The organism is Curtobacterium sp. VKM Ac-2889, from assembly GCF_015350855.1.
GTDB classification, from domain to species: domain Bacteria; phylum Actinomycetota; class Actinomycetes; order Actinomycetales; family Microbacteriaceae; genus Curtobacterium; species Curtobacterium poinsettiae.
Genome location: NZ_JADKSC010000002.1, coordinates 97,552 through 212,894, shown reverse-complemented (window position 1 = coordinate 212,894; position 115,343 = coordinate 97,552). Strand labels below are relative to the sequence as shown.

Annotated in this window: 102 protein-coding genes, 1 tRNA gene and 2 pseudogenes (1 of these 105 running past the window's edge); 70 read left to right on the top strand and 35 right to left on the bottom strand. The window is 71.5% G+C overall.

The features are described 5' to 3' along the window. Positions 1–825 carry the 5' end (the start) of a M3 family metallopeptidase gene (locus tag ITJ50_RS06845; protein WP_194590186.1) on the bottom strand. It extends 1,200 nt beyond the left edge of the window, so the window shows 825 of its 2,025 coding nt (coding positions 1–825); its start codon is at positions 823–825; its stop codon lies off the left edge, out of view. Positions 826–925: 100 nt separating this feature from the next. After that, positions 926–1,507, bottom strand: coding sequence for a TetR/AcrR family transcriptional regulator (locus ITJ50_RS06840; protein ID WP_194590185.1), 582 nt, complete (start codon positions 1,505–1,507; stop codon positions 926–928). Positions 1,508–1,629: 122 nt separating this feature from the next. Here ITJ50_RS06840 and ITJ50_RS06835 point away from each other — a divergent pair, with 122 nt between their 5' ends. Beyond that, complete coding sequence (locus ITJ50_RS06835; RefSeq protein WP_056071380.1) at positions 1,630–2,469, top strand: alpha/beta fold hydrolase; 840 nt, start codon at positions 1,630–1,632, stop codon at positions 2,467–2,469. Between the two features lie 133 nt (positions 2,470–2,602). On the opposite strand, the gene ITJ50_RS06830 is transcribed toward ITJ50_RS06835, so the two are convergent. Continuing rightward, a complete protein-coding gene (locus tag ITJ50_RS06830) occupies positions 2,603–2,854 on the bottom strand; it encodes a hypothetical protein (RefSeq protein ID WP_194590184.1) in 252 nt (83 codons plus the stop codon). A gap of 65 nt (positions 2,855–2,919) precedes the next feature. Then, entirely contained in the window at positions 2,920–5,514 is a 2,595-nt protein-coding gene (gene valS, locus ITJ50_RS06825; protein ID WP_056071378.1) for a valine--tRNA ligase, read from the bottom strand. Between the two features lie 347 nt (positions 5,515–5,861). Between valS and proP the strand changes: the two genes are divergently transcribed. Further along, positions 5,862–7,367 carry a glycine betaine/L-proline transporter ProP gene (proP, locus tag ITJ50_RS06820; RefSeq protein WP_240048702.1) on the top strand — a complete coding sequence of 502 codons (1,506 nt, stop codon included), beginning with the start codon at positions 5,862–5,864 and terminating at the stop codon, positions 7,365–7,367. Positions 7,368–7,516: 149 nt separating this feature from the next. On the opposite strand, the gene ITJ50_RS06815 is transcribed toward proP, so the two are convergent. The 4 genes from ITJ50_RS06815 to ITJ50_RS06800 are packed head-to-tail and all read right to left on the bottom strand — an operon-like array spanning position 7,517 to position 12,778. Further along, positions 7,517–9,265, bottom strand: coding sequence for an ATP-binding cassette domain-containing protein (locus ITJ50_RS06815; protein ID WP_194590183.1), 1,749 nt, complete (start codon positions 9,263–9,265; stop codon positions 7,517–7,519). Then, positions 9,262–10,161, bottom strand: a complete 900-nt coding sequence (locus ITJ50_RS06810) for an ABC transporter permease (RefSeq protein WP_017885992.1) — start codon at positions 10,159–10,161, stop codon at positions 9,262–9,264. The genes ITJ50_RS06815 and ITJ50_RS06810 overlap by 4 nt, the downstream gene beginning before the upstream one ends. Further along, positions 10,158–11,153, bottom strand: a complete 996-nt coding sequence (locus ITJ50_RS06805) for an ABC transporter permease (protein ID WP_194590182.1) — start codon at positions 11,151–11,153, stop codon at positions 10,158–10,160. Before ITJ50_RS06805 ends, ITJ50_RS06810 begins: the two co-directional genes overlap by 4 nt. A 5-nt stretch (positions 11,154–11,158) precedes the next feature. After that, positions 11,159–12,778 carry an ABC transporter substrate-binding protein gene (locus ITJ50_RS06800; protein WP_056071368.1) on the bottom strand — a complete coding sequence of 540 codons (1,620 nt, stop codon included), beginning with the start codon at positions 12,776–12,778 and terminating at the stop codon, positions 11,159–11,161. Between the two features lie 32 nt (positions 12,779–12,810). On the opposite strand from ITJ50_RS06800, the gene ITJ50_RS06795 reads away from it, so the two are divergent. Continuing rightward, positions 12,811–13,410, top strand: a complete 600-nt coding sequence (locus tag ITJ50_RS06795; protein WP_194590181.1) for a TetR family transcriptional regulator — start codon at positions 12,811–12,813, stop codon at positions 13,408–13,410. Between the two features lie 375 nt (positions 13,411–13,785). Here the strand turns inward: ITJ50_RS06795 and ITJ50_RS06790 are convergent, their stop codons facing one another. Beyond that, the gene (locus ITJ50_RS06790; RefSeq protein ID WP_017885988.1) at positions 13,786–14,808 is read right to left on the bottom strand and encodes a cation diffusion facilitator family transporter; all 1,023 of its coding nucleotides are present in this window, start codon (positions 14,806–14,808) and stop codon (positions 13,786–13,788) included. Between the two features lie 244 nt (positions 14,809–15,052). On the opposite strand from ITJ50_RS06790, the gene ileS reads away from it, so the two are divergent. The 5 genes from ileS to ITJ50_RS06765 are packed head-to-tail and all read left to right on the top strand — an operon-like array spanning position 15,053 to position 21,591. Next, positions 15,053–18,310 carry an isoleucine--tRNA ligase gene (ileS, locus tag ITJ50_RS06785; protein ID WP_194590180.1) on the top strand — a complete coding sequence of 1,086 codons (3,258 nt, stop codon included), beginning with the start codon at positions 15,053–15,055 and terminating at the stop codon, positions 18,308–18,310. Beyond that, positions 18,307–19,860 (top strand): bifunctional folylpolyglutamate synthase/dihydrofolate synthase, encoded by a 1,554-nt coding sequence (locus tag ITJ50_RS06780; RefSeq protein WP_194590179.1) that lies wholly within the window; start codon positions 18,307–18,309, stop codon positions 19,858–19,860. Before ileS ends, ITJ50_RS06780 begins: the two co-directional genes overlap by 4 nt. Further along, on the top strand, positions 19,857–20,273 hold the full coding sequence (locus tag ITJ50_RS06775) for a DUF4233 domain-containing protein (RefSeq protein WP_017885985.1): 417 nt from the start codon (positions 19,857–19,859) through the stop codon (positions 20,271–20,273). The genes ITJ50_RS06780 and ITJ50_RS06775 overlap by 4 nt, the downstream gene beginning before the upstream one ends. Before the next feature lie 35 nt (positions 20,274–20,308). Next, positions 20,309–20,728, top strand: coding sequence for a nucleoside-diphosphate kinase (gene ndk, locus ITJ50_RS06770; RefSeq protein WP_017885984.1), 420 nt, complete (start codon positions 20,309–20,311; stop codon positions 20,726–20,728). Positions 20,729–20,742: 14 nt separating this feature from the next. Further along, positions 20,743–21,591 (top strand): DsbA family protein, encoded by an 849-nt coding sequence (locus tag ITJ50_RS06765; protein WP_017885983.1) that lies wholly within the window; start codon positions 20,743–20,745, stop codon positions 21,589–21,591. Between the two features lie 68 nt (positions 21,592–21,659). Here ITJ50_RS06765 and ITJ50_RS06760 read toward each other — a convergent pair whose 3' ends face one another. Beyond that, complete coding sequence (locus ITJ50_RS06760; RefSeq protein ID WP_042538493.1) at positions 21,660–22,523, bottom strand: DsbA family protein; 864 nt, start codon at positions 22,521–22,523, stop codon at positions 21,660–21,662. A 31-nt stretch (positions 22,524–22,554) separates the two neighbouring features. Further along, complete coding sequence (locus tag ITJ50_RS06755; RefSeq protein WP_042538492.1) at positions 22,555–23,157, bottom strand: vitamin K epoxide reductase family protein; 603 nt, start codon at positions 23,155–23,157, stop codon at positions 22,555–22,557. A 347-nt stretch (positions 23,158–23,504) separates the two neighbouring features. Here ITJ50_RS06755 and ITJ50_RS06750 point away from each other — a divergent pair, with 347 nt between their 5' ends. Together ITJ50_RS06750 and ITJ50_RS06745 are read left to right on the top strand one after the other, a co-directional pair. Next, positions 23,505–26,450 carry an Rne/Rng family ribonuclease gene (locus ITJ50_RS06750; protein WP_194590178.1) on the top strand — a complete coding sequence of 982 codons (2,946 nt, stop codon included), beginning with the start codon at positions 23,505–23,507 and terminating at the stop codon, positions 26,448–26,450. 1 nt (position 26,451) lies between these two features. Continuing rightward, the gene (locus ITJ50_RS06745; RefSeq protein WP_194590177.1) at positions 26,452–27,387 is read left to right on the top strand and encodes a hypothetical protein; all 936 of its coding nucleotides are present in this window, start codon (positions 26,452–26,454) and stop codon (positions 27,385–27,387) included. An 84-nt stretch (positions 27,388–27,471) separates the two neighbouring features. On the opposite strand, the gene ITJ50_RS06740 is transcribed toward ITJ50_RS06745, so the two are convergent. Further along, on the bottom strand, positions 27,472–27,744 hold the full coding sequence (locus tag ITJ50_RS06740) for a DUF4031 domain-containing protein (protein ID WP_017885978.1): 273 nt from the start codon (positions 27,742–27,744) through the stop codon (positions 27,472–27,474). A 179-nt stretch (positions 27,745–27,923) separates the two neighbouring features. On the opposite strand from ITJ50_RS06740, the gene rplU reads away from it, so the two are divergent. The 15 genes from rplU (at position 27,924) to ITJ50_RS06665 (ending at position 44,397) form a co-directional block, all read left to right on the top strand. Beyond that, entirely contained in the window at positions 27,924–28,232 is a 309-nt protein-coding gene (rplU, locus tag ITJ50_RS06735; protein ID WP_027464715.1) for a 50S ribosomal protein L21, read from the top strand. A gap of 12 nt (positions 28,233–28,244) precedes the next feature. Continuing rightward, positions 28,245–28,496 (top strand): 50S ribosomal protein L27, encoded by a 252-nt coding sequence (gene rpmA, locus ITJ50_RS06730; protein WP_017885976.1) that lies wholly within the window; start codon positions 28,245–28,247, stop codon positions 28,494–28,496. A gap of 104 nt (positions 28,497–28,600) precedes the next feature. Continuing rightward, the gene (obgE, locus tag ITJ50_RS06725) at positions 28,601–30,178 is read left to right on the top strand and encodes a GTPase ObgE (RefSeq protein ID WP_017885975.1); all 1,578 of its coding nucleotides are present in this window, start codon (positions 28,601–28,603) and stop codon (positions 30,176–30,178) included. A 7-nt stretch (positions 30,179–30,185) separates the two neighbouring features. Next, the gene (gene proB / locus ITJ50_RS06720) at positions 30,186–31,004 is read left to right on the top strand and encodes a glutamate 5-kinase (protein WP_056071350.1); all 819 of its coding nucleotides are present in this window, start codon (positions 30,186–30,188) and stop codon (positions 31,002–31,004) included. 603 nt (positions 31,005–31,607) lie between these two features. After that, positions 31,608–32,873: a glutamate-5-semialdehyde dehydrogenase gene (locus ITJ50_RS06715; RefSeq protein ID WP_042538483.1), complete on the top strand. Its 1,266-nt coding sequence runs from the start codon at positions 31,608–31,610 to the stop codon at positions 32,871–32,873. A 40-nt stretch (positions 32,874–32,913) separates the two neighbouring features. Next, the gene (locus tag ITJ50_RS06710) at positions 32,914–33,114 is read left to right on the top strand and encodes a hypothetical protein (RefSeq protein ID WP_017885971.1); all 201 of its coding nucleotides are present in this window, start codon (positions 32,914–32,916) and stop codon (positions 33,112–33,114) included. 11 nt (positions 33,115–33,125) lie between these two features. Beyond that, complete coding sequence (nadD, locus tag ITJ50_RS06705) at positions 33,126–33,725, top strand: nicotinate-nucleotide adenylyltransferase (RefSeq protein ID WP_082046874.1); 600 nt, start codon at positions 33,126–33,128, stop codon at positions 33,723–33,725. Then, a complete protein-coding gene (locus tag ITJ50_RS06700) occupies positions 33,722–35,224 on the top strand; it encodes a hypothetical protein (RefSeq protein WP_194590176.1) in 1,503 nt (500 codons plus the stop codon). The genes nadD and ITJ50_RS06700 overlap by 4 nt, the downstream gene beginning before the upstream one ends. A 132-nt stretch (positions 35,225–35,356) precedes the next feature. Next, complete coding sequence (rsfS, locus tag ITJ50_RS06695; protein WP_017885969.1) at positions 35,357–35,731, top strand: ribosome silencing factor; 375 nt, start codon at positions 35,357–35,359, stop codon at positions 35,729–35,731. A 108-nt stretch (positions 35,732–35,839) separates the two neighbouring features. Beyond that, positions 35,840–35,912, top strand: a tRNA-Ala gene (locus ITJ50_RS06690). Between the two features lie 82 nt (positions 35,913–35,994). Then, a complete protein-coding gene (locus ITJ50_RS06685; protein WP_071252312.1) occupies positions 35,995–36,918 on the top strand; it encodes an aldose 1-epimerase family protein in 924 nt (307 codons plus the stop codon). Further along, positions 36,897–38,414, top strand: a complete 1,518-nt coding sequence (locus ITJ50_RS06680) for an anthranilate synthase component I family protein (RefSeq protein WP_194590175.1) — start codon at positions 36,897–36,899, stop codon at positions 38,412–38,414. The genes ITJ50_RS06685 and ITJ50_RS06680 overlap by 22 nt, the downstream gene beginning before the upstream one ends. 73 nt (positions 38,415–38,487) lie before the next feature. Beyond that, the gene (locus ITJ50_RS06675; protein WP_228501128.1) at positions 38,488–39,324 is read left to right on the top strand and encodes a hypothetical protein; all 837 of its coding nucleotides are present in this window, start codon (positions 38,488–38,490) and stop codon (positions 39,322–39,324) included. Beyond that, complete coding sequence (locus ITJ50_RS06670) at positions 39,321–40,949, top strand: DNA polymerase Y family protein (RefSeq protein WP_082509671.1); 1,629 nt, start codon at positions 39,321–39,323, stop codon at positions 40,947–40,949. Before ITJ50_RS06675 ends, ITJ50_RS06670 begins: the two co-directional genes overlap by 4 nt. Positions 40,950–40,986: 37 nt before the next feature. Further along, on the top strand, positions 40,987–44,397 hold the full coding sequence (locus tag ITJ50_RS06665; protein WP_017885964.1) for an error-prone DNA polymerase: 3,411 nt from the start codon (positions 40,987–40,989) through the stop codon (positions 44,395–44,397). Positions 44,398–44,479: 82 nt separating this feature from the next. On the opposite strand, the gene ITJ50_RS06660 is transcribed toward ITJ50_RS06665, so the two are convergent. Beyond that, a complete protein-coding gene (locus ITJ50_RS06660; protein ID WP_017885963.1) occupies positions 44,480–45,991 on the bottom strand; it encodes a sensor histidine kinase in 1,512 nt (503 codons plus the stop codon). Further along, the gene (locus ITJ50_RS06655; protein ID WP_017885962.1) at positions 45,988–46,665 is read right to left on the bottom strand and encodes a response regulator transcription factor; all 678 of its coding nucleotides are present in this window, start codon (positions 46,663–46,665) and stop codon (positions 45,988–45,990) included. The genes ITJ50_RS06660 and ITJ50_RS06655 overlap by 4 nt, the downstream gene beginning before the upstream one ends. A gap of 170 nt (positions 46,666–46,835) precedes the next feature. Between ITJ50_RS06655 and ITJ50_RS06650 the strand changes: the two genes are divergently transcribed. Continuing rightward, positions 46,836–47,168 (top strand): hypothetical protein, encoded by a 333-nt coding sequence (locus tag ITJ50_RS06650; RefSeq protein WP_071252316.1) that lies wholly within the window; start codon positions 46,836–46,838, stop codon positions 47,166–47,168. A 67-nt stretch (positions 47,169–47,235) separates the two neighbouring features. Here ITJ50_RS06650 and ITJ50_RS06645 read toward each other — a convergent pair whose 3' ends face one another. Continuing rightward, positions 47,236–48,330: an FUSC family protein gene (locus ITJ50_RS06645; protein WP_082046881.1), complete on the bottom strand. Its 1,095-nt coding sequence runs from the start codon at positions 48,328–48,330 to the stop codon at positions 47,236–47,238. An 80-nt stretch (positions 48,331–48,410) separates the two neighbouring features. Between ITJ50_RS06645 and ITJ50_RS06640 the strand changes: the two genes are divergently transcribed. Both ITJ50_RS06640 and ITJ50_RS06635 read left to right on the top strand, forming a co-directional pair. Further along, entirely contained in the window at positions 48,411–49,655 is a 1,245-nt protein-coding gene (locus tag ITJ50_RS06640) for a phosphotransferase enzyme family protein (protein ID WP_017885959.1), read from the top strand. Between the two features lie 483 nt (positions 49,656–50,138). After that, entirely contained in the window at positions 50,139–52,265 is a 2,127-nt protein-coding gene (locus ITJ50_RS06635; protein WP_042538474.1) for a DEAD/DEAH box helicase, read from the top strand. Positions 52,266–52,366: 101 nt separating this feature from the next. On the opposite strand, the gene ITJ50_RS06630 is transcribed toward ITJ50_RS06635, so the two are convergent. Continuing rightward, on the bottom strand, positions 52,367–52,639 hold the full coding sequence (locus ITJ50_RS06630; RefSeq protein ID WP_027464730.1) for a mycoredoxin: 273 nt from the start codon (positions 52,637–52,639) through the stop codon (positions 52,367–52,369). A 58-nt stretch (positions 52,640–52,697) separates the two neighbouring features. Between ITJ50_RS06630 and ITJ50_RS06625 the strand changes: the two genes are divergently transcribed. Next, positions 52,698–54,227 (top strand): CYTH domain-containing protein, encoded by a 1,530-nt coding sequence (locus ITJ50_RS06625; RefSeq protein ID WP_017885956.1) that lies wholly within the window; start codon positions 52,698–52,700, stop codon positions 54,225–54,227. A 105-nt stretch (positions 54,228–54,332) separates the two neighbouring features. Here the strand turns inward: ITJ50_RS06625 and ITJ50_RS06620 are convergent, their stop codons facing one another. Then, a complete protein-coding gene (locus tag ITJ50_RS06620) occupies positions 54,333–56,504 on the bottom strand; it encodes a S9 family peptidase (protein WP_194590174.1) in 2,172 nt (723 codons plus the stop codon). A gap of 29 nt (positions 56,505–56,533) precedes the next feature. After that, entirely contained in the window at positions 56,534–57,733 is a 1,200-nt protein-coding gene (locus ITJ50_RS06615) for a Fic family protein (RefSeq protein WP_194590173.1), read from the bottom strand. Positions 57,734–57,826: 93 nt separating this feature from the next. Here ITJ50_RS06615 and ITJ50_RS06610 point away from each other — a divergent pair, with 93 nt between their 5' ends. After that, positions 57,827–59,026, top strand: a complete 1,200-nt coding sequence (locus tag ITJ50_RS06610; protein WP_017885953.1) for an amidohydrolase — start codon at positions 57,827–57,829, stop codon at positions 59,024–59,026. Between the two features lie 219 nt (positions 59,027–59,245). On the opposite strand, the gene ITJ50_RS06605 is transcribed toward ITJ50_RS06610, so the two are convergent. After that, complete coding sequence (locus ITJ50_RS06605) at positions 59,246–60,136, bottom strand: aminodeoxychorismate lyase (protein WP_071252333.1); 891 nt, start codon at positions 60,134–60,136, stop codon at positions 59,246–59,248. A gap of 19 nt (positions 60,137–60,155) precedes the next feature. Further along, complete coding sequence (locus ITJ50_RS06600) at positions 60,156–60,506, bottom strand: tryptophan synthase subunit alpha (protein WP_111038858.1); 351 nt, start codon at positions 60,504–60,506, stop codon at positions 60,156–60,158. Between the two features lie 64 nt (positions 60,507–60,570). Between ITJ50_RS06600 and ITJ50_RS06595 the strand changes: the two genes are divergently transcribed. Then, complete coding sequence (locus ITJ50_RS06595; RefSeq protein WP_194590172.1) at positions 60,571–61,095, top strand: 8-oxo-dGTP diphosphatase; 525 nt, start codon at positions 60,571–60,573, stop codon at positions 61,093–61,095. 17 nt (positions 61,096–61,112) lie between these two features. Here the strand turns inward: ITJ50_RS06595 and ITJ50_RS06590 are convergent, their stop codons facing one another. The 3 genes from ITJ50_RS06590 to ITJ50_RS06580 are packed head-to-tail and all read right to left on the bottom strand — an operon-like array spanning position 61,113 to position 64,640. Continuing rightward, positions 61,113–61,400, bottom strand: coding sequence for a hypothetical protein (locus tag ITJ50_RS06590; protein ID WP_140449229.1), 288 nt, complete (start codon positions 61,398–61,400; stop codon positions 61,113–61,115). 17 nt (positions 61,401–61,417) lie between these two features. Continuing rightward, positions 61,418–62,899: an ABC transporter permease gene (locus ITJ50_RS06585; RefSeq protein ID WP_140449230.1), complete on the bottom strand. Its 1,482-nt coding sequence runs from the start codon at positions 62,897–62,899 to the stop codon at positions 61,418–61,420. 52 nt (positions 62,900–62,951) lie between these two features. Continuing rightward, positions 62,952–64,640 carry a cation:proton antiporter gene (locus tag ITJ50_RS06580; protein ID WP_017885948.1) on the bottom strand — a complete coding sequence of 563 codons (1,689 nt, stop codon included), beginning with the start codon at positions 64,638–64,640 and terminating at the stop codon, positions 62,952–62,954. Positions 64,641–64,755: 115 nt separating this feature from the next. On the opposite strand from ITJ50_RS06580, the gene ITJ50_RS06575 reads away from it, so the two are divergent. From ITJ50_RS06575 to ITJ50_RS06565, 3 genes are all read left to right on the top strand, one after another. Continuing rightward, entirely contained in the window at positions 64,756–66,012 is a 1,257-nt protein-coding gene (locus ITJ50_RS06575; protein ID WP_040418878.1) for an inorganic phosphate transporter, read from the top strand. After that, complete coding sequence (locus tag ITJ50_RS06570) at positions 66,012–66,308, top strand: hypothetical protein (RefSeq protein ID WP_017885946.1); 297 nt, start codon at positions 66,012–66,014, stop codon at positions 66,306–66,308. The genes ITJ50_RS06575 and ITJ50_RS06570 overlap by 1 nt, the downstream gene beginning before the upstream one ends. A gap of 564 nt (positions 66,309–66,872) precedes the next feature. After that, the gene (locus tag ITJ50_RS06565; RefSeq protein ID WP_017885945.1) at positions 66,873–68,354 is read left to right on the top strand and encodes an aspartate ammonia-lyase; all 1,482 of its coding nucleotides are present in this window, start codon (positions 66,873–66,875) and stop codon (positions 68,352–68,354) included. Positions 68,355–68,394: 40 nt separating this feature from the next. Here the strand turns inward: ITJ50_RS06565 and ITJ50_RS06560 are convergent, their stop codons facing one another. Together ITJ50_RS06560 and ITJ50_RS06555 are read right to left on the bottom strand one after the other, a co-directional pair. After that, positions 68,395–69,486 (bottom strand): YihY/virulence factor BrkB family protein, encoded by a 1,092-nt coding sequence (locus tag ITJ50_RS06560; protein WP_071252344.1) that lies wholly within the window; start codon positions 69,484–69,486, stop codon positions 68,395–68,397. A gap of 180 nt (positions 69,487–69,666) precedes the next feature. Continuing rightward, positions 69,667–70,986, bottom strand: coding sequence for an MFS transporter (locus ITJ50_RS06555; RefSeq protein ID WP_194590171.1), 1,320 nt, complete (start codon positions 70,984–70,986; stop codon positions 69,667–69,669). Between the two features lie 69 nt (positions 70,987–71,055). Here ITJ50_RS06555 and ITJ50_RS06550 point away from each other — a divergent pair, with 69 nt between their 5' ends. The 3 genes from ITJ50_RS06550 (at position 71,056) to ITJ50_RS06540 (ending at position 74,630) form a co-directional block, all read left to right on the top strand. Continuing rightward, positions 71,056–71,427, top strand: coding sequence for an FKBP-type peptidyl-prolyl cis-trans isomerase (locus tag ITJ50_RS06550; protein WP_017885942.1), 372 nt, complete (start codon positions 71,056–71,058; stop codon positions 71,425–71,427). Beyond that, the gene (locus tag ITJ50_RS06545; RefSeq protein WP_071252346.1) at positions 71,427–72,263 is read left to right on the top strand and encodes an aldo/keto reductase; all 837 of its coding nucleotides are present in this window, start codon (positions 71,427–71,429) and stop codon (positions 72,261–72,263) included. Before ITJ50_RS06550 ends, ITJ50_RS06545 begins: the two co-directional genes overlap by 1 nt. A gap of 123 nt (positions 72,264–72,386) precedes the next feature. Next, complete coding sequence (locus tag ITJ50_RS06540) at positions 72,387–74,630, top strand: HelD family protein (RefSeq protein WP_017885940.1); 2,244 nt, start codon at positions 72,387–72,389, stop codon at positions 74,628–74,630. A 71-nt stretch (positions 74,631–74,701) separates the two neighbouring features. Here ITJ50_RS06540 and ITJ50_RS06535 read toward each other — a convergent pair whose 3' ends face one another. From ITJ50_RS06535 to ITJ50_RS06525, 3 genes and pseudogenes are all read right to left on the bottom strand, one after another. After that, a complete protein-coding gene (locus ITJ50_RS06535; RefSeq protein WP_017885939.1) occupies positions 74,702–74,971 on the bottom strand; it encodes a protealysin inhibitor emfourin in 270 nt (89 codons plus the stop codon). Positions 74,972–75,000: 29 nt separating this feature from the next. Then, a pseudogene (locus ITJ50_RS06530) lies at positions 75,001–76,051 on the bottom strand (M4 family metallopeptidase). A 61-nt stretch (positions 76,052–76,112) separates the two neighbouring features. Continuing rightward, on the bottom strand, positions 76,113–77,189 hold the full coding sequence (locus tag ITJ50_RS06525) for a glycoside hydrolase family 6 protein (protein ID WP_194590170.1): 1,077 nt from the start codon (positions 77,187–77,189) through the stop codon (positions 76,113–76,115). Positions 77,190–77,372: 183 nt separating this feature from the next. On the opposite strand from ITJ50_RS06525, the gene ITJ50_RS06520 reads away from it, so the two are divergent. From ITJ50_RS06520 to ITJ50_RS06510, 3 genes are all read left to right on the top strand, one after another. After that, a complete protein-coding gene (locus ITJ50_RS06520; RefSeq protein WP_017885936.1) occupies positions 77,373–77,822 on the top strand; it encodes a VanZ family protein in 450 nt (149 codons plus the stop codon). A 100-nt stretch (positions 77,823–77,922) separates the two neighbouring features. After that, the gene (rpsO, locus tag ITJ50_RS06515; protein ID WP_017885935.1) at positions 77,923–78,192 is read left to right on the top strand and encodes a 30S ribosomal protein S15; all 270 of its coding nucleotides are present in this window, start codon (positions 77,923–77,925) and stop codon (positions 78,190–78,192) included. Positions 78,193–78,514: 322 nt separating this feature from the next. Next, complete coding sequence (locus tag ITJ50_RS06510; protein WP_194590169.1) at positions 78,515–79,132, top strand: CE1759 family FMN reductase; 618 nt, start codon at positions 78,515–78,517, stop codon at positions 79,130–79,132. A gap of 197 nt (positions 79,133–79,329) precedes the next feature. Here the strand turns inward: ITJ50_RS06510 and ITJ50_RS06505 are convergent, their stop codons facing one another. Beyond that, positions 79,330–80,532, bottom strand: coding sequence for a hypothetical protein (locus tag ITJ50_RS06505; RefSeq protein ID WP_194590168.1), 1,203 nt, complete (start codon positions 80,530–80,532; stop codon positions 79,330–79,332). Positions 80,533–80,813: 281 nt separating this feature from the next. On the opposite strand from ITJ50_RS06505, the gene ITJ50_RS06500 reads away from it, so the two are divergent. Then, complete coding sequence (locus tag ITJ50_RS06500; protein WP_110864729.1) at positions 80,814–83,093, top strand: polyribonucleotide nucleotidyltransferase; 2,280 nt, start codon at positions 80,814–80,816, stop codon at positions 83,091–83,093. Positions 83,094–83,232: 139 nt separating this feature from the next. Here ITJ50_RS06500 and ITJ50_RS06495 read toward each other — a convergent pair whose 3' ends face one another. Beyond that, positions 83,233–83,760 (bottom strand): YbhB/YbcL family Raf kinase inhibitor-like protein, encoded by a 528-nt coding sequence (locus ITJ50_RS06495; RefSeq protein ID WP_194590167.1) that lies wholly within the window; start codon positions 83,758–83,760, stop codon positions 83,233–83,235. A gap of 280 nt (positions 83,761–84,040) precedes the next feature. After that, a complete protein-coding gene (locus ITJ50_RS06490) occupies positions 84,041–84,688 on the bottom strand; it encodes a TetR/AcrR family transcriptional regulator (protein WP_056071287.1) in 648 nt (215 codons plus the stop codon). A gap of 251 nt (positions 84,689–84,939) precedes the next feature. Here ITJ50_RS06490 and ITJ50_RS06485 point away from each other — a divergent pair, with 251 nt between their 5' ends. Continuing rightward, positions 84,940–86,274 carry a M16 family metallopeptidase gene (locus ITJ50_RS06485; RefSeq protein ID WP_040418871.1) on the top strand — a complete coding sequence of 445 codons (1,335 nt, stop codon included), beginning with the start codon at positions 84,940–84,942 and terminating at the stop codon, positions 86,272–86,274. Between the two features lie 8 nt (positions 86,275–86,282). Next, complete coding sequence (locus tag ITJ50_RS06480) at positions 86,283–86,885, top strand: histidine phosphatase family protein (RefSeq protein WP_017885928.1); 603 nt, start codon at positions 86,283–86,285, stop codon at positions 86,883–86,885. Positions 86,886–86,934: 49 nt separating this feature from the next. Here the strand turns inward: ITJ50_RS06480 and ITJ50_RS06475 are convergent, their stop codons facing one another. Then, positions 86,935–87,456, bottom strand: coding sequence for a GNAT family N-acetyltransferase (locus tag ITJ50_RS06475; protein WP_042538451.1), 522 nt, complete (start codon positions 87,454–87,456; stop codon positions 86,935–86,937). A 23-nt stretch (positions 87,457–87,479) separates the two neighbouring features. Between ITJ50_RS06475 and ITJ50_RS06470 the strand changes: the two genes are divergently transcribed. Together ITJ50_RS06470 and ITJ50_RS06465 are read left to right on the top strand one after the other, a co-directional pair. Next, positions 87,480–88,226, top strand: a complete 747-nt coding sequence (locus ITJ50_RS06470) for a 4-hydroxy-tetrahydrodipicolinate reductase (RefSeq protein WP_031259197.1) — start codon at positions 87,480–87,482, stop codon at positions 88,224–88,226. Between the two features lie 14 nt (positions 88,227–88,240). Further along, positions 88,241–88,705: a tetratricopeptide repeat protein gene (locus ITJ50_RS06465; RefSeq protein WP_017885925.1), complete on the top strand. Its 465-nt coding sequence runs from the start codon at positions 88,241–88,243 to the stop codon at positions 88,703–88,705. A 19-nt stretch (positions 88,706–88,724) separates the two neighbouring features. Here ITJ50_RS06465 and ITJ50_RS06460 read toward each other — a convergent pair whose 3' ends face one another. After that, a complete protein-coding gene (locus ITJ50_RS06460; protein WP_056071284.1) occupies positions 88,725–89,639 on the bottom strand; it encodes a TIGR01777 family oxidoreductase in 915 nt (304 codons plus the stop codon). A 38-nt stretch (positions 89,640–89,677) separates the two neighbouring features. On the opposite strand from ITJ50_RS06460, the gene ITJ50_RS06455 reads away from it, so the two are divergent. The 14 genes from ITJ50_RS06455 (at position 89,678) to dapF (ending at position 104,429) form a co-directional block, all read left to right on the top strand. Next, positions 89,678–90,508 (top strand): thymidylate synthase, encoded by an 831-nt coding sequence (locus ITJ50_RS06455; protein ID WP_042538447.1) that lies wholly within the window; start codon positions 89,678–89,680, stop codon positions 90,506–90,508. Further along, positions 90,508–91,008 carry a dihydrofolate reductase gene (locus ITJ50_RS06450; RefSeq protein ID WP_056071279.1) on the top strand — a complete coding sequence of 167 codons (501 nt, stop codon included), beginning with the start codon at positions 90,508–90,510 and terminating at the stop codon, positions 91,006–91,008. The genes ITJ50_RS06455 and ITJ50_RS06450 overlap by 1 nt, the downstream gene beginning before the upstream one ends. Positions 91,009–91,133: 125 nt before the next feature. Next, complete coding sequence (dapA, locus tag ITJ50_RS06445; protein ID WP_017885921.1) at positions 91,134–92,111, top strand: 4-hydroxy-tetrahydrodipicolinate synthase; 978 nt, start codon at positions 91,134–91,136, stop codon at positions 92,109–92,111. A gap of 49 nt (positions 92,112–92,160) precedes the next feature. Further along, the gene (locus ITJ50_RS06440) at positions 92,161–93,837 is read left to right on the top strand and encodes a ribonuclease J (protein ID WP_017885920.1); all 1,677 of its coding nucleotides are present in this window, start codon (positions 92,161–92,163) and stop codon (positions 93,835–93,837) included. A gap of 96 nt (positions 93,838–93,933) precedes the next feature. Beyond that, positions 93,934–96,849, top strand: a complete 2,916-nt coding sequence (locus ITJ50_RS06435; protein ID WP_194590166.1) for an FtsK/SpoIIIE family DNA translocase — start codon at positions 93,934–93,936, stop codon at positions 96,847–96,849. Between the two features lie 5 nt (positions 96,850–96,854). Then, positions 96,855–97,499 (top strand): CDP-diacylglycerol--glycerol-3-phosphate 3-phosphatidyltransferase, encoded by a 645-nt coding sequence (gene pgsA / locus ITJ50_RS06430; RefSeq protein WP_031259193.1) that lies wholly within the window; start codon positions 96,855–96,857, stop codon positions 97,497–97,499. After that, the gene (locus tag ITJ50_RS06425) at positions 97,496–98,023 is read left to right on the top strand and encodes a CinA family protein (protein ID WP_194590165.1); all 528 of its coding nucleotides are present in this window, start codon (positions 97,496–97,498) and stop codon (positions 98,021–98,023) included. The genes pgsA and ITJ50_RS06425 overlap by 4 nt, the downstream gene beginning before the upstream one ends. A gap of 154 nt (positions 98,024–98,177) precedes the next feature. After that, positions 98,178–98,486 (top strand): helix-turn-helix domain-containing protein, encoded by a 309-nt coding sequence (locus ITJ50_RS06420; RefSeq protein WP_027464765.1) that lies wholly within the window; start codon positions 98,178–98,180, stop codon positions 98,484–98,486. A gap of 86 nt (positions 98,487–98,572) precedes the next feature. Further along, positions 98,573–98,797, top strand: coding sequence for a DUF3046 domain-containing protein (locus ITJ50_RS06415; protein ID WP_017885915.1), 225 nt, complete (start codon positions 98,573–98,575; stop codon positions 98,795–98,797). A gap of 273 nt (positions 98,798–99,070) precedes the next feature. Then, a complete protein-coding gene (gene recA, locus ITJ50_RS06410; RefSeq protein ID WP_027464767.1) occupies positions 99,071–100,132 on the top strand; it encodes a recombinase RecA in 1,062 nt (353 codons plus the stop codon). Next, the gene (locus tag ITJ50_RS17780) at positions 100,129–101,043 is read left to right on the top strand and encodes a regulatory protein RecX (protein WP_052481723.1); all 915 of its coding nucleotides are present in this window, start codon (positions 100,129–100,131) and stop codon (positions 101,041–101,043) included. Before recA ends, ITJ50_RS17780 begins: the two co-directional genes overlap by 4 nt. 26 nt (positions 101,044–101,069) lie before the next feature. Continuing rightward, complete coding sequence (miaB, locus tag ITJ50_RS06400; RefSeq protein ID WP_194590164.1) at positions 101,070–102,566, top strand: tRNA (N6-isopentenyl adenosine(37)-C2)-methylthiotransferase MiaB; 1,497 nt, start codon at positions 101,070–101,072, stop codon at positions 102,564–102,566. Further along, complete coding sequence (gene miaA, locus ITJ50_RS06395; protein ID WP_236559562.1) at positions 102,553–103,542, top strand: tRNA (adenosine(37)-N6)-dimethylallyltransferase MiaA; 990 nt, start codon at positions 102,553–102,555, stop codon at positions 103,540–103,542. Before miaB ends, miaA begins: the two co-directional genes overlap by 14 nt. Continuing rightward, positions 103,539–104,429, top strand: a complete 891-nt coding sequence (gene dapF / locus ITJ50_RS06390; RefSeq protein WP_194590163.1) for a diaminopimelate epimerase — start codon at positions 103,539–103,541, stop codon at positions 104,427–104,429. Before miaA ends, dapF begins: the two co-directional genes overlap by 4 nt. A gap of 41 nt (positions 104,430–104,470) precedes the next feature. Here the strand turns inward: dapF and ITJ50_RS06385 are convergent, their stop codons facing one another. Next, complete coding sequence (locus tag ITJ50_RS06385) at positions 104,471–105,082, bottom strand: class I SAM-dependent methyltransferase (RefSeq protein ID WP_017885909.1); 612 nt, start codon at positions 105,080–105,082, stop codon at positions 104,471–104,473. 61 nt (positions 105,083–105,143) lie between these two features. Here ITJ50_RS06385 and hflX point away from each other — a divergent pair, with 61 nt between their 5' ends. Continuing rightward, positions 105,144–106,685 (top strand): GTPase HflX, encoded by a 1,542-nt coding sequence (gene hflX / locus ITJ50_RS06380; protein ID WP_056071260.1) that lies wholly within the window; start codon positions 105,144–105,146, stop codon positions 106,683–106,685. A 209-nt stretch (positions 106,686–106,894) separates the two neighbouring features. Here the strand turns inward: hflX and lexA are convergent, their stop codons facing one another. Continuing rightward, a complete protein-coding gene (gene lexA, locus ITJ50_RS06375; RefSeq protein WP_017885907.1) occupies positions 106,895–107,539 on the bottom strand; it encodes a transcriptional repressor LexA in 645 nt (214 codons plus the stop codon). A 236-nt stretch (positions 107,540–107,775) separates the two neighbouring features. On the opposite strand from lexA, the gene ITJ50_RS06370 reads away from it, so the two are divergent. From ITJ50_RS06370 to ITJ50_RS06325, 10 genes and pseudogenes are all read left to right on the top strand, one after another. Beyond that, positions 107,776–108,153, top strand: coding sequence for a LysM peptidoglycan-binding domain-containing protein (locus ITJ50_RS06370; RefSeq protein WP_017885906.1), 378 nt, complete (start codon positions 107,776–107,778; stop codon positions 108,151–108,153). A gap of 64 nt (positions 108,154–108,217) precedes the next feature. Then, positions 108,218–109,324 (top strand): histidinol-phosphate transaminase, encoded by a 1,107-nt coding sequence (locus ITJ50_RS06365; protein ID WP_194590162.1) that lies wholly within the window; start codon positions 108,218–108,220, stop codon positions 109,322–109,324. Continuing rightward, positions 109,321–109,923, top strand: a complete 603-nt coding sequence (gene hisB, locus ITJ50_RS06360) for an imidazoleglycerol-phosphate dehydratase HisB (RefSeq protein ID WP_027464776.1) — start codon at positions 109,321–109,323, stop codon at positions 109,921–109,923. Before ITJ50_RS06365 ends, hisB begins: the two co-directional genes overlap by 4 nt. Beyond that, the gene (hisH, locus tag ITJ50_RS06355) at positions 109,920–110,558 is read left to right on the top strand and encodes an imidazole glycerol phosphate synthase subunit HisH (protein WP_017885903.1); all 639 of its coding nucleotides are present in this window, start codon (positions 109,920–109,922) and stop codon (positions 110,556–110,558) included. The genes hisB and hisH overlap by 4 nt, the downstream gene beginning before the upstream one ends. Before the next feature lie 97 nt (positions 110,559–110,655). Further along, on the top strand, positions 110,656–111,402 hold the full coding sequence (gene priA, locus ITJ50_RS06350; RefSeq protein ID WP_042538431.1) for a bifunctional 1-(5-phosphoribosyl)-5-((5-phosphoribosylamino)methylideneamino)imidazole-4-carboxamide isomerase/phosphoribosylanthranilate isomerase PriA: 747 nt from the start codon (positions 110,656–110,658) through the stop codon (positions 111,400–111,402). Between the two features lie 4 nt (positions 111,403–111,406). Continuing rightward, positions 111,407–112,222, top strand: coding sequence for an SseB family protein (locus tag ITJ50_RS06345; protein WP_017885901.1), 816 nt, complete (start codon positions 111,407–111,409; stop codon positions 112,220–112,222). 59 nt (positions 112,223–112,281) lie between these two features. Then, a complete protein-coding gene (locus tag ITJ50_RS06340) occupies positions 112,282–113,157 on the top strand; it encodes a ParA family protein (RefSeq protein WP_017885900.1) in 876 nt (291 codons plus the stop codon). Further along, positions 113,141–113,944, top strand: a complete 804-nt coding sequence (locus ITJ50_RS06335) for a segregation and condensation protein A (RefSeq protein ID WP_017885899.1) — start codon at positions 113,141–113,143, stop codon at positions 113,942–113,944. Before ITJ50_RS06340 ends, ITJ50_RS06335 begins: the two co-directional genes overlap by 17 nt. Continuing rightward, entirely contained in the window at positions 113,934–114,602 is a 669-nt protein-coding gene (scpB, locus tag ITJ50_RS06330) for an SMC-Scp complex subunit ScpB (protein ID WP_017885898.1), read from the top strand. The genes ITJ50_RS06335 and scpB overlap by 11 nt, the downstream gene beginning before the upstream one ends. Continuing rightward, positions 114,589–115,343, top strand: a pseudogene (locus ITJ50_RS06325) (ATP-dependent helicase); the annotation flags it as partial. The gene scpB and the pseudogene ITJ50_RS06325, both read left to right, overlap by 14 nt.

Here is a 115,343-nt window from a genome sequence, read left to right as displayed (position 1 = left end):
GAACCCGAGCAGCTCGGCGCGTTCGGCACGGAGCCGGACGATCCGGAGCAGCACGTCGCGGTTGTCGTACTGGTTGCCCCGACGACCGCGGGCGAGTGAAGCCCGCATGATCCGCTCGCGCAGGGCACGGTTCGCCAGCGACGACAGCCACGGGTGTCCGGTGTAGAGCAGCAGCGTGATGAGCCAGCCGTCCAGGCCACGGTCGGCGGCGGCTCCGGCAGCGGCGGACTTCGCGCCGTCGTCGAGCCCCTCGAGCTCGTCCTCGCTCGTCACGTGCACGGCGGAGTCGTTGGTGTCCTCGAGCAGGTTCCGCTCGAAGGTCGTCGTGAGGGTCGAGAGTTCCTGGTTGATCGCGGTCAGACGCTCCTTGCCCGCGTCGTCGAGCCCGGCGCCCGCCAGGGTCATCTCGGCGTGGGTCCGCTCGACCAGGCGGAGCGCTTCGCCCTCCAGACCCGCGGCGGAAGCGCCGTCGAGCACCTCCTGCACCCGTGCGTACAGGCGTGCGTCGAGCGTGATCGCGTCGCGGTGGGCGGCGAGGAGCGGTGAGATCTCGGCCTCGAGGTCGTGCAGCTCCGGGGTCGAGTCGGCCGACGACAGCGTGAAGAACACGTGGCTGACGCGGGCCAGCAGCTGCCCGGACCGCTCGAGTGCGATCAGGGTGTTCTCGACCGTCGGGGCGTGGGGGTCGGTGGCGATGGCCTCGACCTCGGCGCGCTGCTCGGCCATGCCGGCTTCGAACGCCGGTCGGTAGTGCTCGAGTCGCACGTCGCCGAAGGGCGGCAGGGTGTAGGGGAGGGTGCTCGGGACGTCGAACGGGGTTGCCATGGCAACCACCCTACGGACGTCGCGCCGCGACGGGGCGGACGGGAGGCCCGTGGCGGGCTGGCCCCGTGCCTCCCGTCCGCCGTGTCGGTGCGGTCGCGTGTCAGCGCATCGCGGCGTCGATCAGGGTCACCGCGGCGCGGCGCGCGTGCGCGGCGGGCACCGTGGTGCCCGCGATGGCGGCGGTGGTCTGCGCGCCCTCGGCGAGCAGCGCGAGCTGGGCGGCGAGTTCCTCGGCGTGCTCGGGGTCGGCGACGACCTCGGCGGTGAGCTGCTGCACGAACCGCTGGAACGAGTCCTTGTGCTCACGCGCGATCTCGGCGACCGCGGGCGAGGTCGCGCCGAGTTCACCGAAGGCGTTGATGAACCCGCAGCCGCGGAAGGTGTCGTCGCCGAACCACGACTCCAGGAAGTCGTAGACCGCGAGCAGCTTGTCGCGCGGGCTGGCGGCGGCCTCGACCGCACCGTGCACGCCCTGCTCCCACATGTCGTGCCGACCGGCGAGCACCGCGGCGATGAGCTGCTCCTTGCCGGGGAACGCTGCGTAGAGCTTCTTCAGCGAGACGCCTGCGCCCGTGCGGATCTCGTCCATCCCCACCGACTGGATCCCGCGCGTGTAGAACAGCTCGTCCGCGACCTCGACGATGTGCGCTCGGACGCCCGGTTCGACGGTGCTGGCGACCATGTGTGTACCCCGTTCCCTGAGTGTTCACCGTTCTCGAGTTGCGGCGGGAACGGGCGTTCTCTACTGTAGTCCACATCGGCAGAGAACGATCGTTCTCTGCGAAGTTCAGGGAAGGAACGACCATGGGTGCCATCACCGTCGGAACCGAGAACAGCGTCGACATCGAGCTCCACTACGAGGACAAGGGCCAGGGGCAGCCGATCGTGCTGATCCACGGGTTCCCCCTCGACGGCAACTCGTGGGAGGGGCAGGTCCCGATGCTCCTCGAGGCCGGCTACCGCGTCATCACGTACGACCGCCGTGGCTTCGGCCGGTCCTCGCAGCCGTCCACCGGCTACGACTACGACACCTTCGCCGACGACCTGCACACCGTCCTCGAGACCCTCGACCTGCGCGACGTGATCCTGGTCGGCTTCTCGATGGGCACCGGCGAGATCGCCCGCTACATCGGCCGACACGGTGAGGACCGGATCGCCAAGGTCGCGTTCCTCGCCTCGCTCGAGCCGTTCCTCGCCATCACCGACGACAACCCCGACGGCGCCGGCCCGATGTCGTTCTTCGAGGGCATCGCCGCCGACGTGGCGAAGGACCGCTACGCGTACTTCACGAACTTCTACCAGGACTTCTTCAACCTGTCGGAGAACCTCGGCACCCGCATCTCCGAGGAGCAGGTGCGCAACGCCTGGAACGTCGCGGCCGGTTCCGGTTCGATCGCGTCCGCGGCAGCACCCCTGACCTGGCCGACCGACTTCCGCCAGGACATCCCGAAGGTCACCGTCCCCGCCCTGATCGTGCACGGCACGTCGGACAACATCCTGCCCATCGACGCCACCGGCCGACGCTTCACGAAGGCCCTGCCCGCTGCGGAGTACGTCGAGATCGAGGGCGCCCCGCACGGCCTGCTCACCACGCACACCGCCGAGGTGAACGAGGTCCTCGCCACCTGGCTCGCCGAGTCCTGATCCCTCGGCCATCACGCGGGCGCGCCCCGGTGGGGGCGCCCGCATCGTGAGCAGAAATGGTCGGGTCCCCGGTGGGGACCCGACCATTTCTGCTCACCAAGCGAACTGCGGCGCCGCGCAGCACGCGGCCGCGCTAGTCCTCTTCGCCCGCGTCGTCGGGGTTCGTGACCTGGGCGTGCCCGGCGTCGTCGAGGTGGATCGAGGTGCCGTCGTCGAGCTCGACGATCGGCTTGCCCTCCAGGAACGTCAGGGTCCACCCCCACGTCGCCGTGTCGACGGACTCCGCCGCCAGCTCGTCCTCGACGCCCCGCACGGCGACGGCCATCGCCTCGGGCAGTCGCGCAGGCGGCTCCCCACCCACGTTCCAGCGTGTGCCCAACTGCATCCGTGCCTCCTGTCCGGTGGTGGACGGGCCGGGTCGCCGAGGCGACCCGACCCGGATGACCGACGTTACGCCTGCTGCTCCGCGAGCTCGATCTCGGTGACTGCGAGCTCGTCGCCGTCGACGAACGACAGGTTCTCGATGCGGCCGACGGCCGCCAGGTCGACCGCCGCGCGCTCGATGAGCACCCGCGTCTCGGCCGGTGCCGCGACGACGGCACGCGTCACGGGCGTCTTCTGGGACGCCTTCGCCGCCGTCTTCGCACCGCGGATCCCGATGAGCGCCTGTCCGACGGCTGCGAGCAGCCCGGTGGGGGCCGCGTCGGTGGGCAGGTCGGCAGCGGTCGGCCAGGAGGCCCGGTGCACGCTGGTGTCGTGGGTCCAGGCCCACACCTCTTCCGTCGCGTACGGCAGGAACGGTGCCAGCAGTCGGAGCAGCACGTCGATCGCGCCGCGCAGCGCCAGCACCGCGCTCGCCTGCGTCTCGTGCGTCGCGTCGGACGCGGTGCCGTAGGCGCGCTCCTTCACGAGCTCGAGGTAGTCGTCGCAGAACGTCCAGAAGAAGCGCTCGGTGATCTCGAGGGCACGGGCGTGGTCGAACCCGTCGAACGCGGCGGTGGCCTGCTCGACGACCGCGCCGAGCTCGGCGAGCATGTCGACGTCGAGGGCCTCGGTGACGCTCGTGGCGCCCTCGGGCAGCGGGAAGCCGTAGACGAACTTCGCCGCGTTGAGCACCTTGATCGCCAGACGACGACCGACCTTGATCTGCTTCGGGTTCTGCGGGTCGAACGCCGCGTCGGTGCCGAGCTTGGACGAGGCCGCCCAGTAGCGGACCGCGTCGGCACCGTGCTGCTCGAGGATGGACAGCGGCGTGACGACGTTGCCCTTCGACTTCGACATCTTCTTGCGGTCGGGGTCGACGATGAAGCCGGAGATGCTGGCGTGCTTCCACGGCACCACGTCGGCCTCGAGCTGGCTGCGGAGCACGGTCGTGAAGAGCCACGTCCGGATGATGTCCTGCGCCTGCGGGCGGACGTCGTACGGGTACACCAGGTCGTAGAGCGCCGGGTCGGTCTCCCACTTGCCCGCGAGCTGCGGGGTCAGCGACGAGGTCGCCCAGGTGTCCATGACGTCGAGCTCGCCCTGGAACCCGCCGGCGACGCCGCGCTGGTCCTCGGTGAAGCCGGGGGCGGGCTCGGAGGCCGGATCGACGGGCAGCTGCGCCTCGGTCGGCACGATCGGCTGGTCGAACACCGGGTTGCCGTCGGCGTCGAGCGGGTACCAGACCGGCAGCGGCACGCCGAAGAAGCGCTGGCGCGAGATGAGCCAGTCACCGGACAGGCCGCCGACCCAGTTGTCGTAGCGGACGCGCATGAAGTCCGGGTGGAACGCGATCTCCTCGCCGCGCTGGCGGAGCGTGCTCTTCAGCTGCTCGTCGCGAGCACCGTTGACGATGTACCACTGGCGGGTCGACACGATCTCGAGGGGCTTGTCGCCCTTCTCGAAGAACTTCACCGGGTGCTGGATGGTCTTGACGTCACCGATCAGCTCGCCCGACTCGGTGAGCGCGTCGACGACGACCTTCTTGGCCGAGAACACGGTCTTGCCGGCCATCTCGGCGTAGAGCTCCTGGCCCTTCGCGGACTCGATCCATGCGGGCTCGTCGGAGCGCACGCGGCCGTCGAAGCCGATGATCGCGCGGTTCGGCAGCTGCAGCTCGCGCCACCACACGACGTCGGTGGTGTCACCGAAGGTGCAGACCATCGCGATGCCGGCGCCCTTGTCCTTCTGCGCCAGGTGGTGTGCGAGCACCGGGACCTCGACGTCGAACAGGGGGGAGCGCACCGTGGTGCCGAAGAGGTCCTGGAACCGCTCGTCGTCCGGGTGTGCCACCAGGGCGACGCAGGCCGGCAGGAGCTCCGGGCGGGTGGTCTGGATGACGACGTCGTCCCCACCGTCGGTGCGGTGGAAGGCGATGCCGTGGTACGCGCCGGGCATCTCCTTGTCCTCGAGCTCGGCCTGCGCGACCGCGGTGCGGAACGTGACGTCCCACAGGGTCGGGGCGTCGGCCTGGTAGGCCTCGCCGCGCTCGAGGTTGCGCAGGAAGGCGCGCTGGGCGCTCGCTCGTGAGGTGTCGTCGATGGTGCGGTACGACTGGGTCCAGTCGACCGACAGGCCGAGCGTGCGGAAGAGCTCCTCGAACTGCTGCTCGTCCTGCACGGTCAGGCGCTCGCACAGCTCGATGAAGTTGCGGCGCGACACGGGCAGCTGGTCGGCGGCCTTCGAGGACTTGCCGTCACCGCCCTCGAACGGCGGCGTGAAGTCGGGGTCGTACGGCAGGGTCGGGTCGCAGCGGACGCCGTAGTAGTTCTGCACGCGACGCTCGGTCGGCAGGCCGTTGTCGTCCCAGCCCATCGGGTAGAAGACGTGCTTGCCGCGCATCCGCTCGAACCGGGCCTTGAGGTCGGTGTGCGTGTACGAGAACACGTGCCCGATGTGCAGCGAACCGGAGGCGGTCGGCGGCGGGGTGTCGATCGACCAGACGGCGTCGCGGTGACCGGCGGCGTCGCGGTCGAAGCGGTACGTGCCGTCCTGCTCCCAGACGGGCCCCCAGACCTGCTCCAGTCCGTCGACGCTGGGCTTCTCGGGCATGGGTTTGGTCATGGTGCGCCTTCCGTCCGTGTGTGCGGCACCGAGTCCGTGATGAGGTGCCTGAGTGTTGCGCGCCTGACGCGCGGTGCCCCAATCGTAGCGGCCGCGCACGCGTCCTGAGCCGGGCCGCGGGGCGTCCGCGGCCCGCTGCCGACCGGGACTTACCACACCGACCTGTCGGACACGCCAAGAGCCTGCTAGTCTGTCGGAGTTTGTCCGGCGAACGCAGGGTTCGCAGGAGCTGCAACGTCGCCGTCCGCCGGACGCCCGAAGGAAGCACCGCACCCCGGAGGAACGACTTGGCACCGAACAACGCACCCCAACCGCACGGCGATCGGCCGTTGCGCACGAAGGGCGCCGTGAAGCGCGCTCGTCGCGATCTCACGAAGGACGACGTCACCGTCGTCGAGGAGTCGCTGCTCAAGCGTGCCGTCGCGGCTGCCGCGCTCGGCAACGCCATGGAGTGGTTCGACTTCGGCATCTTCGCGTACCTGACGGTCACCATCTCGCAGGTGTTCCTGCCGCAGGGCGACCCGGCCGCGAACATCGTCGCCACGTTCGGCTTCTTCGCCGCCGCGTTCATCGTGCGCCCGATCGGCGGTGCCGTGTTCGGCCCGATCGGCGACAAGATCGGCCGACAGAAGGTCCTCGCGCTGACGATGATCCTGATGGCCGCCGGCACGCTCATGATCGGCCTGATCCCGTCGTACGACACGATCGGCTTCTGGGCTCCCGTCCTGCTGCTCGTCGCCCGCTTCGTGCAGGGCTTCTCGACCGGTGGTGAGTACGGCGGCGCCGCGACCTTCATCGCCGAGTACTCGCCCGACAAGCGCCGCGGGTTCATGGGCTCGTGGCTCGAGTTCGGCACGCTCGCCGGCTACGTGCTCGGCGCCTCGATCGTCACCGCCCTGCAGTTCGGCCTGTCCGAGGACGCCCTGCTCAGCTGGGGCTGGCGCATCCCGTTCATCGTCGCGGGCCCGCTCGGCCTGATCGGTCTCTACCTGCGCCTCAAGCTGGAAGAGACCCCGGCGTTCCAGAAGCAGCAGGAGCAGGCCGCCGAGCGCGAGGGGCAGAAGACCCCGTTCCTCAAGCTCTTCGCCGAGAACTGGCGCTCGCTCATCATCTGCATCGGCCTGGTCCTGGTCTTCAACGTGACCGACTACATGCTGCTCTCGTACATGCCGACCTACCTCGAGCAGAACCTCGGCCAGAACGCCACGTTCGGCCTGATCCTCATCGTCATCGTCATGCTGCTCATGATGGTCGTCATCACCTTCGGCGGTCGCCTGTCCGACAAGTTCGGGCGCCGTCCGGTGCTCGCCGCCGGCTGCATCGGCTTCATCCTGCTGTCCTGGCCGGCCCTGAAACTCGTCCAGACCGGCACCGGCGTCGGCGTGTTCGCCGGCCTGCTGATCCTCGGCGTCGTGCTCGTCACGTTCACCTCGACCATGCCGTCGACGCTGCCCGCGCTGTTCCCGACGATCATCCGCTACGGCGCCCTGGCGATCGCGTTCAACGTGTCGGTGTCGCTCTTCGGTGGGACCACCCCGCTCGCCACCGCCGCGCTCATCAACGCCGCGAAGGACGCCGGGTACGGCTGGGCCGAGGACATCCCCGCGTTCTACCTGATGCTCGCCGCCGTCATCGGCCTGGTCGCGGTGTACTTCACCAAGGAGACCGCCGCGAGCCCGCTGATGGGCTCCGGTCCGACGGTCGGGTCCGAGGACGAGGTCGCCGGCGTGATCGAGGACTACAACGACCCGACGTCGGAGCTCGCGCAGTCCGACTGGGCGAAGGAGTTCTCGACGAGCGAGATCCCGATCATCTCGGCCGAGGCCGCATCGAAGGAGCCCTCCGGCTCCTGAGGACCCAGCCGCCCCGCGGCAACCCGGCCAGGAGGCCCGGCGCACGTTCCGTCTCGGAACGCGCGCCGGGCCTCCTGGCCGTTCCGAGCCGTTGGCGACGTCACGCGCACAGCGACAGTCCGCGGGCGCGGCACCGCGTGGACCGTCGCTCAGCCCGTGGAGCCGGCCGCGGTCGCGGCGGCTGGACCCGCGGCGGGGCCCGCCGCCAGCCGCTCCGCGGCGTGCAGCAGCCGCGCGGTCACCGGGTGGGCGGGGCGCGCGAAGACCTCGGCGGCGGGGCCGTGCTCGACGACCGCGCCGGCGTGCACCACGAGCACGTCGTCCGCCATCCGCCGGACCGCCCGCAGGTCGTGCGACACGAACACCATCGCCACCCCGGTCTCGTCGCGGAGCCGTTCGAGCAACCGGAGCACGGCGTGCTGCACCGTGGCGTCGAGGGCGGTCACCGGCTCGTCGAGCACGATCACCTCGGGCTCGGTCGCCAGCGCGCGGGCGATCGCGAGCCGCTGCCGTTGCCCGCCGGACAGGGTGCGGGGGGAGCGGGACCGCAGCACGGGGTCGAGGTCGACCTGTCGCAGCGCCGCGTCGACCCGTTCGCCGAGCGCTCCGCGCGCCCGCCGTTCGTCACCGCGTGAGAACGCGTCCGCGAGGACCCGTTCGACGTTCCACCGTTCGTCGAACGTCGCGCCGGGGTCCTGCACGACGGCCGCGAGCCGGTGCCGTCGGGGGCGTCGCTCGCGCTCGGGCAGCGGGACCCAGGGTTCGCCGTCGAGCGTGACCGTGCCGGCGTCGGGCGTCTCGAGGCCGAGGAGCATCCGCGCCAGCGTCGTCTTGCCCGAGCCCGAGGCGCCGATCACCCCGAGCACCCGGCCCCGCTCGAGCCCGAACGACACGTCATCCACCGCGAGCAGCCCGCCGTACTCCCGCGAGAGCCCCTGCGCCGCGAGCACGTCCCTCGCACCGTGCGAGGATTCGCGCTCGGTGTCGCGGTTGCCGATCGGCGCACGGTACGGAGTCGTGCGGCCGGTGCGAGGTTGGCCGCTCGGTGCAGCGTCAGAGGACTGCACGGAGCCATCGACCTCGCACCGATCGGCAAGATCGGCACCGTGCGGTGGCGCCGGCTCCGCCGCGGCAGCACCGGCAGCGCGCACCAGCGCCCGTGTCGCGGGGTGCTGCGGCGCCGCGAAGACCCCGGTGACCGCACCCTGCTCGACGATCCGGCCCTCGTGCACGACGGCGACCCGGTCGGCCCACCCCGCGACGAGCCCCAGGTCGTGCGTGATGACGAGCAGTCCGGCGCCCCGCCTCTGCGCTGCCCGCAACTGCTCCATCACGGTGACGGCGACCCCGACGTCGAGCGCCGTCGTCGGTTCGTCGGCGACCAGCAGCGCGGGGGACCCGACGGTGGCCGCGGCGATGAGGGCACGCTGTCGCATCCCACCGGACAGTGTCCCGGCGAGCCGGCCGTCGGTCGCGGTGTCCGGGTCGAGGCCCACCGCGGCCAGGGCAGCACGCACGGCGTCCACGCGCTCGGCCGCACGCATCTCGGTGTGCAGGCGGAGGCTGTCGGCGACCTCGCGCCCGACGGGACGCAGCGGGTCCAACGCGCCCAGCGCCTCCTGGCCGACGTAGCCGATGCGCGATCCCCGCAGCCGGCGCCACCGCCGGTCCGTGTACCCGCCGACGTCGACACCGTCGACCGTGAACGTTTCGGCGTTCACGGCGGCGCCGGGCGCGGACAGGCCGAGCACGGCGCGTGCGGTGACGGTCTTGCCCGAGCCGGAGGCGCCGACCAGGGCGACGCACTCACCGGCGTCGACGCGCAGGTCGACACCGTGCACGATCGGGGTCCCGCCGATGGCGACGGTGAGTCCGCGGACGTCGAGGACGGCGCTCACCGCGCGGCCCCGCTCCGTCGGATCGCCCGGCCGAGCACGGTGACGGCCGTCGCGAGCACGACGATCGCGAGTCCGGGGAAGGTGCTCATCCACGGCGCGGTCTGCAGGTAGGTGCGACCGTCGGCGAGCATCGCGCCCCACTCCGGCGCGGGTGGGGGCGTGCCGACACCGAGGTAGCTCAGCGCCGATGCCCACACGACCGCCTGCCCGACCCCGAGCGTGGCGACGGCGACGACGGGCCAGAGCGCCGTCGGCAGCACGTGCCGGACGACGGTGCGGGCGGGGGAGCGGCCGAGCAGCACGGCGGTCTCCACCACCTGCGAACCGCGGGCCGTCCGGACCAGGCCCCGCACGATCCGGGCGTAACCGGGAGCGGTCGCGAACCCGACGGCGAGCACCGCCGGCACCGGACCCGGACCGGTCACGGCGATGACGACCAGCGCGACGAGCAGCAGCGGCAGGGCGAACGCGACCTCGGTGACACGGCCGATGACGGCGTCGAGCAGACGGCCGAGCCGTCCGGCCCCGGCGCCGAGCCCGGCGACGACACCGAGCAGGACGCCCGCTCCGCCGCCGATCAGGGTGGCGGCGACGCCGACGACGAGCGAGGCGCGGGTCCCCGCGACCACCCGTGCCAGGACGTCGCGGCCGGACTCGTCGGTGCCGAACGGGTGTGCACCGCTCGGGGCGGTCAGTGCCTGGGTCGGGTGCACCGCGAGCGGATCGCCGCCGCCCAGCAGCGCTGGCCAGGCCGCCGCGACGACGGCGACCAGGACGACCACCGCCGCGGCGGTGCCGCCGACGCCGAGCGTCCCCCCACGGACGCGCTCGGTGCCGACGGCGGTCTGGTGGGCGGACGCACCGGTCTGGAGGCCCGGGTCGGCGATCCCGCTCACCGCGCGCCCGCCGGACGGCCGGGCCCACGGCGTCGCGCGGTGCCGGGGCGCGCGGTCGCGTTCCGTGCGGTGCTGCGCGGGTCGACCACACGCTCGACCAGATCGGCGACGGCCAGCACGACCACGTACGCGGCCGCCGAGACCATCGCGATGCCGGCGACGAGGGGCATGTCCCGCTGGGTGACGGCGGTGACCAGCGCGCGGCCGATGCCGGGCAGGGCGAACACGGACTCGACGACCACGGCCCCGGAGACGAGCGATCCGAAGGCCCACGCGGACAGTGCGATCCCGGGCAGGGCGGCGTGCCGGAGCAGATGCCGTCCGAACAGTCCGAGGCGGGTCTCGCCCCGGCCCCGGGCGGCGAGCGCGAAGGCCGAGCGCTGCGCGTCCACCACGCCGTCGCGCACGGTCTCGGCCAGGTACCCGGCGACCGGCACGGCCACGGTCAGCACCGGCAGCACCCAGCCGCGTGCGGTGCCGTCACTGACCGCCGGCACCCACCCAAGGGACGTGGCGAACACCACGATGAGCACGCTGCCGAGCCAGAAGTGCGGCATCACGCTCGCGGTGACGCTGAGGGCGCTGGTGAGCCCGGCGGCGATGCGGCCGCGCTGCGTCGAGGCCCACGCGGCGACGATCGCCAGCACCCAGGCGACGACGAGCCCGGCGACCGCGAGCGTCAGCGTGACGGGCAGCTGCTGGCCGAGGAGCGTCGCGACCGGGGTGCGGAACGCGTAGGAGTCACCGAGCTGCCCGGTCGCGAGGCGGCCGAGGAACACCGCGTACTGCACCAGGACCGGCTGGTCGAGGCCGTACTCGTGGCGGACCTGGGCGACGGCCTCGGCCGAGGCCTGCGACCCCGGGCCACCGAGGATCGCGAGCGCCGGGTCACCGGGGATGAGCCGGATCGCGACGAAGACGATCGTCGCGACGGCCCAGAGCACGCCGATGCCCCCGGCGAGCCGCCGGACGGCCCACCAGACCCACCGCATCCGTGTCAGCGGTCGATCCAGGCGGTGCCGAACCAGGGCGTCGACACAGGGGTGGTCCGGATGCCGTGCACGGCCGAGCGCACCAGGAAGTGGTTCTGCTGGTCGTACAGGGGGAGCACGGTGTCGCTCGCCAGGATCGCCTTCTGCGCCTGCTCGTACAGGTCGGCGCGCTCGTCGGCGTCCGAGGTGCGGGCGGCCTGCTCGAGCAGCCGGTCGAGCGCGGGGTCGTCGAGCTGGGCCAGGTTCGCGAAGTAGCCGGACGGTGCCGGTTCGATGCTCGCGCTGTCGTACAGGATCCGCAGGACGTCGGGGCCGACCTTCGTGTACGGGGCGCTCACGACGTCGTACTCGTTCGCGGCCAGGGCGGCGTACCAGCTGGACAGGTCGAGCTCGTCGAGCACGACCTTGAACCCGACGGCCTTCTCGGACGCCTGGATCTGCTGGAACAGGCTGCGCTCGGCCGGCACCGACTGGTTCGTCGAGACGGGGAACGTCACGGTGAGCTGCTGGCCGTCCTTCTCGCGGACGCCGTCCGAGCCGACCTTCCACCCGGCGTCGTCGAGCAGCTGCTTCGCCTTCGACGGCGAGTAGTCGAACCGGCTCTTGTCGGAGTACGCGAGCGGCTCAGCGCTCGAGAGCACCGAGTACGAGCGCTTCGCGGTGCCGAGGAACAGCGACTGCAGGCCCGGGTCGATCTCGGCGCCGGCGATGAAGGCCTGGCGGACTGCCTGGTCGCGGAACACGCCGTGCCCGGAGTTCAGTTCGAGCCGGTTCGAGGCGCCGGGGCGGGGGGCGTCGAGGTCGCGGATCGCGCCCTTCGCCGACGCGGCCTTGAGCTGGTCGGGCTGGGCGTTGTCGATCACGTCGACCTGGCCGGACTGCAGCGCGGCGTAGCGCGAGGTCGAGTCCGGCAGGAACCGCCACGTGATGCCCGACAGGCGCGGCTTCGTCTTGCCCCAGTAGTCGGTGTTCTTCGTCAGGGTGACGCGGTCGCCGTGCTTCCAGCCGGTGACCCGGAACGGGCCGGTGCCGACGGGGGACTCACAGTTCGTCGCCTGCTTCCGTTCGAGCGCCTTCGGGGACTCCATACCGACCCAGGGCTGCGAGAGGGACTCGAGCAGCGCACTGTCCGGCCGGCTCAGCGAGAGCGTCACGGTGTGGTCGTCGGTGGCGGTCGCCTTCGTGATGGACTGCAGCGCCAGGTACCCGGTGCTCGAGGCGGTGGCCGGGTCCTGCACGTGCTCGATGTTCGCCACGACGGCGGCGGCGTCGAACGGGGTGCCGTCGGTGAAGGTGACGTCGTCGCGCAGGGTGAGCGTCAGGGTCTTCCCGTCGTCACCCGTGGTCCACTTCGTCGCGAGTTCCGGCGTCGGCTTGCCGTCCTCGAGCCCGACGAGCTCCTCGATGTACTGCGTCGCCAGGAGCGCCTGCGGGTAGTTGCCGCCGACGTGCGGGTCGAGGCAGGTCGGTTCGGCGTCGCCGGAGGCGTAGGTGAGTGTGCCGCCCGCGACCGGGGTGCTGCTCCCGGTGCTCGTGCCCGGTCCGCTGCAGGCAGCCAGGACGAGCAGGACCGCCGAGGCGCCCGCGACTGCGGTGAGGGTTTTCTGTACTGAGTCCAAGATCATGGCTGACCGAGTCTAACGGTTTACTGGGGCCCATGGACGAACCGATCCGCCGCGGTGGCCGCCCCCGACGCTCGAGCGCCGAGGTCCTCGCGGACGCCGCCGCCGAGCTGTTCCTCGAGCAGGGGTACGGGCGCACCACGGTCGACCAGATCGCCGCCCGCGCCGGGGTCAGCCGCGCGACGTTCTTCAACTACTTCCCGGCGAAGGCCGACGTGATGTGGCTCGAACTCGACGCCGCCGTCGCCGGGCTGCCCGGGTACCTCGCAGCGTCCACCGAGTCGAGTGCCGTACGGGCCGTCGAACAGGCGCTCTTCGACGCCGCTCGCGCCCACGACCCCGAGCGGGTGCCGTGGGCGGTCGCGCAGGCCGAGGTCATGGGCATCGGGCCCGAGCTGGTGGCCGGCGTCGCGGTCCGGGTGACGGCGCAGCACGAGGCCGTCGCCGCCTTCGTCGCGGGCCGCACGGGGGAGCAGCCGCGAGCGCTCTGGCCGCAGACGGTGTCCGGTGCGATGCTCGGGGCCGCCGCTGCCGCGTTCGGGGTGTGGGTCACCGACGGGGTCGGGCGCCGAGCACTCGTCGAGTACGTCGCGGCGGCGCTCACACCGGTGGTCGCGGGCCTCGACGCTCGCTGACACGCCGGCGTCTTCCGCCCCCGGACACGCCGTCGTCTTCGTGCGACGCCGCCTCGTCGCCGAGACGCCGCCGATTCCGGCGGCGTCTCGAGCACATGGCGGCGTCTTACTGACACACCGGCGTCTTCCTCCCGCGTGTGGGGCGGTGCACGTGGCGGGAAGACGGACGGGAAGCCCGTGGCGGCCCGGCACCGCGCCTCCCGTCCGCCGCGCGGTCGCTCACGGAACACGCCGTCGTCTTTCTACGACGCCGCCTCACCGGCGAGACGCCGCCGAATCCGGCGGCGTCTCGAGCACATGGCGGCGTCTTGCCGACACACCGGCGTCTCGCGACCCGAGCCCTGCCGCCACGCCGCCCCGCGACCGCGCCGACGCTCACTCCGTGCGCAGGGTCCCCGCGCCACCGGCCGCCACGTCCGACGCGGTGCCGTCCCGCACGACCTCGGGGACAGCGCCGTCGGTCGGCACCAGGGACTCGTCGCCCGGGTAGCTCAGGGTGAGGACGGCCTCCTCGATGTACTGGCTGTCCTCGAGCGACTGCTCGACGTCGCGCAACCGCACCGCGACGTGCTCCTCGGTCTCGTTGCCCGTCAGGTCGACGGCCGCGACGAGGTACACCCGCGACGGCCCCACGAACTCCAGGTGCAGGTAGGTGACGCGCTCGACCTGCGACCGGCCCAGCAGCTCGACGAGCACCGCGTTCTCGAGCTCCGGCGACGTGCTCTCGCCGAGCAGGAACCGGCGGTTGCGGTCGATCAGGACGATCGCGACGACACCGAGCAGCACACCGATCGCGATGGAACCGAGTGCGTCGAAGACCGCCAGCCCGGTGACCTGGTGCAGGAACACCCCGAGGAACGCCACGACCAGGCCGATCAGCGCCGCCGCGTCCTCGGCGAACACCGCACGGAGCGTCGGGTTCGACGACTGCAGCACGTGCCGCAGCACCGGGACCTTCCGCTTCGTCGCGGCACCGTGCGCCTGTCGGTACGCCTGCAGGAAGCTCGTGCCCTCGAGCACGAACGCGAGCCCGAGCACGACGTAGTTGAGCACGACGTCCTCGGCCGGCCCGGTCTCCCCGAACTCCGAGATGCCGTGGTAGATCGAGACGATCGCACCGGCCGTGAACAGGCCGAACGCGGCGAACATCGACCAGATGTACGTCTCGCGTCCGTACCCGAGCGGGTGCGCGGCGTCCCGCTTCTTGCCGCCCCGGCGTTCGGCGACGAGCAGGAACACCTCGTTGCCGGTGTCCGCCCACGAGTGCGCCGCCTCGGCCACCATCGACGCTGAACCCGACACGAGCGAGGCGATCGTCTTCGCGATCGCGACGAGCAGGTTCGCCCCGAACGCGATCAGGACGGTGACGAGTGACTCGGGGCGATCTTCTGCGGGCATCGCTCAAGCATGCTCCCGTCCGGTAAAGTCGTGTTCCACGAGCATCGATCCGGCCATCACCGGGGAGCTTCCGGAAGAACACGGGGCGCACCAGCGCCTCCGTCAGTAGAACCGGGCGGGTTCGGGACCGTCACCATCCCCGACACAGAGTGGTCGCACAGCGGACGTTGGGCGGCAAACGAGGTGGTACCGCGGAGCCTGGCTCCGTCCTCGTGGAGATCGAGCGAACCCACAAGGAGTCCCGGTGCCGTACCCGTTGAACGCCGATGCCGATGGCGTCGTCCCCTCGCCGAGCTTCCCCGCCGTCGAGCGGGGCATCCTCGCCTTCTGGAAGCGTGACGACACGTTCCAGGCGTCCATCGACGCGCGCCAGGGCTGCCCGGAGTGGACCTTCTACGACGGCCCGCCCTTCGCCAACGGCCTGCCGCACTACGGGCACCTGCTGACCGGGTACGCCAAGGACGTCTTCCCGCGCTACCAGACCATGCGCGGCAAGCAGGTGCACCGCCGCTTCGGCTGGGACACCCACGGCCTGCCCGCCGAGCTCGAGGCGATGCGCCAGCTCGGCATCACCGAGAAGCACGAGATCGACGCCATGGGCATCGACGTCTTCAACGCCGCCGCCAAGAAGTCGGTGCTGCAGTACACCGACGAGTGGCAGGAGTACGTCACCCGCCAGGCGCGCTGGGTCGACTTCGAGGACGACTACAAGACCCTCGACGTCACCTTCATGGAGAGCGTGCTCTGGGCGTGGAAGCAGCTCTGGGACAAGGGCCTGGCGTACGAGGGCTTCCGGGTCCTGCCGTACTGCTGGAACGACCAGACGCCGCTGTCCAACCACGAGCTGCGCATGGACGACGACGTCTACAAGATGCGCCAGGACCAGTCCGTCACGGTCTCGTTCCCGCTGCACGGCGACCGCGCTGCCGCGCTCGACCTGAACGGTGTGCGGGCGCTCGCCTGGACGACGACCCCCTGGACCCTGCCGACGAACGCCGCCCTCGCGGTCGGCCCGGAGATCGCCTACGCGGTCGTCCCGGCAGGGCCTGGAGGCGCGGCTGACGGTGCCGAAGCGGGTTCCGCCTCGTACCTCCTCGCGTCCGACACGGTGGCCGCGCACGCGAAGGAACTCGGCTACGGCTCGGGTGACGAGGCGCTCGCCGCCGTCGCGCGCACCCTGACGGGCGCCGAGCTCGACGGCGTCGAGTACGAGCGTCTGTTCGACTTCCTGGCCGACCAGGAAGGCTACGAGAACGCGTGGCGCGTGCTCGTCGCCGAGTACGTCGAGACCGGTGAGGGCACCGGCATCGTGCACCAGGCCCCGGCCTACGGTGCCGACGACCAAGAGGTCTGCGCCGCCGCGGGTATCCCCGTGGTGCTGTCCCTCGACGAGGGCGGCGTCTTCACGTCGCAGTTCGGCGAGGTCGCCGGCATGCTCTGGTCGGACGCGAACAAGCCGCTGACCAAGGCCGTCCGCGACGCCGGGCGACTGCTCCGCCAGGCATCCTACGAGCACAGCTACCCGCACTGCTGGCGGTGCCGGAAGCCCCTCATCTACAAGGCCGTCTCGTCGTGGTTCGTCCGCGTCACCGAGCTCCGCGACCGCATGGGCCAGCTCAACCAGGACATCAACTGGGTGCCGGACAACGTCAAGGACGGCCAGTTCGGCAAGTGGGTCGGCAACGCCATCGACTGGTCGGTCTCGCGCAACCGCTACTTCGGCACGCCGATCCCGGTGTGGCAGTCCGACGACCCCGAGTACCCGCGCACCGACGTGTACGGCTCACTCGCCGACATTGAGCGCGACTTCGGTCGCCTGCCGGTGAACGCCGAGGGCGAAGTCGACCTGCACCGCCCGTTCATCGACGACCTGACGCGGCCGAACCCCGACGACCCCACGGGCACCTCGACGATGCGCCGGATCACCGACGTGTTCGACGTGTGGTTCGACTCCGGGTCGATGCCGTACGCCCAGGTGCACTACCCGTTCGAGAACCGTGAGTGGTTCGAGTCGCACAACCCGGCCGACTTCATCGTCGAGTACATCGGGCAGACGCGCGGCTGGTTCTACGTCATGCACGTGCTCTCCACCGCGCTGTTCGACCGACCCGCGTTCCAGAACGTCATCAGCCACGGCATCGTCCTCGGCTCGGACGGCCAGAAGATGTCGAAGTCGCTCCGGAACTACCCGGACGTCTCCGAGGTCTTCGACCGCGACGGCGCCGACGCCATGCGCTGGTTCCTGATGTCCTCGTCGGTGATCCGCGGCGGCAACCTCGTCGTCACCGAAGAGGGGATCCGGCAGGGCGTCCGCGAGTTCATGCTGCCGCTGTGGTCGACGTACTACTTCTTCACCCTGTACGCGAACGCCTCCGGGGAGTCGGGCTACCAGGCCACCCGGAGCACCGCGAGCACCGACGTGCTCGACCGGTACCTGCTCGCGAAGACCCGGGTGCTCGTCACCGACGTCACCGCGCACCTCGACGCGCTCGACACCCCGCTGGCGGCCCAGGCCGTCCGTGACTTCGCCGACGTGCTCACGAACTGGTACGTCCGTCGCTCGCGCGACAAGTTCTGGACCGGGGCCGACGCGGCCGCCGGCGCCGAGACCCGCGCGGCGTTCGACACGCTGTACACCGTGCTCGAGACCCTGACCCGGGTCGCCGCCCCGCTCGCGCCGCTCGTCACCGAGGAGATCTGGAAGGGCCTGACCGGCGGGCGCAGCGTCCACCTGACGGACTTCCCGGATCCCGACGAGTTCCCCGCCGACGACGCCCTGGTCGATGCGATGGACCGCGTGCGCGACGTCGCCTCGAAGGGCCTGGCGCTCCGCAAGGCCACGGGCAAGCGCGTCCGCCTGCCCCTCGCCACGCTGACCCTGGTGGTGCCGGACCCGGCTGCGGTCGAACCGTTCGCCGACATCCTGCGTGACGAGCTCAACGTCAAGCGCGTGGTGCTCGAGGCGCAGGCCGAGGAGTCCCTGGCGCAGTACGGCATCGAGCGGAAGCTCACCGTGAACGCCCGCGTCGCCGGCCCCCGCATCGGCAAGCAGGTGCAGCAGGTCATCCCGGCCGCCAAGAAGGGCGACTGGACCGCCACCGACTCCGGCGTGACCGTCGGCGGCATCGACCTGATCGAGGGCGAGTACTCGCTCGACCTCACCGTCGCCGACACCTCGGTGGCCGTGGCGTTCCTCGACGAGGGTGGCTTCGTGGTGCTCGACACCGTGACCACGCCCGAGCTCGAGGCCGAGGGGCTCGCCCGCGACGTCGTCCGCGCCGTCCAGCAGGCCCGCCGCGACGCCGACCTCGACGTTAGCGACCGCATCGCCCTGACCCTGCGGGTGGACGACACCGCCGACGGCGCGGTCCGTGCACACCAGGACCTCATCGCCGGTGAGACCCTGGCGACGAGCGTCGAGATCGTGCCCCTCGGGGCGAGTGACACCACCACCGACGTCGGTGACGGTGCGAAGGTTTCCGTGGAGGTGGCACGCGCATGAGCGACGACGACCAGTACGACGACCACGAGGCGAACGAGGAGTTCGTCGGACACGACGAGTTCGACGGCCGCGACGAAGACGGCATCCGGATCCCGGTCGGCCCGGCCGGTGACGGCCCTGCCGACGCCGTGCCCTACGGGGGTGACGACGACGAGGTCCGCCGTGTCGAGGCCGCCCTGTACGCCCGGATCGGTGAACAGGCCCCCGAGCGACGGCTGACCGCAACGCGCCGTGCCGTCGAGCTGCTCGGCGACCCGCACCTGGCGTACCCGGTGATCCACGTGACCGGGACGAACGGCAAGACGTCCACCAGCCGCACCATCGAGAGCATCGTCCGTGCCCACGGTCTGCGCACCGGCCTGATGACGAGCCCGCACCTGGTGTCGATCCGGGAGCGCATCGTGATCGACGGCCAGCCGATCGCAGCGGACCGGTTCACCTCGAACTGGGACGACATCGCCCCGGTGCTCGAGATCACCGACCGGGAGCTCGCCGACAAGGGCGAACTCCCGTTGACCTTCTTCGAGGCGCTCACCGTGCTCGCCCTGGCGTGCTTCGCCGAGGCGCCGGTGGACGTCGCCGTGATCGAGGTCGGCATGGGCGGCGAGTGGGACTCCACCAACGTCGTGCAGAGCCAGGTGTCGGTGTTCACGCCGATCGCCATCGACCACGCGAAGCAGCTCGGTGCCACCGTCGCCGAGATCGCCCGCACGAAGTCGGGCATCGTCAAGCCGTCGTCCGCCGTGGTGTCGAGCCGGCAGGTCCCCGAGGCCCTCGCCGAACTCGAGCGCGCCGCCGAGCTCACCGAGTCCACCCTGGCCGTCGAGGGCATGGGCCCCTTCGAGCCGGTCACTGACCGTCGCGGAGCGGCGGGCAGTCCGAGCTTGCAGGGAGGGTTCAGCGTCGTCGACGTCACCCCGGCCGTGGGCGGACAGCTCATCACCGTGCAGGGCATCGCCGGTCGCTACGACGACCTGTTCCTGCCGCTGTTCGGCCGGCACCAGGCCGAGAACGCCGCCGTGGCGATCGCGGCGGTCGAGTCGTTCCTCGGCCGTGGGGCCCAGGCCCTCGACGAGGACGTCCTGTCCGAGGGCATCGCCGGCACGACCAGCCCCGGTCGACTGCAGCCGATCGCCACGGACCCGACCGTCGTCGTCGACGCCGCGCACAACCCGCACGGTGCGAAGGCCCTGGCCGAGGCACTGCCGGTCGCGTTCCCGTCGGAGCACGTCGTCGGCGTCGTCGGGATCCTCGGCGACAAGGACGCCCGCGGGTTCGTCCGCGCGCTCAAGGACACCGTCGCCACCTTCGTGGTCACGCAGCCGCCGGGGGAGCGTGCGCTCGACGCCGATGCCTTCGCCAAGGTGGTCGTGGACGAGATCGGCGCGGACCGCGTCGTCGTCGAGCCGTCCCTGGCGTCCGCCCTGCAGCAGGCACGCGACCTGGCCGACGAGGCGGACGCCGAGGACGCCCTCGTGCTCGTCGCGGGCTCCATCGTGATGGTGGGCGCGGTCATGGACCTCGTGCACCGCGAAGGCGAGACGAAGTGACGGACGCACCAGGGGCCTCCCGGCCGGGCCGGGCACCGCGCACCCGGAAGCCGCGCCGCGAACGCGGAGCGCAGGAGAGCCTGCTCTCGATCACGCTCGTGCTCGAGGCGATCATGTTCTTCTTCCCCATGCTCGTCGTGTTCGGCAAGGGCACGCTGCCGCCCGCAGCGGCCTTCGGCGGCGGCGTCGGCGCGATCATCGTCCTCGCAGCTGCCTCACGTCTGACGGGCAAGCGGGCCGGTGTATGGTTCGGGTGGCTGCTGCAGGCGGCCATCCTCGCCACCGGGTTCATCGAACCGTTCATGTTCGCGGTCGCCGTGGTGTTCCTGGCGCTGTGGGTCTTCTGCTTCGTCAAGGGCGGTCAGCTGGACCGTCAGAACGCCGCGCGCCGAGCGGCCATGGGCGAGGACTGACCACCACATTCGACCCCGAACACAGGGAGTACTGCGTGTCCGACTTCGAAGAGACCCTCGTCCTCGTCAAGCCCGACGGTGTGGCCCGCCAGCTCACCGGTGAGATCCTCCGCCGGATCGAGGCGAAGGGCTACGAGCTCGTCGACCTGAAGATGCTCACGGCGCCGCGCGACCTGCTCGACGCACACTACGAGGAGCACCAGGGCAAGCCGTTCTTCGAGCCGCTCGTCGAGTTCATGCAGTCTGGTCCGGTCGTCGCCGTGCGCGTCGCCGGCAACGGTGCGATCGCGGGCTTCCGCTCGCTCGCCGGCACCACCGACCCCACGTCGGCTGCGCCCGGCACCATCCGTGGTGACCTGGGCCGTGACTGGGGCCTCAAGGTGCAGCAGAACCTGGTCCACGGTTCGGACAGCCCCGAGTCGGCCGCGCGCGAGCTCGCGCTCTGGTTCGCCTGAGCGGCGGGGACGACATGACGAACAACGACCGACCCACCAAGAACGAGCGGCGTCAGCACGCGCGCGAGGTCGCACGCCAGCGTGCCGACGCCGAGAAGCGCCGCAAGCGCCGCAACAAGTGGTTCCTGCAGGGCGGCATCGGCCTGGGAATCGTGGCGATCGCCGCGATCATCACCATCGTCGTGGTGAACGTGAACAACGCACCGGTGCTGTCCGCCGCCGGGCCGAAGAACATGGCCACCGGCGCGATCCAGTTCACCGGCAAGGACGGCAAGGTCACCCCCGTGACCACGCCGGCCGTGGCCGCGACGGGTTCGGCATCGCCGGCCCCCACGGCGAACAGTGACGGTGCCGTCGCGGTCACCGAGTACGTCGACTGGGCCTGCCCCGTCTGCAAGCAGTTCGAGGGCGCCTACGCCGACCAGATCCTCGACAAGGTGAAGTCGGGCGACGCGACGCTGGCGATCCAGCCGGTGTCGATCCTCGACCGCAGCTACCCGGGTTCCCGGTACGCCAGCCGTGCTGCGAACGCCGCCATGTGCGTGGCGAACTACGACCCGGACAAGTTCCTCGACGTGCAGACGCAGTTCTTCGACAACCAGCCGGCCGAGGGCACGAAGGGCCTGACCAACTCCGAGATCGCGAAGCTCGTCAAGGCGGGCGGCGCGACGGGTTCGGACCTGTCCCAGTGCCTGTCGACCGAGCGGTTCAAGGGCTGGGTGACGAAGTCGACGCAGGCCGTCACCTCGAACGAGGCACTCGCGGGTCCGCAGGGGTTCGGCACGCCGACGGTCGTGGTCGACGGCAAGCGCCTCGACGACCTGAGCACGGTCATCACCGCGATCGACGCCGCGGCGAAGTAACACCTCGGCACGACGAACGGCCCCCGCTCCCGATGGGAAGCGGGGGCCGTTCCACGTTGCTCCTCGGGCTAGGACGCGCGGTCGTGCCGCCGGACGAACGACGCGAACGCCTCGGGGTCAGCGAGGGACGTCGAGCCGTCCGGGTCGTACTGCTCGCCGTCGACGAGGATCGTGGGCGTGCTCGTGATCCCGTCGAGCGTCGAGTTCGGCACCGGGTCCTGCACCGCCCGGTTCGTGGCGTCGGCGACCCACCCGGCGAAGCGCTGCCCGGTGATGCACGAGGCGACCTCGGGGGCCCTCGCCCCGGCTCCGCGGGCGAGGGACGCCAACTCGTCGTTGGTCAGCCCGCGGGTGTTCTCGGACGGCTGGTGCCCGGAGAGCGACGCGTTGTAGGCCAGGAACGCGTCCGGGTCGTGGTCGGCGACGCAGGCAGCAGCCGCCGCAGAGCGGGTGGAGTACCGCGAGCCGAGCGACAGCCGGTCGAGCAGCCCGAGCGGGTGCAGCTCGAGGGTGGCGGTCCCGTCCTCGACCCACTGCCGGATCTGGGGCATCTGGGCCGTCTCGAACTGGTTGCAGTACGGGCACATGTAGTCCGCGTAGACCACGATGGCGGTCTTCGAGCCGTCCTGGTCGGTCGGTGTCGGCGTCCCGCCGGCGGGGACCGCGCGCGTCTCGACGGGCACGATCCTGCCGTGCACACCGGTCAGCAGGACACCGTCGCTCGCCGCGTTGCGTGGGCCGGGACCCGCGGGCTGCACCGATCCCGCCACCAGGACGACGACCACCGCGACGACCGCGAGCCCACCGATGACGGCTCCGCTGATGCCCAGCGTGCGGAGGCGACGGCGGCGCGACTGCTCCTTCGCCCGTGTCGCCCGCGCGCGTTCCCGTACGGCGTCCCGACGCGCCCTGCTGGTCTCCTGCTCGCTCATCGATCCCGAGCGTAGGGGCAGTCCGGACGGCTCAGAAGACGGTCAGGACCGCCGGGAACATGATGATGATCGTGACGATGATGACCAGGTAGTTGGCCAGCGGGAACGTCCAGCAGAAGGGCAGGAGCGTGCGCCCGACGCGCTGTGCTCCGGCGCCGAAGCGTCCCTGCGCCATGTTCCAGATCGTGAAGACCCAGAACATCGGGATCGTCATCGACCAGACGAGCATGCACCACGGGCACAGGGCGCCGATGACGAAGACGGTCTGCGTGAACAGCCAGGTCACGAACACCCACGCCAGGAACACGCCGGCGTTGAACGCGATCCAGAACCAGCGCGAGCCGTTCCGGAACCCGGCCAGCATCAGCACCGCGACGGCGATCGGGGCGACGAACCCCATGACGCCGAGCAGCGGGTTCGGGAACCCGAACAGGTGGCCCTGCCAGCTGGCCATCACGTCGGAGCAGTTGATGAACGGATTGACGTCACAGCTCAGGACGGCCTTGGGGTTCTCGTACTTCGCGAACTCGTCGAGGACGAGCCGGAACGCTGCGTACAGGCCGACGAGCCCGGTGACGAGCAGGAAGACCGCCATCGCGATCGGACGACGGGGGGCAGGTGCAGACGCGGTCACGCGGTCATCATCGCACGCGGGTTCCGGTGCTTTCCGGGTGTGGCATGCGATAATGCCTGGAGGTCGTGCGGCCAACCGCACACCGAAGAGAGCTTTCCGAGCGACGCCCCACCGGGCAGACCTCGGACGATCAGGTGCGGTGAGAGCGCACTGTGGTCGGGCAGCGTCACTCCGACGACGAGCCGACCCGGGCCGGGTGCCCGGACCGGAACGGGCGCGGACGCAACGAGAAGTTGACGCGGACCGGTCACGAGACAGCGAGCGCGGGGGCGTCGACGCCGCCCGCCACGACACAGAATTCCCGCCACCCGAAAGGGTGCGAGTGGGGCCGAGGAGTGCACCAGTCCATGGTGGAGCAGAACAACGACAACACGACCAACGACGAGAACGCGCCGAAGCGCCGGAGCCGCCTGTTCGGCGGTCGCCGCGCCCGGTCGTCCGGCCAGGAGGCCCGCGGGAGCGCCGAGCAGGCACCCCACGCCGACGAGACCCTCGCGCTGACGGGCGGCGCTGACGCCCGTCCCGCGGCCAGCGTCGAGTCGCCCGGTTCGCCGGACTCTCCCGATTCGCCGTCGGAGCCGACCGACACCGGGGCGGTCTCCGTCGCGGTCGAGGCCGTCGCCGACAGCGGTGCCGAGCCGCACGACGTGAGCACGCTGACCGGTGACCTGCCGGTCGTGACGGGCGACCAGTCGGGCACCGTGACCGACGGGGCGGACGCGGACCGCGCCTCCCGTCCGACCGAGGCCGCGCCGACGGCCGAGGCGAGCGACGACGCGGCACCAGCCGACGAGCCGTTCGTGCCGAAGGCCACGAGCACGCTCAGCCTGATCTTCCACGCCCCGGTGCTGCCGGAACTGCCGCAGCGCGCGCCCCGGTTCGAGCGCGATCGTGACCGCGATCGCGATCGTGACCGCGACCGCGACGAGGACGACCGTTACGACCGCGAAGACCGCTTCGACCGCGACCGTGACGACCGCGACGACCAGGGCGGTTCCCGCCGTCGCTCGCGTCGCCGTGGCTCGAGCGCCGACCGCGAGGCCCGCGAGCCGCGCGACCACCAGGAGCCGCGCCGTCGTGAGCCGGAGCTCATCACCGAGCCGCAGCGCATCAAGGGTTCGACCCGTCTCGAGGCGAAGAAGCAGCGTCGTCGCGACGGTCGCGACGCCGGACGCCGCCGCCAGGTGGTCAGCGAGGACGAGTTCCTCGCCCGCCGCGAGAGCGTCGACCGCCAGATGATCGTCCGCTCCAGCTCGTCGACGATCGAGATCGGTGTGCTCGAGGACGGCATCCTCGCCGAGCACTACATCACCAAGTCCGAGAACGTGTCGCTCATCGGCAACGTCTACCTCGGCAAGGTGCAGAACGTCCTGCCCTCGATGGAGGCCGCGTTCGTCGACATCGGCCGTGGCCGGAACGCCGTGCTCTACGCCGGCGAGGTCGACTGGAACTCGGTCGACACCAGCCACGGTCGCCGCATCGAGGCAGCCCTGAAGCCGGGCGACAAGGTCCTGGTGCAGGTCACGAAGGACCCGGTCGGCCACAAGGGCGCCCGTCTGACCAGCCAGGTCTCGCTGCCCGGTCGCTACCTGGTCTACGTGCCGAACGGCTCGATGAACGGGATCTCGCGCAAGCTGCCGGACACCGAGCGTGCCCGCCTGAAGAAGATCCTGAAGGAGGTCCTGCCGGAGCACGCGGGCGTCATCGTGCGCACCGCTGCCGAGGGAGCGACCGAGGAGCAGCTCACCCGCGACGTGCAGCGCCTGACCAGCCAGTGGGAGGCCATCCAGAAGAAGGTCGCCGGTGGCCAGGCCCCGGTGATGCTGCACTCGGAGCCCGACCTGCTCATCAAGATCGTCCGCGACGTCTTCAACGAGGACTTCACGAAGCTGATCATCGACGGCGAGGCCGCCGGCGGCACCATCGACGAGTACCTGACGGCCGTCGCCCCGGACCTGAAGGACCGTGTCGTCCGCTACGACGGCCCCGACTCCTTCGAGGAGTTCCGCCTCAACGAGCAGATCGACAAGGCGCTCGACCGCAAGGTCTGGCTGCCCTCCGGTGGTTCGCTCGTCATCGACCGCACCGAGGCCATGACGGTCGTCGACGTCAACACCGGCAAGTTCGTCGGCTCCGGCGGCAACCTCGAAGAGACGGTCACGAAGAACAACCTCGAGGCCGCCGAGGAGATCGTCCGGCAGCTGCGCCTGCGTGACATCGGCGGCATCATCGTCGTCGACTTCATCGACATGGTGCTCGAGGAGAACCGCGACCTCGTGCTCCGCCGTCTGGTCGAGTGCCTGAGCCGCGACCGCACGAAGCACCAGGTCGCCGAGATCACCTCGCTCGGCCTGGTGCAGATGACCCGCAAGAAGATCGGTGTCGGTCTGCGCGAGTCGCTCGACGAGGTCAACGCCAAGATCAACGACAACAACGCCGACCCGGGTCCGAGCAAGGGCCGTCGCAAGGGTCGTGGCGGGAACGGCAACGAGAACGGCCGCTCCGGCAACGGCGGCAACGGCACCGGGAACTCCGGTTCGTCGGGGTCCTCGTCGAACGGTGGGTCGAGCCAGGCGCACCAGATCACCGACGACGTGAAGAACGCGCTGTCCCGGATCGCCGCCTCGACCCTGTCGCACGACGAGCAGGAGGCCGCGGCCGCCGCGACCGAAGCCGAGGCGCCGTCCTCGGCGGACGCATCGACCAGCACGGACAGTGCGGGCGGCGAGCAGCCCACCGGTTCGAAGCGCCGTCGTCGGGGCCGTGGTGGGCGCGGGGGAGACCAGCAGACCGCTGCCGCCCCGGAGACCCCGGAGACCCCGGAGACCCCGGAGACCACCGAGGCCACCGAGGCACCGGAGGCACCCGCCGCCGAGCCCGTCGTCGAACCCGAGGCGCGCGCGCCGAAGGCCAGTGCGACGAAGGGCAGCGCCCCGAAGGCCGCCGCGCCGAACGTCACCGAGCCCGAGGTCGCGAGCGCACCGAAGGCGAAGGCCCCGGCCCGTCGTCGCGTGAGCTCGAGTGCCACGGTGACCCCGACCGACAACTCGGTGGCGATCCTGGACATCCCGATCGCCGCAGCGCCCAAGCGCGAGCCCCGCGCGGTCGCCCCGGACGCCGAGTCCCTGCTCGACTCGGTGCTCCAGGCGCTCCCTGAGCCGAAGCAGCCCGGACAGGGGCGCTCGCGTTCCCGCCGGGTCTCGTCGCCGAGCATCAGCGCTCCGGCCACGCCGACGGAGGAGCCGGCCGACGACGCCGACGGCTCCGACGGCGCTGTGATCCTGGGGAGCTGACGTGACGAACCCGGGCGACCCGCAGCAGCAGCGTGGGTACTACGGTGCGGGCTGGTCCCAGCCCGCACCGCCCGGCCCGGGTGGTCAGCAGCCGGGTGGGCAGCAGCCGCGTGGTCCGGTGCCGCCGCAGCAGCAGGGTGGTGTGCCGCAGTACGGCCGCCAGCCCGGTGCGGGTGCGCCGTACGCCCCGCCGCGACCGCCCCGTGCTCCCGCCGACCCGCGGCGGGCCTTCGCGCCCGGTGCCTCGGTGACGAACACGGCCGGGGCGCTCATCGCGGTGGTCGCCCTGGTGCTCGTCGAGTTCGTTTCCGGGCTCTTCGGCTTGCTCGGCACCTCGCTCGTGGTCAGCCCGTTCCAGCACTACGGCGCGGGGACGAGCCTGCTCGGCAGCTTCACGACCAGTGTCTTCGTGGCGCCGTTCCCGTACTACGCCGGGGCGTTCCTGGCCCTGGCCTTCCTGACGCCGATCGACCGCCGCAGCCCGCTGCCGAGGCTCCTGCTCCGCGTCGTGCTCGCCGGCGCCGCGGGCACGGTGGCCCTGATGCTGGTCGGCGTCTTCACCGGGTCCTTCGGCGCGGCCACCGCCGGCGGCTCCAAGCTCGTCATCGACGTGCTCACGCGTCCGCTGCAGAACGGGCTGCCGTTCACCGTGATGCTCCTGGCGACCGCCACGGCCGCCTGGCTCTGGCTCGGTCGCCCGCGCCGCGCCCGAGGCTCGTCGACGACCTCGGGCAGGCCGGGCACCGTCCGACCCGCCGACGCGGTCCCGCCGTCGACGATCCAGCAGCAGCCACAGCAGCAGCCGCCCGCACCCTACGGGCAGGGACGCGTCCAGCCCGACCCGCACGGCCAGTACGGCGGGCAGTACGGCGCCGGGCCGCGCTCCGACCAGCAGCAGCCCCCAGCGAACCCCTGGGGCGGCCCAGCGCCCCGCTGAGCCCGCTCGCGGGCCCTGTGAGCCGGCTGCGCACCGTGCGAGGTGCGGGCCGGGCAGACCCGCACCGCGCCTCCTGGCGGGCGCTCAGAGGCCGCGCTTGTCCCGCTGCGCCACGCGCAGCCCACTGCGGATCAACCGCAGCACGAGCTCGCGACCGGTGACGGCCGAGGCGCCGGCGGCCACCAGTTCGTCGTACCGCGAGAGCGGGACGTCGTAGTGGTCGTGGTCGAACGCGCGGGGCGGCACGCCGGCCCGCGCAGCGAACGCGTGGAGTTCCGCGTAGGATTCATCACTGACGAGGTGCGACCACAGTGTGTCGTGGGCGGGCCACGTCGGTGGGTCGATCAACACGGTCACCGTGCAATCGTACGGGTGTCGCCGTTTGACCGGACCCAGGGTGATCGAGTATTCTCGGTCCCTGGTGTCAGCGGGCCGTTCTGCCTGCGTCGCCGATCGGGCCCGGCCTTCCGGGAGCCGCTCGTGCAGAAGTGGGCACCCGAGACTTCCCTCAAGCAGAGTTACGTAAGGATTTCCACGTGGTTTACGCAGTAGTGCGCGCCGGCGGCCGTCAGGAGAAGGTCGAGGTCGGCACCATCCTGACCATCGACCGTGCCAAGGCGGACGACAAGGGCAACATCGACCTCGCCCCCGTGCTCCTCGTGGACGGTGACAAGATCACGTCGGCGGCTTCCGAGCTCGCGAACGTGACCGTCACCGCCGAGGTGCTCGACGACCTCCGTGGTCCCAAGGTCATCATCCAGAAGTTCAAGAACAAGACCGGGTACAAGAAGCGCCAGGGTTTCCGCGCTGAGCTGACCCGCGTCAAGATCACCAAGATCGCGTAAGGGAGTCAACTCATGGCACACAAGAAGGGTGCGAGTTCCACTCGCAACGGTCGTGACTCGAACGCACAGCGCCTCGGCGTGAAGCGCTTCGGTGGCGAGGTCGTCAACGCCGGCGAGATCATCGTCCGCCAGCGCGGCACCCACTTCCACCCCGGCGCCAACGTCGGCCGTGGTGGCGACGACACGCTGTTCGCCCTCTCGTCCGGTTCGGTCGAGTTCGGCACCAAGGGTGGCCGCAAGGTCATCAACATCGTCAACGCGTAGTCGTTCGAACGACTGCAGCTGGAGGGGCGGGCCGAGTGCCCGCCCCTCCTTCGCTTTTCCCGCCGACGATCCCGTCGGCACAACGAAACACCTGGAGTGGACCCATGGCGACCTTCGTCGACCGCGTGACCCTGCACCTCAGCGCGGGGCACGGCGGCAACGGCTGCGTGTCGGTCCGCCGTGAGAAGTTCAAGCCCCTGGCCGGGCCCGACGGCGGCAACGGCGGTGACGGCGGCGACATCGTGCTCGTGGCCGACCCGCAGGTGACGACGCTGCTCGGCTACCACCGCTCCCCGCACCGCTCGTCGAAGAACGGCCAGCCCGGCATGGGCGATCACCGCAGCGGTGTCAGCGGCGAGGTCCTCGAGCTCCCGATGCCCGTCGGCACCGTGGTGTACGACGAGTCCGGCGAAGTGATCGCCGACCTCACCGAGCCCGGCATGCGCGTCGTCGTGGCCCCCGGTGGGCAGGGTGGCCTCGGCAACGCGGCGCTCTCCACCACCAAGCGCAAGGCCCCCGGCTTCGCGCTGCTCGGCACCGAGGGCTGGGCGGGGGACATCAGCCTCGAGCTGAAGACCATCGCCGACGTCGCCCTCGTCGGGTTCCCGAGCGCCGGCAAGTCCTCGCTGATCGCGGCGGTCTCGGCCGCCAAGCCGAAGATCGCGGACTACCCGTTCACCACCCTCACCCCGAACCTGGGCGTCGTCGAATCCGGCGACACCCGCTTCACCGTCGCCGACGTCCCCGGTCTGATCGAGGGCGCGTCCGAGGGCAAGGGCCTCGGCCTGGAGTTCCTGCGGCACGTCGAGCGGTGCGAGGCGCTGCTCCACGTCATCGACTGCGCCACGCTCGACCCGGGCCGCGACCCGATCAGCGACCTCGACGTCATCCTCGGCGAACTCGAGCGCTACCCGGTCCCCGAGGGCCAGGTGCCGCTGCTCGAGCGCCCGCAGCTCATCGCCCTGAACAAGATCGACGTGCCCGAGGCGCAGGAACTCGCAGAGTTCGTCACCGCCGAGCTCGAGGGCCGCGGCTACCGCGTCTTCCCGATCTCCACGGCGTCCCGCAAGGGCCTCCGCGAGCTGACGTTCGCCCTGGCGGACGTGGTCGAGCAGGCCCGCGCCGCCCGTGCAGCCGAGCCGGTGCCGGAGCGCATCGTCCTGCGCCCCCGCTCGGTCAACGAGAAGCCCTTCACCGTGCGCGCCGAGGGCGGCGAGGAGCACCGCTTCTACCGCGTCCGCGGCGCCAAGCCGGAGCGCTGGGTCCAGCAGACCGACTTCACCAACGAAGAGGCGATCGGCTACCTGGCCGACCGGCTCGCGAAGCTCGGCGTCGAGGACGGTCTGTTCAAGGCCGGAGCCGTCGCCGGGTCGACGGTCGTCATCGGTGGCGACGGCGGCATGGTGTTCGACTGGGAACCCACGCTCACGTCGACCGCGGAGCTCATCACGAGTGCCCGTGGCACCGACGCCCGCATCGGTGCGACCTCGCGTCCGACCCGCAACGAGCGGCGCGAGGAGTACTTCGAGCGGATGGACGCCAAGGCCGCCGCCCGTGCCGAGCTCGAGCAGGAGCGCGTCTCCGGGCTCTGGGTGGACGACGACGTCGTGACCAGTGACCAGCTCGGCACCGGCGACCAGTTCGACGGCGACCAGGTCGAGACCAGCGACCAGAAGGACTGACCGCGGCATGACCGACACGACCGCCCGCACCGACCTCGGACCCGTCACCCGGCGCGAGGACATCCCGCGTGCGCGGCGGATCGTGGTCAAGGTCGGCTCGTCGTCGGTCAGCGGTGACGCCGCCGGGCAGATCGGCCCGCTGGTGGACGCCCTGGCGGCGGCCTACGGGCGGGGCACCGAGGTGGTGCTCGTGTCGTCCGGCGCGATCGCGACCGGGTTCCCGTTCCTCGGGCTCCAGGGGCGGCCGGACGACCTCGCCACGCAGCAGGCGGCGGCGGCCACCGGGCAGAACGTCCTGATGTTCCGGTACCAGAAGGAACTCGACCGGCACGGTGTCGTCGCGGCGCAGATCCTGCTCACGGCGGGCGACCTGCAGAACCCCACGCACCGAGTGAACGCCCAGCGCGCCATCGACCGGTTGCTCGCGCTGCGAGTGCTGCCGATCGTGAACGAGAACGACACCGTCGCCACCCACGAGATCCGCTTCGGCGACAACGACCGGCTCGCGGCCCTGGTGGCTCGGCTGCTCGGTGCCGATGCCCTGGTGCTGCTCTCCGACGTCGAGGCGCTCTACACGGCACCCCCGGAGCAGCCCGGTGCGACCCGCATCGACGAGGTGCCGTTCGGCGACGAGCTGGCCGGGGTCACCTTCGGGTCGATCGGCACGGCCGGCGTCGGTACCGGGGGAGCGGGGACCAAGGTCGCCGCTGCGCGGCTCGCGGCCGAGGCGGGCACCGCGGTGCTCGTGACCGACACAGCGCTGGTGGACCGCGCCCTGGCGGGCGAACACGTCGGCACCTGGTTCCACGCCGCGCCGCGCCGCTGAGGGCGGGCCGGGCCGGGCGACTGGCAGCGACTGGTCACGACTCCCCGTTGTGACGGCGCCGACTGGTCGGGGACCGTCGGCGCGGGCGTCGCGGAGCGACGGTCTGCGACCGCTCGCGTGGTGCGGGACGACGTGTCGTGACCGGTCGGCGGGGTGGACGCGACCGCCTGGAGGGCCGGTGCGGGTGTCGGGACCGGTGGCGGTCCTCCAGGCGGTCACGGCTCCCCGTCGGGACGGCGCCGACTGGTCGGGGACCGTCGGCGCGGGCGTCGCGGAGCGACGGTCTGCGACCGCTCGGCGGGCGGGGGACGACGTGTCGTGACCGGCGGGTCCAGGCAGTCGACGGGGTGGACGCGACCGCCTGGAGGGCCGGTGCGGGTGTCGGGACCGGTGGCGGGCCTCCGGGCGGTCACGACTCCCCGTCGGGTCACCGGCGTGTGGTCGGGAACCGTCGTTGCGGTCGCCGCTGGGCGACGGTCTGCGACCGCTCGGCGAACGGGGGACGACGTGTCGTGACCGACCGGAACGGCGGACCGGGCCTGGAGGCGCGGTGAGCGTCCGGCAGGCCCGTCACGACCCCGGTGGCGGACCTACAATCGGTCCATGTCGTCGATCGCGCCCGCCCCGACCCTGACCGACAAGCTCGTGGCGGCACGCGCCGCCTCGTCGGCGCTCGCGACCGCCACGACCGCGGTCAAGGACGCGGCCCTCGCGGCGATCGCCTCGGCGGTGCGTGCAGCGACGGACGAGATCGTCCGCGCCAACCACGACGACCTCGTCGCGGGTGAGGACGGCGGCCTGTCGTCGGGACTGCTCGACCGGCTGCGGCTCGACCCGGTCCGGATCGAGGCCCTGGCTTCCGCGGTCGAGCACGTCGCCGGGCTCACCGACCCCGTGGGGGAGCACGTGCGCGGGTCGCAGCTGCCGAACGGGCTCCAGCTCACCCAGGTGCGTGTGCCGTTCGGTGTCGTCGGGGCCATCTACGAGGCACGCCCGAACGTCACCGTCGACATCGCTTCGCTCGCACTCAAGTCGGGCAACGCCGTCGTGCTCCGCGGTGGATCGGCGGCCCAGCACACGAACGCCGTGCTCGTCGCCCGGATCCAGGACGCGGTCGAGTCGGTCGGACTGCCCCGCGACCTGGTGCAGACCATCGACGAGTTCGGCCGCGCCGGCGCCACCGAGCTCATGCGTGCCCGCGGGCTGGTCGACGTGCTGATCCCACGGGGGAGCGCCGCGCTCATCCAGACCGTCGTCACCGAGTCGCAGGTGCCCGTCATCGAGACCGGGGCAGGCGTCGTGCACGTGTTCCTCGACGCGTCCGCGCCGGAGCAGCGTGCGGTCGACATCGTGCTGAACAGCAAGGTGCAGCGACCGAGCGTGTGCAACGCCCTCGAGACCCTGCTGGTGCACGAGGCGGCGGCCGAGCGACTCCTGCCGGTGCTGGCGGACCGGCTGCGGGCATCCGGCGTCACGCTGCGCGGCGACGACGCCACCCGGGCGATCGTGCCCGGGGTGCTCCGAGCCACCGACGCCGACTGGGCGACCGAGTCGATGGACCTCGACCTGTCGATCCGCGTCGTGCCCGACGTCGACGCGGCGATGGCGCACATCGCCCGGTGGTCCACGCACCACACGGAGTCGATCGTCACGAACGACGTCGACACCGCCGAGCGGTTCCTGGCGAGCGTCGACTCGGCGGTGGTGATGGTGAACGCCTCCACTCGGTTCACCGACGGCGGTGCGTTCGGCTTCGGGGCCGAGGTCGGCATCTCGACGCAGAAGCTGCACGCGCGCGGTCCGATGGGGCTGCCGGAGCTCACGAGCACGAAGTGGATCGTGCGCGGCTCCGGGCAGATCCGCGGCTAGACTGAACGGCGTCTTTCCCCGACCGAACGGAGCACGAACGATGACCCTCCTCGCAGAAGCTGCTGAGCACGCCTCCGGGGCGCCCGCGTTCGTGTTCCCCATGGTCGGCGCCCTCTTCTTCATCTTCCTCGGCTTCGTGACCTGGAGCTTCCGCGACGTGGCGTACCGTCACTCCCAGAAGTTCGAGGCCACCCGCCACAACGAGTCGGGTGTCGACGAGTTCGGTCACACCAAGATCTGACCGACCACTCGATGCTCGAGACCACCGGACGGCCACGCATCGGCGTGATGGGTGGCACGTTCGACCCCATCCACCACGGGCACCTGGTCGCGGCGTCCGAGGTGGCGCGGGCGTTCGACCTCGACGAGGTCGTCTTCGTCCCCACCGGGCAGCCGTACATGAAGTCCGACGTCACCGACGCCGAGCACCGGTACCTGATGACCGTCATCGCCACCGCGTCGAACCCGATGTTCACCGTCAGCCGCGTGGACATCGACCGTCCGGGGCCGACGTACACCGTCGACACGCTGCAGGACCTGCACGAACAACGACCGGATGCCCAGCTCGTCTTCATCTCGGGCGCAGACGCCGTTCAGCAGATCGTCGACTGGAAAGACCATGATGGACTCTGGGACCTGGCACACTTCGTCGCCGTGACGCGTCCGGGACACGCCTTGAGCATCACCGGATTGCCCGAGCGGGACGTAAGCTTGCTCGAGGTCCCTGCACTGGCCATATCGTCGACGGATTGCCGTGACCGGGTTCGACGGGGTTCCCCCGTCTGGTACTTGGTTCCCGACGGTGTCGTCCAGTACATCTCCAAGCACCATCTGTATCGGAGCGTTGCATGAGTTCGTCCGACGCGCAGCCGCCCCTGTCGCGGCGCCAGGCGCGCGAGCGGGAGCGTGCCGCCGCGGCCGGTTCGCAGCCCGCGACGCCGCCCCCGACCGTCGCCACGCCCGCGGCCGAGACCCCCGAGTCCCGTCGTCGCCCCGGATCGCACGTCGCCCCCGCACCAGGCGGCCCTGCCCAGTCGTCCACGCCGGGTTCGGCGCAGGATGCTCCGGGCTCCGCGCCGTCCGTCCCGGTGTCGGCGCCCGCGGCCGGTGTGCCGCCGTTCCCGCCGGCGTCCGCGACCGAGATCGTCCCCGGCAGCGGTGGACTCACCCGTCGACAGATCCGGCAGCTCCGCGCCGCCGAGCGCCAGGCGGTCCTGCCGGTCCCGCTGCAGAACCCCACGCCGCAGTCCTCCGACCGCACCGTCGAGGACGTCATCGGCTCGGTCGACACGATCGACCCCGCCGCGGCGCAGCAGAGCACTCCGGATGCCGAGGCAGAGCGCGACGAGCAGTCCGCTGCGCCGACGGTCCTCGACCAGGCCGCGGTCGCGCAAGCCACCGAGGCCGACGGGTCCCCGGACGCGATCGAGGCCCTCGACGAGGCCGCTGCGCATGCCGAGGAGCCCCGCCGCCACCGCTCGACGTGGTCGCCGCCCGCCGACGCCGACTCGGACGGCACCCACTCGGACGGCACCGAATCGGACGCCACCGACTCGGACGCCACCGCACCCGAGGCGTCGGTCCTCGACGCCCCGGCGGACGACGCGACCGACGATGCCCAGGCCGACGAGACGCCCGCCGACGCTCCGGCCGGGTCGGCCGACACCGCGCCCGGGTCGCGGCCCGCCGTCACGCCCGTCCCGATCCCGACGAACGCCGCAGCAGGGACCCCCGCGGTGTTCCCGCTCTCGCTCGACGCCGAGGACGACGACACGAACGAGGTCCCGCTGCCCGGCGCCGTGACCGAGGCCCCGAAGGCCCCCGCCGCGTTCCAGCGGCCCACCGAGCCGAAGCCGGTGACCACGGCCTTCGCGCCGCCCGCCGGCCACTGGTCGCAGCAGGCGCACGACTCGAACGACTCCGAGGTGCACGACGCCGAGACCGGCACCCGCCGCGTCGCCGTGACGAACACCAACGCGATCATCCTGCCGAACTCGGCCCTGGCCGACCCGACGGGTGCCCTCAACGCGACGGGCGAGGTGATCCTCACCGGATCGATCGACCTGCCGGCGTCGCTGTCGTCGACCGGGTCGCACCGTCCGATCGACGGGGCCGAGGTCGACCGCCTGCTCGAGCAGCAGGACGAGCAGCCCGAGACCGACGCCAGTCCGGTGCGGGCGAGCCGTGCGGTGTCCAGTCACACCTCGACCCGTCAGGTCGTGCTCGCCGCCGCCAAGCCGAAGGAGTCGCGCACGCCGCTCATCCTCGGTGTCGCGCTCGGCTCGGTCGGCATCGCCGCAGCGGCGGTCATCGTCATCGCCCTCGTCACCACCCACGCGTTCGGCGGCTGACCCCTGCCGTCCCCGACGACCGTTCTCCACCACCCCGCCGACCCCGGCCTGGCCGCTGTCGGCGGGGTGGCTTATGATCGTGACCCATCAAGCGAACCGGCTGTCCGTCGGTTCGACGACCGGAAGGAATCCGTGACCGCCTCCACTCGCGCACTGGAACTCGCGCAGGCCGCAGCACTCGCGGCTGACGCCAAGCAGGCCGAGGACCTCGTCGCTCTCGACGTGACCGGGCCGTTGCAGCTCACCGACGTGTTCCTGCTCGCAACCGGTCGGAACGAGCGCAACGTGCAGTCCATCGCCGATGCCGTCGAGGAGCGCCTCCTCGAGCTCGGTGCCAAGACGCTCCGCCGCGAAGGCCGTGCCGAGGGCCGCTGGGTCCTCATCGACTTCGGTGACGTCATCGTGCACGTCTTCCACGACGAAGACCGCCAGTACTACTCGCTCGAGCGTCTCTGGGCCGACTGCCCGACCATCCCGCTCGAGCTCCCGGTGGACCACACCGCCTGATCAGCGACGCGCCCGGGTGGCGGCTTCGATTTCGTTGCCCGGCGTTCGCATGGTGTACGCTTCTATGGTGCCTCCGGGGAACCGGTTGGTGCAGAAGCAACACGATCTGGGTCTGTGGCGCAGCTGGTAGCGCACCTGCATGGCATGCAGGGGGTCAGGGGTTCGAGTCCCCTCAGATCCACCCGAAACCCCCGTCGTTCCTCGGAACGGCGGGGGTTTTCTCGTGCGCCGATCGCCACCCGGTGGCCCGATACGCTGAGCGCATGAGCAACGACGCGCCGCTGTCCGGGTCCCCACTGACGATCGCCTCCGCCGGCTACACGGCCGACATCGCCACGGTCGGAGCGACGCTGCGGACCCTGCGGCACGAGGGTCGTGACCTGGTCGTGCCGTTCGACGCCGACCAGGTCCGTCCGGTCTTCCGCGGCGCCGTCCTGGCTCCGTGGCCGAACCGGATCGTCGACGGCGAGTACTCCTTCGGCGGCGTCGACCACGAGCTGGCCCTCACCGAGCCGGCACGGCACCACGCCCTGCACGGACTCGTCGCGTGGACTGACTTCCGGGTGCAGGAGCAGGCGGACGACCGGGTCGTGCTCGCCACGACCGTGCAGGCGCAGGAAGGCTACCCGTACCGCGTCGAGGTCACCGTGGAGTACCGGCTCGACGCCGAGGGGCTGCACACGACGATCACCGGGACGAACACCGGGGCCCAGGCCGCGCCGTGGGGCACCGGCCCGCACCCGTACCTCGTGGCGGGTGCCGGCACCGTCGACGACTGGACCCTGACGCTCCCCGCCGCCCAGGTGCTCGAGGTGACGCCGGACCGGCTCATCCCGACCGACCTGGTCCCCGTCCACGACGAGTTCGACCTGCGCACGCCCACGCTGATCGGCGACCGGTTCATCGACCACGCCTTCACCGGGTTCGACCGCGACGCCGGCGGACTCGCCACGATCGCCGTCACGGCGGCGGACGGTCACGGGGTCCGTGCGACCTTCGGGCCGGAGTGCGGATGGGCCCAGGTGCACACCGCTGACCACGTCGTGCCCGAGTACCACCGCGCGGGTCTCGCCGTCGAGCCGATGACGTGCGCGCCCGACGCCTTCAACGACGGCGAGGACCGCGGCCTCGTGGTGCTCGCCCCCGGTGCCTCGCACGCCGCCGCATGGACGATCGCCGCGGTCTGACCGACCCCGACCCCGGCGTCCGCGTCGAGGTCCGCCGACTCGACCCCGTCCCCGACCTGGCGGCCCTGGCGGCGCGGGTCGCGGGGGACCTGGTGTGGCTCGACTCCGGGCTGCCGGACGGTGCCCCCGCCACGGCCCGGCCCCGGGCGCGCTGGTCCGTGCTGGCCTGGACGGACGGGCCGTTCGCCGCTCGGTTCCGACACCAGGACCGCCGTGCGCACCTGACGGTCGCCGCGCCGGCCGAGGCGTGGTTCGGGCGGGTTCGTTCCGAGGGCCGTCCTGCCTTCGCGGTGCTCGCGGACCTGCTCCGACGCACGCCCCGTCTGCCCGAGCCGGTCGACGGGTGCGGGTTCGCGCTCGGGTGGGTCGGGTTCCTCGGGTACGAGCTCGGCCGCGAGTCCGACGGCCCGGACCGCACCGCCGACGGGCACGCCGACGCGGACCTGCGGTTCGTCGACCGTGCCCTCGTCGTCGACCACACCGGTGACGCGTGGGCGCTGGCGCTCGTCGCCGACGCCGAACCGGAGGCCAGTGCGCACAACCGTGCGTGGCTCGAGGACGCGACCGCCCGCATGCCGTCGGCCGATGTCGGCGACGCGGCCACGGGCCTCCCGGCCGGGGTGTCCGCGGCGACCGGACGCGTGTCGCGCGCCGCCTACGAGCAGGCGGTCGACGTGTGCCGTGCGGAGATCCGCGAGGGGAATGCGTTCCAGGTCTGCCTCACCACCGCCTTCGCGGTCGGCCAGGAGGCCCGTGGCGGCCCCGGTACGGACCCGCACCTGGACGAGTACCTGCGGATGCGGGCGTCGGACCCCGTGCCGTTCGGCGCGTACCTGCGGCTCGGCCCGCTGCGCGTGGCGAGTCGGTCGCCGGAACGGTTCCTGCGGATCGACGCGGCCGGAGCGGTGCTCGCGGAGCCGATCAAGGGCACCCGACGGCGACTCGCCGACGCGGCGGCGGACGCGGCTGCGCGGGACGACCTGGCGACGAGCCCGAAGGACCGCGCCGAGAACGTGATGATCGTCGACCTGCTGCGGAACGACCTGCTGCGGACGGCGGTGCCCGGGTCGGTGCACGTCGAGCGGTTGTGCGAGGTCGAGACGTACGCCAGCGTGCACCAGCTGGTGTCGACGATCGGGGCGGTGCTGCCGCCGGGGGCGTCACGGGCCGACGTGGTGCACGCGGCGTTCCCACCGGGGTCGATGACGGGTGCGCCGAAGCGCAGCGCCACGGCGATCGCGGACCGGCTCGAGGGGGCTCCGCGCGGGGTGTACTCCGGCGCGATCGGGTACTTCTCGGCGAGCGGGGCGGTCGACCTGTCGGTGGCGATCCGTAGCCTCGTGACCGTGCTCGACGCGTCGGGGGCGGTGTGTTCCCGGACGCTGGGAGCCGGGGGAGCGGTGACGTGGTCCTCGGTGGCAGCGGACGAGGCGGACGAGGTCGAGACGAAGACGCGGTCGGTGCTCGGTGCAGTGGGGGCGGCCGTCGGCTGGTGACCTGACGCGTTTCGAACACGTGTTCGACACGGACTGTCCACAGATGTCGGACGCGATTGACATCATCGAACACATGTTCGAATATGAGGGCATGCAGACGGCGGCGGCACTCCGGTCGCCCACCCCGGACCGGGGCGGGCGGAGCGGTGCTGCACGCGGCGGCGGTGCGGCCGGTGGCGGTGTGCGTCGCGGGTCCGATCACCTGGGCGACGCGCGGGCCGCGCTCGACCGCATCACGTCCCTGCGGTCCCGGGTGGCCGACATGGAGTCCACCCGGGTCGACACCGCCGGGCTCCCCACCGCCCCGGCGCTCGAACCCCTGCTGCCCGGCGGCGCGATCCGGGTCGGTGGCACCTACGCCGTCCCCGAGTCGGTGCTGCTCGCGATCACGATGCTGCAGGCGGCCTCGGCGGCCGGCGCGTGGTGCGCGGTCGTCGGGGTGCCGTCCTTCGGGATCGAAGCCGCCGCAGCCGCGGGGATCGACCTGGAGCGGCTCGTGCTCGTCCCCGATCCGGGCGACCAGTGGCTCGCCGTGACGGCGGCGATGGCCGACGTCGCGCAGATCGTCCTCACCCGACCGCTCGGCCGGGTCGTGCCGGGCGACGTGGCACGGCTCTCGGCCCGACTGCGACAGCGTGGTGGGGCGCTCGTCGCGCTCGGGTCCTGGCCCGGAGCGGACGTCACGCTGCGGGTCACGTCGTCGACGTGGAGCGGCATCGGACAGGGCCACGGCCACCTGACGGAGCGCCGGGCCACCGTGACCGCGACCGGGCGTGCCGGTGCGGTGCGTCCGGCGACCGCAGAGCTCCTCCTGCCCGCGGCCGACGGCGCGGTCCGGGCCGCGACGCCCGTGCCGACGGTGGGCTCCGGGGACACCCGTGTGCTGCGGCCCGTGGCGGTGGCGTCGTGATCGCCCCGGGGCGCGTCCGGACCGACGCGATCACCCGTGGGGCAGCACTGCCCGAACCACCCCCGACCCGGACCATCGTGCTCTGGTGCCCGGACTGGCCGGTCATCGCGGCTGCTCGGGCCGGTGGGACCCCGCCGGAGCAGCCCCTCGCCCTGACCGCGAAGGGGCTCGTGTTCGCGAGTTCGGCGTCCGCGCGAGAACAGGGCGTCGTGCGGGGACTCCGCGTGCGGGAGGCGCAGGCGCGGTGCCCCGAGCTCCTCGTGCAGCCCTACGACGACGCCCTCGACCACCGCGCGTTCGAGCCCGTCATCCGTGCGGTCGAGGCAGCGGTCCCCGGGGTGGAGGTGCTGCGGCCGGGCACCCTCGCGCTCCGCGCCCGCGGGCCGGCCCGGTACTACGGCGGTGAGCGAGCGGCGGCGGCGACCCTGGCCGGCATCGCGGCCGACCACGGCGCCCCCGCGGTGCGGGCCGGGGTGGCCGACACCCCGTTCGCGGCGGACCAGGCAGCCCGGGCGCGCCCGGTGCGTCCCGGTGAACGCGTGCGGCTCGTGCCCGTCGGGGGATCGGCGGACTTCCTCGCGCACCTGCCGCTCGGCGTGCTCGGCGACCCCGACCTCGCGACGGTGCTCGACCGGCTCGGCATCACCACGCTCGGCGACTTCGCGGCACTCGGCGACGAGCAGGTCCGCGACCGCTTCGGTGTGGCCGGAGCGTTCCTGCACCGGTTGGCCGCGGGCCGAGACCCGCGCGAGATCGCGGCGCGGGAGATCCCACCGGAACTCCGGGTCGAGGCGTCGTTCGAACCCCCGCTGGACCGTGCCGACCAGATCGCGTTCGCGTTCCGACGCTCCGCCGACGACTTCGCCGAGCGACTCCGGGCCGCGGGGCTCGTAGCGACGACCATCCGGGTGGGGATCGTCGACGAGCGTGACATCCTGCTCGAACGGACCTGGGCACACCCGCGCTGGTTCGACGCCGCCGACGTGGTCGACCGGGTGCGGTGGCAGCTCGCCGGCGGGGTGGACCCCAGCGGGCTCGAGGCACCGGTCACCTCGGTCGTGCTCGAGCCGGTCGCCGTCGACGACATGGCGAACCACGAGCGCGGGCTGTGGGGCTCCGGCCCGGACGAGCGCGTGCACCACGGCCTCGCCCGGATCCAGGGCATGGTCGGCCACGACGGTGTGGTGAGTCCGCGCGTCGGCGGTGGCCGCACCCTGTCCGAGCGCGTGGTGCTCGTGCCGTGGGGCGACGCACCCGCGGGTGGTGAGCGCGCCCTGGCGACCGTCCGCGACCGTCCGTGGCCCGGCAAGCTCCCCGGTCCGCCGCCCGCCACCGTGCTCGAGCGCCCCCGACCGGTCGACGTGGTCGCTGCCGGTGGTGCGAGCGTCGACGTCGACGAGCGCGGCGTGCTGTCCGGCGCTCCCGAACGGTTCCGTGCCGAGGGCGACCGGGGCGGCGGCTTCTCTGCCGTGACGGCCTGGGCGGGTCCGTGGCCACTCGTCGTCCGGTGGTGGGAGTCCGGCGGCCGACGCCTGCACCGGCTGCAGCTCGTCGACGCCGAGGGGCGTGCCTGGTACCTGGTGCTCGCGGACCACCGCTGGTGGGCGGAGGCGATCGCGACGTGACCCCGACCCCCACCACCACCAACAGGAGCGTGTCCTGATGGGCTACAGCAACCCACCCGTCCCGTGGTCGCAGTTCGAGCGCGCGCTGTCCGACAAACGGAGCCCGGGCACCGCGCACGACGGCGACGGCGGCGACAGCCCGGCGTGGTCGCGGAAGCGCGAGCCGTACGTCCCGTCGCCGATCGACACCGACGGCGGCCCGGTCGTGCCGTACGCCGAACTGCACGCGCACTCGGCCTTCAGCTTCCTCGACGGCGCCAGTCAGCCCGAGCACCTGTTCGAAGAAGCCGCCCGGCTCCGGCTGCACGCCCTCGCGCTCACCGACCACGACGGCTTCTACGGGGCAGCCCGGATGGCCGAGGTCGCCGAGTCCTACCCGCAGGTGGGCACCGTCTTCGGCACCGAGCTGTCCCTGGGGCTGACCGAACCGCAGAACGGTGTGCCCGACCCCGAGGGCTCGCACCTGCTCCTGCTCGCCGACGGGCAGGACGGCTACCACCGCTTGGCCGGCGCGGTCACGAGCGCGCACCTGGCCGCCGGATCCGAGAAGGGCAGCCCGCAGTACGACCTCGACGACCTCGCCGCACGCGCGGACGGCCACTGGCGTGTCCTGACCGGGTGCCGGAAGGGCACCGTGCGGCAGGCCCTCGAGCAGGGTGGGGAATCCGCCGCCGACACCGCGCTCCGGGTGCTGCTCGACCGGTTCGGCAGCCGCAACGTCGTGGTGGAGCTGCTCGACCACGGCGACCCGCTCGACAGCGCCCGCAACGACGCCCTGGCCGCCCTGGCCACGAAGCACGCACTGCCCCTGGTCGCCACCGGCAACGTGCACTACGCCACCCCGGACCGGTTCCCGGTGGCCACCGCGCTCGCGGCGGTCCGTGCCCGCCGCAGCCTCGACGAGATCGACGGCTGGCTGCCCGCGGCCGACACCGCCCACCTGCGCTCCGGCGCCGAGATGGCCAGACGGTTCGGGCGCTACCCCGGCGCGGTCGAACGGACCGTGGAACTCGCCGACGAGCTCGGGTTCCGGCTGAAGACGGTCAAGCCCGGGCTGCCCGACCTCGACGTCCCGGACGGACACACCGCGATGTCGTGGCTGCGCGAGCTCACCTGGACCGGTGCCCGGCGGTTCTACCCGGGCAGCGCCGACGGCGTCGAGCCCCGCAAGCGGGAGCGCATCGAGCGCGAGCTGTCCGTGATCGAGGAGAAGAACTTCCCCGGGTACTTCCTGATCGTGCGCGACATGGTGCAGTACGCCCGCGGCCGGGGCATCCTCTGCCAGGGGCGGGGTTCGGCGGCGAACTCGGCGGTCTGCTACCTGCTCGAGATCACCGCGGTGGACTCGATCCGCTACGGGCTGCCGTTCGAGCGGTTCCTGTCGGCGATGCGCGACGAGGAGCCCGACATCGACGTCGACTTCGACTCGGACCGCCGCGAAGAGGTGATCCAGTACGTCTACGCCAAGTACGGCCGGCACAACGCCGCCCAGGTCGCGAACGTGATCACCTACCGGCCCAAGGGCGCGGTGCGCGACATGGCGAAGGCGCTCGGCCACAGCCCCGGACAGCAGGACGCATGGTCGAAGCAGGTCGAACGGTGGGGTTCGGTGACCGAGAGCCAGGACCACGACATCCCACCGGCGGTCGTCGGACTCGCGAGCGACGTCCTCGGGTTCCCGCGGCACCTCGGCATCCACTCCGGCGGCATGGTGCTGACCGACCGCCCGGTGGGCGAGGTCGTGCCGATCGAACACGCCCGGATGGACGGCCGCACCGTGCTCCAGTGGGACAAGGACGACTGCGCCTACATGGGGCTCGTGAAGTTCGACATGCTCGGGCTCGGCATGCTCGCCGCGTTGCAGTACTCGTTCGACCTGGCGGCAGAGCACTGCGGTGAGCGCTGGGAGATGCACTCCATCCCGAAGGAGGAACAGGGCGTCTACGACCAGCTCTGCCGCGCGGACACGATCGGGGTGTTCCAGGTGGAGTCCCGCGCGCAGATGGGCACCCTGCCCCGACTGCTCCCACGGCGGTTCTACGACCTGGTGATCGAGGTCGCACTCGTCCGCCCCGGGCCGATCCAGGGCGGCGCAGTGCACCCGTACATCCGACGGCGCACCGGCGAGGAACCGATCACCTACATGCACCCGGCGCTCGAACCCGTGCTCGAACGCACCCTCGGGGTCCCGCTGTTCCAGGAACAACTCATGCAGATGGCGATCGCGGTCGGCAACTGCTCCGGGGACGACGCCGACCTGCTGCGGCGGGCGATGGGGTCGAAGCGCGGACACGAGAAGATCGACCGGCTGCGGGACAAGCTCTACGCGGGGATGGCGGACAACGGCATCCACGGCGCCGACGCCGACGCGATCTACGCGAAGATCCAGGCCTTCGCGAACTTCGGCTTCGCGGAGAGCCACTCGATCAGCTTCGCCCTCATCGTCTACGCGAGCGCGTGGATGCGGCTGCACTACCCGGGGGCGTTCCTGGCAGCGCTGCTCCGGGCGCAGCCGATGGGGTTCTACTCACCGCAGACCCTGGTCGCCGACGCCCGGCGGCACGGTGTCCGCGTGCTGCGACCGGACATCCTGCGGTCCGGGGTGGACGCCACGCTCGAACCGCTGCCGGACGGGGACGCCCCGGTCGGTGCCGACGCCTGCCTGGCCGCCGAGCAGCCTCCGGTGCTGCCCTTCGACAAGGCGCTCCCCGACGACACCGCGAGCCACCGTCGCGACGGTGCCTTCGCCGTGCGGCTCGGGCTCGCCGAGGTCGCGTCGCTCAGCCGGAAGAGCGCCGAGAAGATCGTCGCCGAGCGGGACGCCAACGGCCCCTTCCGCGACATGTCGGACCTGGCCCGCCGGGTCGGACTCACGACGCCGCAGCTCGAGGCCCTCGCTGCCGCCGACGCCTTCGCCCCGTTCGACATCGACCGCCGCGGTGCGATGTGGTCGGCTGCGCAGGCCGCGGCCGAGCGTCCGGACCAGCTGCCGGACACGCAGGTGTTCGTGCAGCCGCCGTTGTTCGGTCAGATGACGAGCGGGGACGTGCTCATCGCGGACATGTGGTCGACGGGCATGACGACCGACGACCACCCCGTCCGGCACGTGCGCGACCGGCTCGCAGCCCGCCGGGTGCTCAGCGTGCAGGACACCGCGACCGCCGAGACCGGACGACGGGTCGAGGTCGGCGGGATCGTGACGCACCGGCAGCGTCCGGCGACCGCGTCCGGCATCACGTTCCTGAACGTCGAGGACGAGACCGGGCTGGTCAACGTCATCTGCAGCGTCGGGGTGTGGGGGCGCTACCGCCGGGTGGCGCGGGAGTCCCCGGCGGTGATCGTCCGGGGCATCCTCGAGCGGTCACCCGACGGCGTGGTCAACCTGGTGGCGGACCGCATCGAGCACCTGTCGCTGTCCGTCCGCACCCGGTCGCGCGACTTCCAGTGAGCGGTCCTGCGCCGGTGATCGGTCGTGCTCGGGTGAGCGGTCCTGCTCGGGTGATCGGTCCTGCTCGGGTGATCGGTCGAGCTCAGCGCACCTCGGGCAGGGTGATCGTGACCTCGAGCCCACCGGCAGGCACGTTGCGGAGCGACGCCGTGCCCCCGGCGCGTTCCGCCACCGCGCGGACGATCGCGAGTCCCAGACCGGAGCCGCCCGGCAGGGCGCCGGCGCCCGTGGAGGGGTCGGGGTTCGGGCGGGACGTCCGTGCCTCGTCCGGACGCGTGAACCGGTCGAAGGCCACGGGGATAAACGACTCGGGTACACCGGGGCCGTCGTCGGTGATCTGCAGCACGCCCTGGCCGCCGGTGCTCCGCCAGGACACGAAGATGCCGCCACCGCGGGGGAGTGCGGCCACGGCGTTGCCCGCGATGTTCGTGACGAGCTGGGCCATCCCACCCGTGTCGATCCGGTAGCGCGGTTCCACGGTGCCGCCGCCGATGCCCGGGCCGGACCCGCCGACGGCGACCGGCGGCTCCAGGTCGAAGTCGACGGTGACGTCCTTCGCCGACGCGATGAGCCGGACGCGGTCGACCGCTGCCATCACCTCGTCGCCGAGGTCCGACCAGGCGGTCTCCGGCCGTCGGTCGCCGTCCTGTTCACGTTGCTCAGACTCCTCGATCCGCGACAGTGCGAGCAGGTCGTTGGCGAGCCGGGACAACCGCGCGACGCTGTGCTTGGCGCGTTCGATGTGGGCGGCGAGGGCGGCGGCGTCGTTGCCGTCGAGCGAGGCGAGGTCGAGCTGGGTCGTCAGGATGGCCAGGGGCGTCCGGAGCTCGTGGCTGGCGTCCGACACCATCTGGCGTTCACGCTCGGTCGCCTGCCGGGTCCGGGCCAGGAAGGCGTTGAGCGTCGTCGCCAGGGATGCCAGCTCGTCCCGGGCGGGGCCCACCGGCAGTTCGGCGCGCTCCGGGGCGACGGAGAGCCGTTCGGCCTCGCGGCGCATCCGGTTCACCGGACGCAACGCGGTGGTCGCGAGCACCCAGGACGCCACGCCGAAGGCGAGCAGGATCGCCAGGCCGGTCAACGACAGGGTCGTCGTGAGGTCGTCGACGACGATGGCCTCGGCCTGCGAGTTACGGGCGGCGACGACCGTCCACCGGCCGGCCTCGTTGACGGGGTGCTCCACGACGACGCGGTACTCCGAGCCGGATGCCGTGATGATCGAGGTGCCGGCAGGGGTGGACCGCAGACTGCCGAGCGCCTGCTCGACGCGGTCCGGCATCGTCGAGAGCACGATCTCGCCGGACGGGGACACGACGGCGACGAGCTGCGCGTTGCCCGGTGACGACAGGTCGGGGTCGCTGTCGACCTCGAGCGTGGCGACGTAGGGGTCGGCATCGGCGTCGAGCAGCGTGCGGGTCGCACTCGCGACGACGCTCACCACCTGGAACCGCATCACCAGGACGAGCAGCAGGATCACGATCGCCGCGATCGCCGTCGAACCGATCGTGATCCGGGCACGCAGCGACAGCAGACGCAGCGGCCGGATCGGACCACCGCGTCGGTGGTCCGATCGTGGGGCGTCGTCGGCCCCGCTCACGCCCCGAGCAGATCCAGGCGGTACCCGCGACCGCGGACCGTGGCGATGGCGACGGTGGCCTCGTGCGCGGTGAGCTTCTTGCGGAGGTACGAGATGTACTGCTCGACCACGTTCGGGTCGACGTGCTGCGAACCGTCCCAGACCTCTTCGAGGATCTTCGGGCGGTCGACGACACTGCCGGCGGACCGGGCGAGCAGGCGGAGCAGGGCGAACTCCGTGGGGCTCACGGCGACGCGCTGGCCCTTGATCGAGATGCGGCGTGCCTCGGAGTCGATGGAGACGTCGCCGACCTCGATCGTGCGGGGAGCCCCGGCGGACTCACGACGGCCGAGCGCACGCAGCCGAGCGGTGAGCTCGGCGAAGGCGAAGGGCTTGGTGAGGTAGTCGTCCGCACCGGCGTCGAGCCCGAACACACGGTCATCCACGGCGTCGCGCGCCGTCACGAGCAGGATCCGCACGGGGTCCTCGCGCTCACGGATCCGCCGGGCGAGCTCGAAGCCGGACATGCCGGGCATCATCACGTCCACGACCGCAAGGTCGAACGCCTGCTCGCCGAGCGCGATGAGCGCCTCGACACCGTTCTCGACCGCCGTCACGCGGTACCCCTCGGCCGCGAGTCCGCGCTCCATCAGGGCCCGCATCTCGTCGTCGTCCTCGACCACCAACAGCCGCATAGTGGACCTCCTCGGACCCATCGTGGCATCGAACCGTCGCCGAGGGCCGTTCTCAGGCCGAACTCGCTGAATCTCGTCACAGGACAGGGCGGAACGGTCTGTCCCACGTTCTAGGGACGTGAGCGTCGCTTGCTTCGTTGCTAGGCTCCGGCAGCGGACAGCGCGACCCGATGCGCCGCCCGCACTGGGGGATCATGAACGACTCGATCGACCACCCGGCAATCGTGCGCCTGCGCGCCGAACTGGACGCCGCGTGGAAGGGGATCGGCGCGCTCGCACAGCTGGAGGACGTACCGCGCGACCGCGTGGTCGCAGAGCTGCGGACGGCGGTGCCGGACGTGGCGAGCCGTGCCGCACGCGAGGTCGGCATCGAGGCCGTCGTCGCCGAGATCAACCGGTACGCCGACACCGGGGTCCCCGGTGCGACCGACGTCGTGCCGACCGAGGTGATCTGGTCCGACGTGGTGCGGACGGCGTCGGAGGCGGCTTGCGCGGCACGCTGAGGTGGACCCGGCACAACGCCTGCGCGGTACGCTGAGGCGGACCCAGCACCGCGCGAACGCGACGCGCCTAGTCGTCCTCGCCGAGCAGTTCCCCGCGCACCCGTCGGATGTCCTCGAGCAGCGCACCGATGAGCACCCAGTGCCGGGAGTTCGGACGCACCACCTCGAGGGGCGCGGTGAGTGCCGGCTCCGAGGCCTCCGCCCACGGCTCGGCGTCCGGTCCGAGCGCAGCGGCGTCCGCCCCACCGGCCCCGGGTGCCGGGTCGAGCCGCGTCGACTCGACCCGCGCACTGAGCGCCCGCACGTCCGCCCCGATCCGCGCCACCTCGGTCGCGATGCCGTGCACCACCGGATCGTCCCGCAGGTCCGGGGCGGTGTTGTCGCGGATCGCCCGGGTCATGCCGGTGACCCGGGTCACCAGGATGCGCAGGTGGTCGGTGACCACCACGTCGCGGTCGAGGATCGTCCGGTGCCTGCCGCTGCGCGGGTTCATCGTCAGGGACTCGCGGGCCGACCCCAGGGACGCCTCGGCCTTGGCGTGCTGCTGCCGGAGGGCCCGGGCCGCGACGAGGGCCTCGTCCCAGCGGGCGCGGTCCCACCCCTCGGTCAGGCCGATCGCGATCCGCTCGAACGCCACCGCGGTGTCGCGGGCGAGCCGGGCGACGGCGAGGTGCGCCGGCTCGAGCAGGACGGGCGGCACGATGAGCGCGTTCACGACCAGGGCGACGATCGCACCGATCACGGTCTCGAGGATCCGGTCGGCGGAGTAGTTCGGCGTCACGACCCCGGCGGTGAGCACGAGCATCCCGCTGATCCCCACCTGGGTGGCCGACGTCGGGGTGAGCCGGAGCGCCCACGCGATCAGGATCGCGAGCACGATGACGAGCAGCACCACGAACACGCCGTCGCCGAGCAGCAGGTGGAACCCGGTGGCCAGCACGACGCCGATGACGACGCCCGCGCTCCGCTCGAGCCCCTTCACGAACGACTGGTTGATGCTCGGCTGCACCACGAGCAGGGCCGCGATGGCCGCGAAGGTGGGGAACGGCCCCTGGATCACCAGACGGCAGAGGAGCACGGCGGCCACCACCGCGACGGCGGTCTTCACGACCTGCAGGAACGGCGTGCGACTGGAGCTGCGGAGACGCGCGACCGGGTTCACACCGACCACGGTAGCCACCGGCCGCGCGCCGAGCCGTGCACGAACGCGACGAAACCCGTGCGACGCGGTTGACTGATGTCGTGTGGCCCAACCATGAGCGCGTCATCCCGCAGGCCTTCGCCGGCTCCGGGACCTCCGTGGTGGCCGCGCGGGCGCACTCCGTCGAACCGTCGGGCAACGGCTACCTGTACGGCTACGAGGTCGACACACTGGACCGCAACGGCCAACGCGCCACGGTCCTGACCTACGTCGACACCGGCGGCACCCACGACCAGAACAGCGCCATCGTCACGGACCCGGCGACGGGCGAACCGGTGTCGGTCTGGGCGTACCCGAACGATCCAGGCCTGCCGGTGCTGCCGCAGGTCACCTACCGCGACGCCGTCGCCGAGCTGCTGACCACCCTCGGCATGCCCGTCACCGACCCGGTGCTCACCGTCGCCGCGTACCGGCCCGGCAAACGTGCGGTGGTGCGCGTCGACGCCCCCGAGCGCACCCTGTTCCTGAAGATCGTCCGTCCGCACCGGGTCGCGCCGATCGTGCAGTCGCACGAGCAGTTCGTCGCGGCCGGCCTGCCGGTGCCGCGCGTGCTGTCCAGTCGTGGTGACGGCCTGCTCGTGCTCGAGCGCATCCGCGGCGTGCCGGCCGGCAGCCGCATCCTCGACATCGCCGACGACCCGCGCTTCGTGGCGTCGCTCGCGGCGTTGAGCGGCCGCGTCGCCACCGTGCCGATGACCCAGCAGGCCCGTGCCGACGCGATGGACCACGCCGATTGGCACCGTCGCACGCTCATCGCCGCCCTGCCGCGCGACGCCGAGGAGATCGACCGCCTGTACGACGCCATCGGCCGCCGTTCCATCGGTTGGTCGAGCTCGACCAAGCAGGTCGTGCACGGCGACCTGCACCTGGAGCAGGTGTTCGTCGACGAGGACGAGCCGTGGCGCATCTCGGGCCTGCTCGACATCGACACCGCGGGCTGGGGGTTCCCGGTCCGTGACGTCGGAGCCGTCGTCGCCCACCTCGTGGTGACCGGGCTGTGGCACCGGTCCCGAGGTGACGCGGAGCGCGGCGCCGCCGCCGAGCGCCTCGCGGACGCGATCGCCCGCGACTGGGTCGCGCGCAACCCGCGCGAGACCGACCGCATCGGGCCCGCCATCGGCGCGCAGCTGCTCGCCCACGCCGGCGGCCAGGCGACCACCGGTTCCGCCAACGGGATCCAGACCGCCCAGCAGCTCCTCGCCGCGACGCAAGCCGCCCTGGCGGACGCGGCCCCGAGCCTCCCGACCGGCGCATCGACCCGCCCGCGGTCCGCACCGCAGGCCTGACGGCTCGCAGCCCCGTCGCTTCGGCGGTGTGGACGCGACTGCAGGACGGACGGGAGGCGCGGGTCGGGCCCGCAACGGGCCTCCCGTCCGCCGTCGCGACGCGCGCGGGCAACGCGGCGGTCGCCTCCGTCGGTGGTCCGGGAGTAAACTGAGCGCGCACGCACCGTGTTCCCGCGTGCCGCGTCGATTCCGGACGCAGCCGTCGATCACTTGATCGACGCGGGGACCGGGCCGTGAGCGCCCCGAGGGGGCACCACGTGCGTGTGACGACGCCGGATCCCGGCGCGGACCGTCCGAACCTGCTCCCGGCAGGTGCTCGTGTGGAACGGCTCGCGGGAGTCCACCGGACGTCCCGTTGCGGGGACCGGCGATGCGGTGGGCCACGGTGGCCCGCGGCCGAACCGGAGCCGCGCCAGGCCCCGGTGCAGGACTTCCCGCCCCACGGGCGGATCGCCCCGACGTGTGGGCGGAACAGGAGGAGCGTTGGCTCGATCAGGCACCCGGCGTGCTGCCGGCGGGACGCGGACCGCGTCACGTCGCACCAGGCCGCTGGACAACGACGGCGTCATCCCCGTCCTCGCCCGCGCTGTGCGCGAGGTCGAGGCCGCGGCGCAGCGCGGACCACTCAAGGCGTCGAACCGGACGAAGTTCCAGGCGGTCGCCCTGCTGATGCGCGAAGAGCGCGCGCGGGTGAAGGCCGACACGGAGCTCACCGACGCGCAGCGCGCCGAACAGCTCAAGCGGCTCGACGGCGTGGCCACGATCCTGGCGAAGACGGCGGCGCGGGACACCAGCGTCATCCAGCTCCTCGCCGAAGAGGTGCAGGTGCCCGAGGCGACGCGTGCGGTCAAGCGCGACATGATGATCGCCGGTGGCGTCGAGCTGCAGCCGGAGGACCTCGTCATCGCGTCCGAGCCCGCCGCGGTGGTCGAGACCCCGGTGCGTGCCGTCGTGCCGCAGTCCGTCGTCCAGCGCCAGCTCGCGAACCCGTTCATGCCTCCGGACTTCGCCCTCGCCGACCAGCCCGTCGCGCACCCGCGCCGCCTGGCGAACTGGGAACTGTTCGGACCGCTGTTCAAGTCGTTCGAGTACGGCGCGGGCGGGGGAGCGGCGACGATGCCGCTGCCGGAGCCCCCGACGCTGCACTCGCGCTCGGGCACCACGCTCATGAAGCACCAGGCGGAGCTCATCACCGCCGCAGCGCAGGGGCACCGTACCTTCCTGCTCGCCGACGAGCCCGGCCTCGGCAAGACCGCGCAGTCGCTGCTCGCCGCCGACGCCGCGAACGCGTTCCCGCTGCTCGTCGTCGTGCCGAACGTCGTCAAGACGAACTGGGCACGTGAGGCCGAGCGCTGGGTGCCGAACCGCCGCGCCACGGTGATCCACGGGGACGGCAACGACCTCGACGGGTTCGCCGACATCGTCATCGTGAACTACGAGATCCTCGACCGGCACGCCGGGTGGCTCGGCAACTTCGGGTTCAAGGGGATGGTCGTCGACGAGGCGCACTTCATCAAGAACAAGGACTCGCAGCGCGCCCGGTTCGTGCTGCAGATCGCCGAGCGCATCCGGCAGCGCACCGCCACCCCGCTGCTCATGGCGCTGACCGGTACCCCGCTCATCAACTCGGTCGAGGACTTCCGCACCATCTGGGAGTACCTCGGATGGATCGACGACAAGAAGCCGCGCGCCAAGCTCATGAACGAGCTCGAGGAGATCGGACTGACCCCGGCCGACCCCGGGTTCTTCGTCGAGGCCCGCCGTGCCGTCATCGACCAGGGCATCGTCCGACGCCGCAAGGTCGACGTCGCCGCGGACATCCCCGCACGCCGGATCGCCGACATCCCCGTCGAGCTCGACGGCGACGAGGGCCGCTCCATCCGCGACGCCGAGCGCGAGCTCACCGCGAAGCTGGTCCGCCGGTACCACCAGGCGCTCGACGCCCGCACCGGGCAGGACCCTGTCGTCGGCATCGACCACAAGCTGGTCCGCCAGGTCGCGCGCTGGGAGCTCGAGGACCAGGACGCCTCGTCGACCGGCGAGAACGTGTTCTCGATGGTCCGCCGCATCGGCCGGGCCAAGGCCCAGCTCGCGGCCGACTACGCCGCGCAGCTCGCCTCGAACGTCGGCAAGGTCGTGTTCTTCGCGAAGCACCTCGACGTGATGGACCAGGCGGAAGAGGTGTTCGCCCGTCGTGGGCTGCGCACCGCCACGATCCGCGGCGACCAGACCCCCACGCAGCGCACGGCCGAGATCGACTCGTTCGTGAACGACCCCGACGTCGCCGTCATCGTCTGCTCGCTGACCGCGGCCGGCGTCGGCCTGAACCTGCAGGTGTCGTCGAACGTCGTGCTCGCCGAGCTGTCGTGGACGAGCGCCGAGCAGACCCAGGCGATCGACCGCGTGCACCGCATCGGGCAGGAAGAGCCCGTCACCGCGTGGCGCATCATCGCCGCGCAGACGATCGACACCAAGATCGCCGAGCTCATCGACTCGAAGGCGTCCCTGGCCGCCCGTGCGCTCGACGGCTCGGACGAAGCGGTCGTCGACTCCGGCGACATCCAGCTCGACGCGATGGCCGCGCTGCTGACCGAGGCGCTCGGCGGCTAGCGCAGGCGCGTCCGGACAGCAAAACACCGGTGTTCGCACTCTGAACCGCGTCATGCGGGTGTTCGGAGCGTGAACGCCGGTGTCTTGCGAAGCGCCGCCGCTCAGATGCGGGACTGCACCTCGGCCAGGGACGGGTTCGTCGCCGTCGTCCCGTCGGGGAACACCAGCGTCGGCACCGTCTGGTTACCGCCGTTGACCTCGGCGACGAGTTCCGCGGTACCGGGGGTCTGCTCGATGTCGACCTCGGTGAAGGGGACCCCGGCCTTGGACATCTGGTTCTTCAGCCGGGCGCAGTAGCCGCACCACGTGGTGGTGAACATCGTGACGCCGCCGGCTTCGGGCGTGAACTGCTCGCGGGTGATCGTGTCGCTCATCCCTGCAGGCTAACCCCGGGTGCGGGGAATCCGCGCAGTGCCTGGTAGACAAGACCGTGTGAGCCACACGCACCTCGAGATCGAGCGCACCTACGACCTGCCCGAGGGCGGTGCCCTCCCCGACCTCGTCGGCGCGGGCGGCATCCTCCGCACCGAGCACCAGGAGCCGTTCGAACTGGACGCGACCTACTGGGACACCGAGCGGTACGACCTGGTGGCCGCGCGGGTGACGGTCCGCCGTCGCACCGGTGGCCCCGACGCCGGTTGGCACATCAAGCGCTCCGAGTCGGACACGGTCCGCCACGAGCAGCAGTTCCCCCTGACCGACGACGCCGACACGGTGCCCGACGAGGTCCTCGCCGCACTCTTCACCGAGCGTCGCGGCCGCGGGCTGCGTCCGGTCGTCCGGATCACCACCACCCGGACCGTCACCCGACTGCTCGACGAGGACGGCGACCAGATCGCCGAGCTCGCCGACGACCAGGTCACCGCCCAGCGCCTCGACGACGACGCCCCGGAGACCCCGCGCACCTGGCGTGAGGTCGAGGTCGAGACCGTCGACGGCGTCGACCCGCAGATTGCCCACGAGCTGTTCGCGGCCCTCGACGGACGCTTCGCGGCCGTCGGCGCCGGCCCCGCCGCAGTCGCGTCCAAGCTGGCACGCGGGCTGGCAGGAGCACCGGCACCGCGCCTCCAGACCGAGGAGAAGCCGGCCAAGGGCACGACTGCACGCATCCTGGCGAAGCGGGTGCGCAAGCTGCGCATCGCGCTGCTCGGTCAGGAGGCCCGGCTCCGCTCCGGCGACACGGCCGACCTCCGGCAAGCGGCCGACACCACCCTCGAGATCGCCGCGATCCTGGGCGCCTACCGCCCGGCGTTCCCCGACGGCGAGGCCGTCGACCGCGCCGCCGAGGCGGCGGACGGCCTGGCGGGCGTCACCGCGCGTGCGGCGCTGGCCGAGTACCTGATCGACCGGCTGCCGCGGGCGTCGTCGCCGGCGCAGGACGACCTGGTCGACGCGTTGACCCGTGAGCGGATCCTGGCCTCGACCCGTGAGCGTCGCGACCAGGCGGTGCGGGACGTCGTCGCGTTCCTGCACGGCGAGCCGTTCCTCGAGCTGCTCGACGCCCTCGACGACGCAGCCGAGCGTCCCCTGCCGACCGCGTGGTCGCTCCGCTCGCCGAAGCAGGTCGCCCAGGACGTCGGCGCCGACGTGAAGCCGCGCGTGCGCGAGCTCGTCCGGGCCGCCGTCGCCGACGACACCTCGGACACCGCCGCCGAGCGGGAGGCCGCCGACCGGAGCACCACCGAGGCCGCGTGGCAGGAGACGATGCGGGCCCGGATGGCGATGGACGTGCTCGGCGACGACGCGTTCCCGCACGCGCTGTGGAAGCGCATCGGCACCGCCGCCGACGTGCTGACGGAGCGGGTGCGGTCGCTGCACGCCCTCGACATCCTGCGGGCGAACGCGGCGATCGCGGAGCGTGGCGGTGAGGGCACGTTCGGGTACGGGGTGCTCGCGGGGGACCGGGTGCGCCTGGCCGAGGAGTCCTACGACGAGGCGGTGCACGCGCTCAACCGCGTGTGAGCGGAGTGCGCGCGTTGCGTGCGCCGCTGTTCGCTTGGTGAGCAGAAGAGGTCGGGTCCCGCGTTCGGACCCGACCTCTTCTGCTCACGAAGTGCGCGGCGCTGCTCAGCCCGCGGCGATCGGGGTGGCGGTCGCCGCGGCGGGCGTCTCGTCGGCGAGCCCGAGCACGTCGAGCAGCCAGGCGAGTTCGAACGCCCGCTCCTTCCACGACGCGTACCGACCGCTGACACCACCGTGGCCGGCGGACATCTCGGTCTTCAGCAGCACGGGCGCGCCGACCTCGCGGAGCTTCGCGGTCCACTTCGCGGGCTCGACGTAGAGCACGCGGGTGTCGTTGATCGAGGTCACGGCGAGGATCTGCGGGTACTGGACGTCGTCGCGGACGTTCTCGTACGGGGTGTACTCGCTCATGTAGCGGTAGACCTCGGCGTCGTGCAGCGGGTCGCCCCACTCGTCCCACTCGATGACGGTGAGGGGCAGGTCCGGGTCGAGGATGCTCGTCAGCGCGTCGACGAACGGCACGGCCGCCAGGATGCCGGCGAACCGTTCGGGTGCGAGGTTCGCGACGGCGCCCATCAGGAGCCCACCCGCACTGCCGCCCTCGGCCACGAGCCGGTCGGCGCTCGTCCGGCCGGACTCGATCAGGTGCTCGGCGACCGCGACGAAGTCGGTGAAGGTGTTCTTCTTCGTCAGGGTCTTGCCGTTCTCGTACCAGTGCCGGCCGAGTTCACCGCCACCACGGACGTGCGCGACCGCGAAGACGACACCGCGGTCGAGCATCGACAGGCGCATGACGCTGAAGCCGGGGTCGATCGAGTGTTCGTACGAGCCGTAGCCGTACAGGTGCAGCGGCGACGGCGAGTCCTGGTCGACGGCGTCACGGCGCCAGACGAGCGAGATCGGCACGCGGGTGCCGTCGGCCGCGGTGGCCCAGTCGCGTTCCTGCACGTAGTCGGCCGGGTCGTAGCCACCGAGCACGGGCTGGCGCTTCAGGACGGTGACCTCGCCGGTGGCCAGGTCGAGGTCGCTGACCTCGGAGGGGGTGACGAACGACGTGTACCCGATGCGGAGCGTCGGCTGCTCCCACTCCGGGTTGCCACCGAGCCCCGCCGAGAACAGGGCTTCGTCGAAGGGGACCTCGTGCGCGTCGCCGTAGCCGTCGCCCTCGATCGGGATGATCGCGACGCGGGGGAGCGCCTCGGACCGGTACTCCAGCGCGAGGTGCCCGGCGAAGGCGTCGACCGACTCGATGCGGCGCTCGGTGTGGTGCGCCACGACGACACGGCGGTCACGCTCGGACGTCGGGTCGTCGGCGGGGACGTCGACGAGCTCGAAGTTCTCGGCGCCGTCGTTGTGCAGCACCAGGAACCGGTCGCTGCCACCGACGATGGCGTGCTCGATCTCGTACTCGACGCCCTCGCGGCGGGGCCAGACGACCTGGAACTCACCGGTCGGGTCCGCAGCATCGAGGACGTGCGCCTCGGACGTGATCTTCGAGCCGAGCTCGATGACGATGTACTGCGACGAGCGGGTGACGCCGACGCCGACCCAGTAGCGGTCGTCGGGTTCCTCGAACACCAGGACGTCCTCGGACGCCGCGGTGCCGACGGTGTGCCGCCAGATCTTGTCCGGACGCCAGGACTCGTCGACCGTGGGGTAGAAGACGTAGCGGCCCGCCGGGTCGAACGTGGCGCCGGCCCCGGTGTTCGGGATGGCGTCGCCGAGGTCGGTCCCCGAAGCCAGGTCGCGCACGTGCAGGGTGTACCGCTCGTCGCCCTCGACGTCGATGCCGTACACCAGGCGGGTGCCGTCGTCGCTGATGTCGTAGGTGCCGAGGGAGAAGAACTCGTGGCCGTCGGCCAGGGCGTTGCCGTCCAGCACCACCTGCTCACCGGGCAGGGTCGACTCGCCCTCGACCACGGCGGGCGGCGTCCAGTCGTCAGGGCCGGCGACGGGCACGCGGCAGTGCACGCCGTACTGGCTGCCCTCGGCGGTGCGGGTGAAGTACCACCAGTCGCCCATGCGCACCGGCACCGAGAGGTCGGTCTCCTGCACGCGGCTCTTCACCTCGGCGAAGATGCGGTCCCGCAGCGGCGCGAGGTGCGCGGTCGCGGCGTCGGTGTGGGCGTTCTCGGCTTCGAGGTACGCCAGGGTGTCGGGGGATTCCTTGTCCCGCAGCCACTCGTAGTCGTCGACGAAGTCGATGCCGTGGTGGGTCCGTGTCACGGGCCGCTTGGCGGCGCTGGGCGGGGTGGATGCGGTGTGCTCGTTGCTCACCGTCCCACCCTATTCGCCCGCACCCCCGGTCAGGCCGCGGTCCGCTCGTGGCCGCCCACAGCGGCGTGCACCCGCTGCTCGAACGCCTCGAGCTCGGCGACCACGGCGGGTGCCACCCAGGCGCGGTCACGGCGGCGACGGGTGACCGGACGGAGCACGCCCGCCAGCACCAGGTCGAGCGTGACGCGCTCGACCTGGTCGGCGGTGAGCAGGGTTCCCAGGTGCGCTTCGGTCAGGACGGGGTCGTCGGCGAGCGCACGGCCGACGACGGCGTGCGGGCCCGTGGCGCAGGGACCGGTGGACCGGTCGGCGTCGTGCTCGGCGAGCAGCAGGGCGCCGAGCGTCGCCTCGTCGCAGACCGTCCCGATCGCCAGGGCCAGATCGGCCACGAACCCGGTGACCTGGCCGTCGCGGTACTGCTCCAGGTGCCGGAAGTACCGCGGTCGGTCCGCCGCGAGTGCGGTGGCCACGGGCGCGGTCACCGTCGTCGTGACCCCGCGGCGCCGCAGCACGGCCCCGATCAGCGCCCGCCCGGTCCGACCGTTGCCGTCGGTGAAGGGGTGGATCGACTCGAACTGCGCGTGCGCGATGGCCGCCTGGGCGATCGGGTGCAGGTCCACACGGTGCACGAACGCGAGCAGGTCGGCCATCAGCGGTGCCACGAGCTCCGGCGGCGGTGGGACGTACCGGGCGTCGCGGGGTGTGGCGCCGCCACCGATCCAGTTCTGCACGTCGCGGTACCGGCCTGCGGACCGTCCGTCGACCGGGTCGTCGCGCATCAGCAGACGGTGCGCCTCGAGCAGGGACGACTCCGTGACGATGCCCGAGTCCGCCGCGGAGACCAGGTGCTCGACGGCGCCGCCGGCCCGGACCACCGCGGTGGCACCCGGGTTCGCCCGGATGCCGACGAGCGCGCGCGCCAGGTCGTCGATCGAGGCGGGCTCGTCCTCGATCCGCGACGACGCCACGGCTTCGGTCCGGCCGAGCACGGACCCGAGCGGTGCGAGCCGGGAGCCGTGGTGGACGTCGAGGGTGCGCAGGGCCGTGGCGCTCCGGTCGAGCAGCGCGACGGTGTCGTCGTCGGGTGTCCACCGAGCCCCGGCGATGGACGGGGGCAGCGACACCCGCACGGTGGTCACCAGCCGGTCGTCACGGCACCCGCGGACTGCGCTGCGCCAGGGTCGTTCGGCGCTGTGGTGCGTGGGCCAGGTCTCGCTCCGGTGTGCCATCCCGCGACGGTAGGGCCGCCGGGACGTCCGGCGCCAGGAATCGGTATTTCGCCCGCACGCCCCGCCCGCACGCCCCCGCGTACCGTTGGTGCCATGAGCAACTCCTTCGCGATCACCGGTGCCCACGTCGTCCCCGTCTCCGCCCCCGCCTTCGACGGCGGCGCGGTCATCGTCGAGGACGGCCGGATCACCGCGGTCGGGCCCGACGTCACCCCGCCCGACGGCATGACGGTCATCGACGCCGCGGGTTCGTGGCTCGTCCCCGGGTTCGTCGAGGCGCACGGCCACGTCGGCATCCACGAAGAAGCCAACGGCGAGGCCGGCAACGACACGAACGAGATGACCGCCCCGAACATGGCGGGCGTCCGCGCGATCGACGCGATCGACATCGACGACGAGGGCTTCCGGGACGCGCTCGCCGGCGGGATCACGAGCATCGTCGTCAAGCCCGGCTCGGGCAACCCGATCGGCGGCCAGAGCGTCGCCATCAAGACCTGGGGCGGCCGGACGATCGACGAGCAGCTCATCTCCGACTCGGTGAGCGTGAAGAGCGCCCTCGGCGAGAACCCGAAGCGGGTCTACGGCGGCAAGGGCCAGACCCCCTCCACCCGGCTCGGTGTCGCCAAGATCATCCGTGACGCCTTCGTCGACGCGCAGAACTACAAGGCCGCCCGCGATGCCGCCGCCGCGAAGGACGAGCCGTTCGCCCGCGACCTGACGAAGGAGACGCTCGTCCGGGTGCTCGACGGCGAACTCGTCTGGGACCAGCACACCCACCGCCACGACGACATCGCCACCGCCATCCGCCTGTCCGAGGAGTTCGGCTACCGGCTCGTCGTGAACCACGGCACCGAGGCGCACAAGATCGCCGACGTGCTGGCCGCGAAGGACATCCCGGTCATCTACGGCCCGCTCTTCACCAGCCGTTCGAAGGTCGAACTCCGCGACCGCGGCATCCCGAACCTCGCCACCATCGCGGCGGCCGGGGTCCGGGTCGCCATCACGACGGACGCGCCGGTCGTGCCGATCAACATGCTCGTCGACCAGGCGACCGCCGCCGTGAAGGAGGGCCTGCCCGCCCAGACCGCACTCGAGGCGCTCACGGTCAACCCGGCCGAGTTCCTGGGCTTCGGCGACCGTGTCGGTCGCCTGGCCGAGGGCTACGACGCCGACCTCGTGCTCTGGGACGGCGACCCGCTCGACGCGACCAGCCGCGCGACGCGCGTCTGGATCGACGGCGAGACCGTCTTCGCGTGGGCCGACGGGGCCGGCGTCACCACGCCGCGCTGGTAGCGGCCACGAGACGCCGGCCTCTCGCGTGACGCGGTGGGCTCAGCCTCAGGCGGACGGGAGGCCCGTGGCGAGCCCGCCACGGGCCTCCCGTCCGTCAGGTGTCCGGTCGAGAGACGCCGTCGTTTCGGCACGACGCCGTCACACCCGCGAGACGCCGCCCAATTCCGCGGCGCCTCGCGGACACGACGGCGTCTTCCGGGTCGAGCGGTCAGACCGTGCTCAGACCTCGCGCGCCAGCAGGAAGTCGTTGATGCGAGTCGTCAGGTCCGCGTCGATCGCGCGGGCGTCGCCGTTCACCGAACGGATCGGCGCCGCCTGCCGCACGCTCGACACGAGCCAGAGCGCGTCCGCGGCTGCCAGATCGGCGAGGGTGACGAGTTCGTAGGCGGTCTCGACGCCCTCCTGCTCAGCGAAGCGGAACACGTCGGCCTGCGTCGTGCCCGCCAGGATCCCGATGTCGGTGCGGGGCGTGACCAGCCGGTCGCCGACCTTCATGATCAGGTTCGCGCGCGTGCCCTCGAGCACGTAGCCGTCGCTCGAGACGAACAGGGCGTCGTCGGCGCCGCGGCGGACCGCCTCGCGCAGGGCGGCCATGTTGACGCCGTACGACAGCGTCTTCGCGCCCTGCAGCAGCCACGGCGAGGTGCGCTCGACGTCGTGCCGGTAGCCGCGGTCCAGGACGACGACGGAGATCCCCTCGATGCGGGCGGCCGTGGAGTCGCCAGACGGCGCGGCGTAGACCCAGCCGGTCGGACGGTCGGTGCCCTCGACGCCGCGGGTCAGGACGGTCTTGGCGAAGGCCTCGCGCACCGGGTCGAGGCGCGCGCAGACGGCCTCGATGGCCTGGCGCCACGCCTCGGGGTCGGGGGCGGGCAGGTCGAGCATCGCGGCGGAGCGACCGAAACGGGCGAGGTGCGCCTCGAGGGCCTGGGGCCGACCGTCGATCACCGTGATCGTCTCGAACACGCCGTCGCCGCGCGTGACGCCGAGGTCCTGCACCTGCACGTGCTCCTCGAGCGGCTTCGCCCAGGTGAAGGCGTCGGCCGCGGGGTCGTGCGGCGCGGCGTCGCGGGAGGGCTGGTTGAGGACGGCGAGCACGGTTTCGGTCATGCGTCCATCCAACCGCAGCTCAGCCCGCTTCGGGCAGGGCGCCGAGCAGCTTCCACACGGCGGGCGTCAGCTCGGGGTGCTGCAGCGCGATCCGGCGCAGCCGGTGGTACTCCTCACCCAGCTTGGTGCCCTGCCCGGACGCCGGGTGGCTCGACCACTGTGCGTGCCGCTTGCCGATCGCCTCGTCCAGGTCGACGGCGTCCGCGCGCAGGATCAGCACGACCTGCTCGTCGACGGTGGGGAGCGTCGGCATGAACTCCCACGGGTCCTCGCCCTGACGGCTCCGGTGCTCGACGAGCATCGAGATCTCCTCAGCGGCCTCGGCGCGCAGCACTTCGAGGCTGCGCCCGGTCCTGCGGGGCTCAGCCATGGTGCCCCCGCAGCACGCCTGCCATGGGAAGAGCGTACGACACTCCATCGGTCACACTGGACGCGTGACCCCTCGCGACGAGAGCAAGTCCCAGCATCCCCGGGTGGTGGTCGTGTACCTGCTGCGCGACGGCGAGGCAGGGCCCGAGGTGCTGCTGGGGGAGAAGCGCCGCGGCCTCGGCACCGGCCGTCTGGTCGGCCCCGGCGGCAAGCGCGAGTCCGGCGAGACGGCGGTCGAGACCGCCGTGCGCGAGGTGCGTGAAGAGGTCGGCCTGCGGCTCGACGCGGTCGACCTGGAGGCCCGTGGCACGTTGGACTACCGGTTCCCGTACCGACCGTCCTGGTCCCAGGTCTCGGACGTCTTCGTCTGCCGCCGCTGGCAGGGAGACCCGTCGGGCTCGGACGAACTGGAGCCGCGGTGGATCCCGGTCGACGCCGTGCCCTACGACGCGATGTGGGACGACGCCCGGTACTGGTTGCCGGGGGTGCTCGCCGGTGGCAGCGTCCGCGCGCGGTTCACGTTCGCGGAGGACGACGCGTCGGTCGCCGGGTTCACCGGGACGGGCGTCGGCGTCGGCGCGGGCGACTAGCGCCTCGCTGCCAGCGGCTAGCGCGGCTGCTGCGTGCGGGTGCTGCCGGTCCGGGCCTCTTCGGCCGCGGCCATGACGTCGGCGTCGCCGCTCCGGCCGCCCAGGGGTCGCACGAAGAAGTCGATGACACCGACGACGATCGCACCGATCATCGAGAACATCGCCCACCCGACGAACAGCCCGGCGGTGCCGCGCCCGTCGGCTGGGGCGAGCAGGACGCTCGCGGCGTAGAAGCCCAGCGTCAGCACGAGGAACACGACGACGACGGTGACGAGGACGCGGTGCCAGGTGATTCGGGGGTTCATGCCCCTCAGGATACGCGTCAGCGGTCGGCGTGCTTGCCGTGCGGAGCCGCCGCCGGTCGCGGCTCCTTCCGGTTCGCGGGGCGCTGCACGGCGATGCGACCGGTCGGGGTCGCGCCCGGTTCGAGGCCGTCGCGCGCGCCGGTGAAGACGTCGCCACCGGTGCGTTCGTCCTCCCAGTCGTCGTCCCGCAGCACGCTCAGGGTGCCGGTCTCGGTGGAGGTCAGCCCGTGGCGCTCCAGCTCGGCGTCGCGCTGCCCGCCGAGGAACTCGCGGTTGGCCGTGTTTGCGTCCTGGAACATCGTCGTGCGGCCGGTGACGATCGCGCGGATCCGTTTGCGCTCCCACCACTGCTTGCCGAAGTACATGAGCACGAGGCCGGCCGCCGCGTAGCACGCCATCGTGATCAGGCCTCGGGCCGGACCGGGGCCGACGCCGTAGACCTGGTGCTTGATCATGTCGACCATGCTCGAGCCGACCACGACGTTGTTGAGCCACGCGAACGGCTCGGGCATGAACCACTTCGGGTAGGCGCCGCCGGACGACGGCATGGACAGGAAGACGAAGCAGATCATCGCCGGGGCGGCGATGAAGCGGCCGACGAAGTAGCTCAGACCGTTCACCGCCAGGCCGATCGCCACGATCCAGCCCCAGGCGATGAGCACCAGCTGGATCCAGTGGCCGTGGATGGCACCGAGCACCGGGCCGGCGAGCGTGTTCGTGATGAGCGAGATGACCAGGCCGCCGACCGCGATGACCGTCATGCGGGTGCGGTGCCGGAGCGGGCCGCCCATGATGCCGATGAACATCGCGACCATGTAGCCGCCGATGCACCACGCGAGCATCACGTACATCGCCACGGTGCCGTACTCGTCCCACGCCGGCAGGGGCGCGAGCTCGGTCACCTTCGGGGTCGCGACGCCCAGGCCGGTGAGCACCGCGCTGAGGGTGGCCGGCACGAGGCTCGCGACCTGGAACTGGTGCGCGCTCGCCTTGAAGAACTCGTTCGCGGCCGGGTCGTACGCGACCGCCATCGAGCCGTCGACCACGTCGCGCTTCGCCTGGGCGAGCGAGTCGTAGGAGTGGAACACGAACTCGCCCGGCAACGCCCGCTGCACGGCCTGCACGAAGGACGGGTCGCTGCCGACCAGGGCGATCGGCACGTCGTGCGGGTGCGGGGCGTGGAACGCGAACACGTAGCACAGGCAGAACCCGACGATGAAGAACAGCGGCATCCACAGCTGCAGGCCGATGAGCTGGAGCGACGGGTGCAGTGTCGAGTACCAGCGGCGGTACGCGCTGTACTGCTGCGGGGCGGGGACGGGGGCCTGCCGCCGGGGTGCTGACCGGCTGGCGTGTCCCGCGACCTTGCCACCGCGACGCGGCTTCGTCCCCTGGGTGGACGGCCGGCTCCCGCGCGACTTCGGGGGCATCGGACGCGAACCGCCGGGGCGCTCCGGTCCGTCGTCGTTCCTGGGGACGTCGTTCCGCGGCGTGCTCACTCGGCGCTCTGCTCCTGCTCTCGATCGGAGCGCCAGGATACGCCCGAGGTGCTCAGGAGCGACTGCGCGATGCCTGCGCCGAGTCCATCGCGAGCTCCTCGGCGTCGAGGGTCACGAGCACGCGGCGCATGACCTCCTCGTCGAGGTTCCCCTTCTCCCGCTCCTCGAGCACGATCTCGCGGCGGCGGTCGAGCAGCTCGCGCCGGATGTCCTGGATCTGCGAGCCGCGCAGGCGCAGTGCGACGTTCCGCTCCTCGTCCTCTTCTTCCTCGGCGTCCTGGCGGAAGGTCTCGGCCTGACGCTCGAGTCGTGCCTTCAGCCGGTTCACCACCGAGTCGACGGCATCCGAGCCGTACTGCTTCGCCCACGCCGGACGTCGCTTCTCGAGCAGCTCGATCGCGGCCTCGGTGGTGCGCTGGTTGAGTCGCATCTCGCTGCGCACGTCCTCTTCGCCCTCGGCCGGGTCCTGCACCTTGAGCGCGCGGATGACGAAGGGCAGCGTGAGCCCCTGCAACAGCAGGGTGCCGACGGTGACGAAGAAGGCGATGATGAAGATCGTGTCCTGCGCCGGGATCTGCGTCGGGCTCGCGACGACGGAGACCGCTGCCGCCAGGGTCACCACGCCACGCATGCCCGTCCACGAGATGACGGTGAGCTCCCGCCAGTTGAGCTTCGGCTCCGCGGAACCGCGCATCCACCGCAGTGAGGGGTGCCCGCGGGACAGCTTGATCCGCAGCGGCCGGAGCCACTTCCCGTTGAACCGGTTGCGCACGTACGACTCGAACACGAACAGCGGCCGCACCAGGATCACCACCGCGAGCACGACGGCCGCCGCGGTGAGCGTCTGCCCGAGGCTGCGCTCGCTCTCCACCAGGTCCTGCACGACGGTGTTGAGCTGCAGGCCGATGAGCGCGAACACGAAGCCCTCGAGGATGACGTCGATGCTCGTCCAGAGCGGTCGCTCCTGCAGGCGGGTGGCGTAGCCCTCCTTCGGTGAGTTGTAGCCGATGTACAGGCCGGCCGTGACGACCGCGATCACGCCGGAGCCGGACAGGTCCTCGGCGAGGATGTACGCGACGAACGGCAGCAGGATGCTCATGATCGTCTCGACCACGGGGTCGTTGATGCGCATCCGGATCCAGTGCACGACGACGCCGAGCACGATGCCGACGACCAGGCCGACGCCGATCGCGAGCCCGAAGATGCCGAGGTCCTGCCAGACCGTCAGCGACGTGCCGGCGATGATGAGCGTGAACACGCGCACCAGGGTCAGCGAGGCCGCGTCGTTGATGAGGCTCTCGCCGGACAGCACGGTCATGACACGCCGGGGGAGTCCGAGCTTCCGGCCGATCGCGGCGGCGGACACCGCGTCCGGCGGGGCGACGATCGCGCCGAGCAGGATCGCCGCAGGCAGCGTCATGTCCGGGATGAGCAGGTACGCCACCCCGCCGACGACCAGGGCCGTCACGATCACCAGGAAGATGCCGAGTCGTCGGATCTGCTTGATCGAGCCGCGGAAGCTCTGCCACGACACGTCGAGCGCGGCGGAGTAGAGCAGCGGCGGCAGGATCACCGTGAGGATGACCTCGGAGTCGATCTCCATCGGGGGCAGCCCGGGCAGGAACGACGCCGCCAGGGCGACCGCTGTGACGAGCAGGGGAGCGGGGAGCCCCTTGGCTCGAGCGAACCCGGTCACCGCGAGCGATCCGATCAACAGGATGAGGAGCTCAGCGGTGTCCATGGACCCATTCTTCCATCGGCATGGTTCCGAACCTGAACGAGTGTGAAGCGACGGTGAACAACAGGTTGCCGATCAGGTTTGCTCGAAGGGCCGACGCCTGGGACACTTGCCCGCGGTGGACATCACACTCATAGTCGTCCTGGTCATCGCGTTGGCCCTCTTCTTCGACTTCACAAACGGTTTTCACGACACCGCCAACGCGATGGCGACCCCGATCGCGACCGGCGCCATGAAGCCCAAGGTGGCGGTCACCGTCGCTGCGGTGCTCAACCTGGTCGGTGCGTTCCTCAGCACCGCCGTGGCGACGTCGATCTCGCACGGGCTGATCAACGAGGGCCCCGGTGGCGTCGCGATCAGCCCCGAGATGATCTTCGCGGGCTTGATCGGGGCAGTCGTCTGGAACATGATCACGTGGCTCCGCGGGCTGCCGTCGTCGTCGTCGCACGCGTTGTTCGGCGGGCTGATCGGTGCCGCGATCGTCGGTGCCGGGTTCCAGTCGGTCAACTACGTCGCGCTGCTGACGGTCGTGATCATCCCGGCGTTCGCCTCGCCCGTGATCGCGGCGCTCGTGTCGTTCCTGTCGACGCGCATCGCGTACCGGATCACCAAGCGGCCGGTGTTCCCGAACGAGCGCGGCGGGTTCCGGATCGGGCAGGTCTTCACCAGCTCGATGGTGTCCCTGGCGCACGGCACCAACGACGCGCAGAAGACGATGGGCGTCATCACGCTGACCCTCATCGCCTCGGGCGCGCAGTCGTCCAACCAGGGCGTGCAGTTCTGGGTCGTCGTGGCCTGTGCCCTCGCGATCGCGCTCGGTACCTACACGGGTGGCTGGCGCATCATCCGCACGCTCGGCTCGGGCATCACCGAGATCCGGGCGACCCAGGGCTTCGCGGCCGAGGCCTCGACCGCGGCGACGATCCTCGCCTCCAGCCACCTCGGCTTCGCGCTGTCCACCACGCAGGTGTCCTCGGGTTCCATCATCGGTGCCGGGCTCGGCCGCCGGGGCTCGAAGATCCAGTGGTCGACCGCCGGCAAGATCGTCATCGCCTGGTTCATCACCCTGCCTGCCGCTGCTGCGGTCGGTGCCGTCGCTTCCGGGATCGCCCGTCTCGGCGTCATCGGGCTCGTGATCGACGCCGTGGTCGGTGCCGCCGTCATCCTCGGCCTGTACCTCTGGTCGCTCCGCAAGCCGCACGAGCAGGCCTCGGCCATCGAGGTCGACGTCGCCGCGAACGCGGTCCTGACCCGCAAGGAGCTGCGCGACATGCAGCGCAAGAAGCGCGCCGACGCGGTCGCCGAGCGTCGCGCCGAACTGAGCCGCGAGCGGACGCTCCGTCGCATGGCGGCCCGCAAGGGAGGCCGTCGCTGATGGGCATCGACTGGTTTGCATTCCTCACCGTGGCGCTCGTCGCCGTGGTCTCGTCGTGCTTCGTCGTCGCCGTGTACTCGGTCGGCCTCCGTCTCTGGAGCGCCGCCGACACCCGCGCCGGCAAGTTCACCGTGAAGGACGACGGCACGATCGGTCCGGCCACCGCGGGCTTCCCGAACCCGGCCGGCGCCTCGACGGCTACACGTGCACTCCGTGCCGCTGCCGTCGCGTGCTTCGTCGTGTGCGGCGCCGTCGTGCTCTACGGCATCTACCTCATCGTTCCGCAGTTCCACTGACGGGCGCGCTCACCGAGTGAGCAGAAAACGCCGGGTCGCCCTTCGCGACCCGGCGTCTTCTGCTCACTCGTCGTGTGTTCGCCGCGCTCGGGGGGCGGACGGGAGGCCCGTGGCGGCCTGGCACCGCGCCTCCCGTCCGTCCCGGACGAGCGGGCGAAATGCCGGCGTGCGTTACCGAGGCGACCGCGTTATTTCGCCCGCTCGCGTGGTCGGCGCGCTTGGTGAGCAGAAGATGTCGGCTCGGGGCGCGCGACCCGACATCTTCTGCTCACGAAGTGCACGGGCGGGCGCCCGCGGCGCGAGCGGGCGGAATACCCGCCTCCGCGTTCGCGCCCACCCCGCCATTTCGCCCGCTCGCGTTTCGGGGCGTGACCGTGGGGCCGGACGGGAGGCCCGTGGCGGCCTGGCGCCGCGCCTCCCGTCCGTCCCGGGCGAGCGGGCGGAATGCCGGCGTGCGATACCGAGGCGACCGCGGCATTCCGCCCGCTCGCGCAGGAACGCGCCGCTCTGCACCGTCCCGGCGCGTTCCCGGACCGGCTGGACGGACCGGACTAGCCTCGACGTGTGACCGGCAACGAGGAGGCACCTGTGACGACGACGCGGACCGAGAGCGACTCGCTGGGATCACGGGAGGTCCCGAACGACGCCTACTGGGGCATCAACACGTTGCGGGCGCTGGAGAACTTCCCGATCACCTCCGTGCCGATCGCCGTGTACCCGGACCTCATCGAGGCGCTCGTCACCGTGAAGCAGGCGGCGGCGCGGGCGAACCGGGCGATCGGTGTCCTCGACGAGGAGCGCGCCGACGCGATCGACCGCGCGGCGCAGGAAGTGCGCGACGGGGCGCTCCGCGAGCAGTTCGTCGTCGACGTCGTACAGGGCGGCGCAGGCACGAGCACGAACATGAACACGAACGAGGTGCTCGCCAACCGAGCACTCGAACTCCTGGGCCGTGCGCGGGGCGACTACGCGTACCTGCACCCGATCGACCACGTGAACCGCAGCCAGTCGACGAACGACACGTACCCGACGAGCATCAAGATCGCGATGATCTTCGGCGTCCGGCGGCTGATCGTGCAGCTCGAGGAACTCTCCGCCGCGTTCGCCGAGCGGGGCCGCGCCTTCGCCGACGTGCTCAAGGTCGGCCGGACGCAGCTGCAGGACGCCGTGCCGATGACCCTCGGGCAGGAGTTCACCGGCTTCTCGCACACCATCCAGGAGGACGCGGAGATGCTCCGCAAGGTGATGCCGTTGCTCGCCGAGATGAACCTCGGCGCGACGGCCATCGGCACCGGGATCACCGCGGACCCGCTCTACCGCGACGAGGTCCGCCGGCAGCTGCAGGAGGCGAGCGGGATCGACGTCGTCACCGCCCCCGACCTCATCGAGGCGACGAGCGACGCCGGCGCCTTCATGACGCTGTCCGGCACGGTCAAGCGCAGCGCCGCGAAGCTCTCGAAGATCTGCAACGACCTGCGGCTGCTGTCGTCCGGCCCGCAGGCGGGCCTCGGCGAGATCACCCTGCCCGCTCGCCAGGCCGGTTCGTCGATCATGCCGGGCAAGGTGAACCCGGTGATCCCCGAGGTCGTGAACCAGATCGCCTACGCGGTCGCCGGAGCCGACACCACGGTGACCATGGCGGCGGAGAGCGGCCAGCTCCAGCTCAACGCCTTCGAGCCGATCATCGCCCACTCGATCCTGCAGTCCCTGCAGTGGATGTCCCGTGGCTGTGCGACCCTCCGTGAGCACTGCGTCGTCGGCATCGAGGCGAACGAGGCGAAGCTCGCCGCCCAGGTCGACACGAACGTCGGCGTCGTCACCGCGCTGACGCCGTACATCGGGTACGCGGCCGCGGCGTCGATCGCGCACACGGCGTTGACCACTTCGACGCCGATCTCGACGCTCGTCGTGGCCGCGGGCCTGATGGACGAGGACCAGGTCATGCGGGTGCTCAGCCCGGCACGGCTGTCGGGGATCGAGCTGGCGACCGGCGCCATCCCGATCGTCACCGAGGAGATGCTGGACGCCGAGGCGCGCAAGCGCTGACGCGGGGCGTCCGCGGCAACGAGCGCGCGCACGCCACTCGTCAGGGCAGCGGCCGCTCGCCCACCCGCACCTGCTGCGCCATCGCCCGCAGCTGCTCCTCGCCCGGGGTCAGCTCGGCGTCCTCGTCCTCGGCCACCCGAGCGGCTTCGGCCTCGGCCCGGACGTGCTGCGCTGCAGCGATGTCCTGGTCCCGCCAGCGCGCGAGCGTGAAGTTCCGGGTGACGTCCCGCAGCGGCAGCCGGATCGACTCGTCCGCTTCGATGCCGGCCATCAGCTGCCGCATCCGGATCACCTCGGAGTCGAGTTCCCCGCCGACCACGAGCACGAAGTTCGAGATGTAGAGGTACACGAGCAGCAGGATCGCGCCGCCGAGCCACCCGTAGGCACGGTTCCCGCCGCCGAGGGTCTCCACGTAGAGCGCGAACCCGAGGGTGGCGATGGCCCAGGTCACGATCGCGAACGCGGCACCGGCCGACACCCACCGCAGCTGCGGGGTCTTCACGTTCGGCGTCGCGTAGTACAGCACCGCCACCATCACGACCAGGTCGACCGCGAGCACCGGCCACTTCGCCACGTTCCACACGTCGTCGATCCAGGGCGCCCACCCGAGCTGCCGGATGACGGCCTCGGAGATCGTCGGGGTGCCGAGCAGGATGACGATCGCGACGGCACCGCCGACCATGACGAGCAGCGTGACGAGGAGCATCATGCTGCGGAACTTCCAGATCCGCCGACCCTCCTCGACCTCGTACGCGGTGTTCATCGCCCGCCCGAACGCCGTCGCGTAGCCGGACAGCGACCAGAGCGTCAGCACGACGCCGATCGTGAACCCGAGCCACGGGTTGTCCAGGGTCAGCAGCTGCCGGAGCGGGCCCTCGAGGTGCGACGCGGTCTCGGGCCGGACGATGAACCCGAGGACCTCGACGATGTCGGTCAGGCTGTCGCCCTTGCGGTCCACGATGGACAGGGCCGACACCACCGCCAGCGCGGTCGGGAAGACGGTCAGCAGGGCGAAGAACGTCAGCGACGCGGCCGCGTCGACGACGCGGTGCCGGATGACGGAGTGGTAGGTGCGCCGGACGACGGCGCGGACTCCCGTCCGCTGGAGATCGCGCGATGCGCTGTCCGGCATGTGTCGTACGGTACCCGACACGTGCGGCCCTGGAGGCCCGTGGCGGGCCCGCCCCGCGCCTCCCGACCGCCTGTTGGTCGCGCTGGTGCGCCTGCAAGACACCGGTGTTCACGCTCCGCACCGCGGAACGCGGGTGTTCGAAGTGCGAACACCGGTGTTATGCGCACCAGGACCGACCGGTCAGTTGGCGTGGGGCTGCAGGGCGTCGTAGCGGCGGAACGACGGGACCATCCGGACGAGGAGCGCGACGAGGCCGATGATCAGCACGCCGCCGATGACCGGCGGGTACGCGATGCCGGCCGCGACGACCAGGCCGGCGTACAGGTCGCCGAGCCGCGGACCGCCCGTGACCACCACGATGAAGATGCCCTGCAGCCGACCGCGCATGCCGTCCGGCGACGCTGCCTGCAGGATCGTGTTCCGGAACACCGAGCTGACGTTGTCCGCGCCGCCGGCCATCGCCAGGAACAGCGCCGCGAGCCCGAGCGCGGGCAGGATCTCGACCCCGAACGCCTCACCCGAGCGGCCGCCCAGGACGTGTGCCAGCGCGATGACCACACCGAACGCCGCGATCGCCCCGCCGTACGCCGTGATGGCCCAGCCGACGGCCTCACCCTGGCGTCGGACGTGTCCGAGCGGCCCGGAGAACACGCTCGACAGCAGCGCTCCGATCGCGTACGCGGCGGTCAGGGTGCCGACCGTGATCGACCCGCCGCCGATGACGAGCGCCCCGATCGCGGGGAACAGCACGCGCGGCTGCCCGAACGTCATCGCGACGATGTCGAGCACGAAGGTCATCGTGATGTTGCGCGACCGCCGCAGGAACCTCGCACCCTCGATGAGCGAGCCGAGCCCCGGCCGCAGCGCGTCGTGGTCGGCAGCCATCCGCGGCAGCGTGAACACCCCGAGGAACGCGAACGTGAACAGCACGACGTCGATCGTGTACGTCGGCGCGAAGCCCACGGTCGCGATGAGCACACCGGCGATCGCCGGTCCTACGGTGACCTGGAACCCCGACGCGATCCCGCCCAGGGCGCTCGCCGCGGGCAGCAGCTCGGTGCCGACGAGCCGCGGGACGATGGCCGAGCGGGACGCGTTGCTGACGGTGGCGGCGACGGCGTTCACCGTGGCGAGTACGTAGAGCAAGAGGACGCTGTGCAGGTCGAGCCAGGCGTGGGTGGCGATCAGGGCGACCGCGACCCACGCGATGATCGAGGACACGAGCGCGACGAGGCGCCGGTCGAAGGCGTCCGCGAGCATCCCGCCGTACAGACCGGCGACGATCATCGGCACGAGCGCGATGACACCCACCAGGGCCACGGCGAAGGTCGAGCGGGTGATCTCGTAGACCTCGAGCCCGACGGCCACGGTGGTCATCTGGGTGCCGATGCCGGCGATCGCGGTGCCCGCCCAGAGCCGGGCGAAGGCGGGGGAGCGGCGGAGCGGGGTCAGGTCGGCGAGCAGACGGCGGCGCGGCGGTGCGGGAGTCGATGGTGTCACGGTGGAACCATTCTGCGGGCTGGACGCTCGTTGCGCGTGCCCGGTGCGCCCTCTGGTTGACTGATCGGCATGACTGACCTGAACAGCAAGCCCGAGTTCGACGCCCCCGAGGGCCCCGCCCCCACCGAGCTCGTCGTCACCGACATCGTCGAGGGCTCCGGCGAAGAAGCGTCCGCCGGCTCGACCGTCAAGGTCCACTACGCCGGCGTCGAGTACGAGACCGGCGAGGAGTTCGACAGCTCCTGGAACCGCGGCGAGCCCATCGACTTCCCGCTCGCGGCGCTGGTGCGCGGCTGGCAGGAGGGCATCCCCGGCATGAAGGTCGGCGGCCGCCGCAAGCTCGTCGTCCCGCCGGAGCTCGCCTACGGCCCCGCCGGTGGGGGCCACTTCCTGTCCGGCAAGACCCTCATCTTCGTGATCGACCTGCTCGGGGTCCGCTGATGCAGGTCGGTGCCCCGACGATCGAGCTGAACGACGGCCACCGGTTCCCGGAACTCGGCCTCGGCACCTACGGGCTGAACGGCGACGAGGGTGCGGCCGCGGTCGGCACCGCGATCGCGGGCGGCTACCGGCTGCTCGACACGGCGCTGAACTACGGCAACGAGGACGCCGTCGGCAAGGCCGTCCGCGAGTCCGAGGTGGCGCGCGAGGACCTCGTCGTCACCTCGAAGCTCCCCGGCCGCCACCACGGCTACGACGAGGCGCACCGCTCGATCGACGAGACCCTCGGCAACCTGGGGCTCGACCACGTCGACCTGTACCTGATCCACTGGCCGAACCCGTCGGTGGACAAGTTCGTCGACACCTGGAAGGCGTTCGTCGACCTGCGCGACAGCGGCAAGGTGCGCTCGATCGGCGTCTCGAACTTCACGCCGGAGCACCTCCGCCGCATCGTCGACGCCACCGGGGTCGCCCCGGCCGTCAACCAGGTCGAGCTGCACCCGTACTTCCCCCAGGCGGAACTGCGGAAGGTGCACCAGGAGCTCGGCATCGTGACCGAGAGCTGGAGCCCGCTCGCGAAGCGGTCGGAACTGCTCACCGAGCAGCCGATCGTCGACGCTGCCGCCGCACACGGGGTGGCCCCCGGCCAGGTCGTCCTGCGCTGGCACGTCCAGCTCGGTGCCGTGCCGGTGCCGAAGTCGGGCGACGCCGCCCGCCAGAAGGAGAACCTCGACGTCTTCGGCTTCGAGCTGACCGACGACGAGGTGCAGGCGATCTCCGCGCTCGAGCGCGGCCGCCTGTGGGACGGTGACCCGGACACGCACGAAGAGATGTAGACGGGTCGCGGACGCGCGGACGTCCGGACCGGAGGCGCGGTGCCAGCTGGCGCCGCGCCTCCAGTCATCCGTGTCGGTGCGCCGGGACTACACTGGACACCCCTCTTTCCCGAAGGGTTGTGTGTGTCCGAACCGACCGAGATCGACCGTGAGCGCGGCTACGTCGACGGCCTCTTCCGTCGTCTCGACGAGCTGACCGCCGAGGCCGAACAGCGCCTCGCCGAGACCCGCCGACAGGCGGTCGGCGGGAACCACCAGAGCCGCAGCGAGCGCGACGCGTACGCCCGGCTCTACGAGGACACCGTCGCGACGCTCGAGCGGGTGGGGGACCGTCTGGTCTTCGGCCGGCTCGAGGTCGCCGAGCCCGACAACCCCGACGACACCTTCCGGTACATCGGCCGCGTGGGGCTGCGCGACGCCGAGCACCGGCCGCTCCTGCTCGACTGGCGCGTCCCCGGTGCCAGTGCTTTCTACCAGGCCACCGCGGCGCACCCGATGGGCATGCGCTCCCGCCGGCACCTGTCCCTGCAGGGTCGTCGGGTGGTCGGCGTCGAGGACGAGGTGTTCGACGCCTCGCTCTACGACGACGAGCGCACCCACCTGCAGGGCGAGGGCGCGCTGCTCGCCGCGGTCACCGCCGAGCGCACGGGCCGGATGACCGACATCGTCGCGACGATCCAGGGCGAGCAGGACCGCATCATCCGCTCCCCGCTCGAGGGCGTGCTCATCGTGCAGGGCGGTCCCGGCACCGGCAAGACCGCCGTGGCGCTGCACCGCGCCGCCTACCTGCTCTACTCGTACCGCGAGCGGCTACGGGGCTCCGGCGTGCTCATGGTCGGACCGTCCCCGGCCTTCCTGACGTACATCGAGCAGGTGCTCCCGTCGCTCGGCGAGACCGGCGTCGTGATGGCCTCACTCGGCTCGCTCTACCCGGGCGTGCACGCGACGACGCACGACACCCGCGACGTCGCCGCCGTGAAGGGCGCCGCCCAGATGGCGTCGCTGCTGCGCCGGGCGGTGCGCTCGCGCCAGGTCGTACCGACCGAGTCGGTCACGCTCGACATCGAGGGCGAGCGGCTCGTCGTGTCGCCGCAGCTCGTCGCCGACGCCATGAAGCGCGCGCAGGACCGCGGCAAGCCGCACAACGCCGCCCGTGTCACGTTCAACAAGATCGCCCTCGACGCGATGACGCGCCTGCTCGCCGAGCAGCTGCGGGAGCGCGGCACCACGGTGGACGAAGCCGACGAGAAGGTCCTGCGCGAGGACATCCGGAGCTCGTACGACGCCCGTGTCCTGCTCAACACCGCGTGGCTGCCGCTGCCGCCCGAGAAGTTCCTCGAGGACCTCTACGCCCGGCCGAACTGGCTCGCCTCGCTCACCCCCGACTGGACACCGGAGCGCCGCGCCCTGCTGCAGCGTGCCCGCGGGACGGCCTGGACCGTCGAGGACGTCCCCCTGCTCGACGAGGCCGCCGAACTGCTCGGCCCGTTCGACCCGACCGGCGGCGCCGCCAAGCGCGCCGCGAAGGCCAGCCGGAACCGCGACATCGAGAACGCCCGCCAGGCGATCGAGAACATGGGCGTCGAGGGCATCGTCAGCGCCGAGCAGGTCGCCGGCTCGTTCGCCGAGGGCGGCGACCCCCGCTCCACCGCAGAGCGCGCCGCGGACGACCGCGAGTGGACCTACGGCCACATCGTCGTCGACGAGGCGCAGGAGCTCTCGCCGATGCAGTGGCGCGTGCTCGCCCGCCGCAACCCGCTGCGCTCGTTCACGATCGTCGGCGACATGGCGCAGGGTTCCTCGCCGGGTGCCGCGCGCACGTGGGACGACGTCATCGGGGCGCTCGCGCGTCGCCGACGCGGCCGTGCGCCGCAGGTGCCGCTCGACCACCGCATCGAGCAGCTGACGGTCAACTACCGCACCCCGCGCTCCATCGTCGAGGCCGCCGGGGCCTTCGCGGACAGCGCCGGGCTGACGGTCACCCGCAACGAGGCCGTGCGCGACGGCGACCCCGTCGAGCGTGTCCGCGTCGCGCGGGCCGACCTGCTCGACACGGTCGTGGCCGTCGCCGACGCCGAGCGTGTCCGGATCGGGTCCGGCACCATCGGTGTCATCGTCCCCGAGTCCCAGGTCGACACCGTCCGGCAGCGGCTCGCCCGCACCGAGGCGGACGTCCGGGGGCTCGCCTCGCCGACCGCCGGGTCGCTCACGGTGCTGACCGGCGCGGACGCCAAGGGCCTGGAGTTCGACGGCGTGCTGCTCGTCGACCCGGACGGCGTGGGTGCCGACGCGGCCCGTGCCGCCGCAGCGGTCTACGTCGCGATGACGCGTCCGACGCGTCGCCTGACGGTCATCGACGTCGACTGACGCGGGCGGGCGGTGGCGTCCCCGCGGGGCGGACAGGAGGCACGGTGCGGGTCCGCCACGCGCCTCCCGGCTCAGGTCGGGTCGCCCTCGGACCGCACCCGCTCGACCAGGTCGGCCCACGGTCCGTCCAGGTGGCGGCCGGGGATGGTCACGGTGGTGCGCTCGACGGTGATCGTCCAGCTGAAGTCGTCGGGGACGGGCGCGGCCGTCGGTGCCGGGGTGCGCCGCAGCGCGTCGACGACGTCGGACCACGCCGCGGGGTCGCTGCTCGCGTCGGTGTCGACCCGCCAGCGCCGGACGGTACCGGCGAAGCCCCCGGAGCGGCGGACCTCGATGCGCATGGCCCCGACGCTACGCCCGGGACGGGTGCTCAGTCGAGCACGCCCACCCGCTGCCAGGCCTGACGGACCGCGATGTGCTCGGCGGAGCCGTCCCCGAACCGTCGTACGGCTGCGTCGACGGTGACGGTGGCGAAGCCCGCGAAGTCGATCGAGGCGGTCACCTCCGGCGAGGTCAGGGCGTCCCACCAGACGGCGCCGGCTCCCTGCCAGGCGGGCCCACCGATGGCGGTGGCCGCCAGGAAGAAGGCGTGGTTCGGGATGCCCGAGTTGGTGTGCACCCCACCGGCGTCGTCGGTGGTGACGACGAACCCGGCCATGGTCGCCGGTTGCGGGTCCTTGCCGAGCACCGGATCGTCGTAGGCGGTCCCTGGTGCCCGCATCGAGCGGAGCGCGTCGCCCTGCACGGCGTCGGTGAACAGCCCCTCGCCGATGAGCCAGCTGGCCTGCTCGGCCGTCTGACCCGCCGCGTACTGGGCGACGAGGGAACCGAACACGTCGCTGATCGACTCGTTCAGGGCCCCCGACTGCCCCTGGTAGGTCAGGTCGGCGGTGTACTGCGTGACACCGTGCACGAGCTCGTGGCCGATGACGTCGAGGGCGATGGTGAAGCGGCGGAACACCTCGTCGTCGCCGTCGCCGAACACCATCCTGCTGCCGTCCCAGTAGGCGTTGTCGTAGTCCTGGCCGTAGTGCACGGTGGCGTCGAGGGGGGAGCCCGGCGCCGTCGATGGACACCCGGTCGAACACCTCGAGCCAGAAGGCGTGCGTGGCGCCGAGGCCCGCGTACGCCTCGTCGACCGCGGTGTCGCCGGTGTCGGCGTCGCCCTCGCGCCGGACGAGGGTGCCGGGCAGCGTCGTGGTGCCGTGCGCGTCGGTGATGGTGCGCTGCGGGGAACGGTCGACGGTGCCGCTGAGGCTGCGCGGCGCGACCAGGTGCTCGTGCTTCGGCGCCTGCACGGTGTCGAGCGAGGCCAGCGCGGTGCGTGCCGCCGAGGCCGCACGGGGGAACGCGTCGGCGTCGGCGACCGCGCGGAGCAGGTAGGGCGGGACGACGGAGCGGATGCGGTCGGTCGCGGTCATGCGCTCATGCAACCACCGGGCACCGACACGGCCCTGCACGGGGGTTGTCGGGTGGTGGCCGTCAGTCGCGCTTGCGATGCTCGACGAGGGCGAGCGCGTACGACTCCCACCACTGGCCGGCCGCGGGGCCACCGTTGCATGTGCCGTCGCTGAGCCCCGGCGTCTTGACCCAGAGCAGCGCGTCGAGCCGGGTGCTCCCGCCGGTGACGTGCGGCTCCTGGCCGAGGCCCGCGCCCTCGGGGTTGCACCAGGTGCCCCGCCACCCCTGCCCGTTGCGGGAGACGTCGATGACGAAGTGCGGGTCGCCACCGACCGCGTCGGCGAGCTCGTCGGCGTACGTGCGCTCCTGGTCGACCCGGTAGAAGTTCGACACGTTCGTGAAGAAGCCCTGCACCTCGTCGATGCCGGCCTGCCGCAGCCAGTCCGCCATGGTCGCGGTCGGCACGCGGTTCTCGTTGCCGCCGTCCAGGTACACGGTGAGCCCGTGACCGGTCAGCGCGTCGACGGCCTTCCGCAGCAGGGGCAGACGTTCGTCGCGCAGCCGTTCGCAGTTCTGGATCTGCGCGATGGAATCGGGTTCGACGAGCACGACTGCGTGCGAGCCGGCCATCGCACGGACGGCGGACCGGACCCACGGCAGGTAGGCGTCGTCCTCGGTGCCGCCCTTCGAGTAGCTGCCGCAGTCGCGGTCGGGGATGCTGTACAGGACGAACACCGGGGTGCCGCCACGTTCCTTCGCGGTGGCGACCACGGACCGGATGGTCGACCGGGTCTCGGAGCGCGAGGTGTTCGTCAGCCAGGTCGCGATCGGCTGGTCGGCGATGACCGCGATCTGCTCGGCGGTCTGGGCGTCGCCCTCGGCCCGGGCCTGGCGCTCGCGGATGCCGGCCTGGTTCACCGCGGTCGGCTGGCGCGCGAGTCCGCCGGGGAACGCCTCGGCCGCGGACTTCCGCTCGGACACGGCTCGCCCGCTCGGGGTGCCGTCCCCGTCCGGCGGGCCACCGTTCCAGGGGCCGACGACCACGAGCGTCGTCACGACCGCGGCGGCGACGACGGCCGCCGCGGCGATCCACCCCCACTGCCGCAGGCCGCCGGTGCGGTTGCGGCGGGGGGTGCTGGGTGCCTCGTGCTCCGGCATGCTGCGGTGCTCCCTGATCTGCCCGTGCGGTGTCGGTGGTGCGGGCAGCGGTCGTGCCCGGACCCATGCTGACAGGTGCGGGGGAGTCCTGACCAGGGCCGAGCCGCGATCGCCCAGGAGTCGCACCGCCCGCTGACAGGAGCGCTCCAGCGACCGCGCAGGACCGTGCTCCACACTGTGCGGATGTTCCGTCGACTCCTCCTCCTCGCCCTGACCGCGGGCTACGCCTGGGTGATCTGGCGGATGACGCTGACCCCGCAGGTCTTCACCTCGGCCCAGAACTCGCTCGTGCTGCACGCGATCGCGTGGGTGCAGCAGCTGCCGCACGGTGCCTGGTTCACGTACGAGCGCACCGAGTTCCTCGCCAACATCGCGATGTTCGTGCCGGTCGGCATGCTCGCCGCGCTGTGGCTGCCCCGTCGCTGGTGGATCCTCGGCGCGCTCGTCGCGGTGGCACTGTCCACGGGCATCGAGTTCGCCCAGGCCACGTACCTGCCGTACCGCGTCGCGGACCCGCGTGACGTGCTGTCGAACGGCCTCGGCGGGCTGCTCGGCGCGACCCTGGTCGGACTCGTCCGCAGCCTGTTGCCGGACCGTCGGCGCCGACGTCGCCTGCAGCCGAGGACCGCGTAGGACTCTGGTAGTCTTGGGCGGTTGCCGTCGAACGGCCGCGGACAAAGAGCGCTCGTGCATCAGGCACGGGCACCGCGCAACGGACAGGAAGGGGATCACCATGGCACTTGACGCACAGGTCAAGCAGGAGATCATCGAAGAGTACGCGACCCACCCGGGCGACACCGGATCCCCCGAGGTCCAGGTCGCCGTTCTGACGCGTCGTATCAACGACCTGAACGAGCACCTCAAGGAGCACAAGCACGACCACCACTCGCGTCGTGGCCTGCTGCTCATGGTCGGTCAGCGTCGCCGTCTCCTCGGCTACCTCTCCGACGTCGACATCGCCCGCTACCGCACGCTCATCGAGCGCCTCGGCCTGCGTCGCTAGTCGACCGGACACACGCTTGACCGAACGCCCCGGTCCTCTCCACGAGGACCGGGGTGTTCTTCGTTCCCGGGGCGGGCGTCGTGCGCCGGGGTCCGCTCCGTCGGCGCTCCCGCTCGGACCGGTCACGACACGTCGCCCGCGCTCGTCCCGCGGTCACGACTCGTCGTATCCCGCGGTCTGACTCGACACTTCGTGACCGATCGGTGGTCAGCGCGCGGGGAGTCGTGACCGATCGGCCGCCGGTCGGACGACGGGAATGGTCGCGAGGGGAGCTCGGTTGGATGCTATGTTCATGCAAACGCATCGAAAGTCGGGAAGCATCATGACCACCATCGCCGTCGTCTCCGCCGGACTCTCCGAGCCCAGCTCCACACGCCTGCTCGCCGACCGTCTGGGCGAGGCAGCCGTGTCCTCGCTCGTCGCCGAAGGCACCCCCGCACGAGTCGTGCACGTGGAGCTCCGGCCGCTCGCGCACGAAATCACCGACGCGATGCTGACCGGGTTCGCCGCACCCGCACTCTCCGCCGCGATGGCCGCCGTGGTCGAGGCCGATGCCGTCGTGTTCGTCACGCCGATCTTCACCGCAGGCGTCAGCGGACTCGCCAAGTCCTTCCTCGACGTGCTCGACAAGGACTCGATGGCCGACATGCCCGTCCTGCTCGGTGCCACCGGCGGGACCTCGCGGCACTCCCTGGCGATCGACCACGCGCTGCGACCCGTCTTCGCGTACCTGCGTGCGGCGATCGTCCCCACCGGGGTGTTCGCCGCGACCGACGACTGGGGGACCGACGGCGACTCGGCCGCCCTGGACGGTCGCATCCGCCGGGCCGGAGCCGACCTGGCCTGGGCGATCCGGGCCTCCAGGCGGGCGCCGCAGGAAGCCGACGCGCTCCCCGCGACCCCGGACTTCGCGAGCCTGCTCGGCGGCCTCGGCCACTGAACAGGTGCCGAGACGCCGTCGTGTCCGCGAGACGCCGCCGAATCCGCGGCGTCTCGTGCGTTCGCCGGCGTCTCAGCAAGACGCCGGCGTCTCAGTGAGACTGCGGCGTCTCAGCAAGACGACGGCGTCTCAGTGAGACTGCGGCGTCTCAGTGAGACGACGGCGTCAAGCAGCGCCGCAACCGACCTGCCCGGCGATCAGTACCAGTGCGGGTTGACACTCATCTCGTGCCCCCACGCCCCGCAGGGTGACCCGTAGGCGCTCTTGATGTAGGCGAGGCCCCAATTGATCTGCGTCGCGGCGTTCGTCCGCCAGTCGGCACCGGCCACCGCCATCTTCTCGGCAGGGAGTGACTGGGGGATGCCGTAGGCGCCGCTCGAGGCGTTCAGGGCGTTCGCCCGCCACCCGGACTCCTGCGTCCACAGGGACACCAGGCACGAGAACTGGTCGTCGCCCCATCCGTAGGACGCCAGGGCCCCGCGCGCGTAGGCCTGCGCGCCGGCCGGGTCGACGACGACGCCGCCGGTGCTCGGGTACGACGTGCCGGAACCGCCGCCGGGGGCGCTGCCGCCACTGCTGCCGGGGGTCGGCGTGTTCGCTGCCTCGGCCGCCGCCGCCGCTGCCCGCTTGCGCTGCTGCTCCGCCTTCTGTGCGGCGACCCGCTGGCCGAGCTCGTACCCGGCTTCCTGCTTCGCGGTGCTGTCCTTGAGCGACGCGAGCTGCGCGTACAGCTCGTCGCTGTGGTGCTCCGTCGACTCGACGGCGGCGTCCGCCACCTGTTCCGCCGACTTCGCCGCGGCCGATCGTTCCTCGGCTGCCTGCGCACGCGTCGCGCGTTCCGTCTCGGCCCGCTCGGCCTGCTCGTGCAGCGACGAGGCGGTGCCGGCAGCGACGGACGCGTCGTCCATCACGCCGGACCAGGTCTCAGAGAGCTGGTCGAGCGCACCGAGCTGGTAGAGCAGCTGGTCCGGGTTCTTCGCGGTCGCGATCCGGGTGGTCATCTGGTTCGTGCTGCCGTCGCGGTACAGGTTCGCGGCCAGCTGGCCGGCCCGCTGCTGGGCCCGCTCCGCCGTCTGGCTCGCGCGCTGCGCCTGGGCCTGGAGGCTCGTGGCGGCCTGGGTGGCCGACGCCAGCTCCGTCTCGGCCGCGTCCGCCTTCGACGAGGCCACCAGGGCGGCCTGCGACTTCGCGGCCGCTTCGTCCTGCGCCGACTGCAGCGCGGCCTGCACCTTCTGCACCTCGGCCCGCTTCGCGGTCTCGTTGCCCTTGGCGCGCTGGACGTCCTGCCAGGTGGGGTACTCGGTGGCGTTGGCGGGCACAGCGGTCAGGGTCGGGGCGACGAGCGCGCCGACGACCACAGCGGCCGCGACGAGCACGCCCCGTGAGGGGGTGAGACGCATGTCGGCAGGCTACCGATGTTCACCAGGAGTCCAGCGAGCCGCGCCGCCGACAGCCTGAGGACTGGTAAAGTCCATCGTGTCCGAGGACTCATTCCCCGGACGTCACACACAACACTGCGCAGGCCGGGCACGGAGCTGGTCATCGGTGGTGGCTCGCGGGCCGGAACGGTTTCCCGAGTGCTTCTACTGCTGGCCAGACATGCGTCCGGAACGATCGGCGCGCACGCACCATCGAGTGCCGTCGCCACGGCCTGCCGGAAACACATCAAGGAGGCGCCCTTTTGGAGGGTCCCGAGATCAAGTTCGCCGAAGCCGTCATCGACAACGGCAAGTACGGCAAGCGCACCGTCCGGTTCGAGACCGGTCGGCTCGCTCAGCAGGCCCAGGGCGCGGTCGCCGCGTACCTGGACGAGGAAACGATGCTCCTCTCGGCCACCAGCGCCGGCAAGCACCCGCGTGAAGGATTCGACTTCTTCCCGCTGACCGTCGACGTCGAGGAGCGTTCCTACGCCGCCGGCAAGATCCCCGGTTCGTTCTTCCGTCGCGAAGGCCGTCCGTCGACCGAGGCCATCCTCGTCTGCCGTCTGATCGACCGGCCGCTGCGTCCGTCGTTCGTCGACGGCCTGCGCAACGAGGTCCAGATCGTCATCACCGTCCTGAGCATCGCTCCGGACGAGTTCTACGACGCGCTGGCCATCAACGCCGCGTCCGCGTCGACGCAGATCTCCGGTCTGCCGTTCTCCGGCCCGATCGCCGGTGTGCGCCTCGCGCTCATCGGTGACCAGTGGGTCGCGTTCCCGAAGGCCTCGCAGCTCGCCGACGCCGTGTTCGACCTGACCGTCGCCGGCCGTGTCGTCACGGACGAGGCGGGCAACGAGGACGTCGCGATCATGATGGTCGAGGCGGAAGCCACCGAGCACGCCTGGGACCTCATCCAGGGCGGCGCCACCAAGCCCGACGAGGCCATCGTCGCCCAGGGTCTCGAGGCGGCCAAGCCGTTCCTCAAGTCCCTCGTCGACGCCCAGGCCAAGCTCGCCGCGCAGTCGGCCAAGGAGATCCAGGACTTCCCGGTCTTCCCGCCGTACGCGCCCGAGGTCTACTCGGCCGTTGAAGCCCTCGCGCTCTCCGAGCTCGGTGACGTCTACAAGATCGCCGCCAAGACCGAGCGTCAGGACGCCGACGACGCGCTCAAGTCGCGCGTCAAGGCTGCCATCGCCGAGCAGGTCACCGCGGGCTCGCTGCCCGAGGTCGCCAACTCGCAGGTCGGCGCGGCCTACAAGTCGGTCACGAAGAAGGTCGTCCGCGGCCGCATCCTGACCGAGCAGATCCGCATGGACGGCCGCGGCCTCGCCGACATCCGTCCGCTCGACGCCGAGGTCGCCGTGATCCCGCGCGTCCACGGTTCGGCGATCTTCCAGCGCGGCGAGACGCAGATCCTCGGCGTCACCACGCTGAACATGCTCAAGATGGAGCAGCAGATCGACTCGCTGTCGCCCGTCACGAAGAAGCGCTACCTGCACCACTACAACTTCCCGCCCTACTCGACCGGTGAGACCGGCCGTGTGGGTTCGCCGAAGCGTCGCGAGATCGGGCACGGCTTCCTCGCCGAGCGCGCACTCGTGCCGGTGCTGCCGTCGCGTGACGAGTTCCCCTACGCCATCCGCCAGGTCTCCGAGGCGCTCAGCTCCAACGGCTCGACCTCGATGGGTTCCGTCTGCGCCTCGACCCTGTCGCTGCTCAACGCCGGTGTGCCCCTCAAGGCCCCGGTCGCCGGCATCGCGATGGGCCTGGTCTCCGACACCGTCGACGGCCAGACCCGCTACGCGGCCCTGACCGACATCCTCGGTGCCGAAGACGCGCTCGGCGACATGGACTTCAAGGTCGCCGGTACCTCGGAGTTCGTCACCGCGATCCAGCTCGACACCAAGCTCGACGGCATCCCGTCGACGGTGCTCGACGCGGCGCTCAAGCAGGCCAAGGAGGCCCGCTCGGCCATCCTCGGTGTGCTGAACGAGGCGATCGACGCCCCCGACGAGATGGCGGACACCGCTCCTCGCGTGATCTCGGTGCAGATCCCCGTCGACAAGATCGGCGAGCTGATCGGCCCGAAGGGCAAGACGATCAACGGGATCCAGGACACCACCGGTGCCGACATCTCGATCGAGGACAACGGCACCGTCTACATCGGCGCCGTCGACGGTCCGTCGGCCGAGGCCGCTCGTGCCCAGGTCAACGCGATCGCGAACCCGACCAACCCGGAGATCGGGGACCAGTTCCTCGGCACCGTCGTGAAGATCGCCACCTTCGGCGCCTTCGTGTCGCTGCTCCCGGGCCGTGACGGTCTGCTCCACGTCTCCGAGGTGCGCAAGCTCGCCGGTGGCAAGCGTGTGGAGAACGTCGAAGACGTGCTCGGCGTCGGCCAGAAGGTCCTGGTCGAGGTCACCAAGGTGGACGACCGCGGCAAGCTGTCGCTCGCGCCGGTCGTGGCCGACGAGACCGAGGGTGACTCCACCTCGGCCGAGACGGTCCGCGCCCACGCCGAGGACCCGGCCGAGGGCTGATCCTCTCTCGCGTCCTGACGCACGAACGGCCGCCGTCCCTTCCGGGGCGGCGGCCGTTCGCCGTTGCGGGCCGTGTGTGCGGTGGGCGCGAAAGCTCGCGGCGCGGTGCGCGGTGCGCGGTGCGCGGTGCGCGTACCCCTCAGGCTGCGGGGGTCTCCTGCGTGCCCATGAGCTGCGCGCGACCGAGCAGGTGCCCACGGAGCATGAAGCCGACGACCGCGGGGGTCGCGTCGGCCGGCGCCTCGAGCACGGGGACGTCGAGGGCACTCAGCGTGAAGAAGTACCGGTGCGCGCCGTGACCCGCGGGCGGTGCAGCGCCGAGGAACGTGTCCGTGCCGAACTCGTTGCGGCGGCGGAGAGCCTCGGCGGGCAGCAGGGCGTCGTCGGTGCCGGCACCGGCGGGGAGCGAGGTCGCCGAGCCCGGGATGTCGGTCAGGCTCCAGTGCCAGAAGCCGGAGCCGGTCGGGGCGTCGGGGTCGTACACGGTCAGGACGAAGCTCTTCGTGCCCTCGGGTGCGTCCGACCACTCGAGCGCCGGGGAGCGGTCCTGGCCGCCGGCGTCGGAGCCGCGCGCCGAGGTGGGCAGCGCACCGCCGTCGGCGAAGTCGGGGCTCGTCAGGGTGAAGGACGGGACATCGGGCAGGTTCCAGTTGGGGTCGTTGGCCATGTCCCCAGCCAACACCCGCCGGCCGGGCCTGCGCTCGGGACGCGCGTGGGGCTGTGGGAGTTCGCACAGACGGCCTGGAGGCGCGGTGCGGGGCCGCCACGGGCCTCCCGTCCGCCCCGCGGTCGCCTCGACCGCGCTGCGGAAGCGACAGATCTGCGTCGCGCGGGTGCGTCCGTGCCGCGAAGCCGACAGATCGCCGCGAACTGTTCGCGGTGATCTGTCGCTTTCGCGAAAGCGACAGTGACAGCCGACAGCGACAGCGCTGGCGACGAGTCGGGTGTCAGACCGCGAGCACCCGGTCGACCACGCGGTTCAGCGCCGCGGTGGCAGCGATCGCGTCGCCGGCGTAGGCCCCGGCCATCGCACCGTCACGCGCGAGCATCAGCTCGTCGGCGCCGTCGCCGGGCAGGGGGTGCCCGGCGTCGTGCAGCAGGGTCGCGAGGCGCTCGGTGTACCAGTCGCGGTGCACGGCGACGACCTGGCGGACCGGGTCGCGCGGGTCGTGGTACTCGGCGGCGGCGTGCAGGAACGCACAGCCGCGGAAGGCCGGGTCGTTGACGTCGTCGGCCAGCGCGGCGACCCACGCTCGGACAGCCCGCTCGGGGGAGCCGGCGTCGGTGATGAGCTGCTCCATCCGCTCCTGCACGCGCTCGTGCTGGGTCCGGATGTAGGCGAGGATCAGGTTGTCCTTCGACCCGTAGTGCTTGTAGAACGTCGCCTTCGTGACGCTCGCCTCGGAGATGAGGCGGTCGACGCCGACGCTGTGGATGCCCTCTTCGTAGAACAGCCGCGTGGCGGTCTCGAGGACACGGACCTTCGCGCCGCCGGAGCGGGGAGTCGGGGGGACGCTCGACCCGTCCGGCGACGCGAGGTTCGTGCTCGGGCCGGGGAGACGCTGGACGGCCGGTTGGGGGGAATCGACCGTCACAGCGTGTACTCCTCGGACTCATCGGCTCCGCGACCGGAGTGGGGGGACTCGGTGGTCGCGCAGGACTGATGTCCCGAGCCGCCGGATCGGAACTTAGGGGGGCTTTCGATCCGGCGTGGCCAACTGTAGCACAAGGAGGACAGACAGACGAGTCGGTCTGTCCACACTTCCTGTACCCCACTTCGAGTGGCACGTGGCCCGGACCGGGAAACTGGGCGGCACGCGTCGGCGGATCAGTAGGCTCGTCTGCGATGAACCAGCCAGTGCCACTGCCGCTCGGGGCCCCGGACACGTCGTTCCTGACGTCCGGTGGGGCCTTCGTCCGTCGCACCGTGTTGCCGTCGGGCGTCCGTGTGCTCACCGAGGCGGTGCCGGGCGCCGCGTCGACGAGCATCGGGTTCTGGGTCGGCGTCGGTTCACGTGACGAGCGCGACGGTCAGTTCGGCTCGACGCACTTCCTCGAACACCTGCTCTTCAAGGGCACCGAGACGCGGTCGGCGCTCGACATCGCCATCGCGTTCGACTCGGTCGGCGGTGAGCACAACGCCGCGACGGCCAAGGAGTACACCTGCTACTACGCACGGGTCCGGGACACCGACGTCCCGATGGCCGTGAACGTCATCGGTGACATGGTCACCGGGTCGGTGCTCGAGCACGAGGCCTTCGCCGTGGAGCGCGGTGTCATCCTCGAAGAACTCGCGATGGCCGCCGACGACCCGGCCGACGTCGCGGGCGAAGCGTTCTTCGCCGCGGCGTTCGGCGGGCACCCCCTCGGCCGTCCTATCGGCGGCACCCCGGACAGCATCCGTGCGGTCCAGCGCGACGAGGTGCTGGCGCACTACCGCGAGCACTACGCGCCCAACGGCATCGTCGTCACCGCCGCCGGTGCCGTCGACCACGACCGGTTCTGCGAGCTCGTCGCCGGCGTCTTCCACGACGCTCCCGACGCCGCGCCGCTGCCGCGCCGCACGCCCCAGACGGTTGCCGACCCGGTCGAGCCGAAGCTGTCCGTGGTGCACCGCCCGACCGAGCAGGTCAGCATGCTCCGCGGCTCGCAGGGTCTCGACCTGCGCGACGACCGCCGGCCCTCGCTCAGCGTCCTGAACGCCGTGCTCGGCGGTGGCATGAGCTCGCGCCTGTTCCAAGAGGTCCGCGAGCGCCGCGGTCTGGCCTACGCGGTGTCGTCGTTCGCTCCCGCCTACCTGGACAACGGTGCCTTCGGCGTCTACGCCGGCTGCGCGCCGGACAACGTCGCCGGTGTCGTCGACATCGTCGACGCGGAGTTCCGCCGGATGGTCGACCACGGCATCACCGACGACGAACTGCGGCGGGCGAAGGGGCAGATCGAGGGTGCGCTGACGCTCTCGCTCGAAGACTCCGACGCACGCATGACGCGTCTCGGCCGTTCCGAGCTCGGCACGGGGGAGTACACCGACCTGTCGACCGCGCTCGAACGCGTGGACGGCGTCACCACCGGCGGCGTGCTCGAACTCGCGCGCGACCTGCTCACCCGACCGACGATCACCTCGGTGGTCGGCGCCGTGCAGCAGGACGAACTCGCCGCGGCCATCGGGATCGGCAGCTGAACACGGACATGTCGCACTACCTGTACCTCGTCCGCCACGGCGAACACCAGGACGCCGAACACGGCCTGCGGGACGGCAAGCTCTCCGAACGCGGCAAGCGTCAGGCGACCCTGGTCGCCGACCGTCTCGGCGGCGTGCCCTTCGACGGCGTTTACCACTCGCCGCTCGAGGCCCCGAGCGAGACCGCCGCGTTCCTGTCGCAGCGACTGCCGTCGATCCAGCCGGAACCCTCGACGCTGCTGTTCGACTGCATCCCCTCGGGCCCGACGCCGGACATGCCGCACGCCTACCAGGGCTGGTACGGCGGCATCACCGAAGAGGAGATCGTCGCCGGGCAAGCCCAGATGGGCGACGCCGTGTCGGAGTGGTTCACCCCGGCGCGCGAAGACCGGCACGACCTGCTCATCACGCACAACGCCGTGATCGGCTGGTTCGTGCGTGAAGCGTTCCAGGCGCCCGAGTGGCGCTGGATGGGCACCAACGTCGCGCACACCGCGCTCACGATCATCCGGATCCGCTCGGCGAAGCCGGCCGAGGTCGTCACGCTGAACGACCTGGCCCACCTGCCGGTGGAGCTGCGCACCGGGCTGCCGGTCGACCAGCCCGTCTAGCGGCCGCCGGTCCGGTTCGCGGTGGCGCGGCCGGGAGGCCCGTGGCGGCTCAGGCGTCCGGCCCGCGGCCCGTCCGGGTCGGGGCCACCGCCTTGCGGTACCAGGCGGTCGCGTTCGGGTTGTCGTTGAACGGCTCGACGCGTTCGTAGCCGCGGCTGCGGTACAGGGCGGCCGCGGCGACGAGTGAGTCGTTCGTGTCGAGGACGATGCTCGTCGCGCCGAGGTCGGCACCGGCCCGTTCGAGCAGGTCCATCACGGCCGTCGCGACCCCCTTGCCGCGCCCGGCCGGTGTCACGAAGACGTGCTTGACCTCGAACCGGACGTCGACGGCGCCGGCTGCGTCCACCCCGTCCGCGATCCGCCGGAGCCCCCCGCACCCGATCGCGACGCCGTCGTCGTCCGCCAGTGCGAAGACACCGTTCGGCGGCGTGAACTCGGCCGCGGGGGTGCGCTTCCGTGCGTACGTGCCCTGCGCGCTCGGGAACGTCGCCTCGCGCTCGTCCAGGTACGCGTCGAGCAGGACGTCGACCTCGGGCAGATCGGCCGGCACGGTCCTGACCTCGACTGACATGCGTCGATCCTAGGATGGACCGCATGGTCACTCCCGTCGCCGTCGTCGGCGCCACCGGTCGTCTCGGGGGCCTCGTGGCCGCCGTCGTCGAGGAACTCCCGGAGTTCGAGCTCGTCGCCCGTCTGTCCTCGAAGGACGGCGCCCACCAGGCACCCCCGTCCGTCTTCGGCGGCGCGGCCCTGGTGGTCGACGTGACGGTGCCGTCGCTCAGCCCGGCGATCGTGGAGAATGCGCTGTCGAGCGGCGCGAACGTGCTCGTCGGTACCTCCGGCTGGTCGCTCGACCGCCTCGCGAAGCTCCGCACCGGGCTGCAGGAACGCCCGGAGCAGGGGGTGCTCGTCGTCCCGAACTTCTCGATCGGCTCGGTGCTCGGCACCCACCTGGCCACGATCGCGGCGCCGTGGTTCCCGGCTGCCGAGATCGTCGAGACCCACCACGCCGGCAAGATCGACTCACCCTCGGGCACCGCGGTGCGCACGGCGGAGCTGATGGCCGACGCCCGGCGCGATGTCGGGCCGGTGGACGCTCCACACGTCGACCAGCGCGCCCGTGGTCAGCAGGTCGCCAGTGTGCCCATCCACTCGCTTCGGCTGCCCGGGGTGAAGGCCGTGCAGGACGTCGTGCTGAGCGGCCCCGGCGAGACACTGACGATCCGGCACGACACCAACGACGACGTCGCCTACGTGGCGGGCATCCGTGCGGCGCTCGCGAACGTGGTGTCGGCGCGGGGGCTCACCGTGGGCCTCGGCAGCGTCCTCGGCATCGGCTGAGGGCCGTGGGTCGCATGGAGCGGGCCGGACGCACGATCCGCTCGCCATTCTGGGGTGCAGCACTGATGGCGGTGCTGCTCGCCCTGTACATCGTTCTCGTCGGACAGCGTGCCGTGGCCTTCATCGCCACCGGCATCCCGATCGGCATCGGCATCGGTGTCGCACTGTTCGTCGTCGCCGCGATCGGCGCGCTCCTGCTCGTCCTGGAGTTCCGCTTCGGCATCCGCATCACGCGGCTCGGCGCACGGCTCGAGGCCGAGGGCGGCACACCGGACGACGTCGTCCCCGTGCGGCCGTCGGGTCGTCCGATCCGCGACGCCGCCGACGAGCTGTTCCCGCGGTACCGCGACGCGGTCGAGCAGGACCCGGCCGACTGGCGTGCCTGGTACCGGCTCGGTGTGGTCTACGACGCCGCGGGCGACCGCAAACGTGCACGGTCGGCGATGCGCACCGCCCTGGCGCGCGCCGCCGACCGCTGACCCCCGGTCTGGTGTCCGATCAGAAGACGGCGTCGATCGCGTCCGCCGCCTGCGTGTACCGGAACGTGTAGCCGGACTCGAGCAACTTCGTGGGGACCATCCGCTGGCTCGACAGGAGCATGTCGTCCGCGGCGTCCCGCAGCGCCAGGCGCAGGGCGAACTCGGGGATCCGGAACAGGTAGGGGCGGTGCAGCACCTCGGCGATGTGCTTCGTGATGCGGTCGGCGACGACCGGCTCCGGGCCCGCCAGGTTCACCGGGCCGGAGACGTCCGGAGCCGCGGTCGCCAGGTGCACGATCGCGCCGACCTCGTCCTCGAGGGCGATCCAGGGCCAGTGCTGGCCGCCGGTGCCGAGTCGGCTGCCGACGCCGAGCTTGGTCAGCGGGACGAGGGGTGCGAGCGCGCCGCCGCCCTTGCCGATCACGATGCCGGTCCGGAGCGTGATGACCCGGACCCCCGCGGGGGCGGCGTTCGCGGCCGACTCCCACGCGGTGCAGACGTCGGCGAGGAACCCCGTGCCCGGGGCGGCGTCGTCGGGCAGCACGTCGGCCGGACGGTCGCCGTACACGCCCGAGGCCGAGCCCGACAGGAACAGCGCCGGGGGAGTGGTCGCGTGCCGCATCGCCTCGACCAGGGTGTCGGTGGCGTCGATGCGTGAGCTGCGGATCTCCTTGCGGTACGCGTCGGTCCACGGCAGCTTGCCGATGTTCGCGCCGGCCAGGTTGATCACGACGTCGGCGCCGTCGAGGATCGCCGGGTCGAGCGGACGTCGCCCCGGTGCCCAGCGGAACTCGGTCGCGGTGCGGGCTTCCCGGCGCACGAGCGTGGTGACGTGGTGCCCCGCCTCGCGCAGGGCGCGGACGAGTGGGGTCCCGATGAAGCCGGACGAGCCGGCCACCAGGATCGAGAGCGGTTGTTCCGTCGTGTCGGGCATACCGGCAACGCTACTCACACCGACGTAGGCTTCTGTGTGTGACCGACAGCGAGACCGTACAGCCCGACGCTTCCGTCCCGACCCCCTACGAGGACCTGCTCCGCCGGGTCCTGACCGAGGGCTCGCCGAAGGGCGACCGCACCGGCACGGGGACCCGCAGCCTGTTCGGTGCACAGCTCCGCTACGACCTGTCGAAGGGTTTCCCGCTCGTCACCACGAAGCGCGTGCACTTCAAGTCGATCGCGTACGAGCTCCTCTGGTTCCTGCGCGGCGAGGGCAACGCGACCTGGCTGCAGGAGCACGGTGTCCGGATCTGGAACGAGTGGGCGGACGCCGACGGCGACCTCGGCCCGGTGTACGGCGTGCAGTGGCGATCCTGGCCCACCCCCTCGGGTGAGCACGTCGACCAGATCGCCCAGGTCATCGAGCAGATCAGGACGAACCCGGACAGCCGTCGGCTCATCGTCTCGGCGTGGAACGTCGCCGACGTGCCGGACATGGCGCTCGCCCCGTGCCACGCGTTCTTCCAGTTCTACGTCAACGACGGCAAGCTCTCGTGCCAGCTCTACCAGCGGAGCGCCGACATGTTCCTCGGCGTCCCGTTCAACATCGCCTCGTACGCGCTGCTGACCCACATGATCGCGGCGCAGACCGGGCTCGAGGTCGGCGACTTCGTCTGGACCGGCGGCGACTGCCACGTCTACGACAACCACGTCGAACAGGTCGAGGAGCAGCTGTCCCGCACGGCGTACCCGATGCCGACGCTCGAGCTCGCGCCGCGCGACTCGATCGACGACTACGAGTACGAGGACTTCACCGTCGTCGGGTACGAGCACCACCCGGCGATCAAGGCCGCGGTCGCCGTCTGATGATCGGCATGGTCTGGGCCCGCTCGACCGCCGGCGTCATCGGTGCCGACGGGGGCATGCCCTGGCACGTGCCCGAGGACCTGGCGCACTTCAAGCGGGTCACCGGCGACGCGACCGTGCTCATGGGCCGGCGCACGTGGGAGTCCCTGCCCGAGCGGTTCCGCCCCCTGCCCGGTCGGCGCAACGTGGTGCTCACCCGTGACACGACGTGGACCGCCGACGGTGCCGAGGCGGTGCACGACCTGCAGGCCGCGCTCGAAGGCGACGACGGCACCGACGAGACCGTCTGGGTCATCGGCGGCGGCCAGGTCTACGCCGCGGCGCTCGACCGTGCCGATGTCGTCTCCGAGACCGTGATCGACGTCGACGTCCCCGGCGACACCGTCGCACCGACGCTCGACGAGACTGCCGGTTGGACGCTCACCGACGAGGGCCCGTGGCAGGAGTCCCGCAACGGCGGCACCCGCTACCGGTTCCTGGAGTGGCAGCGCCGCGCCTGAGCGCCCGCACGCGCCGGGCGTGACCGGCGGGACGGACGTGATCCGGGCCTCCCGGCCGCGCCGCAGGCAGGCGACCGTCCACACGGACGGCGGCCTCCGCGCGCATCCCCGGTACGCTGGTGCCCGTGTCCCCGCGTGAGAATCCCTTCGGTCAGGTCCTCGTCGCCCTCGTGACCCCGTTCACGGCCGACGGAGAGGTCGACTGGCCCGGCGTCGAGCAGCACATCGACGACTGCATCACCGCCGGCGCCGACGGCATCGTCGTCACCGGCACGACCGGCGAGACGTCGACGCTCACCGACCCGGAGAAGCTCCGGCTGGTCGAGGTCGGCAAGTCCGTCGCCGCCGGCCGCGCGAAGATCATCACGGGTGGTGGCTCGAACGAGACCGCGCACGCCATCCACCTGTACAAGCAGAGCGAGAAGGCCGGCGCGGACGGCGTGATGATCGTCACGCCGTACTACAACAAGCCGACACAGTCGGGTGTCCTCACCCACTTCCGGATGATCGCGGACGCCACCGACCTGCCGGTGATCCTGTACGACATCCCGGGCCGCACCGGCATCCCGATCACCTACGACACGATCCTGCGTGCGTCGAAGCACCCGAACATCCTCGCCGTGAAGGACGCCAAGGGCGACTTCGCCGAGGTCTCGCGCGTGCTGAACAACACCGACCTCATGTACTTCTCCGGTGACGACACGAACGTGCTCCCGCACCTGTCGATCGGTGCCACCGGCCTGATCGGCGTGACGGCGAACATCACGAGCGCGCCATACCGCACCATCGTCGACGCCGTGAACCGGGGTGACCTGGCCACCGCGACGGCCGAGCACAAGCGACTCGAGCCGCTCGTCCGCGCCGTGATGACGCACGTTCCCGGTACCGTGGCCGCCAAGTACATCCTGCACGGGCTCGGCCGCATCGGCAGCCCGCGCGTCCGACTGCCGCTCGTCGGCCCCGAGGACTCCGAGGCGTACGCCATCGAGACCTCACTCGAAGCCGTGCGCGACGTGCCCGGCGCCGACTTCTCGAACTTCCGCCCCGACCGCAACGCGGCGGCCGGCGGTGCACTACCGAAGGTGCCAGGCACCACCCGCTAGCGAACACCGCGGCGCGCAGCACGCACGTCGCCCGAATCCGTAGGACCGAATGCCCACACAAGTCTCCACACCGCAGCCGCTCGAGAACGGCACCCTCCGCGTGATCCCCATCGGGGGCCTCGGCGAGATCGGTCGCAACATGACCGTCTACGAGTACGAGGGCAAGCTGCTCATCGTCGACGCCGGCGTGCTGTTCCCCGAGGAGCACCAGCCCGGTGTCGACCTGATCCTGCCGGACTTCACGCCGATCCGTGACCGCCTCGACGACGTCCTCGGTGTCGTGCTCACGCACGGCCACGAAGACCACATCGGCGCGGTCCCGTACCTGCTGAAGCTCCGCGACGACATCCCGCTGATCGGCTCCACGCTGACCCTCGCGCTCGTCGAGGCGAAGCTCAAGGAACACCGGATCAAGCCGTACACGCTCGTCGTGGCCGAGGACCAGACCGAGCAGATCGGCCCGTTCCACCTCGAGTTCGTCGCCGTGAACCACTCCATCCCGGACGCCCTCGCCGTCGCGATCACGACCCCCGCCGGTCGTGTCCTGCACACGGGTGACTTCAAGATGGACCAGCTCCCGCTGGACGACCGGATCACCGACCTCCGCGCGTTCGCCCGTCTGGGCGAGGCCGGCGTCGACCTGTTCCTGCCGGACTCCACGAACGCCGACGTGCCGGGCTTCACCGCTCCGGAGCGCGACATCGGCCCGGTGCTCGAGAACATCATCATGCGCGCCCGCAAGAAGGTCGTCGTGGCGAGCTTCTCGTCACACGTGCACCGCGTGCAGCAGGTCCTCGACGCCGCCGCGGCCGCGAACCGCAAGGTCGCGTTCATGGGCCGCTCGATGATCCGCAACATGACGATCGCCGCCGACCTCGGGTACCTGCGGGTGCCGGAGAACGTGCTCATCGACACGAAGAAGGCGAAGAACGTCCCCGACGACCAGATCGTCTACATGTCGACCGGGTCGCAGGGTGAGCCGATGGCCGTCCTGGCCCGCATGGCGAACCTCGAGCACCAGATCGAGATCGGCGAGGGCGACACCGTCATCCTCGCGTCGTCGCTCATCCCGGGCAACGAGAACGCCGTGTACCGCGTGATCGACGGGCTGACCAAGCTCGGCGCGAAGGTCGTGCACAAGGGCAACGCCAAGGTGCACGTCTCCGGACACGCCTCGGCCGGCGAACTGCTCTACTGCTACAACATCCTGCGACCGCGCAACGTGCTCCCCGTCCACGGCGAGCACCGTCACCTGTACGCGAACGCCGACCTGGCGATCCAGACGGGCGTCCCGCCGCGCAACGTGATCCTCGGTCAGGACGGCATCGTCGTCGACCTGAAGGACGGCGTCGCAACGGTCGCCGGCCAGCTCGACATCGGCTACGTCTACGTCGACGGCTCCACCGTCGGCGAGATCACCGACGCCGACCTGAAGGACCGCCGTGTCCTGGCCGAAGAAGGCTTCATCTCGGTCTTCTGCGCGGTGGACTTCACCACCGGGCAGTGCGTGATCGGCCCGGAGATCCAGTCGCGCGGCTTCGCCGAGGACGACTCCGTCTTCGACGACGTGCGCCCGCAGATCGCCAAGGCGATCTCCGAGGCCGCAGCCAACGGCACGCGCGACTCGCACGCCTTCGCGCAGGTCGTCCGTCGCACGGTCGGTCGTTGGGTGAACACGAAGCACCGTCGTCGTCCGATGATCGTCCCGGTGGTCATCGAGGCCTAGCCTCCGTCCCCGCCCTGGAGGCCCGTCCAGCGTCCGTCACGGACGCTGCGGCGGGCCTTCCTGCGTTTGTCCTGGGCGGGCGTTAGGGTTCTGCCCATGGCCGGAGGCACCAAGTCGACCACGCGCTCGCGCGCGTCCACGTCGTCCCGTGGCAACGGGACGCGCGGTTCGTCGCGCACCCAGGCCACGACGAAGAAGCTGCCGCAGGCCGCACCCACGCCGGTGTTCCGCGAGCAGAACCCGCTCGTGACCTTCTGGCTCGCGATGGCGCACGGCGTCGGCGCGATGTTCCGGCTGCTCGGCAAGGAGACCCTCGAGAAGGACCAGCGGCGCGACGGGTTCCCGTTCCTGCTGTTCCTGCTGGCCATCGCCGGCGGGGTCGTCGAGTGGCTCAACCCGACCAACAGCGTCTCCGTCGCACTCGACGCGTACACGTTCGGCGGGCTGTTCGGCCGCCTGGCATTCGCCCTGCCGGTCATCATGATCGTGTTCGCCGGGTGGCTGTTCCGGCACCCGGCCTCGGTGCACGACAACACCCGGATCGGCATCGGTCTGGGCATCCTGATCGTCTCCATCGCCTCGCTCTGCCACGTCTTCGGCGGCCGACCGAGCGCGGCCGACGGCATGCCCGCGCTCGCTGCCGCCGGTGGGGTGCTCGGCTGGGTGGTCATCGGCTGGCTCGTCACGATCGCGACCGCGTGGGTGGCCGTGCCCGTGGCGATCGTGCTGCTCGTGCTCTCGCTCTTCATCATCACCAAGACGCCGCCGAACAAGCTCGGTCGCCGGCTGCACGAGCTCTACGCCTACCTGTTCGGTGCCCCGGCGCCCGCTGCCGAGCCGGACGCGGACGCCGCCGCCGCGGCGGAGCCCGCCGCCCGCACCCGCACCTCGAAGCGCGGCAAGAAGGGCGACGCCGACTTCCAGCTGTTCGACGACCTCGGGTTCGGTGACGAGCAGGCCGCTGCCGGCGCCGAAGCCGGCGGCGACAACGTGCCGTGGTGGCGCCGCAACAAGTCCGGACGCGAAGAGGACCCGGCGTACGACAGCCCGGTGCTCCCGCCGGCCACCGGTGTCGCGCCCGCTGCCGCTGCCGTCGCGCCCGCTGCTCCCGTCGTGAGCCCGAACGCCGGGGCCGCCGCAGGGCTCGTCGACCTCACGCCGGCCGAGCCCGCGTCGGTCAACCTCAACGACTCCGTCGAGCAGGACCTGCAGGACGCCGAGCAGGCCCTGCGCGCGTTCGGCACCGACGTCCCCGCGCGCCCGCAGCCGACCGCCGACATCCGTCCCGCGGTGCCCGAGGTGCTGTCCGAGCCCGAGGTCGTCGACGAACCTGAGGACATCGACGCCGCCGCCGAGCTGAGCGCGGCCGCCGCCGGGTCCGACGACGACCCGTCGAAGCCGTACCGACTGCCGGCCGCCACCACCCTGAGCTCCGGCACGCCCTCGGTCGCGCGCAGCCAGGCGAACGACGACATCGTCGCCGCCATCACCGGGGTGCTCACCGAGTTCAAGGTCGACGCGAAGGTCACCGGGTTCTCCCGCGGGCCGACGGTCACCCGGTACGAGATCGAGCTCGGCCCGGGCGTCAAGGTCGAGCGCGTCACGGCCCTGTCGAAGAACCTGTCGTACGCGGTCGCCTCGAACGAGGTCCGCATCCTGTCGCCGATCCCGGGCAAGAGCGCGATCGGCGTCGAGATCCCGAACACCGACCGCGAGATCGTCTCGCTCGGCGACGTGCTGCGCTCGAACGCCGCGCGCAAGTCGAAGCACCCGATGACGATCGGCGTCGGCAAGGACGTCGAGGGCGGCTTCGTCGTCGCGAACCTGGCGAAGATGCCGCACCTGCTCGTCGCCGGCTCCACCGGTTCCGGCAAGTCGGTGTTCATCAACTCGATGATCACGTCGCTGCTGATGCGCGCGAAGCCGTCCGAGGTCCGCATGGTCCTGGTCGACCCGAAGCGCGTCGAGCTCTCGATCTACGCCGGCGTCCCGCACCTCATCACCCCCATCATCACGAACCCCAAGAAGGCAGCCGAAGCGCTGCAGTGGGTCGTGAAGGAGATGGACATGCGGTACGACGACCTGGCGTCGTTCGGGTTCCGCCACGTCGACGACTTCAACAAGGCGATCGAGAACAACGAGATCGTCCTGCCGGCGGGCAGCGAGCGGAAGCTCAAGCCGTACCCGTACCTGCTGGTGGTCGTCGACGAGCTCGCCGACCTGATGCTCGTGGCACCGCGTGACGTCGAGGAATCGATCGTCCGCATCACCCAGCTCGCCCGCGCCGCCGGCATCCACCTGGTGCTCGCGACGCAGCGGCCCTCGGTCGACGTCATCACCGGCCTGATCAAGGCGAACGTGCCGTCGCGCATCGCCTTCGCGGTGACGAGCGTCACGGACTCCCGCGTCATCCTCGACCAGCCCGGCGCCGACAAGCTGATCGGTCAGGGCGACGCGCTCTTCCTGCCGATGGGTTCGTCGAAGTCGCTCCGCGTGCAGGGCGCCTGGGTGCAGGAGGGCGAGGTCGCCGAGGTCGTCCAGCACGTCACACGGCAGGCCCAGCCCGAGTACCGCCAGGACGTCCAGGCCGTGGTCGAGCGCAAGGAGATCGACGCCGACATCGGCGACGACCTCGAACTGCTGCTCGCGGCCGTCGAACAGGTCGTGTCGACCCAGTTCGGTTCGACGTCGATGCTGCAGCGCAAGCTCCGCGTCGGCTTCGCCAAGGCCGGTCGCCTGATGGACCTGATGGAGTCGCGCGACATCGTCGGACCGTCCGAGGGCTCGAAGGCCCGCGACGTCCTGGTGACCGCCGACCAGTTGCCCGCGGTTCTCGCGAAGCTCCGCGGCGAGGAGCCGCCCGCCGCGGCCGCTCCGGCAGCGCCGGCACCGACGCCGTCCGGCGACGGTGACCGGTACGGTGCCGACCCCGTCGGGGACATGACCCGCGGGTACGATGAAGTCCACGACGAGCCCGATGAGGACGCGTGGGGACTGACGGGCAGGGAGTGACGGCGATGACCGCCTCGGACAGCACGAACACCACGCACGGCGCACGGTTCCCGTGGCGCGGGCGGCTCTTGCGCAAGGGCCCCGGCCCGGCGTCGACCGCGAACGTCGCGAACATCATCACGGTGGTGCGCATCCTGATGGCGCCGCTGTTCTTCGTCCTGCTGCTCACCGACGCCGGGAACGACGGGCCCCTGCGCATCTGGGCCGCGGTCGTCTTCGTCGTGGCGATCGTCACGGACAGCGCCGACGGCATCATCGCCCGTCGGCAGAACCTGGTCACGGACTTCGGCAAGCTCGTCGACCCGATCGCCGACAAGGTGCTCATCGGGGGTGCGCTCGTCGCGCTGTCCATCCTGCAGGAACTGCCCTGGTACGTGACCGTGCTGATCTTGGTGCGGGAGATCGGCATCACGGTCTTCCGGTTCGCGGTGCTCTCCGACCGGGTGATCCCGGCCAGCCGCGGAGGCAAGATCAAGACCGTGCTGCAGGCCGTCGCGCTGACGGCCGCGCTGTTCCCGTGGTGGAACCTGGTCGGTGACTGGGCGCACTGGGTCAACGGCATCCTCATGACCGCCGCGTTCCTGGCAACGGTCCTGAGCGGGATCGACTACCTCTGGCAGGCATGGAAGCACAACCGCACCACCGCATGACCAGGCCCGACCGTTCGACCGAGGCCGCGCCCGTCGAGCCGGTCGCACCGGGTCTCATCGCCGAACTGACGGCGCGGGGCGAGACCCTCGCCGTGGCGGAGTCGCTGACCGGCGGACTCGTCGTCGCGACCCTCGTCGACGTGCCCGGGGCGAGCGCCGTCGTCCGCGGTGGCGTCGTGGCGTACGCGACGCCCGTGAAGCACTCCGTGCTCGGGGTCTCGGCGGACCTGCTCGAGGCCGAGGGCGCCGTGCACCCGGAGGTCGCCCGGCAGATGGCCGCCGGTGTCCGGATCGCGCTGTCCGTCGACGGGGAGCCCGCAACGTGGGGGATCAGCACGACGGGTGTCGCCGGCCCGGACCCGCAGGACGGCAAGCCCGTCGGCACCGTGTACGTGGGGATCGCCTCCGCCGCGGGCGCCGAGGCCTTCGAGCTGCACCTCGACGGTGACCGGGGAGCAATCCGTCACGCCACCGTCTCCGAACTCCTTGCACGGATGTCGTCCGAGATCCGGGGCCGGGAATAGGTCCCGTTTCCACTGGGTTACATCTCACGAAATCTCCAGCAGTACGGCAGCCAGCCTGGCTAACATGCTGCAACCGGCAACGCTATTGTTGCTGAACCCGAACTCGTTCCACCGGACCGAGCGGGCGCGGAGACGACAGAGAGGAGGAGTTCTCATGGTTCTCGTTCGTCAGGAAATCGGCGATGTGCTCCGGGACTTCCGCTTGCAGAAGGGCCGGACCCTCCGTCAGGTCGCGTCCAAGGCCAGTGTCGCGCTCGGGTACCTCAGTGAGGTCGAGCGTGGGCAGAAGGAAGCCAGCTCGGAGATCCTCGCGTCCGTCGCGGATGCTCTGGACACGCCCATCTCGACCATCATGCGCGAAGTGGGCGACCGCCTCGCGATCGTCGAGGGGCTGACCCCCGTCCCCGACACGCTCCCGGACGACCTCGTCGCCGAGTTCGACAACGACCTCGCGGTGCGCTGACCGCACTGCACCGAACGCCCTCGCCGGTCCTTCCCGGCGGGGGCGTTCTGCGTTCCGGCCCGCGACGACGCGCTTAGGCTGGTCGGATGCGCGTGAGTGAGTTCTGGCGAGCCGTCGACCAGGTGTTCGGCGAGGCCTACGGGTCCGTGGTCACCCGTGACGTCGTGCTCGAGGGGCTGGGCGGTCGCTCGGCCGTGGACGCCCTTGCCGCCGGCATCGACGCCCGCCGGGTGTGGGATGCCCTGTGCGACTCGCAGGACGTCCCGATGGACCGTCGGCACGGCAAGGGCCTGGCCGAACCCCAGGACTGAGCGCGGTCCTGCAGGGTCCGGCACCCGAAACTGTGTTCGGCGTGTTGCTCGAACGCGTGTTCGATCGGTGGTAACTTCCTCCACAGCGGCGTCGCCCGGATGCTCCATCCACAGATCGCGTGACCGTCGGCAGTGATGTCGGTGGCTCGCCATAGGTTGATGGACATCGGGAACAGCCCGAAGCCTTGTCGCAGAACCATCGGCCTTGCACCATCGGCCGGCGTGGACGCGACAGCCTACAGGCGGCCGAACACGAGCACGAAGGAGCACCCCATGCCATCACCGGCAGACCGCGAAAAGGCCCTCGAGACCGCACTCGCACAGATCGACAGGCAGTTCGGCAAGGGTGCGATCATGCGCCTCGGTTCGGACGAACGCGCCCCCGTCAACGTCATCCAGACCGGGTCGGTGGCGCTGGACGTCGCGCTCGGCATCGGTGGCCTGCCCCGCGGCCGCATCGTCGAGATCTACGGCCCGGAGTCGTCGGGTAAGACGACCCTCACCATCCACGCCATCGCCAACGCCCAGCGCGCCGGTGGCATCGCGGCCTTCATCGACGCCGAGCACGCGCTCGACCCCGAGTACGCCAAGAAGCTCGGTGTCGACATTGACGCCCTGCTCGTGTCGCAGCCCGACACCGCCGAGCAGGCGCTCGAGATCGCGGACATGCTGGTCCGCTCCGGCTCCATCGACCTCATCGTCATCGACTCCGTCGCGGCCCTCGTGCCCCGTGCCGAGATCGAGGGCGAGATGGGTGACTCGCACGTCGGTCTGCAGGCCCGCCTCATGTCGCAGGCGCTGCGGAAGCTCGCCGGTGGCCTGAACCAGACGCAGACCACGATGATCTTCATCAACCAGCTGCGCGAGAAGATCGGCGTGTTCTTCGGTTCGCCGGAGACCACCTCGGGCGGTAAGGCGCTGAAGTTCTACGCGTCCGTCCGCCTCGACATCCGTCGCATCGAGACGCTCAAGAGCGGTACCGACGCGGTGGGCAACCGAACGCGCGTCAAGGTCGTCAAGAACAAGATGGCGCCGCCCTTCAAGCAGGCCGAGTTCGACATCCTGTACGGCGTCGGCATCTCGCGCGAAGGCTCGCTGCTCGACTTCGGTGTCGACCACGGCATCGTCAAGAAGTCGGGCGCCTGGTACACGTACGACGGCGACCAGCTCGGGCAGGGCAAGGAGAACTCGCGTTCCTTCCTGATCCAGAACCCCGAGATCGCTGCCGACATCGAAGGCAAGATCCTCGCCAAGCTCGGCGTCGGCGGCGCCAAGGCCGAGGACGCTCCGGTCGAGTCGATCGCGCCGAAGCTCGCGGAGCGCAAGGGCGCGTGAGCACCGACCACGACGACGACGGCCTCGCACCGGTCACCGACCTGTTCGGTGCGAGGTCGCGTCGTCGCGCTCCCGTCACACCGGTGACGCCCGCGATCCCCGCACCGCCGGTGTCACCGGACGAACCACGAGACGTCGACGGGTGGGCACTGCCCGAGTCCGGCGACGCTCGGCCGGACGAGTTCCCGGCACCCTTCGACGCCGATTCGCCGGTGCCCCTGCACGGTGCCCGGGGCCCAGCAGCATGGGTGTCGCCCGTGATCGGTGACGGCAGCGGGCGCTCGACCCGGGCCGAGCAGGACGGCTACGACTCCGAGACCGCCGACGCCACCACCGCGTCGGTGTTCTCCATCGCCGGCGGCGAGGAGATCGACCCGGCTGACGCACCCCGTCCGCTCGACGAACAGCGCGCGGACGCCGAACGGCTCAGCCTCCGTGCCCTCGGGCGCAAGGGCGTGAGCGAGTCCGAGATGCGGACCCTACTGCTGCAGCAGGACCTCGACCCCGACGTGGTCGAGCACGAGATCGAACGGTTGACCCGTGTCGGGCTCCTGGACGACGTCGCCCTCGCCACCGACCTGGTCGACCGGCTGCACGCGCGCAAGGGCCTCGGCCGCCAGGGGGTTGTCACCGAACTCCGACGCCGGGGGATCGACCAGGTGGCGATCGACACCGCACTCGACGAAGCCGCCGACGACGAGGACGACGAGTTCCTCCGCGCGCAGGAACTCGCCGACAAGCGAGCGCCGCAGATGCGCGGCCTCGACCGGGCCACCGCGGAACGTCGGCTGTCCGGCTTCCTGATGCGCAAGGGCTACAGCTCCGGCGTCGTCCGGATCGCTGTCGCACGCGCACTCGACGGCGGCGGCAGACGGCCGCCTTCCGGCCGCGGGACCGTGCGGTTCGAGTAGCCGCTCCGACCTACACTGGGACGACCATGGCCACCGTCGCAGCGCGCCCCCGCACCTACGAAGTCCGCACCTACGGGTGCCAGATGAACGTGCACGACTCCGAGCGGTTGAGCGGGTCGTTGCAGGCCGCGGGCTACACCGCGGCGGACGGCGAACAGGCCGATGTCGTCGTCATCAACACCTGTGCGGTGCGCGAGAACGCGGACAACCGGCTGTACGGCAACCTCGGACAACTCGCGGGCATCAAGCGCGAACACCCCGGCATGCAGATCGCCGTCGGCGGGTGCCTGGCGCAGAAGGACAAGAACGTCATCCTCGAGAAGGCGCCGTGGGTCGACGTGGTCTTCGGCACGCACAACATGGGATCGCTGCCGACCCTGCTCGAGCGGGCGCGGCACAACGACGAGGCGCAGATCGAGATCCTCGAGGCGCTCGACGTCTTCCCGTCGACGCTGCCCACCAAGCGCGACTCGACGCACAGCGGCTGGGTCTCGATCTCGGTCGGTTGCAACAACACCTGCACGTTCTGCATCGTCCCCTCGCTGCGTGGCAAGGAGAAGGACCGCCGCCCCGGTGACGTCCTGGCCGAGATCCAGGCGCTCGTCGACGACGGTGCGATCGAGGTCACCCTGCTCGGGCAGAACGTGAACTCCTACGGCGTCGAGTTCGGCGACCGACAGGCGTTCGGCAAGCTGCTGCGGGCCACCGGTGGCATCCAGGGGCTGGAGCGCGTGCGTTTCACCAGCCCGCACCCGGCAGCGTTCACCGACGACGTCATCGACGCGATGGCCGAGACCCCGAACGTGATGCCCCAGCTGCACATGCCGCTGCAGTCGGGCTCCGACCGGGTGCTCAAGGCCATGCGCCGGAGCTACCGCAGCGAGCGGTTCCTCGGCATCCTCGACCGCGTCCGCGCGAAGATCCCGCACGCGGCGATCTCCACCGACATCATCGTCGGGTTCCCCGGCGAGACCGACGCCGACTTCGAGGACACCCTGCGCGTCGTCGAGCAGGCGCGGTTCGCCTCGGCGTTCACGTTCCAGTACTCGATCCGCCCCGGCACGCCCGCGGCGACGATGGACGACCAGCTGCCGAAGCACATCGTGCAGGAGCGGTACGAGCGACTCGTCGCCCTGCAGGAACGCATCACGGCGGAAGAGAACGCACAGCAGGTCGGCCGGAGCGTCGAGGTGCTCGTCGCCTCGGGTGAAGGCCGCAAGGACGACGCCACCCGCCGGCTCTCCGGTCGCGCGGAGGACTCCCGGCTCGTGCACTTCACGGTGCCCGCCGGGTCCGCGGTCCCGCGCCCCGGCGACGTCGTCACCGTCGACATCACCCGGGCGGCACCGCACTTCCTGCTCGCCGACGACGACGCCCCGCTGCGCATCCGACGAACCCGGGCCGGAGATGCCTGGGACCGCGCGCAGGCCGAGAGCTGCGGCGTGCCCACCCCGGCCGGCGCCGCAGCCGACGGCACACGTCCGGTCTCGCTCGGGCTGCCCACGCTCCGTGTCGGACGCTGAGCCCACCGCTGGCGTGCCGTCGAGCGGCTCGACGCTCGGGTCCGGTACCGGCGCCGAGGCCGACCTGATCGCGGTCGTCGGAGCCACGGGCACGGGGAAGTCCGACCTCGGCATCGCGATCGCCGAGCGCCTGCGTGCCACCGGTCGCAACGCGGAGATCATCAACGCGGACGCCATGCAGCTGTACCGCGGCATGGACATCGGCACCGCGAAGCTCCCGCTGGCCGAGCGGCACGGCATCCCGCACCACCAGCTCGACGTGCTCGACGTCACCGACGAGGCGAGCGTCGCCGCCTACCAGGTGGCTGCACGCACCGACGTCGACCGGATCCAGGCCGACGGTGGCGTGGCCGTCCTGGTCGGGGGCAGCGGGCTCTACGTCTCCGCGGTGCTGTTCGACCTGGCGTTCCCGGGCACCGACCCCGAGCTCCGTGCGCAGCTGGAGCGCGAGCACGACGCGCTCGGCCCGGGCATCCTGCTCGAACGGCTCCGTGCCCTCGACGCGGCGGCCGCCGCGACGATCGACGCACGCAACCCACGGCGGTTGATCCGTGCACTCGAGATCGCGAGCCGATCCGAGGTCGTGACCCCGAGCCTTCCGGCCGCGCCCCGCGCCTGGCGACCGTCCCGCATCCTGCACCTGCGACGCGACCGGGAGCAGCTCGTGTCGGCGCTGCACGAGCGCGCGGCGCGGATGTTCGACGCCGGACTCGTCGACGAGGTCGCGGCGCTCCGCGGGCTGGGACTCGAGCAGGGCCGGACCGCGCGTGGCGCCATCGGGTACTCGCAGGCGCTCGAGGTGCTCGCCGGCACGTCGACCCGCGAGCAGGCCGTCGAGGCGACGGGCATCGCGACCCGCAAGTACGCCCGCCGGCAGGTGTCGTGGTTCCGCCGGTACGCCGACGCCGAGACGCTCGACGTCACCGGGGCCGACCGCGGTGACCTGACGGAACTGGCCCGTAGGATCGTGCCGTGACCGAGCTGCACTTCACCAAGGGCCAGGGGACCGGCAACGACTTCGTCCTGTTCGCCGACCCCGACGCCACCGTCGACCTGACCCCCGAGCGGATCCGTGCCATCGCGGACCGACGCTTCGGCGTGGGCGGGGACGGCGTGATCCGCGCAGTGCGGTCCGAAGCGATCCCCGAGGGCCGCGCGCTCGTCGCCGTCGAACCCGAGGCGACGTGGTTCATGGACTACCACAACGCCGACGGCACGGTCGCCGAGATGTGCGGCAACGGAATCCGCGTGTTCGCCCGGTACCTGACCGAGTCCGGCCTGGTCGAACTGGCGCCCGGCGAGACGCTGACGGTCGGCAGCCGCAAGGGGCTGGTCGACATCCAGCGCACCACGAACGGGTTCGCGGCCGACCTCGGCCGCTGGAGCCTGGGCATCGAGGGCGGTGGATCCGACGACGTGCTCGTCCGGGCGAAGAACCTCGATGGGGCGCGCCCCGGCATCGGCATCGACGTGGGCAACCCGCACGTGGTCGTCGCCGTCGAGACCGAGGACGAACTGGCCGACCTCGACCTGACGTTCCTGCCGGTGCTCGAACCGGCGCCCGAGCACGGTGCGAACGTCGAGTTCGTGCTGCCGGGCGACCCGCTCATCAAGGACGGGGTCGGCGAGATCACCATGCGGGTGCACGAGCGGGGGAGCGGTGAGACCCTGTCGTGCGGAACCGGTGCCGTGGCGGCTGCCCTCGCCACGCGCTACTGGGTCGGTGCGGGGGCGCCGGACACCTGGCGCGTGCGGGTGCCGGGCGGGCTGCTCACGGTGCGGATGACGGCGACCGAGGACGGCGAGCACGTTTCGCTGTCCGGGCCCGCCGAGCTCGTGTTCTCCGGCGACCTGACGGTCTGACGGTCTGACGCGCTGCGCGGCGCGGGCGCGTCGCGCGCGCCCTACGCGCTGTGCTGCACCCGGAGGACGCGGAAGCCCTTGGCCGTCGACTCGCGCGTGACTGCGAAGCCCGGACCGAGGGCGCCGACGAGCCACTTCTGCAGGGAGTCACCCCCGAGGTCCTTCGACACGACGAGCCAGGCATCGCCCCCGACCTCGAGCCGGGGCAGCCACGTCAGCAGGATCTGGTGCAGCTCGTCCTTGCCGACCCGGATCGGCGGGTTCGACCAGATCGTCCGGAACCGCAGGTCTGCCGGCACGTCGTCGGGCAGCGCGATCGTGACGTTCGCAGCTCCGGCCGTCGCTGCGTTGGCCCGGGCGAGTCCCAGCACCCGCTCGTTGACGTCGACGCCCCAGACGTGGGCGTCGGGGGACTGCAGCGCCATGGTGATCGCGATCGGCCCCCAGCCGCAGCCGATGTCGAGCAGCGCTCCGTCAGCAGCGGGTGCCGGCACCGAACCGAGCAGGACCTTCGTGCCGCGGTCGACGCCGTCGGGACTGAAGACCCCCGCCGCGGTCGACAGGGTGAGGGGCTGACCGGCGAGCGTGACGTCCACCTGGCGGGGCCGGACGTCGCTCTCGGGGTTGGCCGAGAAGTAGTGGTCGTTCGCCATGGATGAACCGTACCGGCAACCGAGTGTGTCGACGGGCCTGCGGAGGTAGCCTGTGCACAGGATGACGGATACCCATCAGCAGAACCACCAGACCAACGACGACAGCGCAGACGGTGTCGTCGAGAGGGTGTTGCGCAACGCAGACCACCGCGCAGCATCGTCCATCTTCGCGCCCGCCCAGGCGATCCAGACGCGGTCGACCGACGATCGCAGCTGGACGGGCGACGGCGACCAGTACGACCGTGAGGACCGTGCGGCGCTGCGCCGTGTCGCCGGCCTCTCCACCGAGCTCGAGGACGTCACCGAGGTCGAGTACCGCCAGCTGCGGCTCGAGCAGGTCGTCCTGATCGGCGTGTACCCCCAGGGCGACGCGCAGGACGCCGAGAACTCCCTCCGCGAGCTGGCGGCACTCGCCGAGACCGCGGGTGCCGTGGTGCTCGACGGGCTCCTCCAGCGCCGGCCGAACCCGGACCCGGCCACCTACCTGGGCAAGGGCAAAGCCCAGGAGCTCGCGATGGTCGTCAAGGCCACCGGCGCCGACACCGTCATCGCCGACACCGAACTGGCACCCTCGCAGCGTCGTGCGCTCGAGGACGTCGTGAAGGTGAAGGTCATCGACCGCACGGCCGTGATCCTCGACATCTTCAGCCAGCACGCGAAGACCCGCGAGGGGAAGGCGCAGGTCGAACTCGCCCAGCTGCAGTACCTGCTGCCTCGACTGCGCGGTTGGGGTGACTCGATGTCCCGGCAGGCCGGTGGCCAGGTTTCCGGAGGCGCTGGCATGGGCTCTCGTGGCCCCGGTGAGACGAAGATGGAGCTCGACCGCCGCAAGATCCACACGCGGATGGCGAAGCTCCGTCGGCAGATCGCCGGGTTCACCCCGGCCCGTGAGGCCAAGCGTGCTGAGCGCAACCGCAACGAGGTGCCGAGCGTCGCGATCGCGGGCTACACCAACGCCGGCAAGTCGTCACTGCTCAACCGACTGACGAGCGCGGGTGTGCTCGTGCAGAACCAGCTGTTCGCGACGCTGGACGCGACGGTCCGCCGGACCGAGAGCACCAAGGGCCGCGAGTACACGTTCGCCGACACCGTCGGCTTCGTGCGCAACCTGCCGCACCAGCTGGTCGAGGCCTTCCGCTCCACCCTCGAAGAGGTCGGCGACGCCGACGTCATCGTGCACGTGGTCGACGGCTCGCACCCCGACCCCGGGGCGCAGCTGTCCACCGTGCGCGAGGTCATCGGTGACGTCGGTGCGGGCGACATCCCGGAGGTCGTCGTGTTCAACAAGGCCGACCTGATCGACGACGCGCAGCGCCTCGTGCTCATCGGGCTCGTGCCGGACGCGGTGTTCGTTTCGGCGCGCACCGGTGAGGGCATCCCGGAGCTCCTCAGCGTCATCGAGGACCGCCTGCCCGAGCCCGACGTGGACCTGACGATCGTGGTGCCGTACGACCGCGGTGACCTGGTGTCGTCGCTGCACGACACCGGCTCGGTCGAGTCCGTCGACTACGTCGAGGACGGCACGCGCCTGCGGGTGCGCGTCTTCCAACGGCAGGTCACCGAGCTCGAGCCCTACGTGGTCACGCCCGTCCCGACCGTCTGACCCTCGGCTCCGACTGGCGCTGGCAACTGGCTGGCGCTGGTGAGCGCTGCCGCGCGGCCTGGAGGCCCGTCACAGGTCCGTCAGACGCCGTCGTGTCACCGAGACACCCCGGAACACACGAAACGCCGCCGAATCCGGCGGCGTTTCGTCGTGCAGGGGGCGTCGTACGGTGACGACGGCGTCCCGCGCCGGTGCGGCGCGAGCAGTGGTCAGAGGGAGCGGAGGACCGCGACGACCTTGCCGAGCACCGAGGCCGCGTCGCCGAGGATCGGCTCGAAGGCGGAGTTCCGAGGCAGCAGCCACGTGTGGCCGTCGCGCTGGCGGAAGACCTTGACGGTCGCCTCTTCGTCGAGCATGGCCGCGACGATGTCCCCGTTCTCGGCGGTCTGCTGCGACCGGACGACGACCCAGTCGCCGTCGCAGATCGCGGCGTCGATCATCGACTCGCCGACGACCTTGAGCATGAAGAGCTCGCCGGTGCCGACGAGCTGACGGGGGAGCGGGATGATCTCGTCGACGTGCTGCTCGGCGGTGATCGGGACACCGGCGGCGATCCGGCCGACGAGCGGCACGAGCGTCGTGGCGTCGATGTCCGGGCCGCCGACGTCGGAGGTCGGCTCGTCAACCAGGACCTCGAGCGCACGCGGGCGGTTCGGGTCGCGGCGGATCCAGCCACCGAGCTCGAGCTGGCCGAGCTGGTGGGAGACGCTGGAGAGCGAGGAGAGCCCGGCGGCGTCGCCGATCTCGCGCATGCTCGGCGGGTAGCCCCGCGAGGCGATCGACGCACGGATCGCGTCGAAGATCGCCTGCTGCTTCGGCGTCAGCGGCTTCTGGCCCCGCAGTTCGTCCACCACGTCGTCTCGCTTTCGTCGGTGCCGGTCCGGCCGCGGCGGGAATGTCGGTGGTCCCCGTCAGGCTTGTCCCAGTCGATCGAAACAGTATCCGACCAGCCAGGGCCGGACAAACACCTGTTCGAGCGTGTCGCAAGAAAACCCCGCAGAAATCCTCTCCCAGGACTTGTGCGTCGTCCGATTCGAAACTATGTTCGGTACAGGACTTCGGTTCCACCGAACGGGAAGGCAAGAACGACATGAGCACCATCGCCATCGCTGACATCCAGCGCACCGCGGCGCCCGCCGTGCGTACCCGCCTGCGTCTGACGCGTCGCGGCCGCATCGTCTTCACGACGCTCGCCGCGATCCCGCTCCTCGTCGTCGTCGCCCTCGGCGTGCTGAACGGCGGACAGGCCTCGGCCGGTGACGCCACCGCCGGCGGTGCCCGCACCCACTTCGAGACCGTGACGGTCCAGCCGGGCGAGACGCTCTGGCAGCTCGCCGAGCAGACCGCCCCCGACTCCGACCCGCGCGACTTCGTGCAGGACGTCGTCAGCCTCAACGCGCTCGACGGTTCGGCGCTGCAGGCCGGCGAAGAGCTCTCCATCCCCACCAAGTACACCGACGGCGAGTAGTCACTCGGGCAGCCCCGTCCAGACGGCTGGTCGTCGCACGGTGACAGCGGCCTACGATGGATCGGTGGCATTCACGCTCGAAGACCTCCCGATCCGAGACGACCTGCGCGGGCAGAGCCCCTACGGCGCCCCGCAGAAGCACGTCCGCGTGCAGCTGAACGTCAACGAGAACACGCATCCCGTTCCGGACGACGTCGCCGCCGACATCGTCGAGTCCATCAGGCAGGCCCTGCTGACGGTCAACCGGTACCCGGATCGCGAGTTCACCGAGCTCCGCCAGTCCCTGGCGGACTACCTCGGGCACGACCTGACCGCCGAGCAGCTCTGGGCGGCGAACGGGTCGAACGAGGTGTTGCAGCAGCTCCTGCAGGCGTTCGGCGGGCCCGGTCGCTCGGTCCTCGGGTTCCCGCCCACCTACTCGATGCACTCGATCCTCGCGTCGGGTACCGGCACGACGTGGATCCCGGCCCAGCGGGACGACGAGTTCCGCATCTCGCCCGAGACCGTCGTCGCAGCCATCCGCGACCACAAGCCCGACATCGTGTTCCTGTGCGGGCCGAACAACCCGACGGGCACCCCGCTCGACACCGAGACGATCGCGGCGGCCTACGACGCGACCGACGGCATCGTCATGGTGGACGAGGCCTACGCCGAGTTCATGCCGTCCGACGCTCCGAGCGCGCTCACACTGCTGCCCGGACGTGAGCGTCTCGTGGTCTCCCGCACGATGAGCAAGGCGTTCGCGTTCGCCGGTGCCCGGGTCGGGTACATGGCCGCGCACCCCGCCGTCGTCGACGCCGTCCGGTTGGTCCGGCTGCCGTACCACCTGTCCGCGCTCACCCAGGCGGCAGCGGTCGCGGCACTCCGGCACGCCCCCGAGATGCTGGCGATGGTCGACGACATCAAGGGCCAGCGTGACCGCATGGTCACCGAGCTGCGGGGCATGGGGTACCGGACCTACGAGACCTGGTCGAACTTCGTCCTGTTCGGCGGAGTCGCCGACCCGAACGCTGCGTTCGAGGCGCTGCTCGAGCGCGACGTCATCGTGCGCGACCTCGGGATCCCGAACCACCTGCGGGTGAGTGCGGGGACCGAAGCCGAGACGACCGCGTTCCTCGACGCCATGCGGCAGGTCGCCGCCGAGCAGCCGCCGGTTAGGGTTGACGCATGACCGCCCGCACCGCCTCGATCAGCCGTTCGACGAGCGAATCGAGTGTCGAACTCGAGCTCGACCTGGACGGCACCGGGACCTCGTCGATCTCGACCTCCGTCCCGTTCTTCGACCACATGCTGACCGCGTTCAGCAAGCACTCCCTGATCGACCTGCGCGTGCGCTCCACGGGTGACACCGACATCGACGTGCACCACACGGTCGAGGACACCGGCATCGTGCTCGGACAGGCGATCAAGCAGGCCCTCGGCGACCGGTCCGGCATCGGCCGGTACGGCGATGCCCTGGTCCCGTTGGACGAAGCGCTGGCCCAGGCCGTCGTCGACGTCTCCGGGCGTCCGTTCCTGGTGCACTCCGGCGAGCCCGCGGGCTTCGAGTTCCACCGCATCGGCGGGCACTTCACCGGCTCGATGGTCCGCCACGTGTTCGAGGCGATCACGTTCAACGCCGGGATCACCGTCCACGTCCGCGTGCTCGAGGGCCGCGACCCCCACCACATCGCCGAAGCCGAGTTCAAGGCGTTCGCCCGGGCCATGCGCAAGGCGGTCGAGCTGGACCCGCGCGTCGACGGCATCCCGTCCACGAAGGGCGCCCTGTGACCGCCGCCAAGCCGAACGTCGTCGTCCTCGACTACGGGTCGGGCAACGTCCACTCCGCCGCCAAGGCGCTCGAGCGCGCCGGGGCTGACGTCACCCTGACGTCGGACAAGCAGGCGGCGCTCAAGGCTGACGGCTTGCTCGTCCCCGGTGTCGGGGCGTTCGCGGCCGTGATCGACCAGCTCGAGGGCGTGCAGGGCGGCGAGATCGTCGACCACCGCCTGGCAGGCGGGCGCCCGGTGCTCGGCATCTGCGTCGGCATGCAGGTCCTGTTCTCGCGGGGCATCGAGCGTGGTGCCGACGTCGAAGGGCTCGGCCAGTGGCCCGGCACCGTGCAGGAGATCCAGGCCGAGGTGCTCCCGCACATGGGCTGGAACACCGTGCAGGCGCCCGAGGACTCCGTGCTGTTCGACGGCCTGCACGACGAGCGCTTCTACTTCGTGCACTCCTACGGCGTGACCGACTTCCCGCTCGAGGCGTACGGGCCGTTCCGCGCGCCCCGCCTGACCTGGGCCGAGCACGGGCAGCCGTTCATCGCCGCGGTCGAGAACGGACCGCTCACCGCCACGCAGTTCCACCCCGAGAAGTCCGGCGAGCCGGGCATCCGCCTGCTCTCCAACTGGGTCCGCTCGCTCTGAACCCGGCCTGCACCGGGCGCGACGGCCGTGCCGGACGCGCCCCGGGCCTCCCGGCTGTCCGCCGCCCCTTCTCCACCGCAACGAAACCGACAGGACCATGACCGACCTCACCGACACCCCGCCCCTCGTCCTGCTGCCGGCCGTCGACGTCGTCGACGGACAGGCCGTGCGACTCACCCAGGGCGAGGCGGGCAGCGAGACCGGCTACGGCGACCCCGTCGCCGCCGCCCGCACCTGGCGTGACCAGGGCGCGGAGTGGATCCACCTCGTCGACCTCGACGCCGCCTTCGGCCGTGGCGACAACCGCCGGGTGATCGCGCACGCGATCCGCGAGGTCGAGGGGGTCTCGGTCGAGCTCTCCGGCGGCATCCGCGACGACGCCTCGCTCGAAGCGGCCCTGGCGACCGGTGCGGCGCGCGTGAACCTCGGCACCGCAGCGCTCGAGAACCCCGACTGGGCCGCGCGGGTGATCGGCGAGTACGGCGAGCAGATCGCCGTCGGGCTGGACGTCCGCGGCACCACGCTGTCGAGCCGCGGCTGGACCGAGGATGCCGGTGACCTGTGGGAGGTGCTCGACCGCCTCGAAGCCGCCGGGTGTGCCCGCTACGTGGTGACCGACGTCACGAAGGACGGCACGCTGCAGGGCCCGAACGTCGAACTGCTCCGCCAGGTGTGCGACCGGACCGACCAGCCCGTGGTGGCCTCGGGCGGGATCTCCACCCTCGATGACCTCCGTGCGCTCCGCGAACTCGTGCCGTACGGGCTCGAAGGCGCCATCATCGGCAAGGCGCTGTACTCCGGGGCGTTCACGCTGCCGGCCGCTCTCGACATCGCCTCGGAGTAACGCCGTGGCGGGCATCTCGAACGGTCGTGGCACCGGGCCGGAGACCGACGACGCGCACACCCCGGGTGGGGCGGCGGACTCGGCGGGGTTCTCGTGGGAAGGCCGCACGTTCGACCACCACGACACCGCGTTCGCGGACGACGACGGACTCGCCGACCCCGCGGTGGTCGCGGCCATCGGCTCACTCGCCGACGGTGCGTCCCAGGCCGCGATCGTCGATGCGCTCCGCTCCGCCCGCCTGCTCATCCCGCTCATCGCCGAGGCCGGCGACGTGGGGGAGACCGACGCGGGCAAGCTCGTCGACAAGACCCAGGAACTCTCGATCGTGACGGTCGCCGGCCCCGACGGTCGCAGCGTGATGCCCGCGTTCACCTCGGTCGACGCCGTGCACGCGTGGGACCCGGACGCGCGCCCCGTGCCGGTGGAGTCCCGCCGTGTGGCGATGGCCGCGGCGAGCGAGGACACCCAGCTCGTCGTGCTCGACCCGAAGTCGCCGACCGAGTTCGTGCTGCGTCGTCCGGCGGTGTGGGCACTCGGGCAGGACCTGCCGTGGACGCCGTGCTTCGAGGACCCCGAGGTGGCCCGTGCCTTCGCGGCCTCGGTCGAAGGGGAGCCCAGCGTGGCCCGTGTCGAACTCGCGCCGGGCGACCCGGTCGGCCGGTTCGCCGGACCGGAGCTGACGGTGGGCCTGGCGCTGCACCCGGGGCTCGACCGCGAGCAGGTCGGCGAGCTCGTCGGCCGGCTGCAGCAGCGGTGGTCGGCCGACCCCGTGATCGCGGAGCGGGTCGACAGCATGCGCGTCGCCCTGCGCGCTGCCTGACGAGCAGCAGTGCGGCGATGCGACCCGGCCCACCCCGACGTCGCCGGTACGATGACGGGGTGAGCCCGAACCCGACGACCAACCCCACCGGCGCGACCACCCACGGTCCGACGGGGCGTCCCGTCCGGGACTTCCCCGTGCCCGAGGAGCTCGACAGCACCGGACCCGCCCGCATCATCGCGCTCTGCAACCAGAAGGGCGGCGTCGGCAAGACCACGACCGCCATCAACCTGGGCGCCGCGCTCGCGGAGTACGGCCGCAAGGTGCTCGCCGTGGACTTCGACCCGCAGGGTGCGCTGTCCGCCGGCCTCGGTGTCCGCACCCACGACATCCACACCGTCTACGACCTGCTCATGGGTGCCGTGAAGGACCCGAACCAGGTCATCCAGCCGACGAACACCCCCGGCCTCGACGTCATCCCGGCGAACATCGACCTGTCCGCGGCCGAGGTGCACCTGGTCAACGAGGTCGCCCGCGAGCAGATCCTGGCGAGCGTGCTGCGCAAGGTCGCGAACGACTACGACGTGATCCTGGTCGACTGCCAGCCGTCGCTCGGCCTGCTCACCGTGAACGCCCTGACCGCTGCGCACGGCGTGCTCATCCCGCTCGAGTGCGAGTTCTTCGCGCTGCGCGGTGTCGCGCTGCTCATCGAGACGATCGACAAGGTGCGCGACCGCCTGAACCCGGCGCTCAAGCTCGACGGCATCCTGGCGACCATGTACGACTCGCGCACGCTGCACTCGCGCGAAGTCATGGAGCGGGTCGTCGACACCTTCGACGACCGCGTGCTCGACACCGTCATCGGCCGCACCGTGAAGTTCCCGGACGCCACGGTGTCCGCACGACCGATCACGCAGACCGCGCCGGACCACCCTGCCGCCCACGCCTACCGGCAGCTCGCACGAGAGCTCGTCCAGCGTGGCGCCGTCGCCTGAGCCGGGGTTCCGGGTCCGGCTCACCAACTTCGACGGACCGTTCGACCTCCTGCTGTCGCTCATCACGAAGCACGAGCTCGACATCACCGAGGTCTCGCTCGGTGCCGTGACGGGGGAGTTCATCCAGTACGTCCGGCAGGCCGAGTCCGCCGACGAGCTCGACGAGGCCAGCGAGTTCCTGGTCGTCGCGGCGACCCTGCTCGACCTGAAGATCGTCGGGCTGCTGCCGCAGGGTGAGCTCGTGGACGCCGAGGACGTCGCCCTGCTCGAAGCCCGCGACCTGCTGTTCGCCCGACTGCTGCAGTACCGGGCGTTCAAGCAGGCCGCCGACTGGTTCGGGGAGCGGTGGGGCATCGAGTCGCGCCGGCACGTCCGCAGCGTCCGGCTCGAGGAGCGGTTCCGCGCGCGGACGCCGGAGCTCGTCTGGACCCTGTCCGTGCAGGACTTCGCCGCCCTCGCCACGCTCGCCTTCGCCCCGCGGGAGATCCCGACCGTCGGCCTGGACCACCTGCACGCGCCGCTCATCAGCATCCGTGAGCAGGCCGCGATCGTCGTCTCGATCCTCCGCACCCGTGATGGTGAGGGTGTCTCGTTCCGCGAACTGGTCGCGGGCGTCGACCAGACCGGTATCGTGGTGGCTCGCTTCCTCGCGATCCTCGAGCTGTACCGGAACGCGTCGATCTCGTTCGAGCAGCTCGAGCCGCTCGGGGAGCTGACACTGCGGTGGACCGCCGAGGACTGGTCCGACGAGAGCCTCGCGAACCTGGGAGCCGACTATGACGGATGACGTGCACGACACGTCCAGCGCCGAACCCGGCGGCGCCGACGAGATGGCCGACGCCCGCGCGATCGAGCACGAGATCCACGACCCCGCCATCCCGCTCGACCGCCAGCTCGAGGCCATCCTGATGATCGCGGACGAGCCCCAGTCGCTCGTCGCGCTCGGTGCCGCCGTCGGTTCGCCCGTCCCCGCCGTGCGCCAGGCGATCGAACGCCTGGTCGCGGACTTCGACGGTGTCGACGGCACGATCCGCCGCGGCTTCGAACTGCGCGAGGTCGGTGGCGGTTGGCGCTTCTACGTCCGCGCCGACCTGGACCCCGTGGTCGAGCAGTTCGTCGAGGCCGAGCGACCCTCGCGGTTGTCGCAGGCCGCGCTCGAGACCCTGGCGGTCGTCGCCTACAAGCAGCCGATCACCCGATCGCAGATCGCTGCGATCCGCGCCGTCAACGTCGACGGCGTCGTCCGGACCCTGGTGGCACGCGGCCTCATCGAGGAGTCGTTCACCGACGCCGAGACCGGCGCCATCAACTACGTCACGTCCGACCTGCTCCTGCAGCAGCTCGGCATCAACTCGCTCGACGAGCTGCCGCTCATCTCGCCCCTCCTGGACGACGGTGCGGACGGCTTCGAGCAGAACGAAAGGATCCCCGATGGCAGGGTTTGACGACCGGGGGCGCGGCGCGCCCCGAGACCGAGACGACCGCAACGGACGCTCAGGAGGCCCAGATCGCTCCGGCCGCCCGGCTGGCGGACGCGGCGGGGCCGGCTCCGGTGCCGGTGGCCGCTCCGGCGGGTACGGTCGCGACGACCGTGGGGGCGCACGCCCGCCGCGGGACGACGACCGTCGTGGCGGGTACCCGTCGCGTGACGACCGTGGTGGGTACCGCGGGGCTTCGGCTCCGCGTGACGACCGTGGTGGTGACCGTGGTGGGTACCGCGGGGCTTCGTCACCGCGTGACGACCGTGGTGGTGACCGTGGTGGGTACCGCGGGGCTTCGGCACCGCGCGATGACCGTGGTGGCTACCGGGGCCGCGATGACCGGTCCGGTGGCGGCGACCGCGGCGGGTACCGCGGCAACTCCGCTCCGCGTGACGATCGTGGTGGCTACCGCGGCCGTGACGACCGCGGGGCTCCGGCTCCACGTGACGACCGCGGCGGCTACCGGGGTCGCGACGACCGATCCGGTGGCGGCGACCGCGGTGGGTACCGCGGCAACTCCGCTCCGCGTGACGACCGTGGTGGCTACCGCGGCAACTCGGCTCCGCGTGACGACCGTGGTGGCTACCGCGGCAACTCGGCTCCGCGTGACGACCGCGGCGGGTACCGGGGTCGCGACGACCGATCCGGTGGCGGCGACCGCGGTGGGTACCGCGGCAACTCCGCTCCGCGTGACGACCGTGGTGG

What these genes read in the sequence shown, in the direction of transcription:
- miaB (WP_194590164.1), top strand. Translation starts at nt 101,070, where the DNA reads ATGGCCACCGTCGCAGCGCGCCCCCGCACCTACGAAGTCCGCACCTAC.
- ITJ50_RS06425 (WP_194590165.1), top strand. Translation starts at nt 97,496, where the DNA reads ATGACCAGGCCCGACCGTTCGACCGAGGCCGCGCCCGTCGAGCCGGTC.
- ITJ50_RS06800 (WP_056071368.1), bottom strand. Translation starts at nt 12,778, where the DNA reads ATGATCTTGGACTCAGTACAGAAAACCCTCACCGCAGTCGCGGGCGCC.
- ITJ50_RS06370 (WP_017885906.1), top strand. Translation starts at nt 107,776, where the DNA reads ATGAGCACCATCGCCATCGCTGACATCCAGCGCACCGCGGCGCCCGCC.
- obgE (WP_017885975.1), top strand. Translation starts at nt 28,601, where the DNA reads ATGGCGACCTTCGTCGACCGCGTGACCCTGCACCTCAGCGCGGGGCAC.
- ITJ50_RS06790 (WP_017885988.1), bottom strand. Translation starts at nt 14,808, where the DNA reads ATGCCCGCAGAAGATCGCCCCGAGTCACTCGTCACCGTCCTGATCGCG.
- rpmA (WP_017885976.1), top strand. Translation starts at nt 28,245, where the DNA reads ATGGCACACAAGAAGGGTGCGAGTTCCACTCGCAACGGTCGTGACTCG.
- scpB (WP_017885898.1), top strand. Translation starts at nt 113,934, where the DNA reads ATGACGGATGACGTGCACGACACGTCCAGCGCCGAACCCGGCGGCGCC.
- pgsA (WP_031259193.1), top strand. Translation starts at nt 96,855, where the DNA reads ATGACCGCCTCGGACAGCACGAACACCACGCACGGCGCACGGTTCCCG.
- ITJ50_RS06685 (WP_071252312.1), top strand. Translation starts at nt 35,995, where the DNA reads ATGAGCAACGACGCGCCGCTGTCCGGGTCCCCACTGACGATCGCCTCC.
- ITJ50_RS06580 (WP_017885948.1), bottom strand. Translation starts at nt 64,640, where the DNA reads ATGGACACCGCTGAGCTCCTCATCCTGTTGATCGGATCGCTCGCGGTG.
- ITJ50_RS06805 (WP_194590182.1), bottom strand. Translation starts at nt 11,153, where the DNA reads ATGCGGTGGGTCTGGTGGGCCGTCCGGCGGCTCGCCGGGGGCATCGGC.
- ITJ50_RS06460 (WP_056071284.1), bottom strand. Translation starts at nt 89,639, where the DNA reads ATGCCCGACACGACGGAACAACCGCTCTCGATCCTGGTGGCCGGCTCG.
- ITJ50_RS06480 (WP_017885928.1), top strand. Translation starts at nt 86,283, where the DNA reads ATGTCGCACTACCTGTACCTCGTCCGCCACGGCGAACACCAGGACGCC.
- ITJ50_RS06465 (WP_017885925.1), top strand. Translation starts at nt 88,241, where the DNA reads ATGGAGCGGGCCGGACGCACGATCCGCTCGCCATTCTGGGGTGCAGCA.
- ITJ50_RS06485 (WP_040418871.1), top strand. Translation starts at nt 84,940, where the DNA reads ATGAACCAGCCAGTGCCACTGCCGCTCGGGGCCCCGGACACGTCGTTC.
- ITJ50_RS06795 (WP_194590181.1), top strand. Translation starts at nt 12,811, where the DNA reads ATGGACGAACCGATCCGCCGCGGTGGCCGCCCCCGACGCTCGAGCGCC.
- ITJ50_RS06505 (WP_194590168.1), bottom strand. Translation starts at nt 80,532, where the DNA reads ATGCGTCTCACCCCCTCACGGGGCGTGCTCGTCGCGGCCGCTGTGGTC.
- ITJ50_RS06615 (WP_194590173.1), bottom strand. Translation starts at nt 57,733, where the DNA reads ATGGCACACCGGAGCGAGACCTGGCCCACGCACCACAGCGCCGAACGA.
- nadD (WP_082046874.1), top strand. Translation starts at nt 33,126, where the DNA reads ATGCTCGAGACCACCGGACGGCCACGCATCGGCGTGATGGGTGGCACG.
- ITJ50_RS06780 (WP_194590179.1), top strand. Translation starts at nt 18,307, where the DNA reads ATGAGCGACGACGACCAGTACGACGACCACGAGGCGAACGAGGAGTTC.
- ITJ50_RS06835 (WP_056071380.1), top strand. Translation starts at nt 1,630, where the DNA reads ATGGGTGCCATCACCGTCGGAACCGAGAACAGCGTCGACATCGAGCTC.
- ITJ50_RS06435 (WP_194590166.1), top strand. Translation starts at nt 93,934, where the DNA reads ATGGCCGGAGGCACCAAGTCGACCACGCGCTCGCGCGCGTCCACGTCG.
- ITJ50_RS06525 (WP_194590170.1), bottom strand. Translation starts at nt 77,189, where the DNA reads ATGCCGGAGCACGAGGCACCCAGCACCCCCCGCCGCAACCGCACCGGC.
- ITJ50_RS06520 (WP_017885936.1), top strand. Translation starts at nt 77,373, where the DNA reads ATGTTCCGTCGACTCCTCCTCCTCGCCCTGACCGCGGGCTACGCCTGG.
- ITJ50_RS06590 (WP_140449229.1), bottom strand. Translation starts at nt 61,400, where the DNA reads ATGAACCCCCGAATCACCTGGCACCGCGTCCTCGTCACCGTCGTCGTC.
- ITJ50_RS06450 (WP_056071279.1), top strand. Translation starts at nt 90,508, where the DNA reads ATGATCGGCATGGTCTGGGCCCGCTCGACCGCCGGCGTCATCGGTGCC.
- ITJ50_RS06675 (WP_228501128.1), top strand. Translation starts at nt 38,488, where the DNA reads ATGTTCGAATATGAGGGCATGCAGACGGCGGCGGCACTCCGGTCGCCC.
- priA (WP_042538431.1), top strand. Translation starts at nt 110,656, where the DNA reads ATGACCGACCTCACCGACACCCCGCCCCTCGTCCTGCTGCCGGCCGTC.
- ITJ50_RS06765 (WP_017885983.1), top strand. Translation starts at nt 20,743, where the DNA reads ATGACGAACAACGACCGACCCACCAAGAACGAGCGGCGTCAGCACGCG.
- ITJ50_RS06605 (WP_071252333.1), bottom strand. Translation starts at nt 60,136, where the DNA reads ATGACCGAAACCGTGCTCGCCGTCCTCAACCAGCCCTCCCGCGACGCC.
- ITJ50_RS06680 (WP_194590175.1), top strand. Translation starts at nt 36,897, where the DNA reads ATGGACGATCGCCGCGGTCTGACCGACCCCGACCCCGGCGTCCGCGTC.
- hflX (WP_056071260.1), top strand. Translation starts at nt 105,144, where the DNA reads ATGACGGATACCCATCAGCAGAACCACCAGACCAACGACGACAGCGCA.
- ITJ50_RS06710 (WP_017885971.1), top strand. Translation starts at nt 32,914, where the DNA reads ATGACCCTCCTCGCAGAAGCTGCTGAGCACGCCTCCGGGGCGCCCGCG.
- ITJ50_RS06535 (WP_017885939.1), bottom strand. Translation starts at nt 74,971, where the DNA reads ATGCGCATCGAGGTCCGCCGCTCCGGGGGCTTCGCCGGTACCGTCCGG.
- ITJ50_RS06495 (WP_194590167.1), bottom strand. Translation starts at nt 83,760, where the DNA reads ATGGCCAACGACCCCAACTGGAACCTGCCCGATGTCCCGTCCTTCACC.
- ITJ50_RS06415 (WP_017885915.1), top strand. Translation starts at nt 98,573, where the DNA reads ATGCGCGTGAGTGAGTTCTGGCGAGCCGTCGACCAGGTGTTCGGCGAG.
- ITJ50_RS06475 (WP_042538451.1), bottom strand. Translation starts at nt 87,456, where the DNA reads ATGTCAGTCGAGGTCAGGACCGTGCCGGCCGATCTGCCCGAGGTCGAC.
- ITJ50_RS06570 (WP_017885946.1), top strand. Translation starts at nt 66,012, where the DNA reads ATGGGCATCGACTGGTTTGCATTCCTCACCGTGGCGCTCGTCGCCGTG.
- ITJ50_RS06630 (WP_027464730.1), bottom strand. Translation starts at nt 52,639, where the DNA reads ATGAGCGACACGATCACCCGCGAGCAGTTCACGCCCGAAGCCGGCGGC.
- ITJ50_RS06560 (WP_071252344.1), bottom strand. Translation starts at nt 69,486, where the DNA reads ATGCCGGACAGCGCATCGCGCGATCTCCAGCGGACGGGAGTCCGCGCC.
- recA (WP_027464767.1), top strand. Translation starts at nt 99,071, where the DNA reads ATGCCATCACCGGCAGACCGCGAAAAGGCCCTCGAGACCGCACTCGCA.
- ITJ50_RS06610 (WP_017885953.1), top strand. Translation starts at nt 57,827, where the DNA reads ATGAGCAACTCCTTCGCGATCACCGGTGCCCACGTCGTCCCCGTCTCC.
- ITJ50_RS06760 (WP_042538493.1), bottom strand. Translation starts at nt 22,523, where the DNA reads ATGAGCGAGCAGGAGACCAGCAGGGCGCGTCGGGACGCCGTACGGGAA.
- ITJ50_RS06715 (WP_042538483.1), top strand. Translation starts at nt 31,608, where the DNA reads ATGTCGTCGATCGCGCCCGCCCCGACCCTGACCGACAAGCTCGTGGCG.
- ITJ50_RS06420 (WP_027464765.1), top strand. Translation starts at nt 98,178, where the DNA reads ATGGTTCTCGTTCGTCAGGAAATCGGCGATGTGCTCCGGGACTTCCGC.
- valS (WP_056071378.1), bottom strand. Translation starts at nt 5,514, where the DNA reads ATGACCAAACCCATGCCCGAGAAGCCCAGCGTCGACGGACTGGAGCAG.
- ITJ50_RS06550 (WP_017885942.1), top strand. Translation starts at nt 71,056, where the DNA reads ATGACTGACCTGAACAGCAAGCCCGAGTTCGACGCCCCCGAGGGCCCC.
- ITJ50_RS06655 (WP_017885962.1), bottom strand. Translation starts at nt 46,665, where the DNA reads ATGCGGCTGTTGGTGGTCGAGGACGACGACGAGATGCGGGCCCTGATG.
- ITJ50_RS06840 (WP_194590185.1), bottom strand. Translation starts at nt 1,507, where the DNA reads ATGGTCGCCAGCACCGTCGAACCGGGCGTCCGAGCGCACATCGTCGAG.
- ITJ50_RS06830 (WP_194590184.1), bottom strand. Translation starts at nt 2,854, where the DNA reads ATGCAGTTGGGCACACGCTGGAACGTGGGTGGGGAGCCGCCTGCGCGA.
- hisB (WP_027464776.1), top strand. Translation starts at nt 109,321, where the DNA reads ATGACCGCCCGCACCGCCTCGATCAGCCGTTCGACGAGCGAATCGAGT.
- ITJ50_RS06440 (WP_017885920.1), top strand. Translation starts at nt 92,161, where the DNA reads ATGCCCACACAAGTCTCCACACCGCAGCCGCTCGAGAACGGCACCCTC.
- rpsO (WP_017885935.1), top strand. Translation starts at nt 77,923, where the DNA reads ATGGCACTTGACGCACAGGTCAAGCAGGAGATCATCGAAGAGTACGCG.
- ITJ50_RS06385 (WP_017885909.1), bottom strand. Translation starts at nt 105,082, where the DNA reads ATGGCGAACGACCACTACTTCTCGGCCAACCCCGAGAGCGACGTCCGG.
- ITJ50_RS06700 (WP_194590176.1), top strand. Translation starts at nt 33,722, where the DNA reads ATGAGTTCGTCCGACGCGCAGCCGCCCCTGTCGCGGCGCCAGGCGCGC.
- proB (WP_056071350.1), top strand. Translation starts at nt 30,186, where the DNA reads ATGACCGACACGACCGCCCGCACCGACCTCGGACCCGTCACCCGGCGC.
- ITJ50_RS06600 (WP_111038858.1), bottom strand. Translation starts at nt 60,506, where the DNA reads ATGGCTGAGCCCCGCAGGACCGGGCGCAGCCTCGAAGTGCTGCGCGCC.
- ITJ50_RS06545 (WP_071252346.1), top strand. Translation starts at nt 71,427, where the DNA reads ATGCAGGTCGGTGCCCCGACGATCGAGCTGAACGACGGCCACCGGTTC.
- ITJ50_RS06750 (WP_194590178.1), top strand. Translation starts at nt 23,505, where the DNA reads ATGGTGGAGCAGAACAACGACAACACGACCAACGACGAGAACGCGCCG.
- ITJ50_RS06510 (WP_194590169.1), top strand. Translation starts at nt 78,515, where the DNA reads ATGACCACCATCGCCGTCGTCTCCGCCGGACTCTCCGAGCCCAGCTCC.
- ITJ50_RS06470 (WP_031259197.1), top strand. Translation starts at nt 87,480, where the DNA reads ATGGTCACTCCCGTCGCCGTCGTCGGCGCCACCGGTCGTCTCGGGGGC.
- ITJ50_RS06665 (WP_017885964.1), top strand. Translation starts at nt 40,987, where the DNA reads ATGGGCTACAGCAACCCACCCGTCCCGTGGTCGCAGTTCGAGCGCGCG.
- ITJ50_RS06650 (WP_071252316.1), top strand. Translation starts at nt 46,836, where the DNA reads ATGCGCCGCCCGCACTGGGGGATCATGAACGACTCGATCGACCACCCG.